The following is a 115,343-nucleotide window of genomic DNA, read 5'->3' as shown; positions in this document are numbered from 1 at the left end:
AGTTTGTTAACGAAGGTAATGCCCTGATGGGGACTTTCGGTTTAGCATTGGCGGTTATTTTCTTGGTTCTATCTATTCAATTTGAATCACTGCGCGATCCATTGGTGATCATGGTTTCTGTACCACTGGCAATTTGTGGTGCACTGATTGCATTGGCCTGGGGCTTTGCGACCATGAACATCTACTCGCAAGTCGGACTAATCACCTTGGTGGGTTTGATCACCAAGCACGGTATTTTGATTTGTGAAGTGGCTAAAGAAGAGCAGTTAACGCATGGACGCAACCGTATGGACGCTGTTATGGCGGCCGCAAAAGTACGTTTACGCCCAATCTTGATGACCACAGCGGCGATGATTGCCGGTCTGATCCCACTGCTGTACGCCTCAGGGCCGGGTGCAGCAGCACGTTTCAGTATGGCGATTGTTATCGTAGCAGGTTTGGCTATCGGTACGCTGTTTACCCTGTTTGTACTGCCAGTTATCTACACCTTCTTAGCCAGCCAGCACAAACAACTGCCTGTCTTTGTTGAAGATAAAGATCTGGAAAAGTTACAACGGGTTGATGAAGCGCGTGCGGCTATCCAACAAAACCGTGAAAGCCGTGATCCACAATAAACGCGGTTAAACCGCCATAACTGTGGTATTGCTCACACAGGCCAGCGCATTGTCGCTGGCCTTTTTTATTACCTATTCACGGCGCTTGCCGTACAATGCACAGTGCACTTTCGGAGGATAACGTTAATGATTGATCCAAAAAAAATTGAGCAACTTGCCCGCCAAGTTCACGAATCGATGCCAAAAGGCATTCGCGAGTTCGGTGAAGAGGCTGAAAAAAAAATCCGCCAAACTCTGCAAGCACAGCTTGGCCGCTTAGATCTGATTAGTCGTGAAGAGTTTGATGTGCAAACACAGGTTTTATTGCGTACTCGTGAAAAACTGGCTCACTGTGAAGCTCGTTTAGCAGAACTAGAAGCTCGCCTAATGGCTCAACCTACTGCTAGTCAAACGTTCGACGATAAAAACGAATAACCACTGTCAGTTAAGCCATGTTCAAAACAGCGCAAACCCCTCTTTTATCTGCGCTGTTTTTATTGTTCCGTACGCTATCGTGATTAAATGCAAAAACAAAATAGAAAACTCACACCTTATCGATTGTTAATTCCTATTGATATTATCTATCACACAGACTGTATTTTTTATTAAAACCCGCTACAATAAAAAAAGAAATGATAATCATTATCAATTAAAAGCGGTGGGATATTCTTATGTCAACAGCACTGATACTGACAATTTTAGCGGGTAGTGCGACCTTTATCGGTGCAATTGGCGGTGTTATTGGGCGTAAGCCATCAAACCGCGTGTTGAGTTTCTCACTTGGCTTTGCTGCTGGCATTATGCTGTTAATCGCATTAATGGAGATGCTACCTGCAACACTGGCAACTCCTGGTGTGAGTGCGCTGACAGGTTATGGTGCATTTATTGTTGGGTTGTTAGGTTACTTTGCACTTGATCGCTTACTGCCACATGATCATGCCCATGATTTAATGCTTAACAACCATGACCACAGTGCACCGCGTCCACCAAAAGACATTAAGCGTGCGGCTATTTTACTGACTTTAGGTATTAGCCTGCACAATTTCCCAGAAGGCATTGCCACTTATGTTACAGCCAGCACTAACCTTGAGTTAGGTTTAGGTATTGCATTGGCAGTCGCCATTCATAATATTCCTGAAGGATTAGCCGTTGCAGCACCGGTATACGCCGCGACAGGTTCAAAACGAAAAGCACTGTTTTGGGCAGGATTATCCGGTGTTGCTGAAATTATAGGGGGATTATTGGCCGCTTTTGTGTTTGGTGAACATATTAACCCTATGGGTATGGCAATGATTATGGCAGCAGTAGCAGGCATTATGGTGGCACTGTCTGTGGATGAATTAATGCCGTTGGCAAAAGAGATTGACCCTAAAACTAACCCTAGCCACGGCGTACTGTGCGGAATGGCTGTTATGGGAATCAGTTTAGCCCTGCTGTAAATCATGGCACTGTATTAACAATAACACTTTGTTTAATTAAGAAAATATGCTGTGCCACCTCGATGTATAGCGTAATTTTCAAGAAAATATTACGGCAAAAAACGCAATTCGTGACTACATTTTCTCATTAAGGCCGTTATACATAACACCGTTAACGGCCAACGTATTTTCCGATAGATATAATAATGAGAATAAAGACGATGGCCTCAATTTGGCGTAACAGGCGCTATCCGCTACAAATTCAGATAGCCAGCTTATTTAGTCTACTGCTATTTCTCATTGGGATAGTGCTGATAAGTTTTAATTACTATCGCACCAATAAACTCAATATTGAAAATACACATATCTTATATAACTACATTGGTGATAATGCTGCATCAGAGCTAGAGTTAAATACCCGCTCACTTGGGGTTGCAGTTAACTTACTGACCACCATGCCTATTACCACCTTTTCAACGCTAGAGCAGCGTTTTGATTCACTGCCACGTTTGCGTGAGATCCTACTCAGTAGCCCGTATGCCAATGCCGTTTACTGCGGATACACAGACGGTGATATGTTCTTGATGCGCCGAGTCGCAAAGCATGCACTCAACGAGTGGAATGCCCCAGAAGGCACGGCATGGATAGTACAAAGTGTGGATCATGAGGGTAATACCGTTCGGCGAAACTACCTCTACTTTGACTACAATCTTAACCTATTGCGCAGCGTTGATACCCCTGAGTTTTTATACGATCCGCGTGTACGCCCTTGGTATAAATTATCTATAGAAAAACCGGGGTTACAAATGGCCCCAATGTATGTGTTTGCTGCTTCCCGCGAAATTGGTACCACTATTAGCCGTGCAGCACAAAATCATCGTAGTGTTATTGGTATTGATGTTTCACTAAAAACATTCAGTGATCTACTTAAAGAGCAACAACTCCCTGCAGGCAGTAAAATGGCGCTGATTAACCCACAAAATAAAGTGGTTGCCAGCCTCGACCCACGTGAAGTTTTTCGTATGAATGCTGATCGTAAAATCAGTATGTCTTCAATAGATACACTGCCAAACCCTGCTTTATCAAAGCTCTTGCGGCAAGTAGAAGGGCAGCCCTACACCAAAAGCCATAACCTTGAATTTGAAAGTATGGGGCAGATGTGGTTTGGCTCGGTTATTCCTATCAAAAACTCACAAGGTGTTTTCCGGTTAGCCATTGCGACCCCCTCTGCCGTACTGCTTGCCAGCTCTATTGAAATTCGGAATCAATCAACCCTGATTGCTATCTTAGTGCTATTTACTGCATTGCCCATTGTCTGGTGGATCTCTTATCGCATCTCGCGCCCGCTACGCCAATTGCGGCAAGAAGCCGAACAAATCCGCCGTTTTAACTTTGAACCCCCTAAACCCATTAACTCTGTCGTGCTGGAAATTGATGCACTCGCACGCACCATGAGCCAGATGCGTAGCACTATCCAACAGTTTTTGAATATTGGTAACTCGCTGGCTGCCGAACGTGATTTCACCACCCTACTTTCACGCTTAATGCAGGAAACGACTAAATTGGTGGATATGGAAGGCGGGGTTATCTATCTGCCCGACCGTGATAGCATCACCCTGACACCAGCACTGTGGCAGTGGCAAGGTCAGCCGCAGTCGCTGCAGGATATCCCAACCATTCATATCCCGAGTATGAAACACGCAGCCTTGCAGCAGGCACTGCAAGGGCATGTTGTTCATCAGCATCTAACTGATGATAGCACCATCGTAGAGTTAGCCGGTTTTACACAACAGTTGGGTGATTTAGACGCTGTAATGGTTGCTATGCGTAACCGAGATAATCAGCTTATTGGCCTATTAGTATTACTCAATCCACACAGTACTCACCAACTGATTGAACCGGCGAAACTAAAATTAGTGGAAGCACTTGCCGGTAGCCTATCCGTTTCTGTTGAAACGCAGCGATTACTGCTAGAGCAAAAAAATCTACTCAATGCCTTCATCCAATTGATGGCAGGCGCAATTGATGCAAAAAGTGCCTACACGGGTGGCCATTGCCAGCGCGTGCCAGAAATTACCGAAATGCTGGCTGAAGCTGCCGTTCAAGCACAAAGCGGGCCGTTTGCTGATTTTACGCTCAGTGATGATGAGCGTGAAGAGCTGCATATCGCCAGTTGGTTACATGATTGCGGTAAAGTCACCACCCCTGAATTTGTGGTGGATAAAGCTACCAAGCTCGAAACCATGTACGACCGTCTCAATGAAATTAGAATGCGTATTGAAGTGCTCAAGCGAGATGCCAAAATCAGCGCGCTTGAGCAACAACTTAAGGGGATTCCTAACGAACACATTGAGGCGTTATATCAGCAGCAGATTAGTGAGCTCGATGATGACTTCCTGTTTTTGGCTGAATCAAACGTTGGCGGTGAATTTATGTCTGATGAGCGGCTGGCGCGCATCAATAAAATTGCCGAGCGCCGCTGGTTGCGGACACTTGATGATCGGGTTGGCTTATCGCACGAAGAGCAGCAACGTAAAGCGCGGGTAGAACAACCCTCTCTGCCAGTGTGGGAACCTCTGCTGGCTGATCGCGAAGATCACATCTTCTACCGCGAGGCACGAGATCGTCTACCAGAAGGTCATGGCTTCCAGATGCAAGAGCCGAAATACCTGTATAACCGCGGAGAGATCTACAACCTCTCAATCCGGCGTGGTACGCTGACCGATGAAGAGCGTTATAAGATCAACGAGCACATTGTCCAAACCATCGTGATGCTCAAAACACTGCCGTTCCCCCGTACCATGTCGCATGTACCTGAGATTGCCGGTGGCCACCATGAGCGTCTTGATGGCAACGGCTACCCTTGCCGTCTGAAAAAAGAGCAGATGAGCCTGACAGCCCGAATGATGGCAATTGCTGATGTATTTGAAGCACTAACGGCTGTTGATCGCCCTTACAAAAAAGGAAAAACGTTGACTGAATCACTTGGCATTATGGCGGGTATGGTCAAAGGGCAGCACTTAGATGCCGAGCTATTTACGCTGTTCTTACAAAGTGGGATTTGGCGAGATTATGCCTGTCGGTACATGCGCCCAGAGCAGATTGATGAGGTTGATATTGCACGCTTTTTACCGGTGAAAACAGAGCCGAATCCGGTCTAAATCCACAAAAAGTGTCGGTAAAATTAAGAGTATAAAAACAACTGACCGCGCAGTGAGTTCTGCGCGGCCAGCTCAGCAGCGAATGCCGTGGCAAAATTATGCCTCGATTTGCTGCGCTAAACGATACGCCACCAAATCTTCAATCGTCAGAACTGGCATATCATGCTGTTTAGCAAACTCAACCACTTCTGGCATACGCGCCATGGTGCCGTCATCATTGGTCAACTCACACAACACACCATAAGGTTTAAAACCGGACAGTTGCATCAGATCAATGGTCGCTTCCGTATGGCCACGGCGTGCGAGTACGCCGCCGCTGTGTGCACGCAGCGGGAACACATGCCCTGGGCGGTGAATATCCTGTGGCTGTGCGTCATCCGCAATCGCTGCACGAATCGTTGTCACACGGTCTTGCGCGGAAACACCGGTAGTCACGCCGGCAGCCGCTTCAATCGTCACCGTAAATGCGGTCTGATTTTGGCTTGAATTGACCTCAACCATCATCGGCAGTTCTAATAGCTGACGGCGCTCTTCGGTAATACACAGGCACACAATGCCACTACCATGACGAATAGTCAGCGCCATCTGCGCAGGGGTAATCGTCTCGGCCGAAAAAATCAGATCGCCTTCATTTTCACGATCTTCATCATCTAACACCAACACACCATTACCGGCACGCAATGCCGCTAAACCGCGTTCAACACGTTCAATGGGGGAGCCATAAGCACTAAGCAGTGACTGATTCATGGTAAAAAACGTCCTTAATACACTGTAATGGATTACCAGAATCAGGGCACAACAAGAGGAGTTACTGCAACAAACCGACAATCGACGTTCAAACAAGGGATACATTGCAGCACAGCAACATTCTGTCTGAAGCGATCACCGGTGGCAGCCGAACAGCTGGGTACGGTTTCCCGATAAAAAGTCAGCCTGACATGCGCCAGCGATTTTTATCCGAATAACCCGTCAGTGTCGTTACTCTCTTCTATCCGGACTATAACCGTCGGCCCCGGCATCTCACCGGATCTGCTGACTTTGCCATAATGATTCACACGATGACAAACGCTCGCGGGCTGCTGTAGTGCAATTTAAATTGCCTACAGATACCGCCGGTGGGGACTTCCACCCCGCCCTGAGAATTTAACGCTCTGAGCATACCGCCAACCCAGTACAACAGCAATTGTTGACCAACAAGAAGAGTGCTGGATCACGGAAAACCCGCAGTTTTCCCTCTATCAACCCGCAAAAGAGCATAAAAAACCCAGCACGAACGCTGGGTTGTCTTTTATACAAAGTATTGCATATGAAGTTAGCGATAAAAAAGCCTTGTCTGTAAAAGGTCTGTATACCGAAAAATTAACCGGCAACCACAATACGTTTCATATCAGTCATATAGCCACGCAGTGTCTGCCCGATAGTTTCAATCGGGTGCTGGCGAATCGCATCATTCACATCACGTAAACGGGCATTATCTACCGCACAGGCTGGAACCGCTTGCCCCAAATCACCGGCACGCAACTGCGGCAGCAACGTCGCTTGCAGTAAAGGCACGGCAGCGTTGGCAAACAGATAGTTACCGTACTCAGCCGTGTCTGAGATCACCACATTCATTTCATACAGGCGCTTACGGGCGATGGTGTTGGCAATCAGCGGCAACTCGTGCAGTGATTCATAATAGGCCGACTCATCATAAATGCCCGATGCAACCATGGTTTCAAACGCCAACTCAACACCCGCTTTCACCATGGCTACCATGAGCGTGCCCTGATCAAAATAGGTTTGCTCTTCAATCTTTCCGCCAAATTGTGGCGAGTTTTCAAATGCGCTCAACCCTGTTTCTGCACGCCATGTCAGCAGCTTAATATCATCTTCAGCCCAATCTGCCATCATTCCGGCTGAGAACTCACCACAGATGATATCGTCCATATGCTTTTCAAACAGCGGGCGCAGGCTCTGCTTCATGCTTTCAGACAGTTCAAACGCACGCAGCTTTGCAGGGTTTGACAGGCGATCCATCATCAATGTGATCCCGCCCTGTTTCAACGCTTCGGTGATGGTTTCCCAGCCAAACTGAATAAGCTTTCCGGCATAGGCAGGATCAGTGCCTTCTGCCACCAACTTATCAAAGCAGATCAGTGAACCGGCCTGTAACATGCCGCACAAAATAGTCTGTTCACCCATCAGGTCAGATTTAACTTCTGCGACGAAAGAGGACTCCAGCACACCAGCACGATCACCCCCCGTAGCCGCTGCCCACGCTTTTGCAATCGCCAAGCCATCGCCACGTGGATCATTTTCTGGGTGAACCGCAATCAGCGTTGGCACACCAAAACCACGCTTATACTCTTCACGCACTTCAGTGCCCGGACATTTTGGTGCCACCATAACCACGGTGAGGTCAGCACGAATTTTCTCGCCCACTTCGACAATATTAAATCCGTGTGAATAACCGAGTGCAGCCCCTTGCTTCATCAACGGCATCACCGCCTGCACCACCGCTGAGTGCTGTTTATCCGGTGTTAAGTTAACCACCAAATCCGCCTGTGGGATCAACTGCGCATACGTGCCAACGGTAAAACCGTTCGCAGTAGCTTGTTTCCAAGAAGCACGCTGCTCGGCAATTGCCTCATCACGCAGTGCATAGGCCACATCCAGCCCTGAATCGCGCATATTTAGGCCCTGATTGAGCCCTTGCGCGCCACACCCAACAATCACCACTTTTTTGCCTTGCAGATAGCTGACGCCTTCGGCAAATTCACTGCGGTGCATGAAACGACATTTGCCTAACTGTGCCAACTGCTGGCGTAAATTCAAGGTATTAAAGTAGTTTGTCATGTGTTGCTCCCTTACTCTGACCGATTATTCCGTTGAACCTGACTGGCTAACCTTTTGCGCTAATACTCTCTTTTTTCTCTGTATTTAGCGCTCTGTGGCTGTCACCGTCAGGTGAAAAAATTTTTTTATTAAACCAACATGCCCACACGCATTCAGTAGTTTTTAGTGCAAGCATGTTATGTGGCGTTACAGACGCTTTAGGGTGTGATTTCCACCCGACTATTTTTGACGCTACTGTTTTGATAGTAGGCTAAGACGCGCATTGCTTAAATTGATATATTAACAAGACCATATTGCAGGATATGAAACATGAACTGCACCGCAGTTTATCGGTATCAGAAGGAAATCTGACCACGAGGCGCGCATGGACTTACGCGATTTAAAGCTATTTTTACACCTTGCCAATAGCTGCCATTTTGGCCGCAGTGCGCAGGCTTGCCATGTTAGCCCCTCAACCTTATCACGCCAGATCCAGCGTTTAGAAGAGGAGCTTGGGCAACCGCTGTTTGTACGCGATAACCGTAGCGTCACGCTGACCGATGCCGGGTTAAAAATGCGCAGTTTTGCCGAACAGACTCTGCAGCAGTGGCAACAGCTGCACACCAGCGTCCACCCGCAGGCCGATGATTTGCTGGGTGAGCTGCGGCTATTTTGCTCGGTGACTGCCGCATACAGCCACCTGCCGCAGATCCTCGACCGTTTTCGCGCCCGCTATCCAAAAGTAGACATTAAACTGACCACCGGTGATGCTGCCGATGCAATCAGCAAAGTTTTGGGGGATGACGCTGATCTGGCCATTGCAGCACGCCCTGAGCCATTGCCAACCTCTGCTGCATTTACATCGCTGGGGGAAATTGCACTGGCACTGATTATTCCGACCATTCCCTGTCGAGTGCGTGAGTTAGCTACTCAGACACAGCCTGAGTGGGCGCAGATCCCGTTTATTCTGCCCGAACATGGTCCAGCCAGACGCAGAATTGAACAGTGGTTGCGCGCCCAACAGATTACTCATCCGCATATTTATGCGACCGTATCTGGGCACGAGGCGATTGTCTCAATGGTGGCGCTCGGTTGCGGTGTCGCAGCCATGCCAACGGTGGTGGTGGATAACAGCCCAGTGCGTGATCGGATAGAGCGGCGAGATATCAGCGGTTTTGCACCGCTTGATCTGGGGGTCTGCACCCAGAAAAAGCGGCTACATGAGCCGCTAATTGCCGCATTCTGGCAGATGCTATAACCGCAATAATGTGAGGAAAACCCCCACCCGAACCGCTACAAAGTAAGCAGCTAAGGTTAACAAGCTGATGTTAGCGATTGATGTTAATCATTGATCTTAACGGGCCAGAAAATAACGGAATGCCGGATTATCCGTTTCATCATGCGCGACATAACCTAGCTCATTCAGATGCTGATCAAACGCACTCTGATCGTCGGGTTGCAACTCAAACGCCGTCAGCACCCGACCATAATCGGCACCGTGATTGCGGTAGTGAAACAGCGAGATATTCCATCGCGTACCGAGCATCTGCAAAAACTTAATCAGCGCCCCCGGACACTCAGGAAACTCCACACTGTATAACCGTTCGGTTAACGGTTGTGCCGGACGACCACCCACCATATAGCGTACATGCAACTTAGCCACTTCATCATCAGAGAGGTCAACCGTATCATAGCCCCCCGCCCGCAGCTCTTGCACAATCTCTTCACGCTCGGCCAGACCTCGGGTCAGCCGAACCCCGACAAAAATCGCCGCCCGATCCGGATCAGCATATCGGTAGTTAAATTCGGTGACTGAACGGCCGCCCAACAGTTGGCAGAACTGCAAAAAACTGCCTTTACGCTCAGGAATCGTTACCGCCAGCAGTGCTTCACGCTGTTCACCAAGCTCGCAACGCTCGGAGACATAGCGCAGGCCATGAAAATTAAGATTTGCCCCTGATAGCACATGCGCCAACCGCTCGCCCTGTAACTGATGCTGCTGCGCATATTTTTTCAGCCCCGCCAGCGCCAGTGCGCCTGAGGGTTCTGCCACTGCCCGTACATCCTCAAACAAATCTTTGACTGCCGCACAAATTGCATCGGTATCAACAGTAATCACATCATCTAAATATTGCTGACACAACCGGAAGGTTTCATCACCTATGCGCTTGACGGCAACCCCATCAGCAAACATGCCAACCCGTGCCAGATCAACGGGCTGGCCGGCTTGTAATGCAGCATGCAGGCAGGCGGAGTCTTCTGCCTCAACGCCAATGACTTTAATCTGCGGCATCAATTGCTTAATCAGCACCGCCACACCAGCGGCCAAACCGCCGCCACCAACGGGCACAAAAATGCGATCAAGGTGGGCATCTTGCTGCAATAACTCCAGTGCCAGTGTGCCTTGTCCGGCAATCACCGCAGGGTGATCAAACGGCGGAATAAACGTCAGCCCCTGCTGTTCGGCCAGTTCAATGGCACGGGTTTTCGCCTCATCAAAGTTTGCGCCGTGCAGCAGCACTTCACCGCCAAACCCGCGCACGGCATCCACTTTAATCTCAGGGGTCGTACGCGGCATTACAATCAGAGATTTCACTCCCTGCTTGCTGGCCGATAGCGCCACTCCCTGCGCATGATTACCGGCAGAGGCGGCCACGACACCGGCCACTTTTTGTTCTGCACTTAACCCCGCAATCATTGCGTGAGCACCACGCAATTTAAAGCTGTGTACCGGCTGGCGATCTTCACGCTTTACCAGCACAGTATTGCCAAGGCGGGCGGATAATTTGCTCATCGGCTGTAAGGGCGTAACCTGCGCCACTTCATAAACCGGTGCACGCAGCACGGCACGTAAATATTCAGCAGCACAGGGTTGCCCGCTAAGGGGCGCTGAGTCAGACATCAGAACATATCCTCAAGTTTGCTGCGATCACGCACCGCTCCACGATCAGCACTGGTGGCAAGGCTGGCATAGGCACGCAGCGCCATTGAAACAGGGCGCTGGCGATCAAGCGGCTTCCAAGCCTGCGCATCCCGCGCCTGCATTGCACTGCGGCGTGCATTCAGCTCGGTCTCACTGACCTCTAGCACCATACTGCGCTGTGGAATATTAATGGCTATCAGATCGCCCTCTTCCACCAGTGCAATCGTGCCGCCACTGGCCGCTTCCGGTGAAACATGACCGATAGATAGACCCGATGTACCGCCCGAAAAACGGCCATCCGTAATCAGGGCGCAGGCTTTTCCCAGCCCCATTGATTTTAAATAGGTGGTGGGATAGAGCATCTCTTGCATGCCCGGCCCGCCTTTTGGACCTTCATAGCGGATCACCACCACATCACCAGCTTGTACCGCGCCGCCTAAAATCGCCTCTACTGCACTGTCTTGGCTCTCAAAAACACGCGCCGGACCACGGAACAGCAGGTTATCGGCATCCACGCCGGCGGTTTTCACGATGCTGCCATTTTCTGCCAGATTGCCCGACAATACCGCCAAGCCGCCATCTTGACTATAAGCATGCGCAATAGCACGGATACAACCGTGTTCACGGTCTTGATCGAGCAGTGGCCAGCGGCACTCTTGCGAGAAGGCGTGAGTGGTGCGAATACCGGCAGGGCCAGCACGGTAGCGGGTATGCACGGCCTGATCGTCAGTCTGCATAATGTCGTACTGTGCCAGTGTTTCGGTCAGATTTAGCCCAAGCACATTACAGACATCGCGGTTGAGCAGTTCGGCACGGTCAAGCTCACCTAAAATGCCATGCACGCCACCCGCACGGTGCACATCTTCCATGTGGTATTTCTGGCTGCTCGGCGCAACTTTGCACAGATGCGGAACATGGCGCGACAAACGGTCAATATCGGCCATCGTAAAATCGATTTCTGCTTCCTGCGCAGCAGCCAGCAGGTGCAAGACGGTATTGGTTGAGCCACCCATGGCGATATCAAGCACCATGGCATTTTCAAAAGCGGCTTTGCTGGCGATATTACGCGGCAAGGCACTGAGATCATCTTGTTCATAGTAGCGTTTGGTTAACGCGACTATCCGCCGTCCGGCTTCCAAAAATAGCTGTTTACGATCAAGATGGGTCGCCAACAGTGAACCATTCCCCGGCAAACTCAGCCCCAGTGCTTCGGTCAGGCAGTTCATTGAGTTGGCGGTAAACATGCCTGAGCACGAGCCGCAAGTCGGGCATGCGGAGCGCTCAACTTGCAGACTTTGCTCATCAGACACTTTGGGATCAGCGCCCTGAATCATGGCATCGACCAGATCAAGTTTGATGATCTGATCCGAGAGCTTGGTTTTTCCCGCTTCCATCGGCCCGCCAGAGACAAAAATCACCGGAATATTCAGCCGCAATGCCGCCATCAGCATGCCGGGCGTGATCTTATCGCAGTTCGAGATACAGACCATGGCATCGGCACAATGCGCATTGACCATATACTCGACCGAATCGGCAATCAGCTCACGTGAGGGCAGTGAATACAGCATGCCGCCATGCCCCATCGCGATACCGTCATCCACCGCAATGGTGTTGAACTCTTTTGCGACACCGCCAGCAGCTTCAATTTCAGTGGCCACCAGTGCGCCCATATCACGCAAATGGACATGGCCGGGTACAAACTGGGTAAACGAGTTCACAACGGCAATAATCGGCTTACCAAAATCACTCTCTTGCATCCCTGTTGCCCGCCATAAGGCGCGGGCTCCGGCCATATTACGCCCGTGCGTGGTGGTTGCTGAACGGTACTTTGCCATGACTCTCATCCCTGTGTTCAATAGTGTGGATAGCTGTTGCTGTTACCGTGAGCGGCACGGTGCGATAATGCCTAATTTAGGCATTAACCGGATCTAACCAGCCCCATTTGTCTTGTGTTTCACCGTTAAACAGGCCAAAAAATGCCTGCTGTACCCGCTCGGTAATCGGGCCTCGGCAACCTGCACCAATTTCAATGCCATCAATGCTGCGTACTGGGGTGATCTCGGCTGCCGTACCGGTCATAAAGACCTCATCAGCCAGATACAGTGCTTCACGGGCCAGCACCTCTTCACGCACCTCATAGCCGAGATCTTTGGCTAGTGTACTGACGGCATCACGGGTGATCCCCGGCAGTGAGGCGCAGGTTGATGGCGGTGTAAAGATCACGCCATTTTTGATCACAAACAGGTTTTCACCCGCCCCTTCAGAGACATACCCACGCACATCCAGTGCGATACCCTCGGCATAACCGTGGCGGCGCGCTTCACTACCCACCAGCAGAGAGGAGAGATAGTTCCCACCGGCTTTTGCCGCCGTCGGAATGGTGTTTGGCGCAACACGATTCCACGAAGAGACCATTGCATCCACCCCGTTTTTCAGGGCTTCTTCCCCCAAATATGCGCCCCACGGAAACGCAGCGATGATCAAATCACACTGATAACCCGGAGGTGGATTCACACCTAAGCCGACATCACCAATAAATGCCAGTGGGCGAATATACGCACTGGTCAGTTTGTTCACCCGCAGAGTTTCACGGCAAGCTTCCATTAACCCCTCTAATGAATAGGGGATCGGGAAGCGGTAAATTTTGGCTGAGTCCAGCAGGCGCTGCATATGCTCGCGGTGGCGGAAAACCACCGGACCACGCGGGGTGTCATAGCAACGAATGCCCTCAAAAACCGATGTGCCATAGTGCAGTGCATGCGACATTACGTGTACTTTTGCCTCTGCCCATGCGGTCATTTCGCCGTTAAACCAGATAAAATCAGCTTTCTTTGTCATGGTGGTCATCCTTGCCGTGCACTATGCACGAATTAGTGGTTGGGTGAAGGTGCAAGCTTGCGCTACCGGCGACACTGCGGCCGGTTGATGCACATTCACCACATCAATAAGTTTCATTAGTTGTGAGCATAGCGATTGTAACGGGCGCAAGCTCGATACAGTCAACTCAATAGTGACACGATCTGTAGCCTCTGCCAGCACCATATTCATGGCACAGACCTGAAAACCACGATGCCGCGTTACACGCAGTACACGTTCAAGCACTTCAGGGCGAAAACGTGCCTCAATAGTCAGGCTGTAACGGGGAGTGTGAGATTCACTGTCATGGGGCATTGTCATGGATACTGTCATTGTGCGGCCTCCTGCCGTTTACCGGCCATACCGGTGCTGTTTTCCTGTGCGGCATCTGCCGTGTTGTTCGATAACAATGTCGGCAGCGCCTCAATCATGGCGGCATTACTGGCTCCTGGTGGCACCAATGGCCAGACATTTTCTGCCTCATCAATGCGCACATGCAACAGATACGGGCCTTCACTGGCAAGCAAGGCTTCAATCGCCGGAATAACTTGTGCTTTTGTCTCAATACGCTGGCCGGGGATCATAAATGCTGCCGCCAGTGCCAGAAAATCAGGGTTATCTGACAGATCGGTTTCGCTATAACGGCCATCAAAAAACAGGGTTTGCCACTGCCGTACCATACCAAGACGCTGATTATCGATCAGCACAATTTTTACCGGCAGCCGCTTGCGTTTTATCGTACCCAGCTCTTGAATATTCATCATAAAAGAGCCATCACCCGAGATACAGATCACCGTATCTTGCGGCCGTGCTACCTGAGCGCCGACGGCTGCAGGCAGGCCAAAACCCATTGTGCCAAGACCTGCCGATGTCAGCAGATCTTCAGGCTGCTCAAATTGCATATGTTGCGCGACCCACATCTGATGCTGACCGACATCGGTTGTCACCACCGTGTTGGCCGGTTTACGAGCCGACAACTGTTGCAGCAGCAACGGGGCATAAATCGGCTCACCGGGGTGATCATAACGCCAGCTATGCTCAGCTTTCAGCGCAGCAATCTGTGCGCGCCATGCTGAGGTATCGGGCAATACTGGTAGTCCGGCCGTTAACGCGGGCAGCAGTTGTGTCAGATGACCGCACAGCGCCACATCAGGCATCCGCAGTTTGCCCAGTTCAGCCGCATCAATATCCAGATGGATCACTCGCGCATCGGCAGCAAAAGTATCAAGCTTACCCGTGACCCGATCATCAAAGCGCGCACCGACCACCACCAGTAAATCGCACTGCTGTACAGCCAGATTCGCCGCTTTTGTGCCGTGCATCCCTAGCATACCCAGATAGCCAGCATCATCCGGCGCGGGCGCACCCAGCCCTTTTAGCGTCGCCACACTCGGCATACCAGTACGGCGGCTAAATGCCCGTAAAGGTTCAGTGGCTTTTGCCAGTGCCACCCCACCGCCGATATACAGCATCGGCCGCTGCGCCTGTTGCAGCAGGTGTTGGGCTTTACGTAACTGGATCAACGTCTCTGTCGGCAGCCATTGCTGCTCATCATCTGACAAATCGCTCGGTAGCCGTGTTGCAGGGAACACTGTGTGGTCAGGCTCTCTGGTATTCGTGCGGGTGATGTAATCTGCACTCACCGCGCTGATCGCCATCATCTGAATATCTTTTGGGATATCCACTAACACAGGCCCCGGTCTGCCCTCTTTGGCCAACGCAAATGCCTCGGCCAATACCGTCAGCAACTCTGCAGGCTCACGCACCAAAAAGCTGTGTTTGGTACAGGATAAAGACATACCCAGCACATCAATCTCTTGAAACGCATCCGTACCGATTAACGGGCGGGCAACTTGTCCAGTAATCGCCACTATCGGAACTGAATCAAGTAGCGCATCGGCCAGCCCCGTGATGAGGTTTGTTGCCCCCGGCCCTGAGGTTGCCAGACACACACCGACTCCGCCGCTGGCACGGGCATAACCTATCGCGGCCATCGCCGCACCCTGCTCATGGCGGCACAGCAGATGTTCAACGCCACCGTCGTACAGGGCATCGTACACCGGCATAATCGCGCCACCCGGATAACCAAATACCGTGGTTACCGCATGCTGACGCAGCATCTCAACAACCCATTGTGCACCGGTTTTACTCTCACTAACCGGCACATCGGTGCCTAAATGCATGAACTCCTGTTGCGGCATGTCTGCATGCGAGTGTGTGTCTGTCATACCGTTACCCCGCCTGTCTACAAAAAGCCCGAAATGAACCGGGCGGATAACGATCTGATCGGGCGGTTGCCATCTGATCGGGTTGTGGTTGATTCATTTGCTGCACTCCTGTTGCTACACCGGTGATACCGTAGGGGCTATCGTTGTTCCTGCGATGGTTGATCCTGCGATTTCAGCGAAAAGCCTGCACCACAACATCCGGCTTACATCCCTTGATAAGGTTACTTTTTGTGTGAGTGTCGATAAAAAAGCCCCCGAACCTTTCGGTGCGGGGGCTTTTTCGTTTCCGGCTTCTCTATCTGTTCAGCCTTCGTTTTCCAAATACGACCCCGCATGGTGTGTGAATAATCACCACCACGAGTAGAAGAATGAGGGTCAGAACTTGGCCGAATAGCATCATGTTATTAATTCTTTTTGTTTTGTTGTTTTTGTTATCTTATGCCCGAAACGCATACAGTCAGAAGCACCATGCCATAGGGCTAATACCTTGCTTAGGCTTGGCATAGTAAAAGAGTTACCATAGCTGTTTACTTTTTGACAACGTTTTTTTGCGAAAATCTTCCCGCTTTTGGATTCATCCCGAATAACAAACTGATTTTAAAAGGTAAAACTAAAGCCGGTTTTATTTATCTCTTTTTGTACTGCACTTTTTTACAAGACAGTTTTTTACCGAACTGTTAGCCACAAGAATAGGCGGTGTGTTTATTCAATGTGAGCAGTACAACATTTTTCTCTTTAATGTCGGAAACCTGCTATGTCATTGGCCATTATTCACAGCCGCGCCAGTATTGGCGTACAAGCCCCTGCCGTTACGATTGAGGTACACCTCAGTCAGGGTTTGCCGGGGTTAACATTAGTCGGATTAGCCGAAACCTCCGTCAAAGAAGCACGAGATCGGGTACGCAGCGCATTGCTCAACAGTGGGTTTGAATTTCCAGCGCGGCGGATAACCGTTAACCTTGCACCAGCCGATCTTCCCAAAGAGGGTGGCCGTTTTGATTTGCCAATAGCACTGGGCATTTTGGCCGCTTCAGGGCAAATCGCCGCCGATAAGCTGCCAATGCACGAATTTATCGGGGAGTTGGCACTGTCGGGTGAGCTTCGTGCAGTCACCGGCGTGATCCCCGCCGCGCTCTCGGCACATCAGGTACAGCGGCGGCTGATCCTTGCCACCACCAACGCTGAACAAGCCCAGCTGGTGGCGCATGCCAATCCGCTCTCTGCCCATTCACTACAGGCGGTGTGTGACTATCTCAACGGTAAGGCCACGCTTGATATGCCGCAACAACAACATTCAGAGGCGGCAGCAAACAGCTATCAGAACGGATCAGGGCTAGATTTGCAGGATATTATCGGTCAGCAGCAGGCCAAGCGCGCACTGGAGATTGCCGCCAGTGGGCAGCATCACCTGCTGTTACTTGGCCCGCCGGGAACCGGAAAAACCATGCTGGCCAGCCGCCTGCGTGATCTGCTGCCGGTGATGAGTGATCAAGAGGCATTGGAAACCGCTGCTATTGGCAGTTTAGTGCATCAGGATATTCATCGTGGAAACTGGAAACAGCGGCCATTTCGCACGCCGCATCACAGTGCCTCAACCGCAGCACTGGTGGGCGGTGGCAGCATGCCGCGCCCCGGTGAGATATCGCTTTCCCATAACGGGATCTTGTTTTTAGATGAGTTGCCAGAGTTTGAACGTAAAGTGCTTGATGCGCTGCGCGAGCCGCTTGAGTCGGGTGAAATTGTTATCTCGCGTGCACAGGCAAAAGTCTGTTTTCCGGCTCGTTTTCAGCTAATTGCTGCGATGAACCCCAGCCCAACCGGACACTATCAGGGGGTACACAACCGCAGTAATCCACAGCAGGTGTTGCGCTATTTAAGCCGTTTATCCGGCCCATTTTTAGACCGTTTTGATCTCTCCATTGAAGTCCCTTTGCTGCCGCAAGGCAGCCTGACACAAAACCCACAACGTGGTGACAGCAGCCAACAAGTTCGTGAACGGGTATTACAAGCACAGCAGCGGCAAAAACAGCGGCGCGGCAAGCTCAATGCGATGCTCAGTAGCCGTGAAGTGGAGCATGATTGCCACCTAAGCGATGCTGACAGTGATTTTCTTGAGCAAACGCTCAATCGTCTTGGTTTATCAGTGCGGGCCTATCACCGAATTTTAAAAGTTGCCCGCACGATTGCTGATTTAGCCGCCGAAGATCAGATTCAACGCATACACTTAGCAGAAGCACTCGGATACCGTGCGATGGATAGATTGCTACAACGCCTAACCCAGCAAACCTAATGGTGTAATAGTGTGTAGAAGAGAAAGCACGTAAAAACATCGTGCCGAGAAGATGATGTTGGAAAACCGGGTTATCCTACCTTAAAAAAAACAGGAGCCAGCGGCTCCTGTTGTCTGACTCATCTTGTTTTACTCATCATTATCAGTGTAGTCTTCTACTGCATCTGCCTGTGGTTTCCCGCCAGATAAGGTGTGAAAACGTTTTGGCCGACGCGTACGATCGCGATATTTAATCCACACTTTTTCATTATCCGTTATTGGCTGACGCTCATTTTGACATGCCGCCACAAAGAGCTGCTCCTCTTCAGTGACAGCCTGCCGCTTGCCTGAGTCTAGCTCATCAAACGCACAGCCAAAATGCTCAAGAAGTTGCGCCTCTTTGATGGTGAAATCGCCGTGACGGGCGAAACCACGCGGATAATGCTTGTTATCGAAGAAACGACGTGTTGTGACAAAGCTTTCCGCCATATTGAGACAAGCTCCTAAACTATCATGGTCAAAGGGTCTATGGCGCGGAGTATTATTGAGCCTTGACGCTGATGTAAAACAAATTATTTTAATCGTTATGATAAGTTTTTTTGGAGATATGCAGTGGATACCGAATTACTGAAAACCTTTATCGTGGTCAGTAAAACCCGCCACTTCGGTAAGGCCGCAGAATCTCTGTTTCTGACCCAGTCGGCGGTCAGTTTCCGTATTCGCCAGCTAGAAACTCAACTCAATGCCACACTGTTTAATCGGCATCGTAATAATATCCAGCTCACCCCTGCCGGTGAGCGATTAGTACCGTATGCACGCAACTTGTTGCAAACTTGGCAACAAGCGCAGCAAGATGTCAGCCAATCGCCTCAAATCGCACCATTACGGATTGTGGCATCACCCTGTTTGTGGGAGTCGGTACTCGGTGGTTTTCTACAGCATGTTACCTTGCAATATCCGGCACTACCTCTGCAAACCGAGTACAGCCCGCCACGCACGTTATTGCGCCCGTTGTTTGAGCAGAATATTGATTTAGCCTTTAGTTTTGATCACGTGCACAACCGTGACCTTATCGCACAGCCTTGTGCAGAGATCTCGTTACAATTGTTTGCTGATAGTTCGCTACACACCTCAAAAAACCGAGCTGAACACTATAGCTTAATTGAGTGGGGTAGCCATTTTATGCAACAGCAGAGTGCATGGTTTACCGCAGAGCCCCCCCCCCGATTGCATAGCCACTCAATGCAGCAGGTTTTACAGCAGCTATATCAACATAAGGGGTGTGCTTTTTTGCCAATCAGTATGCAGGCAGAGCTTAGTTTGCATGGGTTAACCGTGGTTAATGAAATTCCACCTCTGACTTTTACCTTGTATGCTATCTGGCCAGAGAACAGCTTGCACGATGCATTAATTCGTCAAGTGTTGTTATCGTTTTCAGACTGTCAGTGATAGCAATGGATTGTGATAGGCCAGCAAGAAGAGGCTGTATGTAACAATAGGCTAAAAATGGTCGAGCACTGCGCAACGAAAAAACAGACAAGCCGATGATACCGGCTTGCCTGTGGTATACTTAACGCTGTTGAAGAAGGAATTTCACTAAGCCATTGTACTGTTGGGTAAATTCTGCAGTATCTTTCGCTTCAATTCCCCCCATATTAATCTGATATTTACCGTTAATAACCACGGCCGGTACACCACGGATCTCATAGGTTTTCGCTGCTTGCTCTTGTTTAGCGACCAACGAGTTCACCATAAAGCTATTCAGTGCAGCATCATACTCTGTGCCTTTGACACCAATACTCTCAAATGCAGCACGAATATCCTGAGCATTTTTGATGCTTTGGGTTTTCTGAATCCCCTCAAACAGCACTGGCTGAATTTTTGCTTCAACCCCCATCACCATCGCCACAGCCCAAGCACGGGTTAGATCTTTACCGAGTGGGCCTAAGAAATCGACGTGATATTGCAAAAACTCCCCCCCTTCCGGTACTGCTTTTTTAATTTGTTCAGGGAAATGGTATGAAAACTCAAAATCATAGCAATGTGGGCAATAAAACGAAAAAAACTCAATCGCTTGCGGTTCAGTTGTCACCGGTTTATCAAAGGTTGTGTACTGCTTACCATCGGTAAAAGTAGCGGCTGCTGCTGAAGCTGCAAAAAGAGGCGTACTTAACAGTAAACCGATGAGCAAAGTGCCTATTTTTTTCATGTATAACCTCGATTTCATTATTGAAATAATCATTCTTAGCGTGTGTTAACCGCTACTTTAAGGCAAGCATGACTGATCCAGCAATAGCACCAATGATAAAGTTTTGTAAAGCATAGGTAACAGAAAATAGAGGGATTCCCTGCATCAAAAGAGGGCATAAATCAGAAATTCAGCAGAAGGCAGATTTGTAAAAGAGAGATTATGTCTGTAATACCGCTTATAGCCTGCAACTATGCAGGCTATAAGCATGAATAGGCGGTTATCACAATATTACCAATGGTGATAGCGCCACTAAAATCTTATTTTTGCGTCAGCAAAAACTTCACAATATCACCAAACTGTTTGGTGAAATCTTCATTACTTTTCGCATCAATTCCACGGGCATCAACACGGAATTTGCCATTAATGTAGAAAGCCGGTACGCCTTCAACTTGAAAATCTTGTGCTGCTTTACTCTGCTGCGCCACAAACGAGCTAACCATAAAGCTATTGAGTGCAGCGTCATACTCCTCACCACTGACCCCCACTTTTTCAAACGCAGCACGAATATCAGCCGGTGTCTTAATACTGCGTGATTTTTGAATACCCTCAAACAGCACAGGAGCTACTTTTTCTTGGACATCAAGCACATTCGCAACAGCCCATGCACGGCTTAAATCTTTTGCCAGTGGCCCCATAAAATCCACATGGTACTGTTTGAAACTGCCGCCGCTTGGCACTTCACTACGCACGGTTTGCGGAATGTGATAGGTACTTTCAAAGGCAAAACAGGCTGGACAGTAAAAGGAGAAAAACTCAACGGCTTCGGGTTGTACTGAAGCTGGACGATCAAGCGCCGTGTACTCTTTTCCCTCTTTAAACTGTGCCGCAGAGACATTTGCAGCCAGCACCAGCGAGGCCAACGTAAGCCAAATTTTTTTCATGTAGAATCATCCTTTTAATTCTTAAAGTAACAATCAGTTATTTTTATCAACAGCGACATTATAGGGATAACGCCCCCACTACCGCTACTCTCAATACATTGGCATCAATTGCAGTGGAGGCTCGCGCAGTGCAGCAATTTGCTCTTTACAAGCCAAAATTTGCTGCTCCCAGTAGCGCGGTTCGGCAAACCACGGAAAACTGCGTGGAAATGCAGGGTCTTCCCAGCGGCGTGCCAACCACGCCATGTAATGCACCATTCTCAGACCACGTAAAGGCTCGATCAGTTGCACTTCACGGGCAGTAAAATCACTAAATTCACTATAGCTTTCAATCAGCAGATCTAACTGCATCAACCGCTCATTACGATCACCATTGAGCAGCATCCATAAATCCTGCATTGCAGGACCGTTACGGGCATCATCTAAATCAACAAACAGTGGGCCATCGCGCCATAAAATATTACCCGGATGGCAATCACCGTGCAGACGTAGCGGCTGCCAATCGGCATACCAACGTTGCTCTATTTCGCTGATCAGTAAATTAAGGTCAGAAAAAAATACCTTGCGCAGGCCATCAGGAATAAATGCTGACTGCTGCAAAAAATCGCGCGGTTGATACAGATACTCATCCAGACCTATTGTTGGGCGATCAGCAAAACGCTGCTTGCGCCCTTGTTGGTGTAAACGCCCCATAAAGCGCCCCACCCACTCAAGTTGTTCAAGGTTATCCACTTCATATTGACGGCCACCCACACTTGGGAATACGGCAAACAAAAAACCTTGATATTGATGAAGTGTCTGACCATGCAGTACCAATGCTGCAACAACGGGAATTTCTGCATCAGCCAGCTCTTGTGCGAACTGGTGCTCTTCGAGGATTTGTGCCTCACTCCAGCGCCCTGGACGGTAAAATTTCACCACATAACGGCGACGATCTTCATCTAAAAATTGATATACCCGATTTTCATAGCTATTAAGAGCCAGCAGACCAGAGTCTACTCGCAAACCAACAGCTTCAAGCGCATCCATAATAAGATCAGGCGAGAGAGTCTGGAAAGCAAAGGCACTGCCCGTATGATGGGTCATAATGATCAACTCTGATGAAGGTTTATGCATGCAGCATAGCAGAGTTGAGCCTGACAAAAAACGCCGCACAGAACCACGCTCCTGTGCGGTGTTTATCTAGAGTACATTATTAATTGACGTTAACGTTCGGTAAAAAAGCGGCTTTCTGCACGCGCTTTTACTGTGTTATTGTCACTTACAAGGCTTACGGTAAATTCAATATCTGTCACCGTTTTGCTCAGGCTTTCAGGTGTAACGGCTACGCTAATGGGTTGGGTATAAATCTCCCCTGCCGCAACCGCAATAGTCTGTGGACCATACCACTGTATGCCTGCCGGTAAACCCACCACATTTAAGCGATACTGTGCGCTCTGCTGAGTTTTATTTTGCACTTTGAGAATAAAGGTATTCTCTACATCACCATCATTATTAATGCGATAAAGCTGATTACGATCACGCAGCACATCGAGGCTCACACTGCTTAAACTGAGCAAATTAAGGGTGAACAACCCGATCATCACCAGTAATACCAAGCCGTAACCAAGCAATTTTGGCCGTAATACACGTGATGGAGAGTGTACTATTGGCTGATTTCCAACCAATTTTTCAGCCAGTGTGTGTTCGGTGGTATAGCTGATTAACCCAGGGGCATAACCCATTTTTTGCATGGTATTATCACAAGCATCAACACAAGCACCGCAGTTAATACACTCATATTGCAACCCATGACGAATATCAATACCTGTCGGGCACACCTGAACGCAAAGTTTGCAATCAATACAATCACCTAAACCCAGTGTTTTGGGGTCCGCTTTGCGGCTACGTGGCCCACGCGTTTCACCGCGGGCGGCATCGTAACCCACAATATAGGTATCACGATCAAACATCGCCGACTGAAAACGGGCATACGGGCAGATATGGGTACACATAATCGCCCGCATCCAACCGGCATTGCCATAGGTGCAGAGCATAAAAAACAGTACCCAAAACAGCACCCAACCGTTACTTGCCCCGCTAAAAAACTCACGAAATAGTTGCTGTGCAGGAACAAAATAGCTGACAAACGCCAGCGCAGTGAGCAATGAAAACCCCAGCCAGCACAGGTGCTTGGCCATTTTCCTTAGCAGTTTATCGCGATCCCATTCCCGCTGATCCCGTTTACGCCGCTGATTGGCACTGCCTTCAAAACGCTCCTCAAACCAGATAAAAATAAAGGTCCAGACCGTCTGCGGGCAGAGAAAACCACACCACACCCGCCCCAAAAACGTTGTGATAAAAAACAGCGCAAATGCTGCAATAATCAGCAGCCACGCCAATAGCGTTAAATCTTGTGGGAATAAACTGGTCGCAAAAAAGGTAAATCGCAGTTGAGTTAAATCAAAAAGTATTGCTTGTTGCCCGTGAAAGCGTAGCCATGGCAGGCCAAAAAACAGCAACATCAGTATCCAGCCCAGATTACGGCGTAAACGCTGATATACACCCCGCATTGCACGGACATACACCCGCTGGGTTGGGTCAAACGGTTCGGGTTTCGTTGACCTATTTTTTACAGGGATATCAGGTGTTGGCTGCATCAAAAGCACTCTCTGCTCAGACAGACATGTTTAGCTCATATACATAATTATACGGCGTGCCAACCGAAAACAAAGACACATTTTGATTACTTTTTAGCAGCATGTGCGCGACATCGATAATCACAACAAAACAGAAAAACAAACTACCGCTGGCGATCCTCTTCCAGCGGTATAACACACACGTTTGCTAACACTGTACTTTTTGTAAGCCCTGCGTGTCTAAAAACAGCACAATTTATCTTTTAGGATCGTTTTTTACACAAACATACCGCTACATGCATTAATCTTTAATGATACCGCGCGCGCGTAACAGTGCAGTTTTGAAATCATCCTCATAATCTTTTGCTAACCCAGGGATTGGCGCTGTTTTTTCTGACTCACGCATTTTAAGATGATAAATCAAGATATCATCGGTCAGATCGCTCAACGCCCCCTGAAACCCAGCCTCTTGTGCCAGTTTTTGCAAAAACGCGATCAGATTCAGATCAGGGTCTTTCTGCCATGCAGGATGCAGTAACTCAATTAACTCATTCACGCGATGACACTTCATTCTCACACTCCTCACACTGTATTAAAGGATCCCCATATTCACTATTTAAGTGGCACATCAAGCTGTACATCCACCACGAACATGGTTAGCCGCCAAAGGCAGCAAGATTTAATGGCGCTGCGTATCAGTATGTAATATTTCCCTTTCATAGAGCAACATGCTCGAAGTTAGTGCTACGCAATGGCTTTATTACCGCTATTTTGTATGAAAACATTTCAATTATACTGGTTATGCGTAGAATAAGTGCGGTAAACATAGAGGAGTGCGCAGTGAAAGAGCCGATTACCGGTGTCATTTTAGCCGGTGGAAAAGCAAGGCGTATGGGAGGAATAGACAAAGGATTGATCGTTGTTGCAGACAAGATGTTGTATCAGCATGTCGCACAACGTTTAGCGCCACAAGTCAGCCAATTGCTGATCAATGCTAATCGACATATTACTGAATATCGCCGCAGCGGTTATCCAGTTTATGCTGACTCTCTGGCTGGATATCCTGGCCCGTTAGCAGGCATGCTCACTGCATTGCAGCACGCACACACAGATTGGATCTTATGTGTGCCTTGCGATAGTCCTCTACTTCCCCCTGATCTTGCTGCACGCTTATTACACGCAGTAGGCACTGCTGATTGTGCAATAGTCACCGATGGCGAGCAGGTACACCCTGTTTTTGCGCTGCTACATCGCAGACTCATTCCCGCATTACAGCACTTTTTGCAGAGAGATGAACGCAAACTTATGCTATTTTTTGCTCTGCAACACTGTGTAACGGTTGATTTCTCTGATCAAGCGATGGCTTTTTGTAATGTAAACACGCCTGATAATTGTATGATGATAGAGCCCCTGTTACGGAGTGATACATGACACTGCCAATACTGGGCATTGTTGGCTACAGCGGTAGTGGCAAAACCACATTGCTAAAAAGGGTACTACCTCTGCTACGCCAACGGGGAATTAAACCCGCACTGATTAAGCATACACACCATGATGTTGATGTTGATACACCAGGCAAAGACAGCTTTGAGCTACGCAAAGCGGGTGCAGACCAAACCATTGTAGTGTGTGACCAACGCTGGGCACTGATGACTGAAACACCACAACATCCCGTATTACTGGCTGCGCTATGTGCTCAACTGGATGCATCTTTGCTGGATTTGGTGCTAGTAGAGGGATTTAAACATGAGCCTATCCCTAAAATTATGCTCTATCGTGAAACGGTAAACAAACCACTGGCCAGTTTACTGATACCGACCGATTCACAACTGATTGCATTGGGTACGGATAACCCAACTGCACTGCCTTGTGCTCTTTCAGTTCCGGTTCTGGATATCAATCAACCCGCACAATTTGCCGATTTCATTCAAACTTGGCTGAAATTACCTGCTTAATCTGAGCGGTTAAGCCCGTTTCACTGTGTGTTGGTAAACGGCAAAAACGTAAACTGCAAAAAAGTGTGCCACATCATGGGTCGATACGCGCATTGCAACACAACAGCAAAACCTATAACAACATAATAATTGCACCATGACACCACCGTATTCGGTTGGGAGGACACATGAATCACCACCACCATCAAAAAGCAGCCCAGCGTAATCTGTCGTATCAATTAGCTGAAAGTATTGGTCGCCAGATGTTAAACAGCCAAATCGAGCCGGGCTCAATTCTACCCGGTGAAATGGAGCTAGGCGAAATGTACGGCGTTAGCCGCACTGCCGTACGAGAAGCAGTAAAAATGCTTGCTGCCAAAGGGATGTTATTGCCACGTCCACGTATTGGTACTCGTGTGATGCCACGCCGAAATTGGAATTTTCTTGATCAAGACTTACTCACTTGGTGGGCAGAGCAAGATGACAAACAAAAACTGGTTGCAGAATTTCATGTCATGCGTGAAATGCTTGAACCTAAAGCAGCATCTATGGCAGCACTGCATGCATCCTCTGAAGATCGGCATCAGCTCTCTTTACTGATGGGTGAGATGCGTGCCCTAGACGAACAGTTTGATAAAGAGCGATGGATTGAAGTTGACACTCAGTTTCATCAAATGATCTATTTCTCAAGCGGTAATCCGTTCCTTACTCCATTTGGTAATCTGTTTAAAGCGGTATTTCAGGTCTATTTTCGTACCGTTACGCGTGACTCTGTTGTGCGCTTAGAGTGCCATCAAGCCATTATTGATGCGATTTTACGCTCAGATCCTGTTGCTGCTGCTGCCGCAGTAGAGGCGTTGATTAACGATCCCTATTAAGCTTTTTACTGCCCACTTTTATCCGCTGTGCGCGGATAAAAGTGGGGGTTAGGCTATCTGATAACCGATGAGATACCTTAACGCATTACCGTGTATTGATTGGCTTGGCGAAATGAATTTGCTGCGGTAAAGTCACCCACTTTTGCCACGTACTCACGGGGATTTTACAGAATGCATATTGGATTTGATTACGGCACGGCCAACTGCTCTGTCGGCCATATGGTAGACGGTCAGCCACAACTGCTCCCTCTAGAGCAACATTCGCCTTACCTTCCATCAATGATCTGTGCACCCACCCGCGAATCAGTCAGTGAGTACTTGCATAAATATTGGCAACGGCCAACACCCGATAAAGCCAGCCAACAACTGCTGCGTACAGCCATTAACACCAATCGCGATGAAGATATTCACGTTAGTGCCGACTGCCTGCGCTTTGGTTTGCACGCACTGCAACACTATATTCTTGAGCCTGATGATGTCTATTTTGTTAAATCACCTAAATCATTTCTTGGCGCAAACGGGTTAAAAAACCAACAGATTGCGCTATTTGAAGATCTGGTATGCAGCATGATGTATCACATCAAACAGCAAGCAGAGCAGCAGCTCAACCAAAGCATTCGTCAGACTGTGATTGGTCGTCCAATTAACTTTCAAGGTACAGGCGGTGAAGAGGCGAATCGGCAAGCACAGGGGATCTTACTGCGTGCGGCGCAGCGTGCCGGATTTCAAGATATTGAATTTCAATTTGAACCGGTTGCCGCAGGGCTAGATTTTGAAGCCACTTTGCAAAAAGAACAGGTGGTTTTAGTGGTCGATATTGGCGGTGGAACAACAGACTGCTCACTGCTACTTATGGGCCCACAATGGCATGCGCAAGCTGATCGTCAACATAGTTTGCTAGGGCACAGTGGATGCAGAGTTGGGGGTAATGATCTGGATATTGCACTGACCTTTCATCAACTGATGCCGTTACTGGGCATGGGCGGTTCGACTGAAAAAGGCACTGCGTTACCGACGCTACCATACTGGAATGCCATCGCCATTAATAATGTGCCTGCTCAAGCTGATTTTTACGGCAGCGCCAACAGTAAAGTGTTACAAGCTTTGTTGCGTGATGCCGCAGATCCCATCACTTTTTCTCGCCTCGTCAAAGTGTATCGCCAGCGGCTAGGTTATCGTTTAGTCCGTACAGCAGAGGAGAGTAAAATTGCGCTTTCCCAGCAAACCCAAACCACCGTTGATCTGGGCTTTATCAGCACAGAGTTACAGCATCAGATTACTGAAGCGGCACTGGCACAGGCTATCGAACAACCATTACAAAAAATTCAGGCACTGGTTTTCGAAGCCTTAGCGTCTAGCCATCGTCAACCAGATATTATTTATATCACCGGCGGCAGTGCTCGATCCCCCTTATTACGCCATGTATTGCAACAACAATTACCCGGCATTCCGCTAGTTGGTGGCAACGATTTTGGCTCAGTAACCGCAGGCCTCACCCGCTGGGCTGACATTTTGTTTCGTTAATTCCTCTTCACCTTAGCGGCAAAAGGCTGCCGAGAAGCCCTGTTTAAGGTAAAATCAGGGCTTCCGTTAGGTTTTAACCAGATAGATACCTGTAACAACTGAGGTTTACTGCATGACACCGCCACGAAGTATGGCTGGTCTGCCATGGATTGCCGCCATGGCACTTTTCATGCAGACATTAGATGCCACCATCTTAAATACCGCGCTGCCCGCGATGGCTGCTAGTCTGCAACGCTCACCGATTGCCATGCAATCGGCTATTATCAGTTATACCTTAACTGTCGCTCTACTGATCCCAATAAGTGGTTGGATGGCCGATCGTTTTGGGACAAAACGGGTCTTTCTGGCTGCTGTTTCGCTGTTTATTCTTGGCTCACTGAGCTGTGCCGTTTCTGTAAACTTGAGCATGCTCATTGGTTCACGCATCTTACAAGGTGTGGGTGGCGCAATGATGATGCCCGTTGCTCGATTAGCACTGATCCGAGCGTATCCACGCGAACAACTGCTGCCCGTACTTAATTTTGTCACTATGCCAGGGTTAGTCGGCCCGGTACTTGGCCCTCTGCTGGGTGGATGGCTTGTTACCTATACGTCATGGCATTGGATTTTTCTCATTAACCTGCCTATTGGTCTACTTGGCTTATGGTATGCAAAACGTTGCATGCCCGATATCCGCATGCCAACACACCCCTTAGATTGGCGTGGATTTCTTTTGTTTGGGTTAGGGCTTGTACTGGTCACACTGGGAATGGAACTGTTTGGTGAGCACTCACTTGAGCGCAGTATTGCGTATGCAACCCTTGGTGGCGGTATCTTACTGTTACTCAGTTATGGCTGGCATGCCACTCATCATCGTAATCCGTTAATTGATCTAAAATTGTTTCGTATTCGTACCTTTAGTATTGGCATTGCAGGCAATATGTTTTCACGCCTTGGCACGGGTGGGATCCCCTTTTTGTTGCCACTGATGTTACAAGTCGGTTTAGGCTACAGTGCTGAAGTGTCTGGCTGGATGATGGCTCCGATTGCTATTGCTGCCATTTTATCGAAGCCCTTTATTACCCAACTCTTACAGCGGCTCAGTTACCGTACTACGTTACTGCTCACAACACTGCTGATCGCTATCTGTATTGCAGGCATTGGGTTTTATCGCGCGTCATACCCTATTTGGGTTCTGATCCCCCTGTTATTACTGTTTGGTATGTTGATGTCGATACAGTTGACCTCAATGAACACTCTCGCACTGAGTGGGTTGTCAGAACATAATGCCAGCGGCGGTAATGCAGTATTAAGCGTGGCACAACAACTGGCGATAAGTTTTGGCATTGCAGGCAGTGCTTCCATTTTGAGCTTGTATAAAGATCATGGTTTTTTGCTGACTCAGGCCTTTCATCACACATTTTTAACCGTAGCGGGGATCACTTTATTATCCAGTGTGATCTTTATGCTGATGAAACCCCATGATGGGGCGAATATGCACGCCTCAAAAAGTAACCCTATCGTCGATGAATAACCGATAAAACGCGCAGTCTGTTACTGCTTAAAAGCGGTATAAATGTGCTGAGTTCAACATGCATTAAATGAAAAAATAAACCGCGGTGGCATACAATAACCATCGCGGTTTATAACCATTATTATGACTGTGACAACTACACGAGCAACCTATCTCTCATAATAGCTATTTCGTAATAGCTATCTTACAAATAGCGATAGGGTGGCTATCACTTAAGTTATGGTGCTGTAGGATACGGCAGCCAACTCTTCATATCTAAACTCAAGTACTCTTTGTTGTTATAACGCATCATGACACTGCCTTCATTAGCCGCAACCATTGGGGTTGTTTCTGGCAGTGCTTTGATCATCGCGGCTAAATCCACATTATTTTGTGAATAGGCTTCACTGCTGACCATATCGGCAACCAATTGCGAAATTGCCAAATAACTACTTGGCTTAGTAACATGCAGTGGATGTTCTGCTAAGACCGATTTAGCATTAATAAATTTTATCCCTACAGGTACATTTGCAATCGAAGGGCTTGGAATTTCACGCATACCTGAAATTTGCATCATATCCCCTTTTAGCGCCGCGCCATGCTCTGGCACGATAACGACCATGACAGGTCGGCCTGATTTCTCAAGCTGCTGCAAGAAGGTATTGAGATCATCAAACAGTGTTCGTAAGCTCTGTTTGTAATCTGCGCGGGCTGTTTTGCCTGTTTGTGCGTTGATGACTCGGTTACCATCGTGCAAGCTAATGGTATTGTAGTAGAGTGCTTCACGTGCAGAATTTGATTTAAGGCGATTTTTCCACCACGTATCTAGCACCGAAATATCACGGTAGATAGGTGAACCATCAAATGATGTCATTGCCGGTGTTAAACCAGTAAATGGCATTGGTGTAGTTTGTAAATTCCCCAGCGTACGGGCTTCTTGTGCAAAATCACCAAAATGGCCATCGTGGTTCATTGCCCATGACTCGTTAAAACCCACTTTTTTTAGGTTTTCAAATAGATAACAGCGCGAATCAGCCGGTTTAAATAGGCCTGCATTTGACTCTTGCCCACAGCTTGCGCGCAGTAATCGGATCATCGCTGGGCCACTGTAGGTTGATGCTGAGTTAAAAGCATCAAACACCACATCCAATGAGTTCCACAGTGGGTGATCACGTAATCCGACCATATCCATATCTGACCAACTTAATGAGCAGATATTGAGGATTAACACATCAAACGGGGCACTGTTCGCGGGGATCGGCGAGAAAGTCGTCGCCTGCTGGCTCTGTTGCTGATAAAAGGCAGCCAGTGCGTTGTTTAATACCTGATCATCAGGTGTCCCACTCGATTGGGCAGGTACATTATCTGCACCAACATCTGTATTACCACTATCTACTGTTGCTGACGAGCCTACTGTTGCTGACGAGCGCAACGCCGTTTGTGGGACGGTGCGATCATCGGCAACCGTTTCCACCGTATGACGAATAAATACAGGTAAGTAAGGGCTTACTGCAATATACAGTAAATAAGCAAAAATCAGGGCAGAAAAACGGACAAACTGGCTCAAAAATAGATAACTGAGCAAAAGTACTAAGCCAATGGCTAACCAGTTCCAATTAATAAACCGTCCTGCCAACTCAAACAGGTAATCGGAAGAAAATGACTCTACCGCCGATGATTGCGCGATTAAGCGGCTAAAAGGCGGTAACCATGAGTCATAATAATACAAGGCAATACCGGCCGGTATTGCCAATATGTGCCGCAATCGGTGTAGCCAAACAGGAGGCAATGGAAAGAGCAAAAACGCAGCAAGGGCGAGATTGTACAAAGGGTGAAAATTAATCAACCCAAATCCAAACAGTGCAAATTTGGTGATAAAGTAGAAATTCCACAGACCTAATCCACGCCAGTGGCGTAAAGCTGTTGGTAACGGTGATAGCGTTACGTCATTCATACTAATCCCTTATTGTGCATTCTATTGGTCATGATCGGTCTGTTACTCTGTGAGTTATCGCAGTATTGTTATGGTATGGGTGTAGAGTACGGTGCTGATTAGCAGTGATAATTACAGTGCCGTGTCTGGTTTTTCTGTTGTTTTGTTCTGTGTCTCTTTCTTTTGTGAAAATTCAGCCATATGTTCTATTTTACCCCGTGACGCAATCATAATACGTTTTTGGTAACGCGGGCGAATGAGCGTATGCCGTATGATCTTTTTACCCCATACAAAAAGTGGGCGAATATAAAATCCAATTAAACCGGCAATAATGGCGGTAAGTAGTACAACTTGTCCAAAAGATTGTAAATCCATACTTACGCTCTCAATGGTAAAATAGCAGGGGTTACACCTGAGCGACGACGTTCTAATTCAACGATATCCAATTTTTGTTGCTCTTGGATCTGTGTATCTCGCACCCCTAATTGTGCTAACAATTCATTGGTATAATCTTTCGGCTCTGGCAACCATGATAGACGTTTTAACTCCGTTTGCAGGGCATCTTGCCCATTAATCACCTGTGACTCGGTAAACAGCGTGCTGATCGGAAGATGAAAGGTATTTTGCAACGCACGATCAGCATCATTTGGCCGACATGCAAAAAAGAAAATATAAATTTGGTCATCAGCCACTGTAATGACATCCCCTTGGCGACGCATTTCACACTGTGCAAGTATGTCGACTAAACCAAGACTAGACACGGGGCGCAAAATAATCAGTAATCCGCGCGTTTCTGCCGTTAAGCTACGATCAATTTCATCTTGTAAAAGTGGGTAAAAATCACGGGCAGGAATATAACCTTTCAATTGTAAAGGTTGTGATGATGCCAATAAACTGTCAATGCTTGGGCGGAGCATATTTGGAAAAATCACCCCTTGCACCATTTGTAGCAGACCAATAAAGCGTGATACATGACAAGAAAAAGGCATAACCATATTTGCCCCCGCTGACAAAAAGAGGCTGTCATCAAGGTTACGCAAACAGTTGGCTGTTTCACGTACGACAATTTTTAATCGTGCACCACGCTCACTGCGTAGCTGATAAATATCACGCGCTAAACTGTCGGTTTGTGCTGTTTCAGTGATCGCAAAAATGACCGTAGCATTCACTGCCTGACGCGCAGCGGCTAATAATGCAGGCTTATCAACAAACAGTTTCCAGTGGCGAGAGGGAGCAACTGTACCTGCCAATACACTTTGTATGGCTAAAATTTGATCTTCATCGGCTAATGAGCCGAGTACCAGATCATTTTCAGCTGTATGTAAGGCCAGCCTCTCTTGTTGTACAGAGAGTTTTACACTAATCCCTGCAGACACACCTTTAGCATTACGCCAGTAGGCCAAATCGTACTCAATCAACTCCGCTTGACGACGTAAGTGCACGCAGCCAGCTAACCACGGATTACACTGATTTAACCCTTGGCGTTGTTGTTGCACATTGGCTCCAACCCCCACAACTAATAGGGTTAATTGGTTGTCTTCTGCCCAACGAGAGAGCGTTTGAATATCTTTTTGTAATTGTGCTATCTCAGTGTTTTCAAGCGTCGCAGCTTGATACTGAACAATAATAATATCTACCCGTTTGATTCCAAACCAACGCATTTCATCTGGTAGACATTGAAGCCATTTCCCCTGATTATCTTGTGCAAGCTGGAAAATATCCCCGACCAGTTGGTCATTTTTTAAAACCGCCTGATATGACTCCTCCAGAGGTAATGCGGTAGAGAAGTAGTAACGGGTACTCGGTTCAACACGCTCTAAAAACGTGATAATTAACCGCTCGGCAATCGGTGGATGATCTGCCGTTACCCAGTAAACGCCACCTTCACGCAACTCTGTAAAACTCATAGGTAAGCCATCAATGGCTAATTGGAACATCTCATTCATTCTCTTTTGTTCTCAATGCATATGGCCTATCTACAAGACAAGCTTATTAAACAACCATTTGTAACAAAAATGCAGTTTAATAAATAAAATATAACTGTGCGTTTTACTCTCATATCAATAATAATAAAATATCATGGTTATTTTGTATTTTTTCGCTAACACTATGTTGTATATCAACATAACACACCGACAAAACAATCCGATTCATAGTACCATTAAAGCCTATATTCACCTTAGATTGTGTATAATCTGTAAATATAATGACGTTTTTAATAACAGCATTTCATACGCTTTTCCCATTCATATGCGGCCGTTGGGTGTTGAGTTAACAGGAAATCCGTAAGCATTTGAGGGGTGAACCATGACGAAAATAACAAAACAATATGTCGTCGGCGATGATGTGGCTAATCTGATCCACTGCTACAGTATGAATCAAATGCAGTATCTTGAAGTAAAAGATATTCAGGCGATAAAACAGATTACACAACGTTGGCCGCTACTTGCCGAGTCTATTGATAACGCCATCATATCGCCATCAAGCACCGAAGAAAGCAACGCATAATACCCGTACTTGCACCGTCAACTGAACACAAAGGATATACGCTATGCCAGTGATAGCCATTCAAGGGATCCGCGGAGGGTGCGGTACAACTACCGTTGCCGCAGGGCTGGCAGCTGCACTTCAGAGCTTACATTTTCCGGTTTTATTGTGGGATTTGAGCCCAAACAACCTGCTCAGTCAACATATTGGGTTGCCCTTTAATGAGCCAACAGGATGGGCAAGTGCCTTAACTCAAGGCAAACCTTGGCATCATGCTGCGTTTACGACTGAACAAGCGGGTATTCAGTTATTGCCTTTTGGTCTTATCGACAACGTTCAAGCACTCAATTCGTTCTCTGCCAATTGGCTAACAGACGCACTGGCAAGTTTAGCGTTACCCCGTAATAGCTGGGTTATTCTAGACACACCGTTATATCCACACTTTCTGAGCCAACAAGCAGAGCAAGTTGCAGATATTTGGTTACAGGTGACAGAAGCCGATCCGGCCTGCCATGCTCTGATGCAAAACCGATTACCCGCTCAGAAACATGCATCCACCACAAACCCTGTGGTTCAAGATGATACACAAGATCATAAGTCTGATAACGCCAAAGAACCCGCTCATCAATATGAGAGCTCACTCGAAACTCGGCAACGTTATTGGCTTGTAAACCGCTACCATACTGCCACTCAGTTATCGCGTGATATTTGGCAATTGTGGCACACCACACTCGGTCAGTGGTTGATCCCAAGTGCTATTCATCAAGATGAAGCCCTGCGTGAGGCTCTGGCAAAAAAGCAGCTCATCAACCATTCAGCACCAGGCTCACTGGCTATGCAAGACTTTTTATCACTGGCTATCTGGTGTAAAGCCCTGCTGGAGCAGCCATGATGTTTGACTCGGTATTGCGTGGAATATTTACCCCTGAATTTACAGCAAGTATTCAAGCTCGCTATCAGCGTTACCATCGCAATTGGCGTAGCCCACTTGCATTGTGCGGTGTGGTGCTATGGTTACTGATGTGGGTTCTTATACGGTTTGAATCTCCTGCTTGCCAATGGTTAAGCCAAAATAAACAGACGCTCTACCCATTATTGCGCCAACCGAAACGGCAGTTCGCTGATCCACTTCGCTTACTAATACAAACACTCTGGTTATTGCTGCGTGGTGCATACAGTTATAAACCTAATATTGCGCAAAAAATCAGCCACTTATCTGCTGCCTTGTTCGGTCATCTTTTGGCATTTAAGCAGCGGCTATACCATAAAATCAGCACATTTCAATATTACAGTGTCCCATTATTACGCTCACTGAGCGAAAAAGGCCCATGGTATCAGACCAATAACTGGCTTATTGCTGCACTACGTTGGGGTTATCTGATTATTGCGCTATTACTGGCTGTACTCTGTATTACCGAGCCTTTTGGGTTGGTAGCGCAATTAACGTTTGTGATCATTTTATGGGTGATGGCGCTGCTCATTCGCAATATTCCAGGCCGTTTTTCCAGCATGATGATGATCGTGCTCTCTGTTGTTATCTCTTGCCGTTATTTATGGTGGCGCTATACCGCAACGTTAAATTGGGATAACAGCGTTGATCTCTTTTTTGGCCTAGGTCTATTGGCCGCGGAAACCTATTCATGGCTGGTGTTGATGCTCGGTTACTTCCAGACTATCTGGCCATTGCAACGCAAACCCTACCCATTACCGACTAATATGGATACGTGGCCTTCGGTTGATATTTATATCCCAACCTATAATGAAGATCTGTCAGTTATTCGCCCAACGGTGTATGCAGCATTGGGCTTAGATTGGCCACAAGAGAAGCTCAATATCTACATTTTAGATGATGGGAAACGCAGCTATTTAGCTGACTTTGCCACAGAAGTAGGTGTGCACTATCTGATTCGAGATAACAACGCTCACGCAAAAGCAGGGAATCTCAATGCGGCGATGAAGATCACCCAAGGTGAATTTATCGCCATTTTTGACTGTGACCATATTCCTACTCGCTCATTTTTACAAATGACACTTGGCTGGTTTGTTAAAGATGACAAACTCGGTGTTATGCAGACACCGCACCACTTTTTTTCACCCGACCCGTTTGAGCGTAACTTAGGGAACTTTCGCAAAACACCGAATGAAAACACCCTGTTTTACGGTTTGGTGCAAGACGGTAATGACACGTGGGATGCCACCTTTTTCTGCGGCTCGTGCGCAGTGATCCGCCGCTCGGCGCTGGAGGAGATTGGAGGGTTTGCAGTAGAAACCGTGACTGAAGATGCTCATACTTCACTACGGCTGCACCGCCACGGCTACCGATCTGCCTATATCCGTATTCCACAAGCAGCAGGGCTGGCGACTGAAAGCCTTTCAGCACACGTTGGGCAACGTATTCGCTGGGCTCGCGGTATGGTGCAGATATTTCGCCTTGATAACCCATTGTTTGGAAAGGGCTTATCGTGGGCACAACGTATCTGTTATAGCAACGCCATGCTGCACTTTTTATCGGGTATTCCCCGTTTAGTGTATTTAACTGCCCCTTTGGCTTTTTTGATTTTCCACGCTTATATCATCTATGCACCTGCGGTGATGATCTTGCTCTATGTTGTGCCACACATGGTACACGCCAGCTTAACGAACTCACGCATTCAGGGAAAATACCGCTACTCTTTTTGGAGTGAGATCTACGAAACCGTACTCTCTTGGTATATCGCCCGCCCAACGACGATAGCATTGATTAACCCGCACAAAGGGAAGTTTAATGTCACTGCAAAAGGGGGGTTAATCGACCATCAATATTTTGACTGGGATATTTCACGCCCTTTTTTGGTGCTCGCAATGATCAACCTGCTCGGTGTTGGTTTTGCTATTTACCGCTTTATTTGGGGGCCAAGTGATGAGATCGTCACTGTATTTGTCAGCTTATTGTGGACATTTTACAACCTGCTACTGCTCGGTGGCGCAGTGGCTGTGGCTTCTGAAGTTAAACAGGTTCGACGCACTCACCGCGTGCAAATTACCTTACCGGCCGTAATTTATCGTAACAATGGCCATGCCTACCCTTGTACGATGGTTGACTACTCTGATGGCGGTGTAGGTATTGAAATGCCACAAGTTCAGAAATTTGATGCCGGTGAAATCGTACAGTTAATGCTCAAACGGGGTACGCAAGAGTTTTTGTTTAAAGCTCGTGTCTGTAATCAGCGTAATACTTTTTTAGGTGTACAACTTGAGCATATGGATTTGCAGTCTCATATCCAGTTTGTACAGTGTACTTTTGCCAGAGCTGACACATGGGCTATGTGGCAAGAGAGCTATCAACTTGATCAGCCAATGCGCAGTATTCGCGCTATTTTTGAAGTCGGCCTGCGTGGATATAAGCAAATGGCTAAACAAGCCCCCGCCTCTATTCGCTGGCTGATCAATGCCTTGGTATGGATAACCGAATGGATTGGAACATTTATGCCTCATACACCGACAATGAGCCCAGTTGCGGACCCTGTTAACTCGAAGCAAGAAGCTAAATCATGACTGAACTTTCAAAAAAAATCATGCTGATCGCGCTCTCCCTGATCGGGGTCACTCCGGTATTGGCATACGCTGACACAACCTCGGCCAATCAAGCAACGGCAAATCAATCAGTGCCAATGCAAACAACAATGCCACTGTCGACAATCCCTGCTGAAGCACAAACGAGTACTGCGCCACTCCTAACAACACCAGCAGTCTCAACAACGGCACTTGCAGCACCCACGGCAGATGCACCTCCGGTTAAAAATGAGCAGTTTACATTTAATCAACTGCTGCCTGCGGGTGTACTTGAACTGCGAAACGCCCTAAAAAGCATCAAACTCGATTTTGGTGTTCGGGGTGATCAGGTTATCACCAATGCCAATTTACACTTAATCTTTACGCCCTCTCCGGCCATGATCCCGGTATTATCACAGATTAAAGTGTATATGAATGATGAGCTGATGCAGGTTATTCCAATAACTCAAAATCAGATGGGAAAAGAGATCAATCAAACTATTGCGCTTGATCCTAAATTTATTAAAAATTTTAACACCCTACATTTTGAGTTAATCGGCCACTATGAAGCGGGTTGTGAAGACCCCATGAGCAATGCATTGTGGACGGATCTTAGCCGTAAAAGTACCTTAGATTTAACCGTACAATCACTGGCTTTAGACAATAATTTGGCCATGTTCCCTGAGCCATTTTTTGATCCACAAGATATCAACACACTCAACTTACCGTTTGTCTTTCAGCAGACACCGTCTCTGACCACCCAAAAAGCAGCGGCAACACTTGCCTCTTGGTTTGGTATTCAAGCAGCTTGGCGTGGGCAACAGTTTCCCGTGTTATTTAATCAGTTACCTGAACATAACGCGATTGTGTTTGCTACCAACAGCAACCGACCTGACTTTTTAAAAGACTATCCGTTGGTCAATGCACCCACCGTTGAGATGATCAGCCACCCCAATAACCCCTATGTGAAACTTTTGCTCATTTTAGGCCGTAATGATGAAGATTTACTGACTGCCAGCCAAGGTATTGCACTAGGAAATACACTGTTGCGTGGGCAATCAACCACCATTAAACAGGTTGATTTATTGGTCAAACGTAAACCCTACGATGCTCCAAATTGGATTAGGACTGATCGCCCTATTCCATTTAGTGACTTAATGGAGTACCCACAACAGCTACAAGTGTCAGGTCTGACACCAAGCCCAATCACCTTAAACATGAATGTGCCGCCCGATCTGTTCACATGGCGTAGCCCTGGTATTCCACTTAATTTGCAATACCGTTACACCCCCCCTGTCACGAATGACAGTTCACGGCTGAATGTGAGTATTAATGATCAGTTTGTGCAAGCATTTTTGTTGCGCGATTCTGGCCAAGGCGGAAGCACTGAGCGGGTGCGTCTGCCGGTATTGACCGATATGTTCACAAATAACAATAATGTGATGATCCCTGCGCTGAAAATTGGTGCTCGTAACCAGTTACGCTTTGATTTCTCATTTGGCTCATACGCAAATGGAGGGCCGAAGGGGATGTGTGTCACTAACATGACACCAAATGTACAAGCTGCGATTGAACCTAGCTCAACTATCGATTTTAGTGGCTATTATCACTATATCGCGATGCCCGATCTGCGCGCCTTTGCCAATGTTGGCTTTCCGTTTACTCGTTTAGCCGATTTATCTCAGACACTCGTTTTAATGCCAACCAAACCCAGCAGTGCAGAGCTTGATTTACTGTTTAGTTTGATGGGGCGAATGGGGGCATCAACTGGCTATCCGGTAATCAATGTTAGCCTGACAGACGATTGGAAACACGCCAAAACTGCAGATAAAGATCTGTTGCTAATAGGCCAACTCCCTTCTGATGAGCTATTGCTGAGTAAAGATCACAGTGGATTAATCCAACAGACCCGTGCATGGATCAGTCAGCCAATGCGCCAAGTTAACGATCTGCAACTTACGCCATCACAAGCACCTAACCCAAGTGTGCAAGCGGCCAGCCGTGTTGATACTCAATCTGAGGGTGATATTGCAGCTATGATTGGTTTTGAATCGCCGTATGGCTCACAGCGCAGCGTTGTTGCGATGATGGCCTCAGATTCAGCTAACTTTAATCTGATCACCCAAAGTTTAAATAATTCGGGCAAAGTGGCGGCCATGAATGGCTCTGTTGTGGTATTCCGAGATGGCCAATTGCACAGTGATAGAGTCGGTGAGATGTACTATGTCGGCCAACTACCGTGGTGGATGTTGTTGTGGTATCACCTATCACACTACCCTGTTGTCTTGGCGCTGGTTGCCGCTCTTTCAGTTGTCCTTGTCGCGATTGCGCTTTGGAATACCCTGCGTTGGGTAACGCGCCGCCGTTTAGATGATGATCGCCGTTAAGCCATTATTAACTTTAAAATATTATAGAGAAAGAGTGATGCTCCACATGAAAAGGATAACCGTGAACAAACCGCTGATCACACTCCTGCTGACTGTTATGCTGGCGGTTAGCCCTGTGTTGCATGCAACCCCTTGTGAATGGCCTGACTGGACGCTGTTTAAACAACGTTTTTTAGATGAATCAGGGCGGGTAATTGATCACAGTGATCCGCGCCAGATTACCACGTCAGAAGGGCAATCCTATGGGCTGTTTTTTGCACTGGTTGCTGGAGATCAGAAAGCGTTTCGCCAAATATTACGCTGGACCGAAACGCATCTGGCACAAGGTGATTTAGGTGATCACTTGCCAGCGTGGTTATGGGGACGTGACCCTAAAGGCCATATGCAGATTCTTGATCCAAACTCTGCGGCTGATTCAGACTTGTGGATAGCCTATAGCCTCAAAGAGGCGGGCAGATTATGGAATATTCGGGATTATCAGAGCCAATCTGCCCTCATGTTGCAAAAAATCGTCCAAAAAGAGGTGAGCAATTTACCTCAATTAGGCCCGATGTTATTGCCAGGACGCATTGGCTTTACACACCCAGATTACTGGACACTTAATCCAAGTTATGTGCCCCCGTTTATTCTTGAGAATCTGGCCACCAGCTACCCAGATAGCCGCTGGCCTGCAATCAGAAAAGCGGCCAATACACTGCTCATGCAGAGCTCTCCACACGGTTTTGCACCCGATTGGGTTAATTGGACGAAACAGCAACAGTGGCAAGCTAAAACAGGCTCTTCTTGGCTTGGAAGCTACGATGCAATTCGGGTCTATCTGTGGGTAGGTATGCTTAACCCTGATGCACCAGAGTTTACGACACTCATTGCCCATTTTCAGCCGATGGTCAACTATGTCAGCGAGCACCAAAAGCCGCCAGAAAAAATCGATATTCAATCATTGCAGGTCAGTGGTAATCCACCAGTAGGTTTTTCGGCAGCACTCTTGCCGTTGCTTAAACAGTCAAATGCTAACAAAGCATTAGCAGAACAGCATCAATATGTTGCTAACACGCCATTAGCCACAGAAGGGTATTACAACAGTGCCTTGACTCTTTTCGGGCTGGGCTGGCTTGAGAACCGCTACGCATTTTCACCACAAGGTGAGCTGATTTTACAAGGTCGTGCTGCATGTCAGGATTAAAACCACTGATCTATTCACTGTTGGCGGTGAGCCTAAGTCAGGCTATTCCGTCAGTAGATGCGGCACAACCTCTTGTCGAAGTTTCGCCGGTAAACTGGTTACTGAGCCAAGTTCAACTGGGTGAGTCGCGTTTTCGTGATGATTTAGTACAAGACTCGTTGCGCCGTCTGTTCAGTATTGATCCCAATAATCCAGAAGGTTTAGGTGCGCAAATTCGCCTCGATCTACGGCAAAATAAACTCTCTGCGGCAGCCGCTACACTGGCAAAATTAAAGCATGTTGCCCCTGATTCGCTCGCGTATAAAACAGCAAAAATTAACTACAGCCTGACACAGCCACAGCAAAAGGCACAATTGCAACAAGCCCGTTTGTTTGCACGTGCTGGCCGTTATGAACAAGCATTGACACTGTATCAAGCATTATTTCATGGTGTATTTCCAACCCCGATATTGGCTCTAGAATATTGGGATACCGTTGCGCGCAGTGGTAAAACAGAACAGGCACAACAAGCGTTACAACAGCTCAATGCTCAGTATCCTAACAACGGAGCAGTACAACTGGCTTATGCCCAATTACTGTTGAATAAAACCCCTGATTCAGCCGTTGCATTTGCTCTGCTAAGTAAACTGGCCAATGATCCTATTGCACACAATAACGCCTCACAGTTATGGTATAACCAACTGCAGCGGCTACCACAACAACAATCTACCGCCAACTTGTGGCAACAGTATTTGCGTTTGTATCCTGATGCCAGCCCTGAGGCAAAAAAGGGGTATTTAGAGCTGACTACTTTATTAAAAAACCCTGCTTTTCAGGCCAAAATGCGGGCTTATCATCAGCTAGATAACAATTCAAATAACTATGCACTGATTGAACAAGAGCTACAAAAAGCTCTACGTGGATACCCAAATGATCCGCAATTGATTGGCGAGCTTGGGCTATTACGGCTACGACAAGGGCGGCATGCTGAGGCTATTAATCTATTTGAGCGAGCACAAAAACTCGATACCTCGGCAGATGATGCTAACAAGTGGGTCACGCTGCTCAACACTGCACGTTACTGGCAACTTATCACGGTAGGGGATAACGCCTTCGATAAGGGGCAGTTTACTCAAGCCGAAAATGCTTATCGTCGTGCACTGCCTATTGAGCCCACAGACCCTTATGCCAATATTGGATTAGCCAATGTTGCCGCAAAACGGGGTGATATTGCCAAAGCCGATCAGCTGTATCAACAAGCTCTGCGCCAACAGCCTAATAATAGCAGTGCTCTGCGTGGCCGGGTTAATCTCTATATAGAGACAGATCCTGCGAAAGCCCGCCGTTTATTGGCAACCTTATCCCCTGCGCAGCGTAAAAGTGTTGCCAATGACCTAAACCGCATTGAGGCGACCCAATTACAAAAAGAGGCCGAGCAGATGATCGGTCAGCAACAACTGCTTGGTGCAGAAGCTAAATATAGCCAAGCATTACGTTTACAACCTGATGATGTCTGGATTGCCTACAATTTAGCCTCACTGCGGGCGCAGTTAGGGCAGAAAAATGCAGCCGAGACCTTTTCAACCCTGCTTGCGAAAAAACCAACGAGCCCTGAGTTACGTTATGCCTACAGCCTTTTTCTTGCTGGACAAGGGCAAGAGCAACAAGCGATTCGCAGCTTACGCACCTTGCCAGAAACACAGTGGGATACACGCATGCGTGAGTTGGCTCACCGCTTAGAATTTGGCAGTATCATGGATAATGCACGCGCGATGTATAACCGTGGGCAAGATAAAACCGCTATCGCTTATCTGTTGATGCAACAAAAAACCTACCCTAATCAGGTTGCTATTCCACTGACACTGGGCGATTGGGCACAACAGGCGACTCAATGGCAAGACGCACACCGCTATTACCAACAGGCACTCAACATTGAGCCTCACAATGTAGATGCTGCACTTAGTCTTATTGAGTTGGATGTTGCTCAAGGCCACAAACAAGTGGCCCAGCAAGCACTAAATACATTTACTACCCAGTATTTATCACCAAACAAAACGGCCATGATAGGTACAAAAAAAGGCAATACAGCAGCAATAACACCAGAGATACAAAGGCGCGCGGCGAATGTCTGGGTGCAACTTGGTGATCTACAACGTGCAAGAAACCTGCTAATCCCGTTACTGACTGCCGAGACAAAAGACCCACTTCTTTTGCGTGATGCAGGGCGAATAGAGCGGTTGACGGGTAATCCGAAACAAGCGATTCACGATTTTGAGCGAGCATTACAGTTAATTGCCCCTTCAACTCACTCAATATCAGATGCGCCTACTCGTGCGACCAATGCCGAGCAGCAATACCTCAATGCCACTAAACAGACACGGGTTAATCCAAAAGATGACTGGCTACAGCGCAGTATTCGCAGTGACGCTGAAAGTTTGTTTCGGCAGCAAGACCCAACAGTCACACTTGAATATGATCACTGGGGCAGTAAAGGAACACCGGGTACATCGGATCTACGTGCCAATAATGTGATGTTAGAGACCGCCATTCCCTATCAAAATGGCCGCCTATTTTTCCGCGTAGATCAAGTCAATCTTAACGCAGGTAAAGCTGATTTATCCAATGCGCGTAATGCTTCTGATTTTGGCAGTGCCTTGTTATGCGCCCCTACTGCGTTACATCCTGAAAAGCATTGTCAATTTGGTAGCAGTAATCAGCAAGCACAAGGTACTGCTCTGGCCGTTGGCTGGAAAGGCGAGAATTGGCAAGCAGATATTGGTACAACCCCACTCGGCTTTGAAGTGACAGATTGGGTTGGGGGGATCAGCACGAAAGGCGATCTTGGCCAGCTAGGTTGGTCTGCAACGCTCTCACGTCGGCCACTGAGTAACTCCTTGCTGGCTTATGCCGGAACCATTGATCCAAATACAGGCAAAGTCTGGGGCGGTGTGCGTGCTACAGGAGGGAAACTGGGCTTAAGCTGGGATCAAGGTGGGCCTTATGGTGTTTGGTCGAGCCTGCAATATCATCTGCTTACCGGTCAGAATGTGGAAGATAACACCCGTTTACGCCTAATGAGTGGCATCTATCACCGAGTCATTGATGATTCACAACGCCGCTTGCGCATTGGAACAAATGCTATGTATTGGTCCTTTGGGAAAGATTTGAGCCACTATACCTTTGGTCAAGGGGGGTATTATAGCCCACAACGTTATGTTTCTGTTTCTGTGCCGATTAGCTACAGTCAACGCTGGGAAGATTGGTCTTTATATATGGAGACATCAGTAAGCTATTCGTGGCCAAAATCAAACGGTGGCGCATATTACCCAATCACCCCTGCATTGCAACAGCAAGCGCAAAATAGCGTAGATGAAACCGATGTATCACCGTTTTACAGTGGTGGCGGAACGGCCGGCATTGGTTATCAAGCTCGTTTACTGGCCGAGCATCGCCTCACACCACACTGGTTTATTGGTGCGGCATTGGATATTCAAAAATCCAAAACATATACACCAAGCCATGGGGCATTATATCTGCGCTACAGCTTTAGCGGTTGGAATGGTGATCTGCTATTGCCACCAGAGCCGTTAACGCCTTATGCAGATTTTGACTAACAAACATTACCCTATTGATTATTAATAGCTACTTATCAAAATAGCTATCTATCAATAGGGTAAATCAATAGACGCAAGATGTTATTACGTAGAAGGGCATGCAGTGACGGAAGCTCGTCTAACTAAACTCGGCTCAAGCATAATCACAGCAGGATCACGGTTGCGATCATGCAGGCGTGCCAGCAGTGTATCAACCGCCAACTGCCCAAGGTCTTCTTTGGGCTGATGCACGGTGGTCAGTGGCGGTGAAAGATAACGGGCCAGCTCAATATCGTCATAGCCCATCACAGACATATCTTCCGGTACTTGTAATCCGGCGTAATGCAGCACCTGATACGCCCCGACAGCCATCACATCATTACCGCAAAATACGGCGGTAGGCCTTGGGTTACATGACAACAGTTGTGTCATGCCACACAGCCCGCCAGAGAAATCAAAATCCCCCTCAACCTGATAAGCCGGATCAGGTGTAATACCTGCCTCATGCAGCGCACGTAAATAGCCTTGCAAACGCCCCAATGAAGGGTGCTTATCGAGCGGGCCGGTAATAATGGCTATTTGCCGATGCCCTTGAGTCAGCAGATGACGCGTAGCCAGATAGCCGCCATATTCAGAGTTATCACGGATCAGATCTGCCTGCGCGCCCTGCGGCCCCCAATCCATCATCACCAAAGGAATTTTCGGGTGCCGACGGAACAAGCAGCTAATATCGGCGTGCGATTCACTGCACATCATCAAAATGCCATCAACCCGCTTTTGCAGCAAGGTATCGACACTGTGGCTCATCCGCTGTGGATCGCCAGCGGTATTACAAAGCACTAACTGGTAGCCACGCTCATAGCAGCTTTGCTCCACGCCACGCACCACTTCGGCAAAAAAGGGGTTATTACTGGTCGTTACCAACATACCAATGGTATGGGTTTGGTTGACTTTCAAGCTGCGGGCTAGCGCTGACGGCGAGTAGTTGAGTGTTTCAACCGCACTCATGATGCGCGTGCGAATTTCATCGCTGACAAAGCGGCTATCGTTAATCACGTGCGATACGGTAGAGGTCGAGACGCCCGCTAAACGGGCGACATCTTTCATGGTTGCCATAATTAATCGGCTACCGTCTGGTAATTCGGGTGCTGCTGCAACAAAAAGTGATCGGTTTCATGTCGCCATGGAATTGATGGCTGCGCACCAAAGCGAGTGACCGAAATGGCTGCCGCAGCATGGGCAAAGCGGATCGCCTCAGGCAATGTTTTTTGCTCAAGCATCGCAGTGACTAATGCGCCATTAAAGGTATCTCCGGCAGCAGTGGTATCGAGCGCCTGTACCCTAAATCCTGGGATCACTTCACCAGTCTGCCCCTGTTGGCTGACCCAGACACCACGAGCACCGAGGGTAATCAACACCGTTGCAATGCCTTTGGCGTGCAGCAGTTGAGCGGCTCGCGCGGCATCGGCATCAGCATCCACTTTAATACCGGTTAAGCACTCGGCTTCGGTTTCATTCGGGGTGATAATATCGACCAGTGCCAGCAATTCATCGGGCAATGGGCGGGCTGGAGCAGGGTTTAAGATCACCTGAGTACCGGCAGATTTGGCGCAACGAGCAGCACTGATAATCGCCTCAAGCGGTGTTTCCAGTTGCATCAGCAGGGCATCAGCCTCTTCAATTAACGGCAAATGTGGTTGCAGGCGATCTGGCGTCAGAGCGGCGTTGGCTTCTGCCGCAATACCAATGCTGTTTTCGCCAAGCTCAGTGACAAAAATCATCGCCACGCCGGTATTCATGCCCGGAATAGCACTGACACCCTGAACATCAATACCATCACGTACAAATTGCTCGCGCATCCGCAGACCAATGTCATCATCGCCCACACAGGCAATAAAGCCAACCTGAGCGCCTAAACGCCCAGCGGCCACGGCCTGATTCGCCCCTTTCCCGCCGTATACTATCTGGTAATGGCGGCCAGTCAGCGTTTCGCCCGGACGTGGAAAATGGTTTACTGACAGAATATGGTCGGCATTCACACTGCCCAAGACCACTAATTTTCGGCTATTCATACAAACTTTTGAATCCAATTCATACAAACACGACAAAAAACTAATAGTAGTAAAGTTATTAGTAACTGATGAAGAATAGGAGCTATTCATTACGGAATTATTGAAGTTCTATACTAGTTAACGCTACTCTGATAGGACGATTTATTAAATTTATCCCCCTATACACTCGTTACCTCGGTGAACTAATTTCCCAATAGATCTTCTTTACTTCTATAACTTAATTTTATTCCAATCTAAGTAATAATTAGATCTTCGCTAAACGATCCATTACAGCTCCACGAAGACGCAACAGCTCACCAATATTATCTGTCAAACCGACACCATTACGGTAAAATCGTGTGCTATCCCAACCATTGATAGAGGTCAAACCAAGTTTTTTCCTCATTTTCTTTACATATTGAGGATCATAGTTCTCAACACCAGCACTACCTTTTTTAATGATTTTTGTGTAAAATTTCTCTCCACGCATAATCTTGTAAACATCCCCATCAGTTTCTAATAAAAAACCAGCTTGAGATAATAAACGACTTAACTCAATAAAAGTAAGCTGACGATCCTGTTTGTCTATTTTTCGAGCGTTCTTTTTGAGGAATTTTTTTATTTCTTTTATTTCATTTTTCCTTTTATCTGTAATTTCATGGGCAGCTACTTTTCGTGTAAACTCAAACAACTCATTATCATCACACTTATCAATCCAATATCCATTTGCATCTAAATAACACATAGTGATTAATAATGCTGTTCGCTTGTTACCATTATGGAAACAATGATTTGATATAACTGCATGAAATAAAACTGAGGCTTTATCAATAACAGATGGGTACGCATCGAGTCTCCCAACCGTCATAAATGGCCTATGAATGGCCGACTCCAATAAATCCATATTTTTTATCCCAGGAGGGGATATAGGATCATCCGAAGATACATAATGCTCTGCAAGATAATCATGAATAGATAAAACATCATTAGTGCTAATCATATGTGATACCCTTCGTGATAAACTCAAAATTTAAACCACCAAATAACATTTTGCTAGAATAATAGGAACCTGCATTATATATTCTAGAATGCATTTATTAAATGAATTTATAAATATTGCAATCCATTTGAGTACTTTAAAGAGCTGATTCTTCCTCTTGATAATCAGGATAGCCCACTATCAGTTATCTTCTATTTTCCTAATCAGATCTTTTATTATGATCAATATAGTTTTAATTGTAGAGTTTAGACCTTTAAATATAATTTGTAATATCTTTCATTCAATAATCGGCTTAAAACGAATAACTTCGTCTCTTATCAATCTAATTTTTTTCTTTTATCTACGTAAATTAGGGTTGTATAATCTTTGGATACATAGTCTTTCAGACTATGTATCCAAAGCAATCAAAAGCGCCTTCACGCCGGGAAAGGCTTTATCAATACCGCTTAATTGCAGTAACAGGGTGTCAGACATAACCGTTTCCTCAGAACACCACACCGGAGTAAAAAATCACGTTGGCATACGCCGTACACTCACCACTGCGTACCACACCACGGCTGCTGCGGGTGCGCACTTTGAAGGCTTCATGTGGCACATACTCAATGCGAATGGTATTCCCCTGCTGCACACCGAGCTGAGTCAAATGATCGACCACTTGTGCATGCAGTTGCGGGTTGACGCTGATGAACTCTTCGGCCATTAGTACCGCTTCAACCTGCATTTCATGGGTGATGGCGCTCATTACCTGCATGAATGAGGGCACGCCGGCTGAAACGGCCAGATCAATACGCTGCGGATCTGCGGGGATTGGCAGACCGGCATCACATAACGTCAGACCATCGGTATGCCCAAGGCGGGCAATCAGGTGGGATAATTCGGCATTTAACAGAAAACTTTTCTTCATGGCCGTTACTCGCAGCAAAAGGCTAAAAACAGGCATCGAAACGTTTCGATATCCAATAATTAACGCACATAGCTCTCAAACAACAAGGACGATCAGAGAAAGTGTGATGCAAACGATTAACTTTATACCGAAACTTTTAACTGGATCGGTTAAGCAGCAGGGTAAAAGTATGCACCCAGATGAAAATAGCGGTGAATATCAGCGGCGGGATGTTGGTTTATCCCCGACTGCAAGCTGGTGGGATTGACGTGGTTGATGATGTGGCGCAACCTCTTCACCAAGGCTTATCCAGCGTAAATGCTGATCGCATACCGCCCGATAACCGACCGCAACGGCCTGAAAACCCACGGCAGGGTCATACTCTCGGTTAATGTGGTGATGCCCGTGAAACAGTTGCCGCACGCCAAGTGAGCGCGCAACATTGTCGATCACCTGAAAACCACGCGGATGAGCCGCGGGCGCTTCGTGGGTGACTAAGATATCAGCCTGCTGTTGGCTTAATCCCTCCAGATCAGAGGGAAACAGTGTGGTGCGGTGGCGTAGAGGCAGACCGCCGTGCCATAACTGGCCCTGCTCTAAGTGCTGACAGTAGTGGATAGGGTCAAAAAACATCGGCTTGTAGGGGGGCATCCAGATCTGACCGCGAAACACACCACCTAAACCGGCAATCCGCACACCCGCAATCTCAACCACCCGCCCGTGCAGATTACGCCCGCCAAATGCGCCACTAAACAGTGCCTCATAGGCGGCTACCGAAAGGCTATCGTGATTGCCGGGAATAAACCAGACCTCAGTGACCTCTTCCAGCGCCTGCAAATCTGCCGACGATTGCAAAGCCAGATCACCCAAAATAACCAGTGCATCGGGCTTTTCTGCTTGCACCAAGGGCAATAAGTAGGCTAAAGAGCCGTGAGGATCGCCTGCAAACCAAATCACTTCCTCACCTCACGTCTGCGTTATCTGTTGGTCTTTGCTATCACCTAACAGAATTATATTTCTATCTGTGCCCCTAACTCTACCACTCGATTCGGTGGAATATGGAAAAAGTCAGTCGAACGTAATGCATTTTTGCTCAACCACATAAAAATTAGGCCACGAACCAACCCAAACAGTGAGCGTTTCCCCATAATTAAGGTTTCTCGTGATAAGAAAAACGAGGTATCCATTAAGCTGAACATCATGCCTTTCATACAGCAGCGGCGGAAAACCTCTTCGACATCGGGGGTCTCTTTAAACCCATAGGTGGCCATGACCCGTACAAAGCTCGGTGATAATTGTTCTATTTCAATGTGCTGATCGGCAGCTACATACGGCACATCTTCGGTGCGAATGGTCATCAGCACCACACGCTCATGCAGCACTTTATTATGCTTTAAATTATGTAGCAGAGCATACGGTACGGCATTGGGCGCGCGCGATAAGAAGATCGCCGTGCCCGGTACGCGGGTCGGTGGGTTTTTTTCCAGTGCATTGATCATGGTATCGAGTGCGCCGTTGTTTTCGCACAAACGGCGAACTAAATGAAAACGCTCACTTTTCCATGTCATCATAATGCCGACCATGGTGCAGCCAATCAGTACCGGGAACCAACCACCAGACTCAAGCTTAATCAGGTTTGAAGCAAACAACGGCAAGTCTATCATCAGCATCAGTGTCAGCATCAGCAGCACCAGTGGCAGTGGCCAGCGCCAGTTACGCAGTGCTACCACTGATAACAGAATCGAAGTAAGCACCATCGTTCCTGTTACCACAATGCCGTAGGCAGAAGCCAGATTACTTGAGTGACGGAATGTCAGTACCACCAGCACCACAGCGATAAACAGCAGCCAGTTGACCAGTGGAACATAAATCTGGCCAGCCTCCTCTTCTGAGGTGTGCAAAATGGTCATTGGGGGAAGATAACCTAAACGCACGGCTTGTCGAGTCAAAGAGAATGCACCAGAAATCACCGCTTGTGAGGCGATAACGGTCGCTAAAGTGGCTAAAATGACCAGCGGAAACAGTGCCCACTCTGGCGCTAACATAAAGAACGGGTTTTTCACAGCGGCAGGGTTACTCAGCAGCAGTGCACCTTGCCCAAAATAGTTCAGTACCAGTGATGGGATCACTAAAATAAACCAAGCAAACCGAATAGGTTTCGTACCAAAATGCCCCATATCGGCATATAAGGCTTCAGCACCCGTCACGGCTAAAACTACAGAGCCTAATGCAAAAAAGGCCGGCATTTTATGAGCACTGAAAAAATGAATCGCCCAACGTGGGTCAAGGGCCTGTAGCACTTCTGGGTGCATGATAATTCCACGCACACCCATTAATGCCAGCACACAAAACCAGAGCAACATCACCGGGCCAAATACCTTTCCAACAACCCCTGTACCGTAGCGTTGCAGCATAAAAAGCGCCGTTAATACCACGATACCAATCGGCAAGATATAAGGGTCAAATGCGGGAGTAATGAGGGCTAACCCCTCCATCGCAGAGAGCACGGAAATGGCGGGGGTGATAATGCCATCACCATAGAAAAAACCGGCACCAATTAGCCCTAACACTAAAATAATCGCGGTAGTTCGAGGCTGCGTACGCCGGCCTGCCAGCGACATGAGTGTGATAATGCCACCTTCACCTGCATTATCTGCTCGCATCACAAAGCAGATATATTTCACAGAGACTACCAGCATCAACACCCAAAAAATGGTGGAGAGAAAGCCATAAATGACCGACGGAACTACGCCTAATCCTGCCATCGACAAAATACACTCTCGTAGGGTGTATAACGGGCTTGTCCCAATATCACCATATACTACGCCAATCGCTGCCAGCGTTAGCGCCGGTATGTTCTTTTTATGCTCAGTTTGCATTGTTAAATCCAATTACTGCGTTTTCTGATAGTCCGTGGTGTGTACCGGCATACCGGTAGAGATTGCGTAATGGTAACAGACTCTGCCGCAGCCTCGTTATTACTGGTATTGCTTACGATTTAGTAATTTGTAACGAATTAGCGGCCAAATAATGCCATCGGCAAATTGCACCCAGTAGTTTCAGACGTTACTATTTTCTATGCCAACTATATTTGTCTGATAAAACATCCAATCTGTACGTAGATTACTGCCTATTATGTCAAAACCCAAACTTCCGATTGAAACCTTGTTAGAACGTGCAAGGCAGTTAGACCATTCTGATGCACGGCAAGCGATTATTTTGTGCCGCCTATTGCAGCACACGCACAACCAGTTGCTCAGTCAGCACAATGAAGCTCTAAAGCAGTATCAGATTAATGATTCACTCTTTACCGCGTTGATACTGCTGTACACCAGTGAAGGTTATACCTTGCAACCTTCTGATTTAAGTACATTGCTAAACACATCACGTACCAGTGCAACACGCATTGCTGACGAGATGGAAGCACGCCAATGGATTTCACGCCATTTAGTTGCCGGTGATCGGCGCTGTTTTCAGTTAACGTTAACCGAACAAGGGCTGGCTTTTATGCACGCCATTTTGCCGCAAGAACGTGAACGTTTGTGTGCTCTTTGGTCACCGTTTACGCCTGATGAGCGGGCACAATTTGAATATTTACTTCACAAACTTTTGTTACAGATCTAAGAAGGACATGAACACCATGACAGCGCCAAGTTCGCCGCCAATCAACAGCAAAAAAACCATCCGTAAACATGCCATGCTTGCGGTATCGGTGTTGTTTATTCTCGCCGCCGCTGCCTATTTTACTTATTGGTATCTGGATCTGCGCCACTATCAGCAAACAGATGATGCGTATGTTGCGGGTAATATTATTCCGATCAATACCCAGATAACGGGCAGTGTTACCGCTATTTTTGCCAGCGATAATGACAAAGTTCACGCTGGGCAACCGTTGGTTGAGCTCGATAATACGGATGCAACACTGGCTCTGGAACAGGCAAAAACACAATTAGCGCAAACCGTGCGTAATACCCAAAAGCTGGCACTTGATGTACATCAGTTACAGGCGAATGTGGAAGCCCGCGCAGTAACGCTGTCGCAAGCGATATCAGATCTCAAGCGTGTAAGTACGCTAAACCGTACAGATGCTATCTCACAGCAAGATTTGCAACATGCACAAAATGCCGTGCATCAGGCACAGGCTGAGTTAGCCTCAACTCAGCAGCAACTTAATGCGACTCAAGCTCTGGTACTCAATACTCCGTTAGCTTCTCAGCCTGCCATTAAGCATGCTATCGAGGGGGTTAAACAGGCGTGGATTAACCTACAGCGCACCACCATTGTTAGCCCAAGTGAGGGTTACATTGCTAAACGTTCAGTACAAGTGGGCAGTTATATCACACCGGGAACGCCGTTAATGGCTGTTATCCCACTGAAAAATGTTTGGGTGAATGCCAACTTTAAAGAGACGCAGTTGCAAAATATGCGAATTGGGCAACCGGTAACACTGATCTCTGATTTCTACGGCGATAAGGTGGTTTTCCACGGTAAAATACAAGGGTTATCCGCCGGTACAGGCAGTGCGTTTTCTCTGTTACCACCGCAAAATGCAACCGGTAACTGGATCAAAGTCGTGCAACGCTTGCCGGTGCGCATTCAACTTGATGCCGCTGAACTGGCTAAATACCCATTGCGGGTTGGCTTATCAATGACCGTTAATGTGAACACCCGTGATCATGTCGGTGACGAGCTGGCAGAGAAATCCGCTACAACCACCTACAGCACGCAAGCACTGCATATTAATATGAAACCGATAGAGCAGAGTATTGCCACTATCCTGACTAAAAATCAGGAATAAGAGGTACATATGCAAAAGCCATTAGAGGGCAACGCACTTGTCTGGGCAACCTTAGTCTTGTCTTTGGCAACATTTATGCAAGTGCTAGACTCGTCTATCGCCAACGTTGCGATTCCTGCAATTTCAGGTGGGCTGGGTGCATCAACCACTCAGGGTACTTGGGTTATCACCTCATTTGGTGTCGCCAATGCTATCTCGCTGCCACTCACTGGCTGGTTTGCCAAACGTTTTGGCGAGGTAAAGCTCTTTATCGTATCAACCATCTTATTCACACTGTTTTCATGGTTATGCGGTATATCATCCTCACTGGAAATGCTGATTTTTTTCCGCGTGATGCAAGGGCTGGTTTCTGGCCCGATGATCCCACTATCACAAAGCCTGTTGTTGTCGAATTATCCGCCAGCAAAACGGGCAACGGCGCTGGCATTGTGGTCAATGACCGTCATTGTTGCCCCGATTTGTGGGCCTGTACTGGGTGGCTATATCAGTGATAATTTCCACTGGGCATGGATATTTTTTATCAATGTGCCGGTGGGTATTTTTGTGGTCGTACTTACCCGTAAGGTGCTGGCTGGGCGTGAAACACAGCGGGAATATAAACCTATCGATATGGTGGGGTTGAGCCTTATGGTTGTTGGAGTGGCCTGCTTACAGATCATGCTTGATCAGGGGCGTGAGTTGGGTTGGTTTAACTCCAGTGAGATTATTACCTTAACGGTTATTGCTGCAATCACTCTCTCATTTTTTATTATTTGGGAGTTAACCGATGATAACCCGATTATTGATTTATCCCTGTTTAGCTACCGTAACTTCACCGTTGCTGTGATCTGTACCAGTTTTGGTTATATGATTTATGTCGGGGTGATTGTGTTGCTACCCCTGCTGATGCAAACCAATCTGGGGTATACGGCATCGTGGGCAGGGTGGGCTTCTGCACCTGTTGGGTTAATTCCGCTGTTTCTTTCCCCTGTGATTGGGCGGTATGCGCATAAAATCGATATGCGTATTTTAGTCAGTATCAGTTTTTTGATTTATTCTGGCTGTTTTTTCTGGCGTGCTACCCTGTTTAACACCAGTATCAGCTTTGAGTGGATAGCGTGGCCACAATTTATACAAGGTTTGGCAGTTGCATGTTTCTTTATGCCACTGACAACCATTACACTCTCTGGCTTACCCTCAAACCAACTGGCAAATGCCACCAGTTTATCTAACTTTATACGTACATTGGCAGGCTCTATTGGCACATCCATTACCACAACGTTGTGGGATAACGGCGAGGCAGTAAACCAAAATTACCTCACTGAACAGGTTAATCCTTATAATCCTGCGGCGCAGCACGCACTGCACGGGTTACAAAGTGCAGGGTTAACTGCCCAACAAGCTGCTGATACCTTAGCAAACCAGATCACTCAACAAAGTTATGTGCTCTCTGCTAACAGTATCTTCACGCTGTGTGGTGGGCTCTTTATTGGGTTATTGGTACTCATTTGGTTTGCCAAACCCCCGTTTAATGCAGGTGGTGGTAATAGTGGCGCACATTAGTGTGGCTGATATGCCATAATATTAAACCAGTACAATCAACAAAAAAGCCTACTTATCAGTAGGCTTTTTTGTTGTTCACGCTTAGGGTTGTTTAATATTGATATGTTTATTTAAGCACTGTGCATACTCGTATTTACCGGATTTAATCGGGTAAATATGAGAGGCACTATCAAATACGATGATCGATACTGCTTTCATATCGTATTAATTAACAACTACTCTTTCCTTTACGTTTCGTTAATTAGCCGGTGAGTTTATCGGTACTTCAATATGGGACTGAGGCACTATTTGGATCTCTGGCACAACCGGCGTTGTTACGGGTACTGGCCCTTCTACTGCTAACGGCTGGCTTTTTATCTCACTGTTGTTCAGAATATGAGGAAAAGTGCTGCTTGGTACAACTGTTGAAGGTGTTGTGGTGCTTGGTGTTAACCGTAGAACCCCCTGAGATTGTTGATTTGGTTGAGGATCTAACGGTTTAGCTTGATTACGCCCAAACAATTGGGCAATTTGTGCCGCAGCTTGTTCAGTCAGTACCGTAATTTCGATTCGCCGATTTTGACCGCTCATTGGATCTTCTACATTAACAGGCATTTGTTCGGCCATGGCAACCAGTTGCAAAATTTGATCACGCTTCACACCATTGGCAGTCATAACTCGGTGGGCAGTTAATGCGCGCTCTGCAGAGAGATCCCAATTGGTATAATCCATATCACTTGGGTAACGAGTATTATCTGTATGACCACTGATCATAATACGATTTTGAATACTACTCAGTACCGGTGAGATTTGATCTAAAATACCTTTGAAAAACGGAGTGATCTGGGTACGGCCTCGCTCAAACATATAGTGTTCACTATCATCTTGAATCAAAATCCGTAACCCTTGCGGCACAACCTCTACCACCACGTTATTGGTTGCTTCTAGGCTCACCGCTACTGCATTTAACGCTCTGGCCAACACTTCCATCTGTTGTTGAGTCAGATACTTGCCTTTTAATTTACTTAAATCACTGCCTTTGTACTTACCATCGGTTTTGTTCTCTTCGTACAGTGCATTACCCAATTTATGATTACTATCAAAATCAGCTTTAACCGGTTTTTCCAATGGTGAAGCCTGCCCACCAAAGTCAATGGGAAAAGGGCTGTTTGTGATATTGAATACATTATCCATGTTATCAAACACACTGTAAGTTGCCATATATCGTTGAACTTCTTGTCGTTCGTCTTTTGTGGCCACTTCCATTACCCATAACACCATGAAAAAAGCCATCATCGCGATAGCAAAGTCAGCAAATGCAACTTTCCATGCACCGCCATGCCCTTCATCATGATCGTCATGCTGTACTTTCTTAATGATAATGGTGTGATGTGAGTCTTTAGCCATAATCAGTTCTGCTCGGCAGTTAGCCAGCGTTCCATCTCAAAGAAGCTCGGTTTATATTCACTGATCAACAACTTACGACCTGCATCGAGTGCCAACAAGGTAGGACGACCCTGCTGTTGAGCCACTAAAATTGCCATCACCATTTTCAGACCCATGATCTCTTTTTTCACAAGGTTGCCCATTGCAGCAGCCAGTGGGTCAAAAACACCGTAACTGAGTAGCACCCCAATAAATGTTCCGACCAGAGCTGCGGCAACCTTTGCACCAATAAGTGCCAGATTTCCGCCGATATTTTGCATTGTTACAACAATACCCAGTACTGCAGCAACAATACCAAAACCAGGCATCGCTTCACCGGTTTTCGCAACCGCTTTGGAAGGGCGCAGAAGATCATTTTGAATTGTGTGAATCTCGGTCTCAAGCAGGGCTTCTAAATCATGCGGTGACATTTTACCCATCGCCATAAGACGCAAGTTATCAGTAATGAAGGCCAGTAACACGGGCGACGCAGTAATACTTGGGTATTTAGCAAAAAGTGGGCTAGAGTCTGGTTTTTCGATATGTTCATCGAGCTTTTTAATTCCGTCTTTACGCACGGTCTCTAGTAGTTCAAACATCAACTCAATAATGGCACGGTAGTAATCTTGTGTATAACCTTTGCCCATCAGCATTTTTAGCTGGCCACTAATACCTTTAAGCACAACGGTTGGGTGTGCTACCACCATCGCGCCAAGTGCGGCTCCTACGATAATGATAAGTTCTGCCGGTTGCCACAATGTCGCTAAATTGCCTTTGGCTTCCAAATAACCAAGAACGACACTGCCAAAGACAATAAAAAAACCAATTATTCGTTGCATATATCCCCCATTAGTTCGGCTGATTCCAGCGGTCTAATAGTCTGTTGAGCTGTTTTAGCGCTTTTTTATGTAACTGGCAGATCCGCGCTTCGGTAAGATCTAACACCAGAGCAATCTCTTTGAGGTTTAATTCATGTTCGTAATACAGACTTAAAAGTGTCTGCTCCCGTTCTGGCAGTTGTGCCAACGCGCAGGATAAATCACGTTTAAAACGGGCTGACTGTGCTTCATCACTGGGCCAGTACAGACCAAAGTTATGAATGCCGTCGTCTTGTAAACTGTCTAAGCTATCTACCCGCTCGGCCTGACACGCTAATAAACGGGCTTGTAACTCTTCACTACTAATCTGTAAGGCTTGTGCTAACTCTTGAGAGGTTGGCTTGCGCCCTAACTTTCGGCTTAGGCTGCGGATACTGTCTTTAAGCTCATGGCTTTTTTGCCGAATACCCCGTGAGCGCCAATCTAAACGGCGTAGCTCGTCAAGCATTGCACCACGAATCCGTGGGCTGGCCACTATCTCTAAAGGCACTGAGCTGTCTGGATCGTAGCGGCGAATTTCGCCTAATAACGCTAACATACCAATTTGCTCTAAATCGTCATGGTCAATCACGGCACTCACTTGTAACGCAAGATGACGCGCAATGCGCCGCACCAGTGATGTGTGCTCTAACAACAGGCGTTGTTCTAGCGTCTGACGACCTAGTTTTTGGCTGGCTTGATATGCATTAAGCCCCTGAGCTTTATCCCCGGCTGCACACATAACCGATTACTGCACAACCAATTTGGTAATCAGTACTTGATCAACTGCACTGTCACCGGCACTCTTTTGCATCGTGGTACGCACAGCGGTCAGCAGTTTTTCTTGCAAGGCTGTCATCGCATTCGGGGCCGTGAGCTTGGCAAAATTCTCATGGCTTAACTCTGTCACAATGCTGTTACGTACTAAGGGCATAAACTCTTGTACTTGAGCTTCAAATTGGCCGTTATAGGTCATTAACGAGAGCTCTAGCATCATGTAACGTAAGCGTTCCTCCCCTTGCACACTGACAACAAAACGATCCAGATTAATAAAAATCGGTTTTTTCACCACAGCAGCGGCAGTAGCCACTTCTTGGGGTTTTTCTGTGGCAGATTTATTCATCACAAAATGCCAATATCCCCACGCGCCTCCAGCAACCAGAACAAGCAGTAACAATGTAATAACAATCAGCAAAACAATGTTAAATTTATTTCCTTGCGACATGATGTTATCTCTTAAACCAGACTATCGAAACCGGTACGGTGACGCGGCAGAGTGAGCGGCGCAACCGGGCTGTGAGCTGTAGCGCGGCGAGTTACAGGATGACCATTGGCCCATTGGGTATCTTGTTGTGAATGATGGCCGTGTTGCGGTTGCCCGTCAGAGACGGAGACATCAATCAGGTTCATCTGATTCTGGCTAAAATCTTGTCGTAGTCGATCACTGCCAGCCAAAAGAGCTTCACGCAGTTGCGGATGCGCTGCAGTAAACTGTACGCTCAGTTTATCGCCCTCCATGCGCAAGGTGATCTCCAGCTTGCCAAGCTCTGGTGGATCAAGCCGAATTTGGGCATGTTGCAGTTTATCGCCAGCTTGTATTTGAATACGTTGGCGCAGTTGCTCAAGTAGCGCATCCCCCCACTGTGGTTTATTAATGTCTACATTCAGCGTGGCCGGGGTACTACTACTCTCTGTGCCAAGAGGCACTGTTGATGTAGCCGGAGTAGTGATGGCATTTAGCCCTTGTTGGCTGACAGCAACCACTGAGGCTGGGGTTGTTTTATTACTCAAGGCATCAGCCAGTGCACTCAGATCACCCTCGTTGATTGGTGTCATCATGGCGGCTAGAGGCTGACTTTTTATGCTGTTTGCAGAAAGATCTGTCGGCTGTGCCGCATCGTGTACTGATGAGCCTGCCATCAGGTATGGGTCATTATAATGGGCAGAGCGGTTCAATAAGCTTGGTATACCTGCTTGTATCTTTGCATCTCTATTTATACTGTTGCCACCAACACTGGCATGGTCAACTGCACCCAAACCGAGAAAACCGTGCCGTAAACCTGGTGGGCTCACCATAGGTTGTGTGTGTAACCACTGGGCTATCTGCTGAGTAAGATCTGCGTGTTCGGCTAATAGAGTGTTGTCTGTCATCTCTTGGCTAAGATGATTTTCGCTCTCTTGTGCCGCATGGGCATTTGTGAGCTCGCCATTACTCTTCTCCATCGTATCTTGGGTATTTTCAGCGGTATGTGTTAAATGCCGATCACCAGTACTGCCGGCTTTACTGAGTGACTGACCGAAGTGATGAGCATCACCACTGCTGCTTGCAGATTGTACGTGGTTGCCCGATACAGAAGCACCACGCCCTTGAGACGTTAAAGAGGATGCAGATGTCAGTGATGTAAGTTGTATAGTCATGAGTTTTGTATATAAGCCTGTAGACCTTGCTGCTGTGAAGGTTGCTGGCAGATTTTTTCTTTAATCTGCGCTTGTTCAGTTTGAGCTGCGTGAATCCACTGTTGATAAGAGGTGGCCAAATAGTGCAAAACTGGCTGGGCATCAGCCGGAATATTGGCCATATTCCGGCGTGATAATCCGGCAAATAACCGCTGATCTAGCTCGGCTAACCGCGTAAAGTCACCTTGACTTGCCGCTTGCTCCATCATCTGGCTTATGCGTTGTAACTGCTCATTGAGCTCACTCATTGGCTCGTCACTTTACTTGGATGCAGCGCCATCCAGCCCTCACGGATTTCACTGATAAGGCTACTGACTTCATCAACCATTGCCGTGTTGTTTTGGATATTGGCTTCAAACAAGCTGCGGCCACAGTAGTCATACAAACGGTGCAACTCAATGGCAACATCGCCCCCTTTTTCCATATCTAAAATGGCACTGAGCCCTTGGAAAATATCTAAGCACTTGGTAATCATCTGGCCTTTTTGCTCTATCTGCCCGCGCTCCATAAAACCACGAGCACGGGTCAGGTTATCGAGCAACCCATCAAGCAACATCAGGATCAGACGGTGCGGGCTGGCAGCCGCAGCTTGTGCATGTGTTTTAGCCTGTTGGTAAGCATTTAGTCCGTTATTCATCATTCATTCACTGTCAATTAACTCATTAACATGCCGTAGAGCATGTTCTGGGTCTGTTGCATACTGCTGATTGTTTTATCCATCTTTGCATAGTAATCACGCAAAGATTGCTCACGGACTTTCAGGCGTGCATCTAAATCTTCACGGGCTTCGGTGATCTTTTTCTGCTCAACCTCTAAACGGTCAATACGGGTTGTAAAATTACCGCCTGAGGTTTTGAAATCTTTTAAATTAGTGGTGATACTCTGCATCAACCCACTTTTGCCATCTGCGCCCAAAAAGACTTTGCTGATGCTCTCTGGATCTTCATTAATGGCTTTTGTCAGCTTCTCATCATCAATTTCTAACTTGCCTTGTCTGTCGGTTTTAATCCCCAACATGGACAATGTATTACCGTCGTAGACTTGACCTAAACTGTTGCGTAACTGGTTCATCATGCCGCGGGTCATGCTGTCGCCACCAAGCACACCTGCCCTTTTACGCTTTTTTCCATCAGCGTCGGTAACTTCGGTAGCCTTAGTGTGCTTATCAATGGTATCAACCAGCTCGTTGTACGCATCGACAAAACTTTTAACCGCTTCTTTTGTGCCGTCGTTATCGGGTTTTACGCTAACGGTGGTTTTACCCACTTGCTTGGCTTCTATTGAGATGCCATCAATAATGTTATCGAATTTATTGTTTTTGGCACTGAAGGTCAGTGACCCCATTTCCAGTATTGCGTCTTGGGCCGTTTGCAGTGAGCTCACTTGAGTGCCACTGGGGTCTGAGGAGCTGACCGTTACAGCGTTCTCTTGGCCCATCTCTTTCCCGCTGATCACCAATGAGTATTTATCCCCCTCTTCGCGCACAATGGCGGCTTTAACACCGGGGTTATTTTTATCACTGTTAATTTGAGCGGCAATATCTTCTAAGCTGCTACCGGCTGCTACCGTAATATCAAATGACTCTTTGCCGTAGCCAATGGTCAGCGTTTGGCCCTGTGTAACGCTGTCATTTCCTGCAAAGGTGACTTTTTCGCGGCCAATTTGCGCCATTTGCGTGACATTAAACTCATAACTTCCGCTGGCAGTTGTACCACCTACACTGGCTGACAAAATTTTGTCATCTGCAGCAACAACGGTGTTTTTGTTTAGCTCGCGCGATGAGTCTAGTTTTTCTGCGGCAGTACGCAGTTTATTGACCGCAGATTGTGTGTCACGGTATGCGGTAATTAAGGCACTGTTCTGACTCTCTTGACGCTGCCACTGAGTCTCTTTGGGTAAACGCTCAGAGTACAGCTGCGCGTAAATCAGATCTTCAATCGGCAACGTACCGAGACCACCAATTGTAATGCCCATCGTCTATCCTCTGTCTGCTGCACCGCGGTATGTTGTGATTTCTGGCAAACGCACTAAGCTGTCTTCGCTTTAATGCAAAAAAAATGCCATAAAATCATCTGTCGTCATATTCAGCGTGCGTATTGATTAGGTCTGTTTTTTTGTTATGGATAAGTGCAATCACCTGCCCACTATCAGGGTGTTAGGTGCTTACTACTCTGACGTGCACTGTGCGCGGTATAACGTAACAACGCTCAATAGTGACAATGCCAGTAATAAAAAAGGGCCTGCTGGCCCTGTTGGGATTCTCACATGCCCCAAAAATCACTTTATGGGGGGATGATTATGTCTGGTAAGATGCGATTAACGCAGCAGACCCATGATCATTGATGGGGTCTGGTTAGCTTGTGACAGCACCGAGATACCCGCTTGCATCATCATATTCTGCTTGGTCATATTGGCAGACTCTTTGGCGATATCTGCATCCATAATACGGCCTTTTGCAACAGTAACGTTCTCTTCAATGTTGGCCAGGTTATTGATGGTAGACTGGAAACGGTTTTGTACCGCACCTAGTTTTGCCATAGATGCCCCCATACCAGCAATCGCTGCATCTAAGTTTGAAACCGTTGTACCAATAGCAGTGGCAGTACCTGAAATAGTGCCTGCAGTCTTAAATGCAGCGTCTGTATCGACTGACACTTTAATCTGGTTAGAATCCTTCATTTCAGTACCCACTTGGAAAGTGATGCCTGATTTCAAACCACCTGCAGCACTTGTAAACAAAGCTTTACCCGCAAAAGTTGTAGTATCTTTAATACGCTTCAATTCTGAAGTCAATGCAGTGAACTCTTCATTCAATGCAGTTTTGTCAGCAGTGGTATTAGTACCGTTAGCCGATTGCAAAGCCAGCTCACGCTGACGCTGTAGGATGTTAGAAGCTTCTTTCAGCGCACCTTCTGCTGTTTGAGTCATCGAAATACCGTCTGCCGCATTACGCTGGGCCACCGACAAACCACGGGTTTGTGACTCCATACGGTTAGCAATTTGCAAACCGGCAGCATCGTCTTTTGCGCTGTTAATACGCAGACCTGTAGACAAACGCTGCTGAGAGGTGTTCAGGCTCAGTTGGGTGCTGTTTAAAGAGCGCTGGGCAGTTAGGGATGACTGGTTGGTATGAACTGACAGTGACATGTAATCTCTCCTAAAATATAGAAACAGGTTTCGTACCTTGTTACCGGTATTAAGCGGAGGGCGTTATCATTAACTTAAATGTTTTTCGCAAATTTGATGATTTTTTTTATTGCCTGTTGCATAGCCAAGCTTAAGCAAAAGAGGCGATTAACACGTTAAAACAGCCCAGCCCGCAATCAGCGGGCTGGGTAAGAGGAATAAGAGCAACAAGGTAAGAACGCATCAGCGCAGCAAAAAGAGCAACCGGTGTCTGTGTATACCGTTAACGGGTGAGCAGTGCCACCACCGTTTGACGCGAAATACCCGCTTGTGCCAATAAACTGGATAACGGTTTATTGGCGATACGATCAGAAACACCGGCCGGATGTGTCTCTGGCATTTGAACATAGTGCCCTTGTAGCTGCTGCTCAATTTGCTGCTGATAGAGTGTTAACTCTTGCAGTGAGCTGCGAATTTGCTGCATTAACCGTTCAATATCAGCCAACGATTGACGGGTATCTTGTGTTTTACGAAAACTGAGTTTTTCAGCATCAATGATGTAGGGTTGGCGCTGTTCAGGTAACACTTTTACCGGATTACCCGCCGGAAAAATCTGCCCGCTACCGGTTAACCAAAACCCCTCTTCGACCTCTTGCCACTCACCTTTTGCGGCTGAAAATTCCAGATCACCCCACTTGTCGACTTCGGTACGGATCCCTCGTGCCGATAACCCTCGGCTAAGTTTACGGGCAATGTTTGCCATATCATCCTCTGGCTGTATCTGCACTTTAACTTGACGTGGCTTACCGCTGTCAAAGGCAAATTTTAACATTTCTGATTGATTGCGATCCCCTTGTAAACGTAATCCACGAATAGAAAAACGCTGTTGCTGATTACGGTTAACATGGCGAACAGAGAAGTCATTATTAAACAGTGGGTTACCATCATAACTCTGGTGTACTTGCTGGCTTAATTTCCGCTGTAATGATGTCAACTCTTGTGTCATCCGCTGACGGCGGCCTTCTGTTTGCTTTAAACTGCGCTGGGCCAGTTGTTTGCTTTGCTGCAAGATCTCTGCAGCCTCACGCAATGAGCGCAACGCAGTTTGGGTTTTGGCCAGTTGATAGTGTGCTTTGGCGGTAACACCGAGCAAACTCTCTCGTTGGCCATGACGTAGGCGATCTATTTCGTCAGTGGGTGTGCGAGGGTCAACGGCTGCACGGGCAGAAGAGGATACCGACACCCCTGGTTGTTGCTGACTAACCACAGATGTGCGGTTCAAATCAGGTGTGTGCTGCGTGCCTAAACGGGTACTGTTAACTTGGTTAACCAACGTATATTCTCTTTATCGGTGTGGTACTGTATTGATACTGTTTGTTATATTTTGTGTGTGAGCACATTACGCCTGACCGGCAGATAACCTGTAGCTTATCTTTGTGGCTTATCTGATATAATTAAACAGTGACATATCATTAATTTTCGAATAGCTCAGTTGCGTTGCTGTGAGCGCCAGCTCATACCCTTTTAGGCGCGATACCGCTTCTGGAATATCTAAATCCTTAATATCCCCAATCATTTTTTTATTCATGAGTGCGTTATCTTCGTGCGCGCCTTCCATACGTTCTAGTGATTGCATCTGGCTACCTAAACTTCCCCACGCACTGTTGAGATGCGTTGATGTAGCCGCAATTTTGCTATCGGTATTTTGCATCTGTTTGTCTAGCTCATCTGGGGTGATTGCCGGATCGCGCAGTGCCGTCGTCAATTTATCAATGGCGTTAAAAACCGTTTCAGTGCCAGAGCCAAAAACAGTATCAGCCGTCGTATTCACAGGCAGAGTCACCCCTTCTGCGGTACTCGATGTACGGCGAGCACTGTCGCCTTGATAGAGATAATCTGGCGCGCTATAAGGCTTGGTTTTTAGCTGATTTCCTGCAAGTTGATAGTCACCATCAGGGTTTTGACTGTTTGCTACCCCCAGCAACTCATCACGGATAGATTCAAGTTCATTTGCCATGGCTTCACGATCCTCTTGCGACAGTGCACCGTTTCCAAGGCTTAACACTAACTCTTTTCCACGCAGCAAAATCTCATTGCCATTGCGCATTAAGGCTTCTTGCTGGGTATACTCATTCATCAGGTTTTTGATGTTTTTACTGTATTGGTCGGTAGCCGATTGCTGGCGTTCGAGTAACATTATCTGTACTGAGCCAATCGGGTCATCTGACGGTGTTAGAATTTTAGTTTGCTGCTGCATCTGCATCACAGTGGTGTTGTAGTTGCTGTTAGCCGTTTGCATTCCACCCATCATCATACTGTTTAATTGAAAAGTACTCATGCGCATGGGGAAGCTCCTTAATTGAACATGGCTAAGGTTGTGTCAAACAACTGCTGCGCTGTGCTGACAATTTTGGCACTGGATTGATACATTTGAGTGTATTGCATCAAATTACCTGCCTCTTCATCTTTAGAGACCCCACACAAGGATTCCCGATCATTAAAAGCTTGTTTATACAGTGATGTGTTCGAGGTTAACTCAGCTTTGATCTGCGAGGTTTGAATTGCCCAGTCACCGCAAATTCCGGTATACGCCTTGCTTAGGGTTTTGCCGTTCAAGCCTGCCACGGTAATGCCGTAAATGGCCTGATCAGCCGGTGATAAGGTAATAGCTAACGGTGTGTCTTTTAGTGCAATCAGTTTGGTCAGGTTATTACCGTTACCTGGGCCAATATCTACATCATCACCTAAGGCTAAATCGGCTGGATCTTTGAGGGCTAATGATAAACGAGCGGCAGCCCCCTCTACTGAGTCAGCACCACTGAACATATCTTTACCACTGAGATTACCGTTGATGTCGTAACCTTGCTGGTGCACAGCATTAAATTGCTGGGCAAAACCATAGGCCATGATATCTAGCTCTTTTTGCTTCGCCATTAAGTCTTTATCACGAAATGTTATCAAACCACCGATATTGCCACCGATATTGCGCGGCATAGCGAAAGTTGCATCACCCCGTTTAATGCTGATTACGCCATCACGTGCCATATCTAGCTGGCTGGCCGTATGACCGCTCACTAACGGTTGGCCTTGATCTAAGTTGATATCAACCGTGCCATCAGGCTTGTACTGAACATTGACACTGAGCTGCTCAGAGAGCTGACTGATTGCTTGATCACGTGCATCGAGCACATCGGTCATACTCTGACCACGCGCGCCTGCCTCTTTGATCTGCTTGTTCATTTCAGCAATGCTGGCTAACAACGAGTTCGTTTGGTTAAGGCTAGAGTTAAGCTGGCTATCGAGTTGTTTGCGCTGATTTTTTAGCTGCGCATCCATATTATTAAAACGCTGAGTCACCGCATCTGCTTGTGACAAGATAGATTGGCGCAGTGCCATATCTTGCGGATTCACTGCTGCTTCACTTAGGGCAGAGTAAAGACGATCTAAACCGACGTTGATACTTGAACTGTCTGAGGTGAAGATTTGTTCCGTTTTACTCATATAACGGAACTGCGTATTGCTCTGCTGTAATGCCGAGGATTGCCGCCATAAACTGGTATTTAAAAAGCCGTCAGCCAGACGATCAATACCTGTTACCCCTACACCTGCGCCCATGCCACCTAAGCCGACTTGACTGGCTAATCCAATACGCTGGCGGGTATATCCTGGTGTATTCATGTTCACCAGATTGTGTGAGGTTGTGTTCAGGCCAGCATTTGCTGCACCTAGACCGGTTAAACCGATATTAATCAGACTCATGACAACGTCCTTACTCAGTACAAAAACACCTAACCTCATGGCAAGGTGTTAGCAAGCAATGGGCCTGCGGGGTTCTGAAAATAACTGAGCGACCAACAGGGCAAAACAATTAAATTCACAGGCCATGGTGTGAAGCAGTGAACTATTCGAGCATCTGTTGAACCTGTTGCCAAACACCTTGCAGTTTACGAGCATATTGTGGATCGGTGGCATAACCGGCTTTTTGCAAATGGTTAAAATAACGCTCCGGATTTCCAGCATGTTGCAAGGCTTTAGCATAACGGCGATTACTGCGTAGAAACGTAACGTAATCTTCGAATGACTCAGCAAAACTTCGGTATACCCGAAAAGGTGACTCTTGATTGACACTCTGGCCATCAATCACCTCTGGCGCAAATACGGTGACTTGCTCCCCTTGCCAACCAGGGCTTGCTTTGATGTTAAACAGGTTATAGCTGCTCTGTTTGCCACTGCGCAAAATACCACGCCCCCAACCTGTCTCTAGTGCCGCTTGTGCCAATAAGACCGACGGTGATGTGCCTAATGCGCGAGCTGCACGAATAGCATAAGGGAATAAGTTATTGATAAAGTTGTTTTTTTGTGAGTTAGATGGCGCATCGTCCACAGGCGCTACTGCTACGTCAGTCGCCCCACCAAACAGGCGATCTAATACTGTGGCTTGCAACCATGAGGGTTGAACGGATTTGCTTTGTACCGGTTTGGTATGCATAGTGACAGCAAAACTCTCTGCTGCACGAGCTGACTCACTCAGTGCACCGGTTACAGGCTTTTCATTACTTTTTGGTACAGCAGCACTGAGCTGTTTTATCAGCATATCCGCAATACCAATATTGCTTTTTTTACTGATTTCAGAGGCAAGTTGACCGTCATAAAATGATTGGTAAAAATCTTGTTGCCGACTGCTTAAGGGCGAATCAGGATCGCGCATTGCGCTATTTGCCTGACGCATATGTTTGAGTATTGTTTGCAAAAACACTGCCTCAAACTGCTTCGACACCTGATGTAATGCCTGCTGCTGATCACGGTTACTTTTGATATTTTGTAGTTGATGTACATCGTTGTACAAAAACGAGGCTTGCGCCTCGTCTGGTGCAATTTCTATACTCATATCACAATCAGCTCACCTTCAAGTGCACCGGCTTGTTTGAGGGCTTGCAGAATCGACATCAGATCACTTGGGGTTGCCCCTAAGCTATTAATCGCATCCACAATGGTTTTTAACGATGTTCCCGCAGGCCAGACAAATGCTTTGCCTCGCTCTTCATTAACACTCACACTCGACTGTGGTGTAACAACCGTTGTGCCATTCGATAAGGCGTTTGGCTGGCTGACACTTGGGTTTTCTACGATATTCACTGTCAATGAACCATGGCTTACTACCGCTGGACGAACCCGTACATTTTGCCCCATCACGATAGTACCTGTGCGTGCATTAAAGATAACACGTGCAGGTGTTGGCCCTTCATTCACTTTCAGGTTCTCTAGTGCCGCCATAAAACCGACACGTTGACTTGGGTCTTGTGGCGCACGCAAAACCACTTTGGCACTGCTCTGGGCATTAGCAACCCCTGAGCCCAACACCTGATTAATCGCCATCTCGATATTACGCGCCGTATTAAATCCGGGTTGTTTAAGATTAAGAATAATATCGGGGTTAACAAGAAATGATGACGGGATCTCTTGCTCAATCAGTGCACCATTAGGAATGAGGCCCGCCGTTGGGATATTCACAGTAATACCACTACCGCTTGCCCCTTCTGCACTTAAGCCCCCAACAACTAAACTTCCCTGTGCCATCGCATACACCTGACCATCCACACCACGCAGTGGGGTTAATAGCAGTGTGCCGCCACGTAGACTCTTTGCATCACCCATTGAAGAGACCGTAATATCGAGTGATTGACCTTTTGAAGCCAGTGGAGGCAAGGTTGCGCTAACGGCTACTGCTGCCACATTTTTCAGTTTCGGATCAGTATTGAACGGCAGTTGTACACCAAACTGAATTAACATATTTCGAACCGATTGAGCTGTGAACTTAGTCTGGCTTTTATCACCTGTACCACTTAAACCTACCACTAAGCCATATCCCACCAATTGGTTCTCTCGGATGCCCTGCACATCAACCATATCCAGCAATGGTGCAGCAACCACAGATATACAGCTAAACCACAGGGCCAGTAGCCAAGAATATCTCTTCATTATCATCCTTAAATCGGGAAGAATGGGCTGTTAAAGAAGCGGGTCAACCAACCGGCAGAATTCGAGTCAGCCAGTGCACCGCGCCCAGAATAGGTGATTTGAGCATTAGCTAACCGCTGTGACGATACGCGGTTTGATCCGTCAATATCATCAACCCGTACTAACCCATTGAGACGAATATACTCATCGCCTTGATTCAGACGTAACCACTTCTCTCCACGCACTTGCAAAATGCCATTGTGCATCACTTCATGCACTAACACTGTGATACTGCCTGACAGTGAGTTTTGCTGTGAACTGGTGGAGTTGCCTTTAAAATCACGATCAGCGCCTAACGAAGTTGCCGCTTTGGGATAGTCACTGCCAAACAAGGTTGCCGCACCTACACTGGTGTTGCTCTCTTTACCAAAACTGGTGCCAGCCTTCTTACTCGAACTTGTTTGTTCTTGCAGCACGACGGTTAATACATCACCAATCCGAAACGCGCGCCGATCTTGAAACAGTGTCATATTATAATCGTTGCTAAATAGACCCCCGTCTTTATCCCTTTCTATTTTCGGCATCTGCATTGACGGTGGAGTAAACTCCTCCTCCCCAGGATAGGGGCCAATGGGCGGATGTGCACACCCGACTAACAGTAGGGTTAACAGAACCAGAACGCGTTTCATCTTGGTCTCACTCTCTTTTTAGTTGCCTGCTATGCTGTTAATTGTGGCCATTACAGTGATTGGCTAACAAACTTCAGCATTTGATCGGCACTTGATACCACTTTGGCATTCATCTCGTAGGCACGCTGAGTGGTGATCATATTGACCATCTCTTCTACTACGCTAACGTTAGAGCCCTCTAGAGAGTATTGTTTAAGCTGACCCAAACCATTTTCACCGGCAACACCTTCGTTAGGTGCGCCGCTGGCGCCTGTTTCTTTAAACAAGTTACTGCCTGCCGCTTCCAAGCCTGCAGAGTTGGTAAAATTAACTAAGGTTATCTGACCAAGCTCTTGTGGTTGTGGATCGTCAGCACTGGTATAGGTCACTGTACCGTCAGTGCCCACTGCAAAACTGGTGGCATTTTCTGGGATCTCAATGTTAGGGCTCAGTGGCAGACCGTTAGCGTTCACCAACATACCCTCGGCATTACGGTGAAACTGACCGTTACGGGTATAAGCCATTGTGCCGTCGGCCATTTCTATCTGGAAAAAACCTTGACCTTGAATTGACATATCTGTTGGTACATCCGTTTGCTGATAAGCACCAGTTTTCATCAGCTTTTCTGTTCCAACAACACGTACACCGTTGCCGAGCATCAGACCCCCTGGGGTCTCATTTTGCTGATCGGCCATTCCACCGGGTTGTTTTTTAATTTGATAGAACAGGTCTTCAAATGCTGCGCGATCTTGTTTAAAACCAATCGTATTTACGTTGGCAAGGTTGTTAGAGATCACCTGCATCTGGACATCTTGTGCTGCCAGACCTGTTTTACTTACCCATAATGCTGCATTCATTGTGTTGTCCTTTACTCGCGAATCAAGCGATTACCTGCTGTAGTCAAATCTTCTGCGGTTTTCATCATCTTGACTTGAAGTTCAAAATTACGTGCCAATGTCATATTGCGGATCATTGCATCAACTGCGTTGACATTACTGGATTCTAGGTAGCCACTGGCAATGTGTACGCTCTCATCTGCTGCAGCACTGCTGTTATCTAGCATGCGAAACAGGCCATCTGGACTTTTCGCTATCTTATCTGCTTGAGGGTTAACCAGTTTGAGCTGACCGGCCTCTTGCATTAAGCCACCGTTGGGCGCGACAATAGATAATGTGCCATCTTTACCGACGGTGAGTTGGCTGTACTCTGGCAGTATAATTGGGCCATCAGTGCCCATCAGCGGATGGCCGTTAACACTGAGCTCACCCGCATCGTTAGTCGTAAAGTTACCCGCACGGGTATAAGCCTCACCCTGTGGAGTCTCTACCGCAAAGAAACCCTCACCCTGAATAGCAACATCCAGCGGTCGATCGGTATGCTGTAACGCACCACCGGTGAAATCTGAACCTAATGCTTGTTCACCAACCAACGCTCGTGTCTGGTAACCGGCTCCCGTTAACAGCTCTGTTGATGCTTGCTCTAAGTCGGCACGAAAACCGGTAGTGTTCACATTGGCAAGGTTATTGGCTTGCACTTGCTGCGACATCAGGGTTCTACGCGCACCAGAGAGTGCCGTAAACAGTAATTTATCCATGACTTAAGCTGTGCCTTACAGTGAGTTGAACAAAATTTTGGTCATCTCATTGGCAACCTGAATTGACTTAGCATTGGCCTGATAGCTACTTTGTGCACCCATTAAGCCAACCATTTCGTCGGTGATATTTACGTTGGAGTTTTCATAACGCCCAGTCAAAATACTCCCTAATTGCCCTTCTCCTGCAACCCCAGTCATCGACTGACCCGAAGCAAACGTTTCAGTCCAGCGGTTTCCCCCGGCAGGTTGCAGACCTTCGTTATTGGTAAAGCGCGCCAGTTGTAGCTGACCTTGGCTGACTTTCTCACCATTGGTATAGCGAGCAACAACCGTGCCATCGGGCTCAAATGACCAGTTCGCAAATTTACCGGCTGCATAACCGTCAGAGCTGACAGTATTGATACTAAAACCACCGCCATATTGCGTCATTGCGCTCATATCTAAGGCCAGTGGTTGACCGTTTGGTAAAGTTAATGACAAGTTAGAAGGGCTTGGCTTAGTGAGCTTACCAGTATCATCAAACTCTACCGGTGTTGCGCCACCGGGCAATAGAGTGTTATCCATAGCCACGTGCATGTCCCACTGGCCATCGGCAGTTTTGCGATAATATTGGGTAACTTGATGCTCATTACCCAATGGGTCGTACACCTTAACGGTGCTCGTTGAGTTGTATGTTGAGGGGTCTGTAATATCAAACGGTTTGGCAACATCAATAACAGGTGCGCCTGAATCTAAATTTAACCCTAACGAGCCTTTGCTGCTGGCTTTCGGTGCTTGATCGGCCTGATCGATAGAGATAGGTTGGCCACCTTTACCCAGTAACAATGAGCCATCAGCACTGACCAGATTTAACATACTCGGATTATTTTTGTCCTGCCGAGTATCAAAGATCCCCGCACGGGTATAAAACTTCTGGCCATTATTCTCAACGACAAAAAAACCATCACCGTTGATCGCTAAGTCTGCATTACGCCCTGTTGTGGTCATACTGCCAGTAGCAAAGCTTTGACGAACATTCGAGACCGCAACCCCGTTGGCTTGGCCACCACCAAACGTTGCTGAATAGACATCTTGAAACTCAGTACGCGATGATTTAAACCCCGCTGTTGAGCCATTTGCAATATTGTGGCTGATGGTATTCATCTGCTCACTGGTCGATTTCAGACCACTCAGTCCAATATTAAAAGACATATAAACTCCTGAATACTTTTAGATGATCAGATAAGAGAGAGTGGGAATGGCATCCGCGAGGATTTCGCCATGACAGAGGCTGCATCAGAGTCGGCAATTTCACGCATATCATAGATAGACATCTTGCCAAGACCGGCTAACTCCAACTGATTCGGGGTAACGCCATCGGTACTGATGTGTACTGATTGTACTTTTGCAGCCAATAGCATGTTCTGACTCCAAGCATCGCTGCCATTTTCGGCCAGAACTTCAAATTTATATTTACCGTTACCAAGTTTGTCGCCATCGATATCAAACTTCACTAAACCCGCTTGCTGTGGCCCTAGCTTTAAGGTATCAACGAGCTTGCCCTCTTCGTTATATATCGCCACTTTGACGTTATCTGCCGATTTATCTAGGCGTATTCGGCCATCGAGTGTCTGCCCCTCTTTGACCTCTAATGTCCCGTTGACTTCCATCAAGACACTTTTACCAATTAAGTTTGTACTCTGTAGCATCTCAACATTGCTCATGCCAATATTGAGATTAAGCATGCCCATCTTTACCCCTTCGAGGCTCTCAACCGCTGACATCATGCCAAGTTGAGTGAGGTACTGTGTCCCATCCATTGGGTTAAGTGGGTTCTGGTTGCGAATTTGCGCTACCATCATGGTCATAAAATCATTTTTCGTTGGGTTAACCCCATTTTTACTTACCGCACCTTGCGGCATAACATCATCAGCCGTTGGCTGATGAGAAGATTGGACACGGGCCAGACTCATGAAAGGTCCTTAACATCAGAGAATCAAAAATACAGACTGAAAAACTTAAGCCGGATTACCAAGGCGCAAGATCCCCTGCTGCATGCTGCGCACGCGCGACAATATGTCTACGTTAGTTTCAAAACTGCGCGATGCAGCCATCATGTCGGCCATCTCTTCAACAATGTTGACGTTAGAAACAAACACATAGCCATCTTTATCTGCTTGTGGATTTTTTGGCTCATAACGGCGAGTCAGAGGTTGTTGGCTCTCTTCAATACCCTGAATGTTAACTTTGGCTGTTGCTAATCCCCCGTGGGCAGTATTCCCCATAACCGTGGAGAATACGGGTCGCCGTGCACGATAAGCATCGTCGGCATTGCCAGCGGTGACATCTACGTTAGCCATGTTGCTTGCTACAGTGTTAAGACGTACGGTTTGTGCCGTCATCGCCGAACCGGCAATGTCATAAATATCGCCAAATGACATAGATCACCTCATTACTGTCCGGTAATTGCTTGCTTTAACCCACTGAAGGTCATATTCATAAACGTCAGGCTTGTCTGAAAATCCATCGCGTTACGGGCAAACTGTGCTTGCTCAACACCTTGATCAACGGTGTTACCATCTTTAGAGGGTTGATATGGATTACGGTACATCGCCACATAATTAGGCTCAGTCGCAGCTCGACCACCAAATTCAGAACGGTTTGTAGAACGCTTAATGTTTCGCATTACATCATTGAAACTAATGTCGCGTGCTTTATAGTCTGGGGTATCCACGTTGGCGAGGTTACCGGCCAGAACCTTGGCCCGTTCGGTACGAAAATCGAGTGTGTGCGGAAAAACGCCCAGCGCCTTTTCAAAACTTAATGACATGTTTTGTCCCTCTGCAAACAACGTGAATAAACCTGTCTTTAAGCAATTAACACGCCAATTTTTTAGCTATCTGGATTACAATACGCAAAAATCAATCTTCACACTCCAGAACTAGACAGAAAATACGCACGGTAAATGTGCTAGGAAGGCTCGAAAAACGGCATATTACGCATACTCAATGCGCACTAAAGGAGGCATCATGTCAGCAATTTCCCGATACACTCGTTTTGTATTTACGTTGCTATTGTGCAATACGCCAACATGGGCAGCCGCAGTGACCCCTGCCGAACAAGTGACACAATTTATCCAGCAAGACGTGAGATCTTTCGCAAAAGCACAAAAGAGTCAGCAGTTTGACGTTAAGCTGCGCAATCTACCCGATTTCCCCGCCTGTACGAATCAACCACGTATTCAACGCCTCTCTGAAGACCCGCCAGCCGGTCGGGTGAGTTATGAGGTTCGTTGTTCAACCCCTAAAACATGGCGTATGCATGTCAAAGCCGATGTCTCTATTTTCCTACCTCTGATTTTTGCAAGCCGTAATCTCACTCGTGGACAAGTCTTAAGTGCAGGTGATCTCAGCACCAAAGCAACCGATATTGCCTTTTTGCGCCAAGCTTATTTTACTGACCCTAAAGCACTGATTGGCCAAACGCTACGCCGTAATTTACCTGCTGGCCGCTTGATCAATCGCAATATGTTGACAGAGCCTGATTTGATTAAACGTGGTGATGAAGTGGTGATCACAGCGCAAAAAGAGGGGGTAAATGCGTCAATGAAAGGCATTGCATTAGAGGGGGGAAGTCGGGGTAAAAAAATTCGTATTCAAAATAGTATTAGTGGAAAAGAGATCCGAGCGAGAGTCAGTGCGCATGGCCAAGTTATGACTGACTTTTAACAGTGAGCCTCGATATCTTTGAATATCGGCTTAATCGGTTAAAATGCACCATAAAATAAAAGCAGTTCAAAGCGATATCATCGATTTAAGTTAAGCAAGTTATCTGTCGCTTTGTATAATTACATGACCAAAATACGCTATGGCTGTATGTATGAGTCTATATCGCAATGATACCTGTTTCTGCCTTATGCAAAAGGAGCAATCATGATTGGTAAAATACAGCGCGATGTTGCTGTGAGCAGTATATCAACACCTGTCAACGGAACAGCCCCAAAAACACCAACAGCAAACAGTAAGCCGGTTGAGGCTGTTGCATTAAGCCATGATCTTAAAATACTGGATCATGCTCAACAAACTCCACGTCATGCTGATGTGGATATGGATAAAGTAGCTAAAATGCGTGCTCTGCTTGCCAACGGTGAGCTGAATATTAATACCGAGCAGTTGGCTAATAGTTTATATCAGCATTATAAAGGCTAACATACTGATGGATAATAAATCACGGGTGAAAACGTTACTGCAAACACTGACACAAGATCTGCGTGATTATCGACAGTTACTACCACTGTTACAGCAACAATATGCACTTATGCAACAGCGAGATAGCCATGGTTTAAGCCATAACAATCGCCAGTTACAACCGTTGCTGCATACTTTACAACAGCATGCCACTGAGCGTTGTCAACATTTACATGCCATTGGTCTTTCTGCTGATACGCAAGGAATGCACGCTCTGTTTCGTTTGCTTCCTGATGCACTCAGTGTTGCAGCTCAACAACAGTGGCAACAACTACACCAGCTAATTTGTGATTGCCAACAACAAAATAGCCGCAATGGTAAATTACTAGCCCAACAAAAACAGTTAGTGACACAACTCTTACAACCCGATGCAGGGCTAACGTACTCGCCACGTTAAATGTTGCTTTAATCTGCTACAACAGTGTTGTGTGGCTCTCAGTAGTTTTGCTGACGACGTAAAAAACGCTGACCAGATAACTCATCTAAAACTTTTTGCTCACGCTTGGCTTCGTGTTGTTGCTGTTGTTGCTGCATTTTTTGCAACAAGGTATCTCCTTTTTTCAAGCTCACATGCTGATGCAATACGCGTTCACGGGCTGTCCGTAATTCAGCCTCAGCCAATGCTAACTCTTGCTGTTGTAATTGAGTGACTAAGGTGAGCTGATTACGAAAACGGCTAATCCCTTTGACGAGTAGAGCACTAGAGTCATTACCATGACCGAGTGCATACTGTGTTGATACTTGCTGTAACAGTGTCAGCCGTTCTGTATGCGCTTGTTGTTGGCGTTGCCAATGCCCTTGTTCAGATTGTAGCTGCTCAAAACGTTGTTGTTGTTGTTGATACCACGCACTCAGCATACGATGTTGAGAAGACATAACAAAAAATTCCCCCCTTTAAAAACGCCACAAAATCCACATTATGGTTTCACATCTGTCAGTGGTTATTGCTCAAGCACCTATAAATACCATTGTTATTATGAACACAGTTGTAATAACTGTTCAGTACTGTTAGCCAGTGTCACTCGCTCTTGCATCCCTTGTTGTAAATAAGCACAAATCCCCGGATAACTTGCAATGGCCTTATCTAATTGTGGATCTTGCCCTGGTTGATATCCCCCCAGAGCCAGTAAATCTTGTATCTGTCGATAACGTGCATAGTACTGCTTAACCTGTTGTGCCTGACGCAAATGCTCGGCAGAGACAATCTGCGGCATTGCTCGGCTGATCGACTGCTCAATATCAATAGCAGGATAATGGCCACTCTCTGCTAAGGTTCGATTTAGTACAATGTGGCCATCTAGAATAGCCCGTGCTGCATCGGCAATCGGGTCTTGTTGATCATCACCTTCTGACAGCACGGTATAAAACGCGGTAATTGATCCCTTACCATGCGCACCATTACCTGCTCGCTCAACCAGTTGTGGCAGCAAACTAAATACAGAAGGCGGATAACCTTTGGTGGCTGGAGGTTCACCAACTGCTAATGCAATCTCACGTTGTGCTTGGGCATAGCGGGTTAAAGAATCCATTAATAGCAGTACATCATGGCCACGATCACGAAAAAACTCGGCAATTCGGTGACACAATACTGAAGCACGCAGGCGTAGTAGAGGAGGGTCATCTGCAGGTGAAACAATGACCACAGCGTTTTTTAGCCCCTCACTGCCTAGCGAGTGTTCAATAAACTCTCGGACCTCTCGACCCCGTTCTCCAATCAAGCCCACAACCGTGATCTCAGCCGTGGTATTTCGGGTCATCATGCCAAGCAGTACACTTTTACCTACGCCACTCCCTGCAAACAACCCTAAACGCTGACCTTTGCCAACACTTAACATCCCATTAATGGCACGCACACCCACATCTAATTGCTCACTAATGGGCTGTCGAATCAGTGGATTAATGCTTTCACCTTGCAGATGAATACGTTGATCAGTTTGCAGTGGCCCGCCATTATCTAACGGTTCACCTACCCCATTCAGCACACGCCCTAATAAGCCGTAACCTACGGCAATCTTGCTATCACCTTGCAGCGGTAATACACGACAACCAGGGCGTAAACCTGAGGTATGGCGAATTGGCATAAGAAAAGAGGACTCGCGGTCAAATCCCACCACTTCGGCCTCAACCAATGCACCGCTGTCAGTTTCAATCATGCAACACTGGCCGCTACTCAGACGACAACCAACCGCTTCTAGTGTCAGGCCTGTCATACGAATCAAACGCCCATAAGTACGTGCAACCGGCAGTTCCGGTAACTGACGACCAGCCTGTGCTAGGCGGCGAGCTAAAGTTTGCTGCAAATTACTCATGCGATATGTTCAGCAGTCGGCTCTGTTAAGAGTGTATCGCGTACAGCATCCATACAAGCTTGCAAGCGTTCTTCGCTGTCTGCTATTGCCTCTGAATCACGCGTAACAACTCGGCAACTGCCGCTTTCTAATGCATTATCTGTCTCTAACTGCCATTTATTGACCACATCTGGCAATAATTGCTGCAAACGCTGACAATCTTGTGGGTTAAGATGAACCGTAATCTGGCCTTCTTGCTCAGGCACTTGGGTTAATGTCTCTTCAATCAAAGCAATCAGTTGTTGTGGTTGTAGTGTCAATTCACAACGGATCACCTGACGAGCCACTTTCTGTACGAGCTCACAAATCATCCCACTTTGCTCACGAACATGCTGATGAAAGACTTGCTGAACTTGCTGTAACAGCGCATCTGTCGCCATAACTGAGTTTGTCAGTTGTTGATTACCTTCTTGTAATCCTTGATCTTTTCCCTCTTGATAACCAACCTGATAACCCTGCTGGTGGCCATCGGATAACCCCTGCTGTTGGCCTTGTAAAAGCCCTTCGTCATAGCCTTTTTGCGAGCCATCTTGAAAGCCGTTATTAAACTCTTCCTGATATTGCGCCGCACTGTTGTTTGAGTGTCCATGACTGTTATCAGAGAAATCATCAAAATCAAATTCATCATCGCGCGACCGCTCTTCCACCAGCGGTGGAAAACGGTAAGGTCGAAATTGACCCGGTTGTGGGCGAAAAATAGTACCCGGTTTGTCGTACATGGCTTTACTCCGCTTATTCCACCACGTTTTCCGCAAATAGCGATAATTCGACTTCGCCGTCGTTGGCTAATTGACGCAAAACTTGCATGATTTCGGTACGTGCCTCTTCTACCGCACTCATGCGTACAGCCCCTTTGGTCTCCATATCTTCGCGTAGATATTGCGCTGCACGTTTTGGCAAACAAGCAAATATTTTTTCTTGCAAGGTTGTCGATGAACCCTTCATTGCCAGTGCCAACTGATCTTGTGGAACCTCTTCGATCATCCGGCTCAATGTTGCCTCGCTTTGACGCTCTAAAATGTCGAATTGGTACATACTCTCTTCGAGTTTCACCATCAAACTCGGATCGATATCGCGCAGTGACAACATGATCTCAGAAGTCCGATTCCCCATGCGATTAAGAATATCAACCGCTTTTTTAGTCCCATCCACTTGTGAGCTTGTGCGGTGTCCGACTTGCTGTAAGAATTTCTCCAGCAGTGTATGCACCTCATCAATCATATCGGGATGGATTTCATCTAAATTAGCCAATCGGTATAAGAGATCATCATGTGTTTCTGGTGGCAAACGGCTCAATAATTGGCTGGCCATATCGGGCTCTAAATAGGCCAAAAAAACCGCCTGCAACTGGGGATGCTCACTGACAATCAGTTCAACCAATTTTGAAGGCTCAAGCCATTGCAAACGTTGTAAGCTACTGCGCAAGGTATCACCATAGATACTGTCAATCAGCGGGCGAGCTAAAGAGCGACCCAGTGCTTTATCTAAGGTGCGTTCTAAATAACCACGCGAAGCGCCAGTAATACCCGACTCAGAACGAAAATCAGTAAAAAAACGTAGAAAAACAGATTGAGCCTGATCTTTTTTTACACCAGGTAAGCTTGCCATCATCACCGTCAGACGACTCACTTCTTCACGGCTAAGTTGTTTGAGGATATTCGCTGCAGCTTCTTCCCCCATACTTAAAAGCAAAATGGCTGCCTGTTGCAAACTATCTTGAGGCGGAATTACTTCAGTTTCCGTCATGTTGCTCAACCTTTATCCACTGTTTAATCACTTGCGCAACGCGTTCTGGCTCTTGATTAACCAAAAGCTGAATCCGCTCTAACTGCACTTCCAAGCCTGTTTCTGGTGATGGGAGTTCCAGCAAATTTTCGTTCAATGTGAGCCCCGGACGAGATGCCGGTAAGACTGCACCATTCTCAGCACCTTGTCGGCCCTCTTCAGGGTGTAATTCAACAGCGGTTGCCCCTTCATTCTCAGAAGAAACTGGCAATGCAGGATCATTAACAGGAAGCGGTTTAGCCAGTTGACGCAACACTGGGCGAACAACCCCAAACAACACGGCCAAAGCAACAACTGCGGCAAGCACATAACGTAAAACATCTAACCAGAATGGATCTTTCCACCATGGTGCATCAGCACTTAATGGGTTATCACTGGCGACAAAAGGAAAGACATGTAAGCTAATTTGATCCCCATTCGCCCCCCGTAAACCGAGTGCATCTTGCAACATGGTTGTTATCTGCTCTAGCTCTGCTTTAGGATACTTATCAGGCTTACCATTAATCAGAACCGACACACTCAAGTGTTGCAACTCACCCTGCTGATAACGAATATGACGTTGAGTTTTATCAAGCTGAAAATCCCGATTTAGCTCAGTTGTACGGTTAATCAACTCTTGATTGTTGGAGGTATTTTCTTGCGTTTCAGCCGCTTTATTATTGTTATTGTTTGCCGGTTTATCCGCAGGTTGGTTACTCAGTGCTCCTGGTACACCGGCGGTTTTCTCGGCATTACTGCGATCCTCACGGCTAAACTCACGGGATAGCGCCCCTTGTGGGTTATATACCTCTTCAGTGGCTTCTTTACGATCAAAGTTGACCTTAGCAGCAACTTGTATCTCAAAATTTCCCATTCCTAACATCGGATCGAGCATTCGAGTTGCACGATCAATGTAGCTACGCTCTAACCGATTTACATACTCTAAATATTGCGTATTCGTTTCATTTGCCTGTGTATCTGCATCATTAGCACTCAATAGTCGGCCAACTTGATCAACTACCGTCACATTCTCAGGTTTTAGATCAGTCACACTGCCAGAAACAAGATTCACAATTGCGCGAACCTGTTCTGACTTCAATGTCACACCCGGTTCAAGAGATACCGCAATTGAAGCCGAAGGCCGTTCTGGATTACCACGAATAAACAAAGTACGTTTAGGAATAGCCAAGTGCACACGTGCATTGGTAATACCATCTAGTGACATGATAGTACGGGCTAATTCACCTTCTAAACCATGTCGGTAACGCGCATCTTCAATAAACTGGCTAGTTCCTAAGCTATTATCCTTATCGAGGATCTCTAACCCTGTGGGTAATTGTACTTTTACTCCTGCAGCAGCCAACGCCATGCGCGCCTTACCCAGTTGATCACGCTCAACCATTAACTGGCCGTTATTTCCATCAACATAGAAATTAACACCTTGCTTGTCTAATACAGACATGACTTGGCTTTTATCGAACGCTTCATTATTGCCATACAGTGGGCGATATTCACTATTACCTAACCACAAGGCCAGTACGACAATACCCGTCACAATCAGCGCAATCACCCCAAGCAGCGCACTTAAGCGACGACCTTTCACTTTAGCCAGCATTGCCGATGAGGCTGGCAACTGAGCCCACTTTTTTTGTAATAATTCAGTCACGTCAAGATCCCACTGTTAGACCGGCATTTTCATAACATCATCATAGGCAGTCATCAATTTCTGCCGCACTTGAACTAATGCTGTAAAGGATAAACTCGCCTTTTGACTGGCAATCATCGCCCCCACTAAATCTTGGCTAACGCCAGTATCTACAGCAGTCACCATGTCTTTTGCTGTTTTACCTAAATCATCAACGCGATTCACCGCTTGAGTCAGTGCCACCCGGAAACTTGGCTCTTGCATACCAGAAGTAGTCAATGGATTAGCAGCCACCTTTTCTGTGTGGCTACCAATATTAATTTGTGATTTTATAGCTTCCATCTGGGCCAAGGTGTTCTGTATTCCGGGGGCGGTGTGGTACATAACGCGAACTCTCCGACATTCTTTGACAAACAAGGCTTTGATAAACAAGGAAACGGCCAGAAGTGCTCTGACCGTTTTACGTGTTGTTTAAAAAGCAAGTAACGTGCCAGTAATGAAGCCCCCCTTTAGCCATACCGACTATTCTTTGTCACTTGTCAATAAATACTCACTGTTCGGCTGGCAGGCATCTAACCTTTGCGAGTTTAGTCAAAAAAATGACATAGCTATTGCAATCACGCCCAGTTATATCCCCACCAACAACACACTCAAACCACCATTGGTTGACTAAAAACTGGCAAAGAATTTGCATTAAGTAGACCTTACTTATTATAAACACCGAGTTTTGCGGTCAAGAAAACCCGGTGAGACGTTGCCAGGTGAGCCGAAATGAAAACAACGAAACGAAAAATTATCTCCCCTAGCGAACAGGCGCATATCAAACCTTTTGATCTGGCAAACCCAGAGCACAGGATAGGGCTGCTACAAGCCACACTCGATACTATCTGCCAGCGTTTCGAGCGTTCTGCTAAACAGTTTTTTTTCAGTTTGCTGCGTAAACCGGTGAATTTTCATTTTGAGCAACAAGAGACCTTAAAGCTGCACGAATACTTAGCCTCAATTCCAAAGCCTAATAGCCAGCATGAGTTTCTTGTTGAACCGCATGAGATGTGCGGCCTAATTGCAATGGACGGAAACTTACTCTTTTTGATGGCAGATCTGTTTTTTGGTGGGAAAGGAACCAGTGTACGTCGGCGCAGCGAGATGAGTGATACCGAATTACGTTTAGTTGATCGAATTTTCCGCCAATTACTCGCCTTATTTGATGAGTGCTGGCACAACCAAACCCACTGGCATAGCCAAATAACGCAGCAACAATCACTGCATCTTAACAGCAGTATTGCCAACCAACCGCTGTTTCAGATCTGCCGTTTCTCGCTTCAGATAGGTGAACATACCGGTTGGTTTGATATTTCGCTGCCGTTTAACGGGCTGGAATTTTTACGCACCCCGACCACTGAAGAGGCAAGTGTAGAGCTAGATCCAACTCTACAAGCAAAAGTAGAAGAGCGGCTACAACAAGTTCCATTGCACTTAAAAACAATCTTATGCGAAAAATCTCTCACCTTAGGTGAGGTAATGGATTTACAAATTGGTGATGTGATCTCAGTAGAGATGCCATCGCAACTGACAGTACGTGCTGGAAATAGCCCACTGTTCAAAGCACGTATTGCCGAACGTAACGGCAATTTAGTATTGCGGGTTGATGATGTCCTTGATACATCGACATCGACCTAAATCATTTCACTGCCCAGCCACTGCTGGGAATACACATGATGTCCCATTTTTTGTCACTGCAAGGAATCTTCGATGTCCGAAACCCTAAATGATTTAAATCTGGATCTAAACGATCTCGATATAGGCGATTTGGCTACAGACACCCCCTCCTCCACACCGGAGACAGCCAACTACCCAACGGACATGAAGTTTATCCGTAACATTCCTGTAAAACTGACTTTAGAAGTGGGCAGTACAGAGTTAATGATTGGTGATCTTATGAGCATTAGCCGTGGCACAGTCATCGAGTTAGATAAACTCAACGGTGAACCGATGGATGTCAAAGTCAACGGCACGCTACTTGGTCATGCTGAAGTGGTGATCGTCAATAACAAATACGGTCTGCGTCTAACAAACGTAGTAGACAGCGATAATATGCTCAAAGAGTTATCCCACTGATGCGTAAACTTGGGTTATTTCTGCTATTGTGCCTACTTGCGCATCCTGTCTTTGCGGCAAATAATGGTATTGGCCTGCTAACCGTAACGCCGCAAGCCGATGGCGCACAAGAGTACAGCGTCAAGCTACAAATTTTACTGCTAATGACGGCGCTGTCATTTCTGCCAACAATGCTGCTAATGACCACCAGCTTTACCCGCATTATTATTGTCTTAGCTATCTTGCGTCAGGCTCTTGGTCTACAACAAAGCCCACCGAATCGGATCTTAATTGGCATTGCCTTAACGTTAACGCTATTTATTATGCGTCCTGTATTTAATGATATTTATGTCAATGCGTTTGAACCCTATCAAAATGAAACGCTAACGTTAAAACAAGCCGCCGCCCAAGCAGAAAAGCCCTTACGCAAATTTATGTTGGCACAAACACGCGAAAGTGATCTCCAGCAGTTACTCGATATTGCAGGTGAATCACGCGCAACACCACCAGAAAAAGTAGATTTTCTTATTCTGATGCCTGCTTTTGTGCTCAGTGAACTCAAAACATCATTCCAAATTGGTTTTATGCTTTTCATCCCCTTTCTCATTATCGATATGGTGGTCTCTAGCGTACTGATGGCGATGGGGATGATGATGTTATCGCCACTGATTATCTCATTACCCTTTAAGTTAATGATTTTTGTACTCGTTGATGGTTGGGCGATGACCGTAGGTACACTCAGTGCCAGCTTTGGTTGATCAAATAGGATAATTATGGATACCACTGTTATCGCTATTATTTTCGGCCAAGCCCTGACTGTCATTGCAACGATGGTCTGTATTTTAGTGCTGCCAAGTTTAGTGGTTGGTTTAATCGTTAGCATCTTTCAAGCCGCAACCCAAATTAATGAACAAACCTTGTCATTCTTACCACGATTTTTAGTGATGCTCGCAATGATAGGGTTTTCTGGATCATGGATGTTAACGACCTTACACGATCTGTTCACTCAGATTTTTCTTGATATTCCAACCTTAATCGGCTGATGAGTCTCACTGGATGCTAACCTGATGTTGACCTTAAGTGCTGCCGAGATTACCGCTTGGATAGGCATGCTGTGGTGGCCATTTTTCCGCTTAACAGCCGCTTTTTTAGTCATGCCTTTATTTGGTAATCCACAAATTCCTATTCAAGTACGCATTGGGTTGGCACTGTTAATCAGTGTCGTTGCGGCCCCCTTGATGCCTACAATGCCCTCTGTTGACCCTTTCTCACTGCTGGCGATTTTTTATGCGCTACAACAAATGATCATTGGCGCACTGCTTGGATTAGTCATTGATATTTTGTTTGCTGTATTCACCACCTTAGGGCAACTGCTCTCTATGCAGATGGGGCTTGGCATGGCAATGATGAATGATCCGGTCAATGGTATTAGTTCTGCGGTACTTGGGGTGATGTACCAAATGTATATTTCCTTGCTGTTTTTCGCCCTAAACGGCCATCTTGTTGTACTCGATATTCTAGTACGCAGCTTTAGCGCCATTCCAGTTGGTAGCATGCTGTCAGATATCGCCCTGCAACAGATAATAGATATGTTTGGTTGGATGATTGGGGCTGCCTTATTGCTCGCCTTACCTGCGATTGCCGCCATGTTATTGGTAAATTTAACCTTTGGGATTATGACTCGTGCAGCACCGCAACTTAACATTTACGCACTCGGATTCCCGATGACTCTCATGTGTGGTGTACTCAGTATTGGCTTAACACTCTCTAGCGTACCAGAAAACTTTACCCAATTTAGCCGCGAAGTACTCAACTTATTGGCAACAATTTACACCCCGCCACAAGCAGGTACACCATGAGCGGAGATAAGAGCGAAAAACCCACCGGGCAACGGTTAGATAAAGCCCGAAAAGAGGGGAACTTACCACGTTCTCGCGAGTTAGTAACCGCACTGTTAGTGCTCGGAGGAACAGTCACGTTATCTGCATTTAGTGGAATCTTAGGTAACCTACTAACAAATAGCATGCGCTATAACTTGACATTAAGTAAGCAAGAGATTTTTGATCCACAACTGGCCTTCAAACACCTTGGTGAAAGTTTGTCTGCCATGAGTTGGGCACTGCTTGCCCCATTGAGCCTTCTTATGTTAATTGCCCTCATTGGCAATGTGTTGCGTGGTGGCTGGAATGTGAGTATCGAATCATTACAACCTAAATTCTCTAAGCTCAACCCTATCAGTGGAATGGGCCGCATGTTCTCTTCACAATCGATTGCCGAGCTAATAAAAAGCGTACTCAAAACGGCACTGATCGCATTAACACTGTGGGCAGTTATTGGCGATAAAATACAGATATTACTGAGCCTACAACACCGTGATATCGGCACTGCCATCACCTTAACACTTGATCTTATCTGGTCAACCGTATTGCTATATGGGCTCGCTTTACTGCTAATAGCCCTGCTTGATCTCCCTTACACTCAGTGGCAATACATCAAAAAACTCAAAATGAGTAAGCAGGAAGTTAAAGAAGAGCACAAAAATAGCGATGGTAATCCGCAAATAAAATCACGGATTCGTAACTTACAGCGCCAAATGGCTATGCGCCGAATGCATAAAGTGATCCCTCAAGCGGATGTCATCATCACAAACCCAACTCACTATGCAGTGGCACTAAAGTATGATCAAAATAAAGCCGAAGCCCCCTTTGTACTGGCCAAAGCCGTAGACACAATGGCATTGCAAATGCAGCAACTTGCTCGTCAACATCATTGCCCGATTGTTAATGTTCCCCCCTTAACAAGAGCGGTGTATTACTCCACTAAAGAGTGGCAAGAGATCCCCGCGGGGCTATATACCGCCGTCGCCCATATTCTGACTTATGTTTTCCATCTAGAAGAGTACCGGCTCGGACGCGGTTTACCCCCTCCACCCTTGCCTGAATTAACCATTCCGCCAGAGTTGCGCCACTAAGCGAAGAGATGATGTCTATAAAACTATCTACATTCACCCGTTACCTACGTCAAGGGCAAATCGGCATTCCACTGATGCTGCTCGTTTTGCTTGCCATGGTGATTTTACCTATTCCACCATTATTGTTGGATATGTTTTTCACCTTCAATATTGTACTGGCGCTCTTGGTTCTATTGGTCAGCGTCTACAGTAAACGGCCGCTTGATTTCTCCTCATTTCCAACGGTCTTACTGATCGCCACATTACTGCGTCTTGGTCTCAACGTGGCTTCAACCCGTGTCGTATTACTCAATGGCCATGAAGGGGGGGATGCAGCAGGTAAGGTTATCCAGGCTTTTGGTGAAGTCGTTATTGGCAGTAACTATGTTGTCGGGATCGTCGTCTTTGTCATCTTAATGATCATCAACTTTGTCGTTGTGACAAAAGGGGGGGAGCGGATCTCAGAGGTAGGAGCACGTTTTACCCTTGATGCGATGCCAGGCAAACAGATGGCTATTGATGCCGATCTAAATGCTGGATTAATTGACCACGAACAAGCTCGTCGCCGTCGGGAAGATGTCTCTAACGAAGCCGATTTTTATGGCGCGATGGACGGCACATCCAAGTTTGTACGCGGTGATGCTGTCGCCGGCATGTTAATTTTGTTTATCAATATCATCGGTGGGATCAGCATCGGGGTATTCCAACATGGCATGCCGTTTAGCAATGCGTTTCAAACTTATGCTTTATTAACGATTGGTGATGGTTTGGTTGCCCAAATTCCATCATTGCTTCTTTCCACTGCTGCTGCAATTATCGTTACCCGCGTTACAGATCAAGGCACATTTTCTCAACAAATTAGTCGGCAAATGTTGGCATCACCAGTGGTGCTATTTGTTGTTGCCACTATCATGCTGATCTTAGGTTTAGTACCTGGCATGCCGCATTTTGCCTTTTTCGCCTTTGCTGGCGTTGTTGCTCTCGCGGGTTGGAAAATGCGTCACTACCATGAAAGTGACACAAAAGACAGTGATCTGCATCGAGCAGAAGCCCTTATACAATCACCCGAATTTGGCACAATCTCTGAGATCAGCAACAACGATATCCCGGCGGTCTATACCTTAAGTATTGCGGTCGGTTATAGATTGGTGCATTTAATTGATCAGCGTCAAGGCGCTGAATTGCTTAATCGTCTGACGGGTATCCGTAAAACCTTATCTGAATCACGCGGTTTTCTTATCCCACAAATTCGTGTACACGATGATTTAACACTCAATCCAGACGAATACCGTATCAGTTTGCGTGAAGCGGTACTTGTTCATACAGAGTTAGAGGATAACCACCTTTTAGCCATCAATCCTGGCGAAGTTTATGGCAATATCGATGGTATTTTAACCACTGATCCTGCTTATCAGATGGAAGCTGTATGGATTCAGCCAGACAACAAAGATCGCGCAGTCAACTATGGCTATACAGTTGTAGATCATGCCACTATTTTATCAACGCACGTAAGTAAAATTATTCATGACTATATTGATGAGGTGATGGGCCCCCCAGAAGTGCGCCAGATCATCAATCGTTTGCAAGAAAGTGATGCTAAAATGGCTGAGGAGTTGCAACAACGCCTCAACCCACAACAATTATTGCGAGTATTTCGTCAGTTAGCCGCTGAAAATGTGTCACTTCGCGATATTGTCACTATAACTAACTCTCTGTTAGAGTCAGCCGAACTGACTAAAGATCCGATTTTACTGTGTGCTGATGTGCGTTGTGCACTACGTCGCCCATTACTGTATCAATTAGTTGGCAATCGCAGTGATATCCCTGTGATTACATTAGCCGCTGAACTGGAGAGTATTCTTTTAGGCGCTCTTAGTCAGGCCCAACAAGCCGGCCATGTCCAGCTTGATGGTTTTGCACTCGAACCTGGCGTTATTGAAAAGTTACAATACAGCTTACCGCAAGTAGTCGACAATATGCGTATGGCAGGCCATGCACCATTACTCATGGTCATGCCACAGTTACGCCCATTATTATCACGCTATGCCCGTGTCTGTGCCCCAGGTCTTAATGTGCTATCGTTTAATGAAATTCCTGACGATAAGAATGTGTCAGTAGTAGGAAATTTGGGGTGAGACTTTTTTATCGCGTCATCATCCCAAAGTAAATCTCATGATTGACCAAATAATAAAACCGCGGATAACCGCGGTTTTATTATAGTGATATGACTTATCAATCACTCCACCGTCACCGATTTAGCCAGATTTCGCGGCTGATCGACATCAGTTCCCTTATTCACTGCCACGTGATAAGACAGCAATTGCAAAGGAATGGTATAGAAAATCGGTGCAACATCATCTTCTACGGGTGGCAACGGAATAATGTTCATCCCTTCTGCCGCAGTAAAATCGGTATCCTGCGCGGTAAAGACATACAGCTGACCGCCGCGTGCGCGCACCTCTTCAATATTTGATTTAAGTTTTTCCAGCAATTCATTATTCGGTGCAACCACAATCACCGGCATATCGGCATCAATCAGCGCCAGCGGGCCGTGTTTTAGCTCACCGGCAGCATAAGCTTCGGCATGAATGTAAGAGATCTCTTTGAGTTTCAGCGCCCCTTCCATCGCAATCGGGTACTGATCACCGCGCCCTAAAAACAGCGCATGTTGCTTCTCGTTAAAATCCATCGCCAGCTTTTCAATCACCTTATCGAACGACAACATCTGCTCAATCCGGCTTGGCAGTGCCTGTAACGCCTGCACCAGCGTACGCTCACGTGCATCACTCATCTGATGTAAACGGCCAATTCGCCCAACCAGTAGCAGCAATGCGGCTAATTGGGTAGTAAATGCCTTGGTCGACGCTACACCAATCTCAGCACCGGCGCGGGTCATCAACGATAAATCTGACTCACGCACCAATGATGAACCCGGCACATTACATACCGCCAGCGATCCCAAATAGCCCAGCTCTTTCGATAAACGCAGCGCCGCAAGGGTATCGGCCGTTTCGCCCGACTGCGATAACGTGATAAGTAAACTTCCAGGGCGCAGTACCGATTTACGATAGCGAAACTCAGAGGCGATCTCCACATTACAGGCAACACCGGCAATGCTCTCAAACCAATAACGCGCCACTGCCCCCGCATGGTACGACGTACCACACGCCACAATCTGCACATGCTGCACAGCTGACAGCAAGCGGTCAGCCTCTTCACCCAGCTCACTTAAATCCACTAACCCATGGCTGATTCGCCCCTTAAGGGTATTTTTTATCGCCACCGGCTGCTCATAAATCTCTTTTTGCATATAGTGCCGGAACTGGCCTTTATCACCAGCATCATGCTGCACGCTCGACTCAATAATCGCGCGATCAACGGCCTGCCCCTGCGCGTTGACAATATTCACCTCACGGCGTGTCACCTCGGCAACATCACCCTCTTCCAAAAAGATAAAACGGCGGGTTACCGGCAGCAGCGCTAACTGATCAGAGGCAATAAAGTTCTCACCCAGACCTAAGCCAATGACCAACGGGCTGCCAGAACGTGCTACCACTACGCGGCTCGGATCACGGCAATCCATCACCACAGTGCCGTATGCACCACTGAGCTGGCGCAACATCCGCTGCACCGCTGCAAACAGGCTGCCACCGTGCTCGGTCAGCTCCCAGTGCGTTAAATGTGCGATAACCTCGGTATCGGTCTGTGAACTGAACACATAACCCCGATCACGCAGTTGCGCGCGCAGTGACTCATAGTTTTCGATAATGCCGTTATGCACCACCGCAATAAACTCAGAAGTGTGCGGATGTGCATTCGCTTCAGAAGGTTCACCGTGTGTAGCCCAACGGGTATGCGCAATACCGGTTCCGCCTACAATCGGCTGTTGCTCAATCGCCTCAGCCAGCACCTGCACTTTACCCAAACGGCGAATACGCTGTAGCTCACCTTGTGCATTAACGACTGCAACACCTGCCGAGTCATAACCGCGATACTCTAAACGGCGCAACCCTTCAAGTAAAATCTCTGCAACATCCCGCTGCGCTACCGCGCCAACAATTCCACACATCGTATTCAATTCCTTGATAAATGATCACTGCCTGTCTATCACGACAACATCTGGCACTGACAATGGTTAACGCTGACAATCATGCATGCTGGCCGCAGCCCACTACAGGCTCGGTACCTGTGCGCACAAAACCTGCACACCCTGCTGTTCAATATGTAATTTAATGTCAGGGTCAATTCCCTGATCGGTCACCAAACAGGTGATCTGTGACCATGGCAACTCTAAGTTAGGAATTTTGCGCCCAACCTTGTGCGACTCCGCCAGCACAATCACCTCACGTGCTACCTCGGCCATCACCCGCGATAACCCGAGCAGCTCATTAAAGGTTGTCGTGCCACGCGCAGGGTCAATGCCCGCTGCGCCGACAAACAGCTGATCAAAGTCATACGAGCGCAATACCTGCTCGGCCACCTGCCCCTGAAATGACTCGGAATGCGGATCCCATGTTCCGCCGGTCATTAAAATAGTAGGCTCGATCTCCAGTTCCTGCAAAGCTGCTGCCACACTCATCGCATTGGTCATCACCACCAGACCACGATAACCGGCCAAATGCGGGATCACCGCTGTTGTCGTGCTACCCGAATCAATAATCAGCCGGTTATGATCACGGATCAGCGTCGCAGCCAGCGCCGCTATCGCTAACTTTTGCAACGAAACTTTATCCTCTTCCGGTTCGCTCACCAACTCTTGAGGGATCAGCACCGCACCACCGTAGCGGCGTAACAGCAAACCATTACGCTCTAACTCAGCCAAATCTTTACGAATGGTCACTTCAGAGGTTTCAAAACGGCGGGCAAGCACATCAACGCTCACTTCCCCCTGCTCACGCAGTAAATTAACAATCGTATGTCGCCGCTGCTGGGTATTGCGTTTACTCATGCACTGCCACCAAAAGTTTCGATTAAGCATTTTACGAAATATAAAACGCATTATATTCTTACGAAACGAAAGATCAACAGTAAAACACCCTCCACCAACCACTAGGGAAAATGAAAAAAAGTACAAACAAAGCCCACAAGAAGCGATCAAAACAAAAAACAAAACATACAGAGGGATTTTTAGACAATAAAGCCATAAGCGCGAAGTCTTGGTATGTACGGCTAGCTCAAGAAAATAGATCAGGCAAAAATAGAACAGGCAGAGCAGATACCGCTCAGTGCATACCGATAAAAAAAGGGCTGAGAAAACTCAGCCCTGATGTCATTATTTCGCACTATGTTGTTGATGTGTTATCACCACATCTTATCGTATTGTCTTACATCTCAGCCTAAAACTTGCCGCTTTACACTGAGAACATCCGGATAAAAAATTAGGCTTTTTTGACCGGACGCTGCCAACCCTGAATATGGCGCTGGGCCACACGGCTGATCACTAACTCATTTTCAGCGATATTTTTAGTCACCGTCGAACCGGCACCAATTGTTGCACCATCGGCTACTGTTACAGGCGCAACTAACTGCGTATCCGAGCCGACAAACACATCATTACCGATCACCGTCTGGAATTTATTCACGCCATCATAATTACAGGTGATAGTACCAGCCCCGATATTCACACGCTCACCGATCACCGCATCCCCCAAATAGGTCAGATGATTGGCTTTCGAACCTTTACCGAGCGTTGATTTTTTCATCTCAACAAAATTGCCAAGATGCGCATCATCTTGCATAACAGAGCCTGGGCGTAAACGGCCGTAAGGGCCGACAGAACAACCCGCGCCTACTGTTGAATCATCAATCAGGCTGTATGGCTTAATGTCAGTATCATCGCCAATCACGCAATCTTTCAGCACACAACCGGTACCCACTCGCACACGGTTACCCAGAACCACACGCCCCTCAAGGATAACGTTGGTGTCGATCACCACATCACGGCCACACTCAACCGTGCCACGTAAATCAAAACGATCAGGGTCAAGCAGCATCACCCCTTCAAGCAGCAGACGATCGCTCTGCTCACGCTGATAAATACGCTCTAAACGTGATAACTGCTGACGATTGTTGACACCCTCAACTTCGTAGAAGTGAGTTGGGTGCACGGCCACGATTTCATGCTGCTCAACGTGCGCCATCGCGATCACGTCGGTCATGTAATACTCGCCCTTGGCGTTATCATTGTTGAGCTGGCTTAACCAGTGTTTGAGGTTTTTACCGTCAGCCACCAGAATGCCGGTGTTCACTTCACGGATACTCAACTGCTCGGCGCTGGCATCTTTATGCTCAATAATGCCGGAAACCTTACCGTTTTCACGTAAAATACGCCCGTAACCGGCCGGATTATCCAGTTTTGCGGTCAGCAAACCAATGCCATCAACCGGCTTTGCCTGCAACAAACGCTTCAAGGTATTGGCCGAGATCAACGGCACATCACCGTACAGCATCAAGATCACTTCATCATCGGCAAAATGCGGTGCAGCCTGTTGCATTGCATGGCCAGTACCCAGCTGCTCAGCTTGGATCACCCAGTTTAGGTCATCGCCGCTCAAACGCGCTTGCAGTTGATCACCACCGTGGCCGTAGATCAGATGAATGTTCTCGGCACCAATACTGCGCGCAGTATCAATAACATGCGAAACCATCGGCTTTCCGGCGATCGGATGTAGTACTTTTGGCAAGTCGGAGTGCATCCGCGTGCCTTTGCCTGCTGCCAGAATGACCACACTAAAACGTTTAATTGTCATGCTGAAACCTGATTTGTAAGAAGTAGGAGAAAACAGAGATGATGTACGGGGGATAGCAGCCAACAACAGCACAACGCGGGTGGCACTTCCTTGCCATACACTCTATTTTTTTAATGATGGGATGAAGTGTAACCTAATAATAAATAAAGAAAAGCTGTCGCCGATCACCGACACACTTCATAACAACTTGTAATTAAAGCTATTATTTCTGGGGTCAAAACCGCAGGCATAAAAAAAAGAGCAGTTTCCCGCTCTTTTTTTTGGTATTTTTTTATACGCCCGCGCACGTAAATATCAGTACTCACACATCAGCGCACAGGCCTTAAAAATACGATAACTAGATATCAAGGTTAGCGTTCAGCGCGTTCAGCTCAATAAAGGCACGACGCGGCTCAACTTCATCACCCATCAGCGTAGTAAATAGCTGATCTGCGGCAATCGCATCTTTAATCGTTACCTGCAACATACGGCGGCTGTTCGGATCCATCGTCGTTTCCCACAGCTGATCAGGGTTCATTTCGCCCAGACCTTTGTAACGCTGCAATGAGAAACCACGGCGTGACTCTTTCACCAACCACTCCAGTGCCTGCTCAAAACTGCCGACCGGCTGACGGCGTTCGCCACGCTCAACAAATGCCGTCTCATCGAGCAGTTCACGCAATTGCTCACCGAGCGTACAGATACGGTGGTATTCGCCGCCATGAATGAAATCAAAGTCCAGCAGATAGTCAGTATCAATACCGTGTGTACGTACCGTTACCACCACCTCAAACAGATGGCGCTCTTGGTTTTCACGCACATTAAAGCTGTAGCTGCTGCCTGAAGTTTCACTTGCTGCCAGTTTTGCCACCAGCGAATCGGCCCATGTTGTCAGAGTCTCGCGATCATTTAACGCTTTCTCATCTAAGGTAGGGTGATAAATCAGCTCTTTGAGCAGTGCTTCAGGATAACGGCGTGCTAAACGACGGATCAGTTTAATCACCCCGTTATACTCTTTCACTAAACTTTCCAGCGCCATACCCGACATTGCCGGAGCATGCTCATTCACAAACAGATTCGCACCGTCTAATGCCAGTGAAATCTGGTACTGATCCATCGCATCATCATCTTTGATGTACTGCTCTTGCTTGCCTTTTTTCACCTTATACAGCGGCGGCTGGGCAATATAGACATAGCCACGCTCGATAATTTCCGGCATCTGACGGTAGAAGAAGGTCAGCAGCAGTGTACGAATGTGCGATCCATCCACATCGGCATCGGTCATGATAATAATGCTGTGGTAACGCAGCTTGTCCGGATTGTACTCGTCACGACCAATGCCACAACCTAGAGCTGTGATCAGCGTGACCACCTCTTGGGAGGAGAGCATTTTGTCAAAACGGGCCTTCTCTACGTTCAGGATCTTACCTTTTAACGGCAAAATCGCCTGATTTTTACGGTTACGCCCCTGCTTGGCTGAACCGCCCGCAGAGTCCCCTTCCACAATGTAGAGTTCAGACAGCGCAGGATCTCGCTCCTGACAATCAGCCAGCTTACCGGGTAAACCGCCTAAGTCGAGCGCACCTTTACGGCGCGTCATCTCACGGGCCTTCCGTGCCGCTTCGCGCGCACGAGCCGCATCAATGATCTTACCGACCACAATCCGCGCATCCGCTGGATTTTCGAGCAGGAACTCCTGCATCTTTTCACCCATCAAAGACTCAACCGCCGGCTTCACCTCTGAAGAGACCAACTTATCTTTGGTCTGGGAAGAGAACTTAGGATCAGGCACTTTGACCGATACAACTGCGGTTAACCCTTCACGTGAGTCATCACCAATCATATTGATCTTGGCTTTTTTCGCAAAACCCTCTTTCTCAATGTAAGCATTGAGGCTACGGGTCATTGCCGCACGAAATCCGGCCAGATGTGAGCCACCATCACGCTGTGGAATGTTATTGGTAAAGCAGTATAGGTTCTCTTGGAAACCATCATTCCACTGCAACGCCACTTCCACACCGATCCCGTCTTTCTCTGACGAGAAATAGCAAACTTTATCGTGAATCGGAGTTTTATTGCGGTTTAGATACTCAACAAACGCCTGAATTCCGCCCTCATATTTGAAATGGTCACTCTTATCACTGCGTTTATCTTGCAGCATAATTGAGACACCTGAGTTCAAAAAGGAGAGTTCACGCAAGCGCTTTGCCAGAATTTCATACTGAAATTCAATATTGGTAAAGGTGTTTGGGCTTGGCCAGAAACGAACGCGCGTACCGGTTGCCGTTGTGTCACCGACCACAGCCAGTGGTGCTTGCGGTTCACCTAAACGGTAAATCTGCTCATGCACTTTACCTTCACGGCGAATCGTCAGTTCTAGTTTGTCTGACAACGCGTTAACCACCGAAATACCCACACCGTGCAGGCCACCGGAAACTTTATACGAATTATCATCAAACTTACCGCCAGCGTGCAGCACGGTCATGATCACTTCCGCCGCAGAAACTCCCTCTTCAGGGTGAATACCGGTCGGAATACCGCGACCATCATCTTGTACGGAAACTGAATTATCCGCATGAATGGTCACGATGATATCTTTACAGTGTCCGGCGAGGGCTTCGTCGATTGCGTTATCCACCACTTCGAACACCATGTGGTGCAAACCGGTGCCATCATCGGTATCACCGATATACATGCCAGGACGCTTACGTACTGCGTCTAGCCCTTTCAGAACCTTGATACTTGAGGAGTCATAGGTGTTCGACATTAGAATATCTCGCCTTCTTATCCTGCACTGTCATTGTGCGCTTATTTTGCCCTGTTCCACATAGAACATCTTGCCCTGCTCACCAGTCATATCACTGATCTGTTCAGGACTAATGGCGCTTACAAATACTTGCGCCCCAGTCTGTTTGAGCTTGTTAGCCAACAACTGTCGTCGTTCGCTGTCGAGCTCAGAGGCAAAATCATCAATCAAATAAATACATTGGCGTGCACTGCGCTGGGTCAAGTATTGCCCTTGTGCCAAACGCAATGCACACATCAACAATTTGAGCTGTCCGCGGGACAACACATCTTCTACCGGTGCACCTGCCACACGAAAACGAAAATCCGCCTTGTGCGGGCCTACTGCGGTATAAGTGAGCGCACGATCACGCTCAAAATCACGCTCTAGTAGTGCGGCATACTCAGCGCCTTTCTCCCAGCCGCGGTGAAAACTGACGCTGATGGGTAACTCAGGTAAAAATAGCGTGCAAGTCTGCTGAATCTCTACGGCAATTGCCTCAGCATACGCACTACGCCATGCGCTGACACTGTCTGCTAATTGTACCAGCTCACGGTCCCAAGGGCGTAGCTCTGCATAACGCCGTGCCGATTTTAACGCAGCATTACGCTGTTTGAGCAGACGTTTAAGATTACTCCATGCAGGATAAAACGCCGTTTCATCATGGAATAACCCCCAATCAAGAAATGCACGCCGATACTTCGGACCACCGTTTAACAGCGTAAACCCCTCTGGCGTAATCAATTGCATAGGCAATAACTGAGCTAACTCAGCCACCTTATGCCCATCTTGCCCATCAATACGCACCGTCGTCTCACCTTGGCGCGTTTTTTGTAGCCCCAATGAAGCCGTATGCTGCCCATCCTGCACCCGACCATGCAGTACAAAGTGCGGCTGTTCATGCTGGATAACACGGCTGGTCAACTGGCTTTTAAACGAACGCGCGTGCCCAAGGTAATAAATCGCCTCAAGCACACTGGTTTTCCCACTACCGTTAGCCCCGACCAGAAAATTAAATCCGCTGTCAAAGGTCAGATCTGCATGGGAGATATTACGAAAATCCTGCACTAACAGGCGCGTTATCGCCATGTTAAAAAAAACTGCCGTCAGTCACAATGTTGGCCACTACAAACGCATCGGCATCACGACATAAGCCGCTGAATCACTTGCACAATCTTCAATCTGTGCACTCGATACTGAATCGTTTAACAGCAAACGAACACGGTCACATTTGAGGGTATTTAATACATCCAGCACGTAGCTAACATTAAACCCAATTTCTAGCTCTTGCCCTTGATAGTCCACATCGAGGATCTCTTCTGCTTCCTCTTGTTCAGGGTTATTGGCAGTGATTTTCAGCAAATTTGGTGCTATGTGTAGGCGAACGCCCCGAAACTTCTCATTAGATAAAATCGCCGCACGTGAAAAGGCCTGTTTAAGCTCGTCACAGCCAGCTTCTAGTGATTTATCCGGATTTTTGGGCAATACGCGGCGGTAGTCTGGAAAACGGCCATCCACCAACTTTGAGGTAAAAGTAAAATCACCCACCATTGCCCGTAAATTACCGCGCCCGATCTTCAATAATAACGGTGTCTCCCCGCCATCAAGCAACCGAACCAGCTCTAGCACCCCTTTACGTGGCACAATCACCGAATGCTGCGGTAAATCTTGCCCGATAGGCATATTACAGACCGCCAAGCGGTGGCCATCAGTTGCTACCGTTCGCAGCGTTTCACCTTCAGTTTCAAACAGCATACCGTTCAGGTAATAACGCACATCTTGATGTGCCATTGAAAATTGCGTTGCATCAATCAAGCGGCGTAACGTGGCCTGTGGCAGCGCAAATTCAACTTCACTTTGCCAATCATCCAAATTGGGAAAGTCGGCTGCCGGTAGGGTTGAGAGTGAAAAACGGCTGCGACCAGAGCGCAACAAAACCCGATCACCATCAAGCAGCACGGTAATCTCAGCACCGTCAGGCAGACCACGGCAGATATCAAGAAACTTGCGCGCAGGCACCGTCACCGCACCATTTTGCTGTTCACTCAGCAGGGCGATGCGTACAACCATCTCAACTTCCAGATCAGTACCGGTAATCAGCAGGCAGCCTTCCGCTACTTGTAATAACAAGTTGCCTAAAATCGGTAAAGACGGTCGCCCACCTAGAGCTCCGCAAACCTGCTGTAACGGTTTTAGCAGGCGTTCACGTTCTACGATAAATTTCATGGCGTTATGATGACAATGTCCGAATTAAGTTAGAGTAATCTTCTTTGATATCGTGGCTCTCTTCACGCAACTGCTCTATCTTGCGGCAAGCATGCAACACAGTTGTATGGTCTCGGCCACCAAACGCATCACCAATTTCAGGTAAACTGTGGTTAGTTAGCTCTTTGGATAACGCCATCGCCATCTGACGAGGTCGGGCAACCGAGCGTGAGCGCCGTTTTGACAACAGATCTGCGACTTTAATTTTATAGTACTCGGCAACAGTCTTTTGAATATTATCGATAGTGACCAGCTTTTCCTGCAGAGCCAGCAGATCGCGCAGTGCTTCACGCACAAAATCAATGGTAATTGCCCGACCAGTAAAGTTGGCATTGGCAATCACCCGATTCAACGCCCCCTCTAATTCTCGCACATTCGAGCGCAGGCGTTTAGCGATAAAAAAGGCCACTTCATCGGGTAAACGGATATTATTTTCATCCGCCTTTTTCATCAAAATGGCAACCCGCGTCTCTAGCTCTGGTGGCTCAATAGCAACCGTTAAACCCCAGCCAAAACGCGATTTAAGCCGGTCTTCCACTCCGTTAATCTCTTTAGGATAACGGTCAGAGGTTAAAATAATCTGCTGATTACCCTCTAACAACGCATTGAAAGTGTGGAAGAACTCTTCTTGAGAACGCTCTTTGTTGGCAAAAAACTGAATATCATCAATGAGCAGTGCATCAACAGAACGGTAGTAACGCTTAAACTCTTCAATTGCGTTGTTTTGCAGGGCCTTTACCATATCTTGCACAAACCGCTCAGAGTGCATATACACCACTTTGGCGTTCGGCTTACGGGCAATAATCCCGTTACCTACCGCATGCAATAGATGGGTTTTTCCAAGGCCAGTACCACCATATAAAAACAGTGGATTATACGCCCCACCGGGATTATCAGCCACCTGACGAGCTGCAGCACGGCCAAGCTGGTTTGATTTACCTTCTACAAAATTATCAAAGCAGTGCTTTGGATTTACATTAGAACGATGCTGAATATCAGGCCGTACAGGTGCTAAATCCCAACTGCGCGATGGCGCAGACTTGAGTTGCGGAACTGCTGCAACAACAGGTGCAGATGGGCGTGCAGAAGTAGACTCTGGCAGCACAACGCTAACAGGTTTACTGCCGACTTCAAAACGCAATTCTGGCGTTTGTGCACCACAATAATCATTTAGCAGGCGATTAATACTGTTTAAGTACTTATCGCGAACCCAATCCAATACAAAACGGTTTGGCGCATATAACGTCAACGTATTGTCGCGTAGCTCCGCCTGTAGGGGACGGATCCACATGCTGAATTCGGTGGCTTGTAGCTCTTCTTGCAACTGGGCAAGACACTGCTGCCAAAGCGAAGATGACACGGCGGACTCCACTCGAACAATACCTATACAAAAGGGAAACACACAGTCCCCAAATAAGATCTCTACTCTAACCTCAGATCACGATCAGAGGACCGATGATCATAGCCTAAAGCCCGGCTAAGATCTTCTGTTATCCACAGAAAAATCGCGATCCGATCCCCAGCATGATCAGCCAATGGAACAAAACCCAGCCGTTTACTCAAGGATCATTCTGATCCTTGTACTTATGCACAGCTTGCGTATAATTCTCAATCAGCGCAAAACTTATGTTTATTGAACAGATGCCGATTGACTCAGGATTGTACAATCACTACAATTCTGCCTCTTTTGAGGCGCCATTTTGTTCAAAACTGTCCTGTTCGCAAGAATAAGTCAGCCGAACAAGCGCTCGTCGTATTACGTATTGACTACGTAATACGTTACTGATCAGTAATACAGATTTAGGTAGAAATCGCCATGAAACGCACTTTCCAACCGTCAGTTCTGAAGCGTTCCCGTGCTCACGGCTTCCGTGCTCGTATGGCCACTAAAGGTGGTCGTGCAGTATTAGGTCGTCGTCGTGCTAAAGGTCGCGCCAGCCTGTCAGCTTAACTGAACACTGAACATAGTGTGGTTAAGTTAGCTTTTCCTCGGGAGTTACGTTTGTTAACTCCCGCTCAATTTAGCGTCGTCTTCCAGCAGCCTCAACGGGCAGGCTCTCCCCAACTCACAATTCTTGCGCGTGCGAACACGCTAGATCATGCTCGTCTTGGCCTAACAGTCGCGAAGAAACATTTAAAACGTGCTCATGATCGCAATCGCATTAAACGTCTGGTTCGAGAAAGCTTTCGCCTTAATCAGCATGAACTGCCTTCGGTAGACTTTGTGGTGATAGCTAAAAAAGGCATTGGCGAACTCAGTAACCCTGAGTTGACGGAGCTTTTGAGTAAATTATGGCGTCGCCATTCTCGCCTCTCGCGTGGTTGATGATAGTATTCATCAAAGTCTATCAGTGGGTTATCAGCCCACTGATAGGCCCCCGTTGTCGCTTTCAACCTACCTGCTCACATTACGGAATTGAGGCATTGCGCCGGTTTGGAGCAGTAAAAGGTAGTTGGTTGACAATCAAACGCGTATTAAAATGCCACCCTTTGAACGTAGGTGGGTACGACCCCGTTCCCCCCAAACCCGACGATAACAGAGAACATTGACGATGGATTCCCAACGTAACCTCCTTCTCATCGCTCTGCTTTTTGTCTCCTTCCTGGTGTATCAACAGTGGAATACTGACTTTGGTCAGCATCCTACTACTGAAGCAACACAACAGGTTGAAGCAAAAGCAGCAGGTGACGTACCTGCGCAGGCTGACAGCGCGCAAACCCTTGATAGCAGCACTCAAGGTCGTCTGATTACAGTACAAAGCAATGTGCTGAGTCTGACTATCGACACCTTAGGCGGCGATGTGGTGAAAGCAGAGCTGTTAAAATACCCAGAATCACTCAACTCAACGCAACCGCTGGTATTGCTCAATGACTCTGCCAAGCACACTTATGTTGCGCAAAGTGGTTTAATTGGCACTGACGGTATCGACACGACCGCTGGTCGTGCCCAGTATCAAATTGAGGGTGATAGCTTTACGTTGGGCCAAAATCAGTCTGAACTGCGCGTTCCTCTGAAAATGGTCAAAAACGGGGTAACTTATACCAAAACCTTCGTTTTAAAACCAAATAGCTATGCGGTTGATGTAAATTACGGCATCAATAACCAAAGTGATAAACCAGTTACCGTGCAGCTGTATGGCCAAATGAAGCAGACTGTCACCGAAAAAGGGGGCAGCCTGACTATGCCTACCTATCATGGTGGCGCTTACTCTTCTGCTGATACTCGTTATAAAAAATACAGCTTCAAAGAGATGGCAGAGAAAAATCTGGCCATTTCAACCCAAGGTGGTTGGGTTGCTATGATGCAACACTACTTTGCTACCGCATGGGTACCACCTGCGGGTGAAACGAACCAACTGTATAGCCGTGATAGCAATGGTATTGGTTTTATGGGCTTCCGTGGTCCAGAAACAGTTATCGCCGCAGGTCAGACTAAAGATCTCGACAGCGTATTGTGGATTGGGCCAAAACTGCAAGATGCCATGGAAAAAGTGGCCCCTAATCTTGATCTGACTATCGATTACGGTTGGTTATGGTTTATAGCTAAACCAATGTTCCAACTGCTGCAATTCTTACATGGCATTGTTGGTAACTGGGGCGTTGCCATTATTCTGATCACCTTTATTGTGAAAGGAATTTTGTATCCGCTGACCAAAGCACAATATAGCTCTATGGCCAAAATGCGCATGCTACAGCCCAAACTGCAAGCAATGCGTGAGCGTCTCGGTGATGATCGCCAGCGCATGAGCCAAGAGATGATGGAGCTGTACAAGAAAGAGAAAGTTAACCCATTAGGGGGTTGCTTACCTCTCATTTTGCAAATGCCGATTTTCATCGCCCTGTATTGGACGCTGATGGAGTCAGTAGAGCTGCGTCATGCACCTTTTATGCTGTGGATTCACGATCTGTCTGCGCCTGATCCGTACTACATCCTGCCACTGCTGATGGGTGTATCAATGTTCTTCTTGCAGAAGTTATCACCAAGTGCCGTGACTGATCCTATCCAGCAAAAAGTCATGAGCTTTATGCCGATAATGTTTACTGTATTTTTCCTGTGGTTCCCGTCAGGTCTGGTACTGTACTGGTTAGTCTCTAACTGTGTGACTATCATCCAGCAACAAATTATCTATCGCAGCCTTGAGCGCAAAGGTCTACATTCGCGCGATAAAAAATAAGCGCAAGCTGACCTCACTTTTAGCATAGGCGGCCTTTAGGTCGCCTTTTTTTCAGGAAACGTCATGACCCTTTTGAATGACACCCAATCAGCAGATAGTACTCCAACTAGCAATCAAGAGACCATTATTGCCCAAGCCACACCGCCAGGACGTGGCGGTGTAGGCATTCTGCGCGTATCTGGCCCACAAGCCGTTGCCGTCGCGCATACGGTGTTAGGGCGCTGCCCAAAACCACGCTATGCCGATTACCTCCCGTTTAAAGATGCTGATAACAGCGTACTTGATCAAGGCATTGCGCTCTATTTTAAAGCTCCCCACTCTTTTACTGGTGAAGATGTTCTTGAACTGCAAGGCCACGGTGGGCCAGTAATCCTTGATTTACTGATGAAGCGCATTCTCACCCTTCCTGGTTTGCGAGTCGCTCGCCCGGGCGAGTTCTCAGAGCGCGCTTTTATGAACGATAAACTCGATCTGGCCCAAGCCGAGGCGATAGCCGATCTGATTGATGCCAGCTCAGAACAAGCAGCTCGTTCAGCCGTTAACTCATTACAAGGTGTTTTCTCTAAACGTATTCATCAACTTGTTGAATCACTCATTCACCTGCGCATCTATGTGGAAGCGGCCATTGATTTTCCTGATGAAGAGATCGATTTTCTCTCAGATGGTAAAGTACTTGGTGATCTTAACGCCATCATGACCGAGCTGCAGCAAGTTCGGGCAGAAGCTCGCCAGGGCAGCTTGCTGCGTGAAGGGATGAAAGTCGTCATTGCAGGCCGCCCAAATGCCGGTAAATCGAGTTTGCTAAATGCACTGGCGGGGCGTGATGCCGCCATTGTAACCGACATTGCCGGTACAACCCGTGATGTACTGCGTGAGCACATCCATATCGATGGTATGCCTTTGCATATCATTGATACCGCAGGTTTACGCGAAGCCACTGATGAAGTAGAGCGTATTGGTATTGAACGGGCATGGAGTGAAATCGCACAAGCAGATCGGGTACTCTTTATGGTAGATGGTACAACTACCGACTCGGTTGAGCCACAGCAGATCTGGCCAGAATTTATCGCCCGTTTGCCGGAGAATATTCCGATAACGGTGATTCGTAACAAGGCTGATCTGACCGGTGAAGCACTCGGTCTGAGCGAACATACCGGCTACACACTGCAGCGTCTATCAGCGCATACAGGCGCAGGCGTTGAGTTACTACGTCAGCATCTAAAACAATCAATGGGCTTTGAAAGCGCACCAGAAGGCGGCTTTTTAGCCCGCCGCCGCCATCTTCAAGCACTCGAAACAGCAGAGCAACATCTGCAGCTTGGATTAGCACAACTGGTCGGCTACAACGCCGGAGAGCTGTTGGCTGAAGAGCTACGTTTAGCACAACAATCTCTTAGTGAAATTACCGGAGAGTTTAGCTCTGACGATCTGCTAGGACGCATATTCACCAGTTTCTGTATTGGGAAATAAACACACCCTTTTCTTGTTCTCACTGATCTGCATGAGGTCTTAATTATCTCATGCAGGTTCTTACCCATTTTTCAGCCCTTTTTTTCCAAAAGATGGGCACTGCCTTTTTATTTTCCCTATAAAAATCGCCCTTATCATCAGAAAAATGTGAAACGAAAACCCCAAATCCAACCCTCTATGCACTCTTTATTACACTCAATACGAGTTAATGTTGCCCTCTCAACAGCAAATGATCGCAAGATCTCAATAAATAATCCTACACACTCAGCCACGTGCATTTTTTATCGATCCAGGCAATTGATCACTTATCCACAAGATCTTCATCTGATCTGGGCAAGCCAATCCTTGCACGGTACAATAAAAAACACACTCAATAACAGACTGTATAACCACAATGAAAACCATCAGCGTGATCACTGGCAGTACCCTTGGCGGTGCAGAATATGTCGCCGAACATCTTGAAGCTCAACTGACGCAGCAATCAATAACCACACAGGTTTTTCATGGCCCGCAATGGCATGATGTATCACCAAATGGGGTTTGGTTATTGATTTGCTCAACACATGGCGCAGGAGAATTACCTGATAACCTCCAACCGTTCTTACAACAACTCGAACAGCAAGACGATCTCAGCACACTACAATACGGGATCATCGGGCTTGGCAGCCGTGATTACGATACCTTCTGTCAGGCAGCACATACACTCGATCAAGCCCTAGAGCAACGTCATGCTCAACGGATCGGATCACGGCTTGAGATCGATGTCAGCAGTGGAGTTATCCCCGAAGAGTTGGCTGAAGTATGGCTTACGCAGTGGATAACTCACTTCTAAATTTTTTTATTTATTTTTATCATTAATCTGTGGATAAGGTTGGATAAAACAGGGGGATAACCGGTAGTTATTCGATTAATAACTAATAGCAAGATCTCCCTATGTGGATAAAGTGCTGTTTAGATCCCAGCTTATCCTTACTAGGATCACGGTTACTCCACAAGAAAAGATCCTTTTTAACTCGATGATCTTGTTGATCAATTCAAGCTTATCCACACGATCATGCGATCTTAATAAAAGATCCAATAAAAGATCTCTATATAAAAGATCTTTATTTAATTTAATACCGGATCAGATCACGGTTTCACTCTGCGCTAAACTTCAGTAGAATTACCTCTCTGTGACACTCATCCCCCCGTTGATCTTCTTAACGCACAAATCGAGGTGTGGCGATCATGTTTTACCCAGATCCCTTCGACATCATCGTGATCGGTGGCGGACACGCCGGAACCGAAGCCGCGATGGCATCTGCCCGCATGGGATTGCGGACACTCCTGCTAACTCACAATGTAGACACATTGGGGCATATGTCTTGCAACCCAGCCATAGGCGGTATTGGTAAAGGGCATTTGGTAAAAGAACTTGATGCTCTTGGCGGCTTAATGGGCCTTGCTACCGATAAAGCTGGTATCCAATTTCGTATTTTAAACGCCAGTAAAGGCCCCGCGGTACGTGCTACTCGCGCACAAGCAGACCGTGTTCTGTACCGCCAAGCAATCCGAATGGCACTAGAGAATCAGCCAAATCTGCAGATCTTTCAGCAAGCGGTCGAAGATCTGATCGTTGAAAACGATCAGGTTGTCGGTGCAGTGACCCAAATGGGCTTAAAGTTTCGTGCCAAAGCAGTAGTACTGACCGTTGGTACATTTCTTGACGGTAAGATCCATATCGGGCTAGAAAATTACAGCGGTGGTCGTGCCGGTGATCCTCCTGCTATTGCGCTATCACACCGATTACGTGAATTACCGTTACGAGTCAATCGCTTAAAAACCGGTACACCGCCACGCCTTGATGCCAGAACCATTGATTTTTCAGTACTTCAGCAGCAGTGGGGTGATAATCCTGCACCGGTATTCTCCTTTATGGGGCGCGCTGAGGATCACCCAGAGCAAATGCCTTGCTACATCACGCATACCAATGAGCGCACTCACGATGTGATCCGTACCAACTTGGATCGTAGCCCGATGTATGCGGGGATCATCGAAGGGATCGGTCCACGTTATTGTCCATCGATCGAAGATAAAGTCATGCGTTTTGGTGATCGTAATGGTCATCAGGTTTTTTTAGAGCCTGAAGGATTAACTAGCCACGAAATCTACCCAAATGGTATCTCAACCAGCTTGCCGTTTGATGTACAAATGGCCATTGTGCGTTCGATCCACGGCATGGAAAATGTCAATATCGTACGTCCAGGTTATGCGATCGAGTATGATTTCTTTGATCCTCGCGATCTCAAACAGACTCTTGAGAGCAAAGTGATCCGTGGGCTGTTCTTCGCAGGTCAAATTAACGGTACAACCGGTTACGAAGAAGCTGCAGCACAAGGCCTGCTGGCGGGTATGAATGCCGGTCTGTATGCTCAGGAAAAAGAGGGATGGTTCCCACGCCGTGATCAAGCCTATATGGGCGTGCTAGTTGATGATCTTTGCACTCTCGGAACACAAGAGCCGTACCGTATGTTTACCTCACGTGCAGAGTACCGTCTGCTACTGCGTGAAGATAACGCCGATTTACGCCTTACTGCCAAAGGGCGTGAACTTGGTTTAGTCGATGATCTGCGCTGGGCTCGTTTTAACCAGAAACTGGAAAGTATCGAGCAAGAGCGTCAACGTCTGCGTCAAACATGGGTAAACCCGAAAACCGAGCAAATTGACGAAGTCAATGCAACCTTGTCTGCGCCATTGTCGCGTGAAGCCAGCGGTGAAGATCTACTGCGTCGACCAGAAATGGATTATGCCACCTTGACCAAGCTAAGTGCATTTATGCCGCCATTAGCTGATCAACAAGCTGCCGAGCAGGTTGAAATTCAAGTTAAATATGACGGTTATATCTCGCGGCAAAAAGAGGAAGTCGCCAAGCAACTGCGTAATGAAAATACGCTGCTGCCTGAGGATATTGATTATCAACAGGTTAATGGTCTTTCAAATGAAGTGATCGCAAAACTCAATGATCACCGCCCAACCAGTATCGGACAAGCCTCACGCATTTCCGGCATTACACCCGCGGCAATCTCTATTTTGCTGATCTGGTTAAAAAAGCAGGGCTTGTTACGTCGAACCGCGTAAACGATCCTAAAGGACGTATGATGTTAGCTGAAAAATTAAATCAGTTGCTGGCACAAACAGAGTTGAGTGTTTCTGAACAGCAAAAACAGCAGTTGCTCGGGTTTGTGCAATTGCTCGATAAATGGAATAAAGCTTATAACCTGACCTCAGTTCGTGATCCACAAGAGATGCTGGTTAAGCATATTTTGGATAGCGTAGTAGTAAGCCCTTACTTACAGGGGACGCGCTTTATTGATGTGGGTACCGGCCCCGGTTTACCGGGGATCCCATTGGCGATTATGAACCCAGACAAGCACTTTGTGTTACTCGACAGTTTGGGTAAGCGAATTCGCTTTATTCGTCAGGTTCAGCACGAACTGGGTTTAACCAATATCACTGCAGTACAGAGCCGAGTAGAAGAGTATCAACCTGAGCAGCCGTTAGACGGTGTGTTAAGCCGAGCATTTGCCTCACTGAACGATATGTTGCACTGGTGCCAGCATCTTCCAGCAGCAGAGCATGGGCTGTTTTATGCACTAAAAGGGGTACACCTACAACATGAAACAGATGAATTACCGGCATGGTGTCATGTTAAATCTGTGATCCCACTACAAGTTCCAGAGCTTAATGCAGAAAGACATTTAATTTTAATTGGTAAAAAAAATATTCAGTAATACATAAAGCCCACTTATTTTAATGTGGGCTTTTTTCTGATTTATTTTGAGATATTAATTAAACGAATGGATATGCAATATCTGTTTAGGTTTTATTCTGTGAAATAAATCGCAAAATAGTAAGACCTTTTCTCTTTTTTTACTCAAAGCGCAGTATGTTTGACATTTTATTGTCTTGTCGTTAGCAACAAAATAAAATCATGAGTGCGATTAATTTGTAACACTTTTCGCTCTTTTTTTACGCGTAAATGCCTCGTTATATTTTATGTAAACCTGGTGTGTTTATTCTGCAATTGCAGATAATTCGTAGAGATAAATCAAAACCATTAACAATAAATGCGGGAAGCATGGCATTTCAGTTACAATTAGACTCAAACGTCATACAAAACAGACGCATAAAGTTTACAAAATGTAAATGATTTGACTTGTTTTTGCTGCGAACTGATTGCATTGCATTACCGACTCCGTATAATTTCCATCACTTTAGTGTCGGTAGCAGTCATTGTAGAAGCTTACTTTATTTTCAGTAACAGTAGCCGCTATTGAATATGATGATGGTGTGCAATTATAGCCACAGATTAATCGTCAAGTAAGAAAGGTGGTATGTCATCATTAGCTGCTCAAGGGCGAAAACTGGCGAGCCAACTGTGGTTTATTCAAGCTGGTGTTGTATTTATATGCGCATTAGCATTTTTAGGGTATAGCCGAGTATGGGCATGGTCGGCATTAGCTTCTGGGCTGATTGTTCTGCTACCTAATGCTGTTTTTGCTTGGTGTGCTTTCCGTTATTCAGGAGCTCGCCAATCAAGTTTAGTTATGCGATCTTTTTTTGTCGGTGAAGTGGCAAAAATTGGTTTAACGCTGGCGTTATTTGTGTTCGTGTACAGGTACATGGATGTATTACTCATTCCCTTGTGCTTGACCTATTTGGCCGTGTTGATAGTTAATCTGTTAGCACCCGTAATTCTTAACAACAACGAGTAGGAAGCATCATGTCTGCATCGGGTGAAGCTCTCACACCGTCCGGGTATATTCAGCACCATCTGACTCATTTGTCAGTGGGGCAGGGTTTTTGGACATTTCATCTAGATACGCTATTTTTTGGTTTTGCTATCGGCTGCCTATTTTTATGGGTTTTTCGTCGTGTCGCTGTGCAAGCAACATCTGGTGTACCAGGTAAATTGCAATGCGCCGTTGAGATGCTGGTTGACTTTGTTGATCAGACAGTCCGCGATACTTTCCAAAGTCGCAATAACACCATTGCGCCATTAGCATTGACTATTTTTGTCTGGGTATTCTTGATGAATGCCATGGATTTAATACCAGTTGACTTCCTGCCAGTGGCTGCCGAGCATGTAGGCTTTCCCTATATGCGTGTTGTACCAACAACCGATTTGAACACCACTTTTGCTTTGTCAATTGGCGTGTTCTTCCTGATTATTTTTTATAGCATTAAGGTTAAAGGGACAAAAGGGTTCATTAAAGAACTCACTATGCACCCATTTAACCACCCGCTAATGATCCCCTTTAACTTAGTTCTGGAACTGGTCACCCTGATAGCAAAGCCGATTTCACTCTCTTTGCGTCTGTTCGGTAACATGTATGCAGGCGAGTTAATTTTTATCCTGATTGCAGTGATGTATACCGCAGGCTTAGGTTCTGGCTTTATTGCCACGTTCTTACAGCTAGGCTGGGCCATCTTCCATATTCTGGTTATTACCTTACAAGCATTCATTTTCATGATGCTGACCGTGGTGTACCTGAGCATGGCGCATACGGATTCAGATCATTAAAAGTAACACCTAACCTTAATAACTAGCTGTTTATAAACATAAATTGGAGATAACCATGGAAACTGTAATTAGCATTACTATCATCGGTGTTGCTATCATGATCGGTCTGGCTGCGCTGGGTACTGCTATCGGCTTTGCTATTTTAGGCGGCAAATTCCTTGAAGCTTCTGCTCGTCAGCCTGAAATGGCACCGGCTCTGCAAGTTAAAATGTTTATCGTTGCAGGTCTACTTGATGCGATCTCTATGATTGCAGTGGGTATTGCACTGTTCTTCGTCTTCGCTAACCCGTTTGTGGGTCTGTTGCAGGGTTAATGATCAGCGGCCACTTAACTGTTAGAGAGGTGCTGTTGTGAATATCAACGCAACCCTGCTAGGCCAGGCAATTTCATTTATTTTGTTTGTCTGGTTCTGCATGAAACTCGTTTGGCCGCCATTGATTGCAGCCATTGAAGAGCGTCAGAACAAAATTGCCGATGGTCTGGCAGCGTCAGATCGTGCAACGAAAGATTTAGAGTTGGTCAAAGTTAAATCAGCAGATCAACTTAAAGATGCCAAAGTGCAGGCAGCGGCCATTATTGAACAAGCGAATAAGCGTAAAGCGATCATTTTAGACGAAGCGCGCAATGAAGCTGACCTTGAACGTCAGAAGATCATTGAGCAAGGTCGTGCTGAAATTGATGCTGAACGTAAACGTGCGCGTGAGGAGCTGCGTAAGCAAGTTGCTGTATTGGCGATTGCCGGTGCAGAACGCATCCTCGAACGTTCCGTCGATGAAGCTGCAAACAGCGATATCGTCGATAAATTAGTCGCTGAACTGTAATAAGGAGGGTAGGGCTTATGTCTACAATGACTACGGTTGCCCGTCCCTACGCCAAAGCAGCGTTTGACTTTGCAGTCGAGCAGAATGCCATCACACACTGGCAGGATATGCTGGGGTTTGCGGCGGAAGTTGCGCGTAATGAAGAGATAGCTCCGCTGTTAGACGGTGCGTTAGCGCCTGAAGCGTTATCTAATTTACTGATCGCCATCTGCGCTGAACAACTCGATGAATATGGCCAAAACCTGATTCGGGTAATGGCAGAAAATCGACGATTGGCGGTGTTATCTGATGTTCTGTTGCAGTTCACTGAACTGCGTACCGCTTATGAAGCGACAGTAGAGGTTGATGTAACTTCTGCTACGCCATTAAGCCAAGAGCAGCAAGATAAAATCATAGCTGCCATGGAAAGACGTTTGGCACGCAAAGTGAAGCTGAATTGCAACATTGAGAGTTCTGTAATGGGGGGAGTAGTGATCCGTGCCGGCGATCTGGTGATCGATGGTTCAATTCGCGGACGACTCACCCGTTTAACAGAATCGTTGCAGTCTTAAGGGGACTGGAGCATGCAACTTAATTCCACCGAAATCAGTGAACTGATCAAGCAACGTATTGCTCAGTTCAATGTTGTGAGCACCGCTCGCAACGAAGGTACTATCGTTTCGGTCAGTGACGGGATTATTCGCATCCACGGCCTGGCCGATGTGATGCAGGGTGAGATGATCGCACTGCCAGGTAGTCGTTATGCTATTGCACTCAACCTTGAGCGTGACTCTGTAGGTGCAGTAGTAATGGGCCCGTATGCCGATTTGGCAGAAGGCACTAAAGTTTCTTGTACCGGCCGTATCCTTGAGGTTCCGGTTGGTCGTGGTTTGCTGGGTCGTGTAGTTAATACACTGGGTCAGCCAATTGATGGTAAAGGCGCACTTGAGCACGACGGTTTCTCACCTGTTGAGATGATCGCGCCAGGGGTTATTGATCGCCAATCAGTCGATCAGCCAGTACAAACCGGTTATAAATCAGTTGATGCGATGATCCCTATTGGTCGGGGTCAGCGTGAGCTGATTATCGGTGACCGTCAGACCGGTAAAACCGCAATGGCGATTGATGCTATTATCAATCAGCGCGATTCTGGTATTAAGTGTGTGTATGTTGCTATTGGTCAGAAAGCGTCGACCATTGCTAACGTAGTGCGCAAACTTGACGAGCATGGTGCTCTGGCCAATACCATTGTAGTGGTTGCATCAGCATCTGAATCAGCAGCTTTGCAATACCTAGCGCCATACTCTGGTTGTGCGATGGGTGAATATTTCCGTGATCGCGGTGAAGATGCACTGATTGTTTATGATGACTTGTCTAAGCAAGCGGTAGCTTACCGTCAGATCTCTTTGCTGTTGCGTCGTCCACCTGGTCGTGAAGCATATCCAGGAGATGTATTCTATTTACACTCCCGTCTGCTTGAGCGTGCTGCTCGTGTTAGCGTTGATTATGTTGAACGCTTTACCAACGGTGCAGTACAAGGCCAAACAGGTTCATTGACTGCATTGCCAATCATTGAAACCCAAGCCGGTGATGTATCTGCGTTCGTTCCGACCAACGTGATTTCTATCACAGATGGTCAGATTTTCTTGGAATCTAACCTGTTCAACTCAGGTATTCGCCCAGCAGTTAACCCAGGGATCTCTGTATCTCGCGTAGGGGGAGCCGCTCAGACGAAGATCATCAAGAAACTTTCTGGTGGTATTCGTACCGCGTTGGCGCAGTATCGTGAATTGGCCGCGTTTGCACAGTTTGCCTCTGATTTGGATGATGCAACCCGTAAGCAACTGGCGCATGGTCAAAAAGTGACTGAATTGCTTAAGCAAAAGCAGTACGCACCCATGTCAGTTGCAGCACAAGCTTTGGTTTTGTTTGCGGCTGAACGCGGTTATCTCGATGATGTTGAGCTCAATAAAATCGGTGATTTCGAAGCGGCTCTGCTTTCCTATGCTCAACGTGAAAATGTAGAGCTCATCACGCAGATCAACCAAACTGGTGGTTACAACGAAGAGATTGAGAATGGCTTTAAGTCTATTCTTGAAACCTTCAAGGCAACCCAGACCTGGTAACCTGTCGGGTGGCTGTGTAAGCAGCCACCTGTAATGACGGAGAGGCAGAGATGGCCAGCGCAAAAGAGATACGAACAAAGATCGCCAGTGTGCAAAGCACACAAAAGATCACCAAGGCGATGGAGATGGTGGCTGCGTCTAAAATGCGTAAAACGCAAGAGCGCATGGCTGCTAGTCGCCCTTATGCTGAAACTATGCGTAAGGTGATCGGTCATATCGCGCTTGGTAATCTGGAGTACAAACATCCGTACCTAGAACAACGAGAGATCAAGCGTGTCGGCTATTTGGTTATTTCTACAGATCGTGGTCTGTGTGGTGGTTTGAACATTAACTTGTTCAAAAAGACCCTCAGCAGCATGAAAGCATGGAGTGACCAAGGGGTTGCCGTTGAATTGGCCGTTATCGGTTCAAAAGCAACCAGCTTTTTTAGCTCTGCAGGAGCAAAAGTGGTTGCTCAGGCGAATGGTCTTGGCGATACACCGACTTTGTCCGATCTGATCGGGCCTGTAAAGGTGATGTTGCAAGCCTATGATGAAGGCCGTTTAGATCAGTTGTACGTGGTGTATAACCAATTTGTAAATACCATGTCGCAAGTGCCAACGATCGATCAGATTCTGCCCTTACCTAAGCCGGAAAAACCAGAGATCCTAACGCATAAGTGGGATTACTTATATGAGCCTGATCCAAAGCCATTGCTCGATACACTGCTTGCGCGCTTTATTGAATCGCAAGTGTATCAAGGTGTGGTCGAAAACCTTGCTTGTGAGCAAGCGGCGCGGATGGTGGCCATGAAGGCGGCGACTGACAATGCCGGTAATCTGATAGATGAGCTGAAGCTGGTATACAACAAAGCCCGTCAGACCAGCATTACTCAGGAATTGAGCGAAATTGTGTCCGGCGCTGCGGCGGTTTAAGGGCAAACGAATTACTTTAGAGGATTCAAGATGGCTACTGGAAACGTTGTCCAGATCATCGGCGCAGTGGTGGACGTAGAGTTCCCGCAAGACGCTGTACCTCAGGTGTACGATGCACTGATAGTTGAAGGTGTTGAGTTGGTGCTGGAAGTTCAGCAACAACTCGGCGGTGGTATTGTGCGTTGTATCGCGATGGGGGCTTCTGATGGTCTTAAGCGCGGTCTGAAAACAACCAATACTGGCGCACCGATCACTGTTCCTGTTGGGGTCGAAACACTGGGCCGTATCATGGATGTGCTGGGCAATCCGATTGACCAAAAAGGTCCTATCGGTGAGCAAGATCGTTGGGTTATCCACCGTGAAGCACCAAGCTATGAAGATCAAGCAAACAGCACTGAACTGCTGGAAACGGGTATCAAGGTTATTGACCTTGTCTGCCCGTTTGCCAAAGGTGGTAAAGTCGGTTTGTTTGGTGGTGCTGGTGTAGGTAAAACCGTAAACATGATGGAGCTGATCCGTAATATCGCGATCGAGCACTCAGGTTACTCGGTATTTGCCGGCGTAGGTGAGCGTACCCGTGAAGGGAACGACTTCTACCACGAAATGAAAGACTCCAACGTACTGGATAAAGTATCGCTGGTGTATGGTCAGATGAATGAGCCACCAGGCAACCGCCTGCGTGTCGCACTGACTGGCTTGACCATGGCGGAAAAATTCCGTGATGAAGGCCGTGATGTTCTGCTGTTTATCGACAATATCTACCGTTATACCTTAGCAGGAACGGAAGTATCAGCACTGTTAGGGCGTATGCCATCAGCAGTAGGTTATCAGCCAACACTGGCTGAAGAGATGGGTGTGTTGCAAGAGCGTATTACCTCTACCCGCACTGGCTCTATTACCTCGGTACAGGCTGTTTATGTTCCTGCCGATGACTTGACTGACCCGTCTCCGGCAACCACGTTTGCACACTTAGATGCGACCGTGGTACTGAGCCGTCAGATTGCGTCTTTAGGTATTTATCCAGCTGTAGATCCGCTCGATTCAACATCACGTCAGCTTGATCCACAAGTTGTAGGTCAAGAGCACTATGATGTTGCGCGTAATGTTCAGTCTGTTTTGCAGCGTTATAAAGAGCTGAAAGATATTATCGCGATTTTGGGTATGGATGAACTGTCTGAAACTGACAAGTTGACTGTATCTCGTGCGCGTAAAATTGAGCGTTATTTGTCTCAGCCATTCTTCGTAGCTGAAGTCTTTACTGGTTCACCAGGTAAGTATGTTCCGCTACAAGAGACTATCCGTGGTTTTAAAGGCATTTTGGAAGGTGATTTTGATCATCTGCCAGAACAAGCTTTCTACATGGTAGGTGGCATCGACGAAGTGGTTGAGAAAGCCAAGAAGTATTAATGCTTCGTTGAGGAGGGCAATATGGCTGCAATAACCTTTCAGCTGGATGTTGTCAGTGCCGAGAAGCGTATTTTCTCGGGTCTGGTTGAAACCGTTCAAGTGACCGGTCATGAAGGTGAGTTGGGTATTTTATCTGGCCACACACCTTTGTTGACTGCCATTAAGCCGGGTATGGTACGGATAGTTAAACAACACGGAAAAGAAGAGGTTATCTATCTTTCTGGGGGGTTGCTTGAAGTTCAGCCTAATTCGGTAACGGTTTTGGCAGATACTGCTATTCGTGGCGAAGATTTAGATCTCGCGCGTGCACAAGAGGCAAAACGCCGTGCAGAAGAGCTGATTAATAGCTCTCATGGTGATATTGATTATGCTCAGGCCTCTGCTGAACTGGCAAAAGCGTTGGCAAAACTGCGAGTTATCGAATTGACCAATAAGGCAAGACGTTAATATTGTAAGTCAACGCCCACTGTTGATAAAACGGCTCTCATTGAGAGCCGTTTTTTTTGTAATAAGCCTAACTGCATGAGCGATAACACTCCGTATATGTGCGGTATATTGTAATAAGTAGAACAGACTTACCGTTGTCGTCGTACGGTTCACATAGAGCATTAAAGAGGAGGGGGACAACTTTTTGATAAGTGTAGCTGTATTTCTTTTGGTTTTATTCTTCGCTACTGCTACTGCTACTGCTACTGCTACTGCTACTGCTACTGCTACTGCTACTGCTACTGCTACTGCTACTGCTACTGCTACTGCTACTGCTACTGCTACTGCTACTGCTACTGCTACTGCTACTGCTACTGCTA

The 115,343-nt window shown here is 47.1% G+C and carries 107 protein-coding genes and 1 riboswitch (1 of these 108 running past the window's edge); of the genes, 49 read left to right on the top strand and 58 right to left on the bottom strand.

Annotation, left to right across the window (positions count from 1 at the left end; all coding sequences use genetic code 11):
* The 4 genes from ACRC53_RS00870 to ACRC53_RS00855 form a co-directional block, all read left to right on the top strand.
* A protein-coding gene (locus ACRC53_RS00870) for a multidrug efflux RND transporter permease subunit (RefSeq protein ID WP_438641697.1) crosses the window boundary here: on the top strand, positions 1–614 show its 3' portion. It extends 2,521 nt beyond the left edge of the window; 614 of the gene's 3,135 nt are visible here — the last part of the coding sequence; the start codon falls outside the window, past its left edge; its stop codon occupies positions 612–614.
* A gap of 126 nt (positions 615–740) precedes the next feature.
* The gene (gene ubiK, locus ACRC53_RS00865; protein ID WP_438641696.1) at positions 741–1,028 is read left to right on the top strand and encodes a ubiquinone biosynthesis accessory factor UbiK; all 288 of its coding nucleotides are present in this window, start codon (positions 741–743) and stop codon (positions 1,026–1,028) included.
* 236 nt (positions 1,029–1,264) lie between these two features.
* A complete protein-coding gene (gene zupT, locus ACRC53_RS00860; RefSeq protein WP_438641695.1) occupies positions 1,265–2,032 on the top strand; it encodes a zinc transporter ZupT in 768 nt (255 codons plus the stop codon).
* A gap of 200 nt (positions 2,033–2,232) precedes the next feature.
* Positions 2,233–5,172 (top strand): HD domain-containing phosphohydrolase, encoded by a 2,940-nt coding sequence (locus tag ACRC53_RS00855; RefSeq protein ID WP_438641694.1) that lies wholly within the window; start codon positions 2,233–2,235, stop codon positions 5,170–5,172.
* Between the two features lie 96 nt (positions 5,173–5,268).
* On the opposite strand, the gene ribB is transcribed toward ACRC53_RS00855, so the two are convergent.
* Positions 5,269–5,919 carry a 3,4-dihydroxy-2-butanone-4-phosphate synthase gene (gene ribB, locus ACRC53_RS00850; protein WP_438622598.1) on the bottom strand — a complete coding sequence of 217 codons (651 nt, stop codon included), beginning with the start codon at positions 5,917–5,919 and terminating at the stop codon, positions 5,269–5,271.
* 229 nt (positions 5,920–6,148) lie between these two features.
* Positions 6,149–6,319: riboswitch (FMN riboswitch) on the bottom strand.
* 212 nt (positions 6,320–6,531) lie between these two features.
* Positions 6,532–8,010 carry a ketol-acid reductoisomerase gene (gene ilvC / locus ACRC53_RS00845; protein ID WP_438641693.1) on the bottom strand — a complete coding sequence of 493 codons (1,479 nt, stop codon included), beginning with the start codon at positions 8,008–8,010 and terminating at the stop codon, positions 6,532–6,534.
* A 364-nt stretch (positions 8,011–8,374) separates the two neighbouring features.
* On the opposite strand from ilvC, the gene ilvY reads away from it, so the two are divergent.
* Entirely contained in the window at positions 8,375–9,247 is an 873-nt protein-coding gene (gene ilvY / locus ACRC53_RS00840; RefSeq protein ID WP_438641692.1) for an HTH-type transcriptional activator IlvY, read from the top strand.
* Between the two features lie 96 nt (positions 9,248–9,343).
* Here the strand turns inward: ilvY and ilvA are convergent, their stop codons facing one another.
* The 6 genes from ilvA to ACRC53_RS00810 all read right to left on the bottom strand — a co-directional run bounded on the left by ilvA (position 9,344) and on the right by ACRC53_RS00810 (position 16,393).
* The gene (gene ilvA / locus ACRC53_RS00835) at positions 9,344–10,891 is read right to left on the bottom strand and encodes a threonine ammonia-lyase, biosynthetic (RefSeq protein ID WP_438641691.1); all 1,548 of its coding nucleotides are present in this window, start codon (positions 10,889–10,891) and stop codon (positions 9,344–9,346) included.
* On the bottom strand, positions 10,891–12,747 hold the full coding sequence (ilvD, locus tag ACRC53_RS00830) for a dihydroxy-acid dehydratase (RefSeq protein ID WP_438641690.1): 1,857 nt from the start codon (positions 12,745–12,747) through the stop codon (positions 10,891–10,893). The genes ilvA and ilvD overlap by 1 nt, the downstream gene beginning before the upstream one ends.
* A gap of 76 nt (positions 12,748–12,823) precedes the next feature.
* Positions 12,824–13,750, bottom strand: a complete 927-nt coding sequence (locus tag ACRC53_RS00825; protein ID WP_438641689.1) for a branched-chain amino acid transaminase — start codon at positions 13,748–13,750, stop codon at positions 12,824–12,826.
* 21 nt (positions 13,751–13,771) lie between these two features.
* Positions 13,772–14,101 carry an acetolactate synthase 2 small subunit gene (gene ilvM / locus ACRC53_RS00820; RefSeq protein WP_438641688.1) on the bottom strand — a complete coding sequence of 110 codons (330 nt, stop codon included), beginning with the start codon at positions 14,099–14,101 and terminating at the stop codon, positions 13,772–13,774.
* The gene (gene ilvG, locus ACRC53_RS00815; protein WP_438641778.1) at positions 14,098–15,888 is read right to left on the bottom strand and encodes an acetolactate synthase 2 catalytic subunit; all 1,791 of its coding nucleotides are present in this window, start codon (positions 15,886–15,888) and stop codon (positions 14,098–14,100) included. Before ilvG ends, ilvM begins: the two co-directional genes overlap by 4 nt.
* 403 nt (positions 15,889–16,291) lie before the next feature.
* On the bottom strand, positions 16,292–16,393 hold the full coding sequence (locus tag ACRC53_RS00810) for an IlvGEDA operon leader peptide (protein WP_438622718.1): 102 nt from the start codon (positions 16,391–16,393) through the stop codon (positions 16,292–16,294).
* A 357-nt stretch (positions 16,394–16,750) separates the two neighbouring features.
* Between ACRC53_RS00810 and ACRC53_RS00805 the strand changes: the two genes are divergently transcribed.
* Positions 16,751–18,286 carry a YifB family Mg chelatase-like AAA ATPase gene (locus tag ACRC53_RS00805; RefSeq protein WP_438641687.1) on the top strand — a complete coding sequence of 512 codons (1,536 nt, stop codon included), beginning with the start codon at positions 16,751–16,753 and terminating at the stop codon, positions 18,284–18,286.
* Between the two features lie 129 nt (positions 18,287–18,415).
* Here ACRC53_RS00805 and ACRC53_RS00800 read toward each other — a convergent pair whose 3' ends face one another.
* The gene (locus ACRC53_RS00800; protein ID WP_438641686.1) at positions 18,416–18,754 is read right to left on the bottom strand and encodes a DUF413 domain-containing protein; all 339 of its coding nucleotides are present in this window, start codon (positions 18,752–18,754) and stop codon (positions 18,416–18,418) included.
* Positions 18,755–18,877: 123 nt separating this feature from the next.
* Here ACRC53_RS00800 and hdfR point away from each other — a divergent pair, with 123 nt between their 5' ends.
* A complete protein-coding gene (hdfR, locus tag ACRC53_RS00795; protein ID WP_438641685.1) occupies positions 18,878–19,714 on the top strand; it encodes an HTH-type transcriptional regulator HdfR in 837 nt (278 codons plus the stop codon).
* Positions 19,715–19,835: 121 nt separating this feature from the next.
* On the opposite strand, the gene dsbA (ACRC53_RS00790) is transcribed toward hdfR, so the two are convergent.
* The 5 genes from dsbA (ACRC53_RS00790) to ACRC53_RS00770 form a co-directional block, all read right to left on the bottom strand.
* The gene (gene dsbA, locus ACRC53_RS00790; RefSeq protein ID WP_438641684.1) at positions 19,836–20,474 is read right to left on the bottom strand and encodes a thiol:disulfide interchange protein DsbA; all 639 of its coding nucleotides are present in this window, start codon (positions 20,472–20,474) and stop codon (positions 19,836–19,838) included.
* A 299-nt stretch (positions 20,475–20,773) separates the two neighbouring features.
* A complete protein-coding gene (dsbA, locus tag ACRC53_RS00785) occupies positions 20,774–21,397 on the bottom strand; it encodes a thiol:disulfide interchange protein DsbA (RefSeq protein WP_438641683.1) in 624 nt (207 codons plus the stop codon).
* Between the two features lie 90 nt (positions 21,398–21,487).
* Positions 21,488–22,483 (bottom strand): serine/threonine protein kinase, encoded by a 996-nt coding sequence (locus ACRC53_RS00780; protein ID WP_438641682.1) that lies wholly within the window; start codon positions 22,481–22,483, stop codon positions 21,488–21,490.
* A 119-nt stretch (positions 22,484–22,602) separates the two neighbouring features.
* Positions 22,603–24,036: a cytochrome c oxidase accessory protein CcoG gene (gene ccoG / locus ACRC53_RS00775; RefSeq protein WP_438641681.1), complete on the bottom strand. Its 1,434-nt coding sequence runs from the start codon at positions 24,034–24,036 to the stop codon at positions 22,603–22,605.
* 280 nt (positions 24,037–24,316) lie between these two features.
* Positions 24,317–24,586 carry a YihD family protein gene (locus tag ACRC53_RS00770; protein ID WP_438641680.1) on the bottom strand — a complete coding sequence of 90 codons (270 nt, stop codon included), beginning with the start codon at positions 24,584–24,586 and terminating at the stop codon, positions 24,317–24,319.
* A 269-nt stretch (positions 24,587–24,855) separates the two neighbouring features.
* Here ACRC53_RS00770 and mobA point away from each other — a divergent pair, with 269 nt between their 5' ends.
* The 5 genes from mobA to ACRC53_RS00745 all read left to right on the top strand — a co-directional run bounded on the left by mobA (position 24,856) and on the right by ACRC53_RS00745 (position 29,864).
* Complete coding sequence (gene mobA, locus ACRC53_RS00765) at positions 24,856–25,446, top strand: molybdenum cofactor guanylyltransferase MobA (protein ID WP_438641679.1); 591 nt, start codon at positions 24,856–24,858, stop codon at positions 25,444–25,446.
* A complete protein-coding gene (mobB, locus tag ACRC53_RS00760; RefSeq protein WP_438641678.1) occupies positions 25,443–25,970 on the top strand; it encodes a molybdopterin-guanine dinucleotide biosynthesis protein MobB in 528 nt (175 codons plus the stop codon). Before mobA ends, mobB begins: the two co-directional genes overlap by 4 nt.
* A gap of 167 nt (positions 25,971–26,137) precedes the next feature.
* Positions 26,138–26,827, top strand: coding sequence for a FadR/GntR family transcriptional regulator (locus ACRC53_RS00755; protein WP_438641677.1), 690 nt, complete (start codon positions 26,138–26,140; stop codon positions 26,825–26,827).
* A gap of 171 nt (positions 26,828–26,998) precedes the next feature.
* Positions 26,999–28,351 carry a molecular chaperone gene (gene yegD, locus ACRC53_RS00750; RefSeq protein WP_438641676.1) on the top strand — a complete coding sequence of 451 codons (1,353 nt, stop codon included), beginning with the start codon at positions 26,999–27,001 and terminating at the stop codon, positions 28,349–28,351.
* Between the two features lie 112 nt (positions 28,352–28,463).
* Positions 28,464–29,864, top strand: coding sequence for a DHA2 family efflux MFS transporter permease subunit (locus ACRC53_RS00745; RefSeq protein ID WP_438641675.1), 1,401 nt, complete (start codon positions 28,464–28,466; stop codon positions 29,862–29,864).
* A 217-nt stretch (positions 29,865–30,081) separates the two neighbouring features.
* On the opposite strand, the gene bcsG is transcribed toward ACRC53_RS00745, so the two are convergent.
* From bcsG to bcsE, 3 genes are all read right to left on the bottom strand, one after another.
* On the bottom strand, positions 30,082–31,797 hold the full coding sequence (bcsG, locus tag ACRC53_RS00740; RefSeq protein WP_438641674.1) for a cellulose biosynthesis protein BcsG: 1,716 nt from the start codon (positions 31,795–31,797) through the stop codon (positions 30,082–30,084).
* A gap of 111 nt (positions 31,798–31,908) precedes the next feature.
* The gene (locus ACRC53_RS00735; RefSeq protein WP_438641673.1) at positions 31,909–32,151 is read right to left on the bottom strand and encodes a hypothetical protein; all 243 of its coding nucleotides are present in this window, start codon (positions 32,149–32,151) and stop codon (positions 31,909–31,911) included.
* A gap of 2 nt (positions 32,152–32,153) precedes the next feature.
* Positions 32,154–33,722 (bottom strand): cellulose biosynthesis protein BcsE, encoded by a 1,569-nt coding sequence (bcsE, locus tag ACRC53_RS00730; RefSeq protein WP_438641672.1) that lies wholly within the window; start codon positions 33,720–33,722, stop codon positions 32,154–32,156.
* Positions 33,723–34,083: 361 nt separating this feature from the next.
* Between bcsE and bcsR the strand changes: the two genes are divergently transcribed.
* Genes bcsR through bcsC form a run of 6 tightly spaced genes read left to right on the top strand, consistent with a single transcriptional unit; the run spans position 34,084 to position 44,957 of the window.
* Positions 34,084–34,284 carry a BcsR/BcsP family cellulose biosynthesis protein gene (gene bcsR / locus ACRC53_RS00725; protein WP_438641671.1) on the top strand — a complete coding sequence of 67 codons (201 nt, stop codon included), beginning with the start codon at positions 34,084–34,086 and terminating at the stop codon, positions 34,282–34,284.
* Positions 34,285–34,327: 43 nt separating this feature from the next.
* Positions 34,328–35,155: a cellulose biosynthesis protein BcsQ gene (gene bcsQ, locus ACRC53_RS00720; protein ID WP_438641670.1), complete on the top strand. Its 828-nt coding sequence runs from the start codon at positions 34,328–34,330 to the stop codon at positions 35,153–35,155.
* Positions 35,155–37,797, top strand: coding sequence for a UDP-forming cellulose synthase catalytic subunit (gene bcsA, locus ACRC53_RS00715; RefSeq protein WP_438641777.1), 2,643 nt, complete (start codon positions 35,155–35,157; stop codon positions 37,795–37,797). The genes bcsQ and bcsA overlap by 1 nt, the downstream gene beginning before the upstream one ends.
* The gene (gene bcsB / locus ACRC53_RS00710; protein ID WP_438641669.1) at positions 37,794–40,181 is read left to right on the top strand and encodes a cellulose biosynthesis cyclic di-GMP-binding regulatory protein BcsB; all 2,388 of its coding nucleotides are present in this window, start codon (positions 37,794–37,796) and stop codon (positions 40,179–40,181) included. Before bcsA ends, bcsB begins: the two co-directional genes overlap by 4 nt.
* 46 nt (positions 40,182–40,227) lie before the next feature.
* Positions 40,228–41,364, top strand: a complete 1,137-nt coding sequence (bcsZ, locus tag ACRC53_RS00705; RefSeq protein WP_438641668.1) for a cellulose synthase complex periplasmic endoglucanase BcsZ — start codon at positions 40,228–40,230, stop codon at positions 41,362–41,364.
* Positions 41,352–44,957, top strand: coding sequence for a cellulose synthase complex outer membrane protein BcsC (gene bcsC, locus ACRC53_RS00700; protein WP_438641667.1), 3,606 nt, complete (start codon positions 41,352–41,354; stop codon positions 44,955–44,957). Before bcsZ ends, bcsC begins: the two co-directional genes overlap by 13 nt.
* Before the next feature lie 84 nt (positions 44,958–45,041).
* Here bcsC and ACRC53_RS00695 read toward each other — a convergent pair whose 3' ends face one another.
* The 6 genes from ACRC53_RS00695 to kup form a co-directional block, all read right to left on the bottom strand.
* On the bottom strand, positions 45,042–46,052 hold the full coding sequence (locus tag ACRC53_RS00695) for a substrate-binding domain-containing protein (RefSeq protein WP_438641666.1): 1,011 nt from the start codon (positions 46,050–46,052) through the stop codon (positions 45,042–45,044).
* 2 nt (positions 46,053–46,054) lie between these two features.
* The gene (gene rbsK, locus ACRC53_RS00690; RefSeq protein ID WP_438629651.1) at positions 46,055–47,008 is read right to left on the bottom strand and encodes a ribokinase; all 954 of its coding nucleotides are present in this window, start codon (positions 47,006–47,008) and stop codon (positions 46,055–46,057) included.
* Positions 47,009–47,252: 244 nt separating this feature from the next.
* The gene (locus ACRC53_RS00685) at positions 47,253–47,987 is read right to left on the bottom strand and encodes a type II toxin-antitoxin system death-on-curing family toxin (protein WP_438641665.1); all 735 of its coding nucleotides are present in this window, start codon (positions 47,985–47,987) and stop codon (positions 47,253–47,255) included.
* A 484-nt stretch (positions 47,988–48,471) separates the two neighbouring features.
* Positions 48,472–48,891, bottom strand: a complete 420-nt coding sequence (rbsD, locus tag ACRC53_RS00680; RefSeq protein ID WP_438634627.1) for a D-ribose pyranase — start codon at positions 48,889–48,891, stop codon at positions 48,472–48,474.
* Between the two features lie 198 nt (positions 48,892–49,089).
* Positions 49,090–49,827 (bottom strand): metallophosphoesterase family protein, encoded by a 738-nt coding sequence (locus tag ACRC53_RS00675; RefSeq protein ID WP_438641664.1) that lies wholly within the window; start codon positions 49,825–49,827, stop codon positions 49,090–49,092.
* 53 nt (positions 49,828–49,880) lie between these two features.
* Positions 49,881–51,749, bottom strand: coding sequence for a low affinity potassium transporter Kup (gene kup, locus ACRC53_RS00670; RefSeq protein ID WP_438641663.1), 1,869 nt, complete (start codon positions 51,747–51,749; stop codon positions 49,881–49,883).
* Between the two features lie 256 nt (positions 51,750–52,005).
* Between kup and ACRC53_RS00665 the strand changes: the two genes are divergently transcribed.
* Genes ACRC53_RS00665 through ACRC53_RS00655 form a run of 3 tightly spaced genes read left to right on the top strand, consistent with a single transcriptional unit; the run spans position 52,006 to position 55,210 of the window.
* Positions 52,006–52,494 carry a MarR family transcriptional regulator gene (locus ACRC53_RS00665; protein WP_438641662.1) on the top strand — a complete coding sequence of 163 codons (489 nt, stop codon included), beginning with the start codon at positions 52,006–52,008 and terminating at the stop codon, positions 52,492–52,494.
* Between the two features lie 7 nt (positions 52,495–52,501).
* On the top strand, positions 52,502–53,668 hold the full coding sequence (locus ACRC53_RS00660; RefSeq protein ID WP_438641661.1) for an EmrA/EmrK family multidrug efflux transporter periplasmic adaptor subunit: 1,167 nt from the start codon (positions 52,502–52,504) through the stop codon (positions 53,666–53,668).
* A 9-nt stretch (positions 53,669–53,677) separates the two neighbouring features.
* The gene (locus ACRC53_RS00655; protein WP_438641660.1) at positions 53,678–55,210 is read left to right on the top strand and encodes a DHA2 family efflux MFS transporter permease subunit; all 1,533 of its coding nucleotides are present in this window, start codon (positions 53,678–53,680) and stop codon (positions 55,208–55,210) included.
* Between the two features lie 237 nt (positions 55,211–55,447).
* Here the strand turns inward: ACRC53_RS00655 and ACRC53_RS00650 are convergent, their stop codons facing one another.
* From ACRC53_RS00650 to flgB, 21 genes are all read right to left on the bottom strand, one after another.
* The gene (locus tag ACRC53_RS00650) at positions 55,448–56,596 is read right to left on the bottom strand and encodes an OmpA family protein (RefSeq protein ID WP_438641659.1); all 1,149 of its coding nucleotides are present in this window, start codon (positions 56,594–56,596) and stop codon (positions 55,448–55,450) included.
* 2 nt (positions 56,597–56,598) lie between these two features.
* Positions 56,599–57,453, bottom strand: a complete 855-nt coding sequence (gene motA / locus ACRC53_RS00645; RefSeq protein ID WP_438641658.1) for a flagellar motor stator protein MotA — start codon at positions 57,451–57,453, stop codon at positions 56,599–56,601.
* 10 nt (positions 57,454–57,463) lie between these two features.
* Positions 57,464–58,213, bottom strand: coding sequence for a FliA/WhiG family RNA polymerase sigma factor (locus tag ACRC53_RS00640; RefSeq protein WP_438641657.1), 750 nt, complete (start codon positions 58,211–58,213; stop codon positions 57,464–57,466).
* A gap of 6 nt (positions 58,214–58,219) precedes the next feature.
* Complete coding sequence (locus ACRC53_RS00635) at positions 58,220–58,696, bottom strand: flagellar basal body-associated FliL family protein (protein WP_438641656.1); 477 nt, start codon at positions 58,694–58,696, stop codon at positions 58,220–58,222.
* A gap of 11 nt (positions 58,697–58,707) precedes the next feature.
* Complete coding sequence (locus tag ACRC53_RS00630; RefSeq protein ID WP_438641655.1) at positions 58,708–59,889, bottom strand: flagellar hook-length control protein FliK; 1,182 nt, start codon at positions 59,887–59,889, stop codon at positions 58,708–58,710.
* On the bottom strand, positions 59,886–60,176 hold the full coding sequence (locus ACRC53_RS00625; RefSeq protein ID WP_438641654.1) for a hypothetical protein: 291 nt from the start codon (positions 60,174–60,176) through the stop codon (positions 59,886–59,888). The genes ACRC53_RS00630 and ACRC53_RS00625 overlap by 4 nt, the downstream gene beginning before the upstream one ends.
* Entirely contained in the window at positions 60,173–60,568 is a 396-nt protein-coding gene (fliS, locus tag ACRC53_RS00620; protein ID WP_438641653.1) for a flagellar export chaperone FliS, read from the bottom strand. The genes ACRC53_RS00625 and fliS overlap by 4 nt, the downstream gene beginning before the upstream one ends.
* Before the next feature lie 14 nt (positions 60,569–60,582).
* Complete coding sequence (gene fliD / locus ACRC53_RS00615; RefSeq protein ID WP_438641652.1) at positions 60,583–61,902, bottom strand: flagellar filament capping protein FliD; 1,320 nt, start codon at positions 61,900–61,902, stop codon at positions 60,583–60,585.
* A gap of 342 nt (positions 61,903–62,244) precedes the next feature.
* Positions 62,245–63,075 carry a flagellin N-terminal helical domain-containing protein gene (locus tag ACRC53_RS00610; protein WP_438641651.1) on the bottom strand — a complete coding sequence of 277 codons (831 nt, stop codon included), beginning with the start codon at positions 63,073–63,075 and terminating at the stop codon, positions 62,245–62,247.
* Positions 63,076–63,337: 262 nt separating this feature from the next.
* A complete protein-coding gene (locus ACRC53_RS00605; RefSeq protein ID WP_438641650.1) occupies positions 63,338–64,387 on the bottom strand; it encodes a hypothetical protein in 1,050 nt (349 codons plus the stop codon).
* 108 nt (positions 64,388–64,495) lie between these two features.
* Complete coding sequence (gene flgL / locus ACRC53_RS00600; RefSeq protein ID WP_438641649.1) at positions 64,496–65,398, bottom strand: flagellar hook-associated protein FlgL; 903 nt, start codon at positions 65,396–65,398, stop codon at positions 64,496–64,498.
* An 11-nt stretch (positions 65,399–65,409) separates the two neighbouring features.
* Positions 65,410–66,813: a flagellar hook-associated protein FlgK gene (flgK, locus tag ACRC53_RS00595; RefSeq protein ID WP_438641648.1), complete on the bottom strand. Its 1,404-nt coding sequence runs from the start codon at positions 66,811–66,813 to the stop codon at positions 65,410–65,412.
* A gap of 142 nt (positions 66,814–66,955) precedes the next feature.
* Positions 66,956–67,942, bottom strand: coding sequence for a flagellar assembly peptidoglycan hydrolase FlgJ (gene flgJ, locus ACRC53_RS00590; RefSeq protein ID WP_438641647.1), 987 nt, complete (start codon positions 67,940–67,942; stop codon positions 66,956–66,958).
* Positions 67,939–69,033, bottom strand: a complete 1,095-nt coding sequence (locus ACRC53_RS00585; RefSeq protein ID WP_438641646.1) for a flagellar basal body P-ring protein FlgI — start codon at positions 69,031–69,033, stop codon at positions 67,939–67,941. Before ACRC53_RS00585 ends, flgJ begins: the two co-directional genes overlap by 4 nt.
* An 8-nt stretch (positions 69,034–69,041) precedes the next feature.
* Entirely contained in the window at positions 69,042–69,701 is a 660-nt protein-coding gene (gene flgH / locus ACRC53_RS00580; RefSeq protein ID WP_438641645.1) for a flagellar basal body L-ring protein FlgH, read from the bottom strand.
* A 50-nt stretch (positions 69,702–69,751) separates the two neighbouring features.
* Entirely contained in the window at positions 69,752–70,537 is a 786-nt protein-coding gene (gene flgG / locus ACRC53_RS00575; RefSeq protein ID WP_438641644.1) for a flagellar basal-body rod protein FlgG, read from the bottom strand.
* Positions 70,538–70,548: 11 nt separating this feature from the next.
* Positions 70,549–71,274, bottom strand: coding sequence for a flagellar basal-body rod protein FlgF (gene flgF, locus ACRC53_RS00570; RefSeq protein WP_438641643.1), 726 nt, complete (start codon positions 71,272–71,274; stop codon positions 70,549–70,551).
* Positions 71,275–71,289: 15 nt separating this feature from the next.
* On the bottom strand, positions 71,290–72,465 hold the full coding sequence (locus tag ACRC53_RS00565; RefSeq protein ID WP_438641642.1) for a flagellar hook protein FlgE: 1,176 nt from the start codon (positions 72,463–72,465) through the stop codon (positions 71,290–71,292).
* Between the two features lie 26 nt (positions 72,466–72,491).
* Positions 72,492–73,226 carry a flagellar hook assembly protein FlgD gene (locus ACRC53_RS00560; protein WP_438641641.1) on the bottom strand — a complete coding sequence of 245 codons (735 nt, stop codon included), beginning with the start codon at positions 73,224–73,226 and terminating at the stop codon, positions 72,492–72,494.
* Positions 73,227–73,271: 45 nt separating this feature from the next.
* Positions 73,272–73,694: a flagellar basal body rod protein FlgC gene (gene flgC, locus ACRC53_RS00555; protein WP_438641640.1), complete on the bottom strand. Its 423-nt coding sequence runs from the start codon at positions 73,692–73,694 to the stop codon at positions 73,272–73,274.
* An 11-nt stretch (positions 73,695–73,705) separates the two neighbouring features.
* The gene (gene flgB, locus ACRC53_RS00550) at positions 73,706–74,083 is read right to left on the bottom strand and encodes a flagellar basal body rod protein FlgB (RefSeq protein ID WP_438641639.1); all 378 of its coding nucleotides are present in this window, start codon (positions 74,081–74,083) and stop codon (positions 73,706–73,708) included.
* A 199-nt stretch (positions 74,084–74,282) separates the two neighbouring features.
* Between flgB and flgA the strand changes: the two genes are divergently transcribed.
* The 3 genes from flgA to flgN all read left to right on the top strand — a co-directional run bounded on the left by flgA (position 74,283) and on the right by flgN (position 75,897).
* Positions 74,283–74,981, top strand: a complete 699-nt coding sequence (gene flgA, locus ACRC53_RS00545; RefSeq protein WP_438641638.1) for a flagellar basal body P-ring formation chaperone FlgA — start codon at positions 74,283–74,285, stop codon at positions 74,979–74,981.
* 204 nt (positions 74,982–75,185) lie between these two features.
* Positions 75,186–75,461: a flagellar biosynthesis anti-sigma factor FlgM gene (gene flgM, locus ACRC53_RS00540; protein ID WP_438641637.1), complete on the top strand. Its 276-nt coding sequence runs from the start codon at positions 75,186–75,188 to the stop codon at positions 75,459–75,461.
* A gap of 7 nt (positions 75,462–75,468) precedes the next feature.
* Complete coding sequence (flgN, locus tag ACRC53_RS00535; RefSeq protein ID WP_438641636.1) at positions 75,469–75,897, top strand: flagellar export chaperone FlgN; 429 nt, start codon at positions 75,469–75,471, stop codon at positions 75,895–75,897.
* Positions 75,898–75,935: 38 nt separating this feature from the next.
* Here flgN and ACRC53_RS00530 read toward each other — a convergent pair whose 3' ends face one another.
* From ACRC53_RS00530 to fliE, 6 genes are all read right to left on the bottom strand, one after another.
* The gene (locus tag ACRC53_RS00530) at positions 75,936–76,376 is read right to left on the bottom strand and encodes a flagellar export protein FliJ (protein ID WP_438641635.1); all 441 of its coding nucleotides are present in this window, start codon (positions 76,374–76,376) and stop codon (positions 75,936–75,938) included.
* 98 nt (positions 76,377–76,474) lie between these two features.
* Positions 76,475–77,809 (bottom strand): flagellar protein export ATPase FliI, encoded by a 1,335-nt coding sequence (fliI, locus tag ACRC53_RS00525; RefSeq protein WP_438641634.1) that lies wholly within the window; start codon positions 77,807–77,809, stop codon positions 76,475–76,477.
* Positions 77,806–78,567: a flagellar assembly protein FliH gene (gene fliH / locus ACRC53_RS00520; protein WP_438641633.1), complete on the bottom strand. Its 762-nt coding sequence runs from the start codon at positions 78,565–78,567 to the stop codon at positions 77,806–77,808. Before fliH ends, fliI begins: the two co-directional genes overlap by 4 nt.
* A 13-nt stretch (positions 78,568–78,580) precedes the next feature.
* Positions 78,581–79,594, bottom strand: coding sequence for a flagellar motor switch protein FliG (gene fliG, locus ACRC53_RS00515; RefSeq protein WP_438641632.1), 1,014 nt, complete (start codon positions 79,592–79,594; stop codon positions 78,581–78,583).
* Positions 79,581–81,278 (bottom strand): flagellar basal-body MS-ring/collar protein FliF, encoded by a 1,698-nt coding sequence (gene fliF / locus ACRC53_RS00510; protein WP_438641631.1) that lies wholly within the window; start codon positions 81,276–81,278, stop codon positions 79,581–79,583. The genes fliG and fliF overlap by 14 nt, the downstream gene beginning before the upstream one ends.
* A 15-nt stretch (positions 81,279–81,293) precedes the next feature.
* The gene (gene fliE / locus ACRC53_RS00505; RefSeq protein WP_438641630.1) at positions 81,294–81,641 is read right to left on the bottom strand and encodes a flagellar hook-basal body complex protein FliE; all 348 of its coding nucleotides are present in this window, start codon (positions 81,639–81,641) and stop codon (positions 81,294–81,296) included.
* 387 nt (positions 81,642–82,028) lie between these two features.
* Between fliE and ACRC53_RS00500 the strand changes: the two genes are divergently transcribed.
* From ACRC53_RS00500 to flhA, 7 genes are all read left to right on the top strand, one after another.
* On the top strand, positions 82,029–82,937 hold the full coding sequence (locus tag ACRC53_RS00500; RefSeq protein ID WP_438641629.1) for a flagellar motor switch protein FliM: 909 nt from the start codon (positions 82,029–82,031) through the stop codon (positions 82,935–82,937).
* 72 nt (positions 82,938–83,009) lie between these two features.
* On the top strand, positions 83,010–83,375 hold the full coding sequence (gene fliN / locus ACRC53_RS00495) for a flagellar motor switch protein FliN (protein WP_438641628.1): 366 nt from the start codon (positions 83,010–83,012) through the stop codon (positions 83,373–83,375).
* The gene (fliP, locus tag ACRC53_RS00490) at positions 83,375–84,112 is read left to right on the top strand and encodes a flagellar type III secretion system pore protein FliP (RefSeq protein WP_438641627.1); all 738 of its coding nucleotides are present in this window, start codon (positions 83,375–83,377) and stop codon (positions 84,110–84,112) included. Before fliN ends, fliP begins: the two co-directional genes overlap by 1 nt.
* A 15-nt stretch (positions 84,113–84,127) precedes the next feature.
* Positions 84,128–84,397 carry a flagellar biosynthetic protein FliQ gene (locus ACRC53_RS00485; RefSeq protein ID WP_438641626.1) on the top strand — a complete coding sequence of 90 codons (270 nt, stop codon included), beginning with the start codon at positions 84,128–84,130 and terminating at the stop codon, positions 84,395–84,397.
* A 24-nt stretch (positions 84,398–84,421) separates the two neighbouring features.
* Positions 84,422–85,213: a flagellar biosynthetic protein FliR gene (fliR, locus tag ACRC53_RS00480; protein WP_438641625.1), complete on the top strand. Its 792-nt coding sequence runs from the start codon at positions 84,422–84,424 to the stop codon at positions 85,211–85,213.
* The gene (flhB, locus tag ACRC53_RS00475; protein WP_438641624.1) at positions 85,210–86,325 is read left to right on the top strand and encodes a flagellar biosynthesis protein FlhB; all 1,116 of its coding nucleotides are present in this window, start codon (positions 85,210–85,212) and stop codon (positions 86,323–86,325) included. The genes fliR and flhB overlap by 4 nt, the downstream gene beginning before the upstream one ends.
* Positions 86,326–86,336: 11 nt before the next feature.
* Positions 86,337–88,439, top strand: coding sequence for a flagellar biosynthesis protein FlhA (flhA, locus tag ACRC53_RS00470; RefSeq protein WP_438641623.1), 2,103 nt, complete (start codon positions 86,337–86,339; stop codon positions 88,437–88,439).
* A 101-nt stretch (positions 88,440–88,540) separates the two neighbouring features.
* Here flhA and glmS read toward each other — a convergent pair whose 3' ends face one another.
* A complete protein-coding gene (gene glmS, locus ACRC53_RS00465) occupies positions 88,541–90,373 on the bottom strand; it encodes a glutamine--fructose-6-phosphate transaminase (isomerizing) (protein WP_438641622.1) in 1,833 nt (610 codons plus the stop codon).
* Between the two features lie 102 nt (positions 90,374–90,475).
* Positions 90,476–91,252, bottom strand: coding sequence for a DeoR/GlpR family DNA-binding transcription regulator (locus ACRC53_RS00460; protein WP_438622556.1), 777 nt, complete (start codon positions 91,250–91,252; stop codon positions 90,476–90,478).
* Positions 91,253–91,362: 110 nt separating this feature from the next.
* Between ACRC53_RS00460 and ACRC53_RS00455 the strand changes: the two genes are divergently transcribed.
* Entirely contained in the window at positions 91,363–91,644 is a 282-nt protein-coding gene (locus ACRC53_RS00455; protein ID WP_438641621.1) for a hypothetical protein, read from the top strand.
* A 38-nt stretch (positions 91,645–91,682) separates the two neighbouring features.
* On the opposite strand, the gene glmU is transcribed toward ACRC53_RS00455, so the two are convergent.
* The 5 genes from glmU to dnaA form a co-directional block, all read right to left on the bottom strand.
* Positions 91,683–93,053 (bottom strand): bifunctional UDP-N-acetylglucosamine diphosphorylase/glucosamine-1-phosphate N-acetyltransferase GlmU, encoded by a 1,371-nt coding sequence (gene glmU, locus ACRC53_RS00450; protein WP_438641620.1) that lies wholly within the window; start codon positions 93,051–93,053, stop codon positions 91,683–91,685.
* Between the two features lie 337 nt (positions 93,054–93,390).
* Positions 93,391–95,799 (bottom strand): DNA topoisomerase (ATP-hydrolyzing) subunit B, encoded by a 2,409-nt coding sequence (gyrB, locus tag ACRC53_RS00445; protein ID WP_438641619.1) that lies wholly within the window; start codon positions 95,797–95,799, stop codon positions 93,391–93,393.
* A 30-nt stretch (positions 95,800–95,829) separates the two neighbouring features.
* Positions 95,830–96,906: a DNA replication/repair protein RecF gene (gene recF, locus ACRC53_RS00440; RefSeq protein ID WP_438641618.1), complete on the bottom strand. Its 1,077-nt coding sequence runs from the start codon at positions 96,904–96,906 to the stop codon at positions 95,830–95,832.
* 36 nt (positions 96,907–96,942) lie between these two features.
* Entirely contained in the window at positions 96,943–98,043 is a 1,101-nt protein-coding gene (gene dnaN / locus ACRC53_RS00435; protein ID WP_438641617.1) for a DNA polymerase III subunit beta, read from the bottom strand.
* A gap of 4 nt (positions 98,044–98,047) precedes the next feature.
* Positions 98,048–99,442 carry a chromosomal replication initiator protein DnaA gene (gene dnaA, locus ACRC53_RS00430; RefSeq protein ID WP_438641616.1) on the bottom strand — a complete coding sequence of 465 codons (1,395 nt, stop codon included), beginning with the start codon at positions 99,440–99,442 and terminating at the stop codon, positions 98,048–98,050.
* A gap of 456 nt (positions 99,443–99,898) precedes the next feature.
* Between dnaA and rpmH the strand changes: the two genes are divergently transcribed.
* From rpmH to ACRC53_RS00345, 17 genes are all read left to right on the top strand, one after another.
* Complete coding sequence (gene rpmH, locus ACRC53_RS00425) at positions 99,899–100,033, top strand: 50S ribosomal protein L34 (protein ID WP_438634651.1); 135 nt, start codon at positions 99,899–99,901, stop codon at positions 100,031–100,033.
* Positions 100,034–100,051: 18 nt separating this feature from the next.
* Positions 100,052–100,408, top strand: a complete 357-nt coding sequence (gene rnpA / locus ACRC53_RS00420; RefSeq protein ID WP_438641615.1) for a ribonuclease P protein component — start codon at positions 100,052–100,054, stop codon at positions 100,406–100,408.
* A complete protein-coding gene (gene yidD / locus ACRC53_RS00415) occupies positions 100,375–100,632 on the top strand; it encodes a membrane protein insertion efficiency factor YidD (protein ID WP_438641614.1) in 258 nt (85 codons plus the stop codon). Before rnpA ends, yidD begins: the two co-directional genes overlap by 34 nt.
* Before the next feature lie 2 nt (positions 100,633–100,634).
* Positions 100,635–102,257 (top strand): membrane protein insertase YidC, encoded by a 1,623-nt coding sequence (gene yidC, locus ACRC53_RS00410; RefSeq protein ID WP_438641613.1) that lies wholly within the window; start codon positions 100,635–100,637, stop codon positions 102,255–102,257.
* A 63-nt stretch (positions 102,258–102,320) separates the two neighbouring features.
* On the top strand, positions 102,321–103,727 hold the full coding sequence (gene mnmE / locus ACRC53_RS00405) for a tRNA uridine-5-carboxymethylaminomethyl(34) synthesis GTPase MnmE (protein ID WP_438641612.1): 1,407 nt from the start codon (positions 102,321–102,323) through the stop codon (positions 103,725–103,727).
* 394 nt (positions 103,728–104,121) lie between these two features.
* The gene (gene mioC / locus ACRC53_RS00400; protein ID WP_438641611.1) at positions 104,122–104,559 is read left to right on the top strand and encodes an FMN-binding protein MioC; all 438 of its coding nucleotides are present in this window, start codon (positions 104,122–104,124) and stop codon (positions 104,557–104,559) included.
* 395 nt (positions 104,560–104,954) lie between these two features.
* The gene (gene mnmG, locus ACRC53_RS00395) at positions 104,955–106,844 is read left to right on the top strand and encodes a tRNA uridine-5-carboxymethylaminomethyl(34) synthesis enzyme MnmG (RefSeq protein WP_438641610.1); all 1,890 of its coding nucleotides are present in this window, start codon (positions 104,955–104,957) and stop codon (positions 106,842–106,844) included.
* A 20-nt stretch (positions 106,845–106,864) separates the two neighbouring features.
* Positions 106,865–107,497 (top strand): 16S rRNA (guanine(527)-N(7))-methyltransferase RsmG, encoded by a 633-nt coding sequence (rsmG, locus tag ACRC53_RS00390; RefSeq protein ID WP_438641609.1) that lies wholly within the window; start codon positions 106,865–106,867, stop codon positions 107,495–107,497.
* Positions 107,498–108,100: 603 nt separating this feature from the next.
* Positions 108,101–108,481, top strand: coding sequence for an ATP synthase subunit I (locus ACRC53_RS00385; RefSeq protein WP_438641608.1), 381 nt, complete (start codon positions 108,101–108,103; stop codon positions 108,479–108,481).
* Positions 108,482–108,489: 8 nt separating this feature from the next.
* Positions 108,490–109,290 carry a F0F1 ATP synthase subunit A gene (gene atpB / locus ACRC53_RS00380; protein WP_438641607.1) on the top strand — a complete coding sequence of 267 codons (801 nt, stop codon included), beginning with the start codon at positions 108,490–108,492 and terminating at the stop codon, positions 109,288–109,290.
* 55 nt (positions 109,291–109,345) lie between these two features.
* On the top strand, positions 109,346–109,603 hold the full coding sequence (atpE, locus tag ACRC53_RS00375; RefSeq protein ID WP_010863012.1) for a F0F1 ATP synthase subunit C: 258 nt from the start codon (positions 109,346–109,348) through the stop codon (positions 109,601–109,603).
* Between the two features lie 37 nt (positions 109,604–109,640).
* Positions 109,641–110,111 (top strand): F0F1 ATP synthase subunit B, encoded by a 471-nt coding sequence (gene atpF / locus ACRC53_RS00370; protein ID WP_438641606.1) that lies wholly within the window; start codon positions 109,641–109,643, stop codon positions 110,109–110,111.
* Positions 110,112–110,128: 17 nt separating this feature from the next.
* The gene (gene atpH, locus ACRC53_RS00365; protein WP_438641605.1) at positions 110,129–110,662 is read left to right on the top strand and encodes a F0F1 ATP synthase subunit delta; all 534 of its coding nucleotides are present in this window, start codon (positions 110,129–110,131) and stop codon (positions 110,660–110,662) included.
* A gap of 12 nt (positions 110,663–110,674) precedes the next feature.
* Positions 110,675–112,216 (top strand): F0F1 ATP synthase subunit alpha, encoded by a 1,542-nt coding sequence (atpA, locus tag ACRC53_RS00360; RefSeq protein WP_438641604.1) that lies wholly within the window; start codon positions 110,675–110,677, stop codon positions 112,214–112,216.
* Between the two features lie 50 nt (positions 112,217–112,266).
* Complete coding sequence (gene atpG / locus ACRC53_RS00355; protein ID WP_438641603.1) at positions 112,267–113,130, top strand: F0F1 ATP synthase subunit gamma; 864 nt, start codon at positions 112,267–112,269, stop codon at positions 113,128–113,130.
* 30 nt (positions 113,131–113,160) lie between these two features.
* A complete protein-coding gene (gene atpD / locus ACRC53_RS00350) occupies positions 113,161–114,537 on the top strand; it encodes a F0F1 ATP synthase subunit beta (protein WP_438641602.1) in 1,377 nt (458 codons plus the stop codon).
* Positions 114,538–114,558: 21 nt separating this feature from the next.
* Complete coding sequence (locus tag ACRC53_RS00345; RefSeq protein ID WP_438641601.1) at positions 114,559–114,984, top strand: F0F1 ATP synthase subunit epsilon; 426 nt, start codon at positions 114,559–114,561, stop codon at positions 114,982–114,984.
* A 9-nt stretch (positions 114,985–114,993) separates the two neighbouring features.
* On the opposite strand, the gene ACRC53_RS00340 is transcribed toward ACRC53_RS00345, so the two are convergent.
* A partial coding sequence (locus ACRC53_RS00340; RefSeq protein ID WP_438641600.1) for a hypothetical protein occupies positions 114,994–115,343 on the bottom strand: 350 nt, incomplete at its 5' end.

Origin of the sequence: Plesiomonas sp. (genome assembly GCF_051652165.1) — a bacterium.
Classification (GTDB): Bacteria; Pseudomonadota; Gammaproteobacteria; order Enterobacterales; family CAMTGL01; genus Plesiomonas.
Note: the sequence above shows the minus strand (reverse complement) of the source record. Positions and strands in the feature narration are given on the sequence as shown.

Bases quoted from the DNA above. Each gene is read 5' to 3' on its own strand.
- ubiK (WP_438641696.1), top strand. From the start codon at position 741: ATGATTGATCCAAAAAAAATTGAGCAACTTGCCCGCCAAGTTCACGAA.
- zupT (WP_438641695.1), top strand. From the start codon at position 1,265: ATGTCAACAGCACTGATACTGACAATTTTAGCGGGTAGTGCGACCTTT.
- ACRC53_RS00855 (WP_438641694.1), top strand. From the start codon at position 2,233: ATGGCCTCAATTTGGCGTAACAGGCGCTATCCGCTACAAATTCAGATA.
- ribB (WP_438622598.1), bottom strand. From the start codon at position 5,919: ATGAATCAGTCACTGCTTAGTGCTTATGGCTCCCCCATTGAACGTGTT.
- ilvC (WP_438641693.1), bottom strand. From the start codon at position 8,010: ATGACAAACTACTTTAATACCTTGAATTTACGCCAGCAGTTGGCACAG.
- ilvY (WP_438641692.1), top strand. From the start codon at position 8,375: ATGGACTTACGCGATTTAAAGCTATTTTTACACCTTGCCAATAGCTGC.
- ilvA (WP_438641691.1), bottom strand. From the start codon at position 10,891: ATGTCTGACTCAGCGCCCCTTAGCGGGCAACCCTGTGCTGCTGAATAT.
- ilvD (WP_438641690.1), bottom strand. From the start codon at position 12,747: ATGGCAAAGTACCGTTCAGCAACCACCACGCACGGGCGTAATATGGCC.
- ACRC53_RS00825 (WP_438641689.1), bottom strand. From the start codon at position 13,750: ATGACAAAGAAAGCTGATTTTATCTGGTTTAACGGCGAAATGACCGCA.
- ilvM (WP_438641688.1), bottom strand. From the start codon at position 14,101: ATGACAGTATCCATGACAATGCCCCATGACAGTGAATCTCACACTCCC.
- ilvG (WP_438641778.1), bottom strand. From the start codon at position 15,888: ATGCTGCGTCAGCATGCGGTAACCACGGTATTTGGTTATCCGGGTGGC.
- ACRC53_RS00810 (WP_438622718.1), bottom strand. From the start codon at position 16,393: ATGCTATTCGGCCAAGTTCTGACCCTCATTCTTCTACTCGTGGTGGTG.
- ACRC53_RS00805 (WP_438641687.1), top strand. From the start codon at position 16,751: ATGTCATTGGCCATTATTCACAGCCGCGCCAGTATTGGCGTACAAGCC.
- ACRC53_RS00800 (WP_438641686.1), bottom strand. From the start codon at position 18,754: ATGGCGGAAAGCTTTGTCACAACACGTCGTTTCTTCGATAACAAGCAT.
- dsbA (WP_438641684.1), bottom strand. From the start codon at position 20,474: ATGAAAAAAATAGGCACTTTGCTCATCGGTTTACTGTTAAGTACGCCT.
- dsbA (WP_438641683.1), bottom strand. From the start codon at position 21,397: ATGAAAAAAATTTGGCTTACGTTGGCCTCGCTGGTGCTGGCTGCAAAT.
- ACRC53_RS00780 (WP_438641682.1), bottom strand. From the start codon at position 22,483: ATGACCCATCATACGGGCAGTGCCTTTGCTTTCCAGACTCTCTCGCCT.
- ccoG (WP_438641681.1), bottom strand. From the start codon at position 24,036: ATGCAGCCAACACCTGATATCCCTGTAAAAAATAGGTCAACGAAACCC.
- ACRC53_RS00770 (WP_438641680.1), bottom strand. From the start codon at position 24,586: ATGAAGTGTCATCGCGTGAATGAGTTAATTGAGTTACTGCATCCTGCA.
- mobB (WP_438641678.1), top strand. From the start codon at position 25,443: ATGACACTGCCAATACTGGGCATTGTTGGCTACAGCGGTAGTGGCAAA.
- ACRC53_RS00755 (WP_438641677.1), top strand. From the start codon at position 26,138: ATGAATCACCACCACCATCAAAAAGCAGCCCAGCGTAATCTGTCGTAT.
- yegD (WP_438641676.1), top strand. From the start codon at position 26,999: ATGCATATTGGATTTGATTACGGCACGGCCAACTGCTCTGTCGGCCAT.
- ACRC53_RS00745 (WP_438641675.1), top strand. From the start codon at position 28,464: ATGACACCGCCACGAAGTATGGCTGGTCTGCCATGGATTGCCGCCATG.
- bcsG (WP_438641674.1), bottom strand. From the start codon at position 31,797: ATGAATGACGTAACGCTATCACCGTTACCAACAGCTTTACGCCACTGG.
- ACRC53_RS00735 (WP_438641673.1), bottom strand. From the start codon at position 32,151: ATGGATTTACAATCTTTTGGACAAGTTGTACTACTTACCGCCATTATT.
- bcsE (WP_438641672.1), bottom strand. From the start codon at position 33,722: ATGAATGAGATGTTCCAATTAGCCATTGATGGCTTACCTATGAGTTTT.
- bcsR (WP_438641671.1), top strand. From the start codon at position 34,084: ATGACGAAAATAACAAAACAATATGTCGTCGGCGATGATGTGGCTAAT.
- bcsQ (WP_438641670.1), top strand. From the start codon at position 34,328: ATGCCAGTGATAGCCATTCAAGGGATCCGCGGAGGGTGCGGTACAACT.
- bcsA (WP_438641777.1), top strand. From the start codon at position 35,155: ATGTTTGACTCGGTATTGCGTGGAATATTTACCCCTGAATTTACAGCA.
- bcsB (WP_438641669.1), top strand. From the start codon at position 37,794: ATGACTGAACTTTCAAAAAAAATCATGCTGATCGCGCTCTCCCTGATC.
- bcsZ (WP_438641668.1), top strand. From the start codon at position 40,228: ATGAAAAGGATAACCGTGAACAAACCGCTGATCACACTCCTGCTGACT.
- bcsC (WP_438641667.1), top strand. From the start codon at position 41,352: ATGTCAGGATTAAAACCACTGATCTATTCACTGTTGGCGGTGAGCCTA.
- ACRC53_RS00695 (WP_438641666.1), bottom strand. From the start codon at position 46,052: ATGGCAACCATGAAAGATGTCGCCCGTTTAGCGGGCGTCTCGACCTCT.
- rbsK (WP_438629651.1), bottom strand. From the start codon at position 47,008: ATGAATAGCCGAAAATTAGTGGTCTTGGGCAGTGTGAATGCCGACCAT.
- ACRC53_RS00685 (WP_438641665.1), bottom strand. From the start codon at position 47,987: ATGATTAGCACTAATGATGTTTTATCTATTCATGATTATCTTGCAGAG.
- rbsD (WP_438634627.1), bottom strand. From the start codon at position 48,891: ATGAAGAAAAGTTTTCTGTTAAATGCCGAATTATCCCACCTGATTGCC.
- kup (WP_438641663.1), bottom strand. From the start codon at position 51,749: ATGCAAACTGAGCATAAAAAGAACATACCGGCGCTAACGCTGGCAGCG.
- ACRC53_RS00665 (WP_438641662.1), top strand. From the start codon at position 52,006: ATGTCAAAACCCAAACTTCCGATTGAAACCTTGTTAGAACGTGCAAGG.
- ACRC53_RS00660 (WP_438641661.1), top strand. From the start codon at position 52,502: ATGAACACCATGACAGCGCCAAGTTCGCCGCCAATCAACAGCAAAAAA.
- ACRC53_RS00655 (WP_438641660.1), top strand. From the start codon at position 53,678: ATGCAAAAGCCATTAGAGGGCAACGCACTTGTCTGGGCAACCTTAGTC.
- ACRC53_RS00650 (WP_438641659.1), bottom strand. From the start codon at position 56,596: ATGGCTAAAGACTCACATCACACCATTATCATTAAGAAAGTACAGCAT.
- motA (WP_438641658.1), bottom strand. From the start codon at position 57,453: ATGCAACGAATAATTGGTTTTTTTATTGTCTTTGGCAGTGTCGTTCTT.
- ACRC53_RS00640 (WP_438641657.1), bottom strand. From the start codon at position 58,213: ATGTGTGCAGCCGGGGATAAAGCTCAGGGGCTTAATGCATATCAAGCC.
- ACRC53_RS00635 (WP_438641656.1), bottom strand. From the start codon at position 58,696: ATGTCGCAAGGAAATAAATTTAACATTGTTTTGCTGATTGTTATTACA.
- ACRC53_RS00630 (WP_438641655.1), bottom strand. From the start codon at position 59,889: ATGACTATACAACTTACATCACTGACATCTGCATCCTCTTTAACGTCT.
- ACRC53_RS00625 (WP_438641654.1), bottom strand. From the start codon at position 60,176: ATGAGTGAGCTCAATGAGCAGTTACAACGCATAAGCCAGATGATGGAG.
- fliS (WP_438641653.1), bottom strand. From the start codon at position 60,568: ATGATGAATAACGGACTAAATGCTTACCAACAGGCTAAAACACATGCA.
- fliD (WP_438641652.1), bottom strand. From the start codon at position 61,902: ATGGGCATTACAATTGGTGGTCTCGGTACGTTGCCGATTGAAGATCTG.
- ACRC53_RS00610 (WP_438641651.1), bottom strand. From the start codon at position 63,075: ATGTCACTGTCAGTTCATACCAACCAGTCATCCCTAACTGCCCAGCGC.
- flgL (WP_438641649.1), bottom strand. From the start codon at position 65,398: ATGCGCATGAGTACTTTTCAATTAAACAGTATGATGATGGGTGGAATG.
- flgK (WP_438641648.1), bottom strand. From the start codon at position 66,813: ATGAGTCTGATTAATATCGGTTTAACCGGTCTAGGTGCAGCAAATGCT.
- flgJ (WP_438641647.1), bottom strand. From the start codon at position 67,942: ATGAGTATAGAAATTGCACCAGACGAGGCGCAAGCCTCGTTTTTGTAC.
- ACRC53_RS00585 (WP_438641646.1), bottom strand. From the start codon at position 69,033: ATGAAGAGATATTCTTGGCTACTGGCCCTGTGGTTTAGCTGTATATCT.
- flgH (WP_438641645.1), bottom strand. From the start codon at position 69,701: ATGAAACGCGTTCTGGTTCTGTTAACCCTACTGTTAGTCGGGTGTGCA.
- flgG (WP_438641644.1), bottom strand. From the start codon at position 70,537: ATGAATGCAGCATTATGGGTAAGTAAAACAGGTCTGGCAGCACAAGAT.
- flgF (WP_438641643.1), bottom strand. From the start codon at position 71,274: ATGGATAAATTACTGTTTACGGCACTCTCTGGTGCGCGTAGAACCCTG.
- ACRC53_RS00565 (WP_438641642.1), bottom strand. From the start codon at position 72,465: ATGTCTTTTAATATTGGACTGAGTGGTCTGAAATCGACCAGTGAGCAG.
- ACRC53_RS00560 (WP_438641641.1), bottom strand. From the start codon at position 73,226: ATGAGTCTGGCCCGTGTCCAATCTTCTCATCAGCCAACGGCTGATGAT.
- flgC (WP_438641640.1), bottom strand. From the start codon at position 73,694: ATGTCATTTGGCGATATTTATGACATTGCCGGTTCGGCGATGACGGCA.
- flgB (WP_438641639.1), bottom strand. From the start codon at position 74,083: ATGTCATTAAGTTTTGAAAAGGCGCTGGGCGTTTTTCCGCACACACTC.
- flgA (WP_438641638.1), top strand. From the start codon at position 74,283: ATGTCAGCAATTTCCCGATACACTCGTTTTGTATTTACGTTGCTATTG.
- flgM (WP_438641637.1), top strand. From the start codon at position 75,186: ATGATTGGTAAAATACAGCGCGATGTTGCTGTGAGCAGTATATCAACA.
- flgN (WP_438641636.1), top strand. From the start codon at position 75,469: ATGGATAATAAATCACGGGTGAAAACGTTACTGCAAACACTGACACAA.
- ACRC53_RS00530 (WP_438641635.1), bottom strand. From the start codon at position 76,376: ATGTCTTCTCAACATCGTATGCTGAGTGCGTGGTATCAACAACAACAA.
- fliI (WP_438641634.1), bottom strand. From the start codon at position 77,809: ATGAGTAATTTGCAGCAAACTTTAGCTCGCCGCCTAGCACAGGCTGGT.
- fliH (WP_438641633.1), bottom strand. From the start codon at position 78,567: ATGTACGACAAACCGGGTACTATTTTTCGCCCACAACCGGGTCAATTT.
- fliG (WP_438641632.1), bottom strand. From the start codon at position 79,594: ATGACGGAAACTGAAGTAATTCCGCCTCAAGATAGTTTGCAACAGGCA.
- fliE (WP_438641630.1), bottom strand. From the start codon at position 81,641: ATGTACCACACCGCCCCCGGAATACAGAACACCTTGGCCCAGATGGAA.
- ACRC53_RS00500 (WP_438641629.1), top strand. From the start codon at position 82,029: ATGAAAACAACGAAACGAAAAATTATCTCCCCTAGCGAACAGGCGCAT.
- fliN (WP_438641628.1), top strand. From the start codon at position 83,010: ATGTCCGAAACCCTAAATGATTTAAATCTGGATCTAAACGATCTCGAT.
- fliP (WP_438641627.1), top strand. From the start codon at position 83,375: ATGCGTAAACTTGGGTTATTTCTGCTATTGTGCCTACTTGCGCATCCT.
- ACRC53_RS00485 (WP_438641626.1), top strand. From the start codon at position 84,128: ATGGATACCACTGTTATCGCTATTATTTTCGGCCAAGCCCTGACTGTC.
- fliR (WP_438641625.1), top strand. From the start codon at position 84,422: ATGTTGACCTTAAGTGCTGCCGAGATTACCGCTTGGATAGGCATGCTG.
- flhB (WP_438641624.1), top strand. From the start codon at position 85,210: ATGAGCGGAGATAAGAGCGAAAAACCCACCGGGCAACGGTTAGATAAA.
- flhA (WP_438641623.1), top strand. From the start codon at position 86,337: ATGTCTATAAAACTATCTACATTCACCCGTTACCTACGTCAAGGGCAA.
- glmS (WP_438641622.1), bottom strand. From the start codon at position 90,373: ATGTGTGGAATTGTTGGCGCGGTAGCGCAGCGGGATGTTGCAGAGATT.
- ACRC53_RS00460 (WP_438622556.1), bottom strand. From the start codon at position 91,252: ATGAGTAAACGCAATACCCAGCAGCGGCGACATACGATTGTTAATTTA.
- ACRC53_RS00455 (WP_438641621.1), top strand. From the start codon at position 91,363: ATGAAAAAAAGTACAAACAAAGCCCACAAGAAGCGATCAAAACAAAAA.
- glmU (WP_438641620.1), bottom strand. From the start codon at position 93,053: ATGACAATTAAACGTTTTAGTGTGGTCATTCTGGCAGCAGGCAAAGGC.
- gyrB (WP_438641619.1), bottom strand. From the start codon at position 95,799: ATGTCGAACACCTATGACTCCTCAAGTATCAAGGTTCTGAAAGGGCTA.
- recF (WP_438641618.1), bottom strand. From the start codon at position 96,906: ATGGCGATAACGCGCCTGTTAGTGCAGGATTTTCGTAATATCTCCCAT.
- dnaN (WP_438641617.1), bottom strand. From the start codon at position 98,043: ATGAAATTTATCGTAGAACGTGAACGCCTGCTAAAACCGTTACAGCAG.
- rpmH (WP_438634651.1), top strand. From the start codon at position 99,899: ATGAAACGCACTTTCCAACCGTCAGTTCTGAAGCGTTCCCGTGCTCAC.
- yidD (WP_438641614.1), top strand. From the start codon at position 100,375: ATGGCGTCGCCATTCTCGCCTCTCGCGTGGTTGATGATAGTATTCATC.
- yidC (WP_438641613.1), top strand. From the start codon at position 100,635: ATGGATTCCCAACGTAACCTCCTTCTCATCGCTCTGCTTTTTGTCTCC.
- mnmE (WP_438641612.1), top strand. From the start codon at position 102,321: ATGACCCTTTTGAATGACACCCAATCAGCAGATAGTACTCCAACTAGC.
- mioC (WP_438641611.1), top strand. From the start codon at position 104,122: ATGAAAACCATCAGCGTGATCACTGGCAGTACCCTTGGCGGTGCAGAA.
- mnmG (WP_438641610.1), top strand. From the start codon at position 104,955: ATGTTTTACCCAGATCCCTTCGACATCATCGTGATCGGTGGCGGACAC.
- rsmG (WP_438641609.1), top strand. From the start codon at position 106,865: ATGTTAGCTGAAAAATTAAATCAGTTGCTGGCACAAACAGAGTTGAGT.
- ACRC53_RS00385 (WP_438641608.1), top strand. From the start codon at position 108,101: ATGTCATCATTAGCTGCTCAAGGGCGAAAACTGGCGAGCCAACTGTGG.
- atpB (WP_438641607.1), top strand. From the start codon at position 108,490: ATGTCTGCATCGGGTGAAGCTCTCACACCGTCCGGGTATATTCAGCAC.
- atpE (WP_010863012.1), top strand. From the start codon at position 109,346: ATGGAAACTGTAATTAGCATTACTATCATCGGTGTTGCTATCATGATC.
- atpH (WP_438641605.1), top strand. From the start codon at position 110,129: ATGTCTACAATGACTACGGTTGCCCGTCCCTACGCCAAAGCAGCGTTT.
- atpA (WP_438641604.1), top strand. From the start codon at position 110,675: ATGCAACTTAATTCCACCGAAATCAGTGAACTGATCAAGCAACGTATT.
- atpG (WP_438641603.1), top strand. From the start codon at position 112,267: ATGGCCAGCGCAAAAGAGATACGAACAAAGATCGCCAGTGTGCAAAGC.
- atpD (WP_438641602.1), top strand. From the start codon at position 113,161: ATGGCTACTGGAAACGTTGTCCAGATCATCGGCGCAGTGGTGGACGTA.
- ACRC53_RS00345 (WP_438641601.1), top strand. From the start codon at position 114,559: ATGGCTGCAATAACCTTTCAGCTGGATGTTGTCAGTGCCGAGAAGCGT.